91 protein-coding genes, 3 tRNA genes, 1 other RNA gene and 2 pseudogenes (1 of these 97 cut by a window edge) are annotated in these 115,343 nt (G+C 71.1%); 37 read left to right on the top strand and 60 right to left on the bottom strand.

What is annotated here, in order from left to right:
- Positions 1-142: 142 nt before the first annotated feature.
- The 5 genes from ACEN8D_RS17740 to ACEN8D_RS17720 form a co-directional block, all read right to left on the bottom strand.
- Positions 143-1,432 carry an ABC transporter permease gene (locus tag ACEN8D_RS17740; RefSeq protein WP_070418443.1) on the bottom strand — a complete coding sequence of 430 codons (1,290 nt, stop codon included), beginning with the start codon at positions 1,430-1,432 and terminating at the stop codon, positions 143-145.
- Entirely contained in the window at positions 1,429-2,787 is a 1,359-nt protein-coding gene (locus ACEN8D_RS17735) for an ABC transporter permease (protein WP_396127743.1), read from the bottom strand. Before ACEN8D_RS17735 ends, ACEN8D_RS17740 begins: the two co-directional genes overlap by 4 nt.
- Positions 2,784-4,304, bottom strand: a complete 1,521-nt coding sequence (locus ACEN8D_RS17730) for an ABC transporter ATP-binding protein (RefSeq protein ID WP_071295789.1) — start codon at positions 4,302-4,304, stop codon at positions 2,784-2,786. The genes ACEN8D_RS17735 and ACEN8D_RS17730 overlap by 4 nt, the downstream gene beginning before the upstream one ends.
- 75 nt (positions 4,305-4,379) lie before the next feature.
- Complete coding sequence (locus ACEN8D_RS17725) at positions 4,380-5,456, bottom strand: BMP family lipoprotein (RefSeq protein ID WP_070418441.1); 1,077 nt, start codon at positions 5,454-5,456, stop codon at positions 4,380-4,382.
- A 209-nt stretch (positions 5,457-5,665) separates the two neighbouring features.
- Positions 5,666-6,781, bottom strand: a complete 1,116-nt coding sequence (locus tag ACEN8D_RS17720; RefSeq protein WP_070418440.1) for a mannose-1-phosphate guanylyltransferase — start codon at positions 6,779-6,781, stop codon at positions 5,666-5,668.
- 256 nt (positions 6,782-7,037) lie between these two features.
- Between ACEN8D_RS17720 and ACEN8D_RS17715 the strand changes: the two genes are divergently transcribed.
- From ACEN8D_RS17715 to ACEN8D_RS17690, 6 genes are all read left to right on the top strand, one after another.
- Positions 7,038-8,276, top strand: coding sequence for a glycosyltransferase family 4 protein (locus ACEN8D_RS17715; RefSeq protein ID WP_413461339.1), 1,239 nt, complete (start codon positions 7,038-7,040; stop codon positions 8,274-8,276).
- A 78-nt stretch (positions 8,277-8,354) separates the two neighbouring features.
- Positions 8,355-8,804, top strand: a complete 450-nt coding sequence (gene sdhC / locus ACEN8D_RS17710; protein ID WP_083414140.1) for a succinate dehydrogenase, cytochrome b556 subunit — start codon at positions 8,355-8,357, stop codon at positions 8,802-8,804.
- An 11-nt stretch (positions 8,805-8,815) separates the two neighbouring features.
- Positions 8,816-9,262: a succinate dehydrogenase, hydrophobic membrane anchor protein gene (gene sdhD, locus ACEN8D_RS17705; protein ID WP_070418438.1), complete on the top strand. Its 447-nt coding sequence runs from the start codon at positions 8,816-8,818 to the stop codon at positions 9,260-9,262.
- Between the two features lie 70 nt (positions 9,263-9,332).
- Complete coding sequence (gene sdhA, locus ACEN8D_RS17700; protein WP_070418437.1) at positions 9,333-11,126, top strand: succinate dehydrogenase flavoprotein subunit; 1,794 nt, start codon at positions 9,333-9,335, stop codon at positions 11,124-11,126.
- Between the two features lies 1 nt (position 11,127).
- A complete protein-coding gene (locus tag ACEN8D_RS17695) occupies positions 11,128-11,901 on the top strand; it encodes a succinate dehydrogenase iron-sulfur subunit (protein WP_071295792.1) in 774 nt (257 codons plus the stop codon).
- Between the two features lie 75 nt (positions 11,902-11,976).
- A complete protein-coding gene (locus ACEN8D_RS17690; protein ID WP_070418435.1) occupies positions 11,977-12,621 on the top strand; it encodes a TNT domain-containing protein in 645 nt (214 codons plus the stop codon).
- 74 nt (positions 12,622-12,695) lie between these two features.
- Here ACEN8D_RS17690 and ACEN8D_RS17685 read toward each other — a convergent pair whose 3' ends face one another.
- From ACEN8D_RS17685 to ACEN8D_RS17670, 4 genes are all read right to left on the bottom strand, one after another.
- Positions 12,696-13,391, bottom strand: a complete 696-nt coding sequence (locus ACEN8D_RS17685; protein WP_413399746.1) for a DUF805 domain-containing protein — start codon at positions 13,389-13,391, stop codon at positions 12,696-12,698.
- Positions 13,388-13,912, bottom strand: a complete 525-nt coding sequence (locus ACEN8D_RS17680; protein ID WP_413399747.1) for a DUF805 domain-containing protein — start codon at positions 13,910-13,912, stop codon at positions 13,388-13,390. The genes ACEN8D_RS17685 and ACEN8D_RS17680 overlap by 4 nt, the downstream gene beginning before the upstream one ends.
- A gap of 72 nt (positions 13,913-13,984) precedes the next feature.
- A complete protein-coding gene (locus ACEN8D_RS17675; protein WP_413399748.1) occupies positions 13,985-14,929 on the bottom strand; it encodes a quinone oxidoreductase family protein in 945 nt (314 codons plus the stop codon).
- A gap of 10 nt (positions 14,930-14,939) precedes the next feature.
- Positions 14,940-16,202 carry an ice-binding family protein gene (locus ACEN8D_RS17670; protein ID WP_413399749.1) on the bottom strand — a complete coding sequence of 421 codons (1,263 nt, stop codon included), beginning with the start codon at positions 16,200-16,202 and terminating at the stop codon, positions 14,940-14,942.
- Between the two features lie 186 nt (positions 16,203-16,388).
- On the opposite strand from ACEN8D_RS17670, the gene ACEN8D_RS17665 reads away from it, so the two are divergent.
- Positions 16,389-17,387, top strand: a complete 999-nt coding sequence (locus ACEN8D_RS17665; protein WP_495601088.1) for a diacylglycerol/lipid kinase family protein — start codon at positions 16,389-16,391, stop codon at positions 17,385-17,387.
- A gap of 91 nt (positions 17,388-17,478) precedes the next feature.
- On the opposite strand, the gene ACEN8D_RS17660 is transcribed toward ACEN8D_RS17665, so the two are convergent.
- The 4 genes from ACEN8D_RS17660 to ptsP all read right to left on the bottom strand — a co-directional run bounded on the left by ACEN8D_RS17660 (position 17,479) and on the right by ptsP (position 22,433).
- On the bottom strand, positions 17,479-18,636 hold the full coding sequence (locus tag ACEN8D_RS17660; RefSeq protein WP_071294737.1) for a mannitol-1-phosphate 5-dehydrogenase: 1,158 nt from the start codon (positions 18,634-18,636) through the stop codon (positions 17,479-17,481).
- On the bottom strand, positions 18,633-19,070 hold the full coding sequence (locus ACEN8D_RS17655) for a PTS mannitol transporter subunit IIA (protein WP_022907882.1): 438 nt from the start codon (positions 19,068-19,070) through the stop codon (positions 18,633-18,635). Before ACEN8D_RS17655 ends, ACEN8D_RS17660 begins: the two co-directional genes overlap by 4 nt.
- A gap of 85 nt (positions 19,071-19,155) precedes the next feature.
- Positions 19,156-20,712: a PTS mannitol transporter subunit IIBC gene (locus ACEN8D_RS17650; RefSeq protein ID WP_413399778.1), complete on the bottom strand. Its 1,557-nt coding sequence runs from the start codon at positions 20,710-20,712 to the stop codon at positions 19,156-19,158.
- Positions 20,713-20,777: 65 nt separating this feature from the next.
- The gene (gene ptsP, locus ACEN8D_RS17645) at positions 20,778-22,433 is read right to left on the bottom strand and encodes a phosphoenolpyruvate--protein phosphotransferase (protein ID WP_083295279.1); all 1,656 of its coding nucleotides are present in this window, start codon (positions 22,431-22,433) and stop codon (positions 20,778-20,780) included.
- A 266-nt stretch (positions 22,434-22,699) separates the two neighbouring features.
- Here ptsP and ACEN8D_RS17640 point away from each other — a divergent pair, with 266 nt between their 5' ends.
- Both ACEN8D_RS17640 and ACEN8D_RS17635 read left to right on the top strand, forming a co-directional pair.
- Entirely contained in the window at positions 22,700-23,470 is a 771-nt protein-coding gene (locus ACEN8D_RS17640; protein WP_071303090.1) for a DeoR/GlpR family DNA-binding transcription regulator, read from the top strand.
- Between the two features lie 76 nt (positions 23,471-23,546).
- Positions 23,547-23,819 (top strand): HPr family phosphocarrier protein, encoded by a 273-nt coding sequence (locus tag ACEN8D_RS17635; protein WP_070418429.1) that lies wholly within the window; start codon positions 23,547-23,549, stop codon positions 23,817-23,819.
- Between the two features lie 66 nt (positions 23,820-23,885).
- Here ACEN8D_RS17635 and ACEN8D_RS17630 read toward each other — a convergent pair whose 3' ends face one another.
- Positions 23,886-24,215 (bottom strand): hypothetical protein, encoded by a 330-nt coding sequence (locus ACEN8D_RS17630; RefSeq protein WP_413399262.1) that lies wholly within the window; start codon positions 24,213-24,215, stop codon positions 23,886-23,888.
- Positions 24,216-24,271: 56 nt separating this feature from the next.
- Between ACEN8D_RS17630 and ACEN8D_RS17625 the strand changes: the two genes are divergently transcribed.
- From ACEN8D_RS17625 to ACEN8D_RS17590, 8 genes and pseudogenes are all read left to right on the top strand, one after another.
- Complete coding sequence (locus ACEN8D_RS17625; protein ID WP_413399261.1) at positions 24,272-25,114, top strand: exodeoxyribonuclease III; 843 nt, start codon at positions 24,272-24,274, stop codon at positions 25,112-25,114.
- Between the two features lie 37 nt (positions 25,115-25,151).
- Positions 25,152-26,162, top strand: a complete 1,011-nt coding sequence (gene trpS, locus ACEN8D_RS17620; RefSeq protein ID WP_413399260.1) for a tryptophan--tRNA ligase — start codon at positions 25,152-25,154, stop codon at positions 26,160-26,162.
- A 2-nt stretch (positions 26,163-26,164) separates the two neighbouring features.
- Positions 26,165-26,764, top strand: a complete 600-nt coding sequence (locus ACEN8D_RS17615) for a GNAT family N-acetyltransferase (protein ID WP_175496049.1) — start codon at positions 26,165-26,167, stop codon at positions 26,762-26,764.
- A gap of 90 nt (positions 26,765-26,854) precedes the next feature.
- Positions 26,855-27,907, top strand: a complete 1,053-nt coding sequence (gene ribD, locus ACEN8D_RS17610; protein ID WP_309886486.1) for a bifunctional diaminohydroxyphosphoribosylaminopyrimidine deaminase/5-amino-6-(5-phosphoribosylamino)uracil reductase RibD — start codon at positions 26,855-26,857, stop codon at positions 27,905-27,907.
- 29 nt (positions 27,908-27,936) lie between these two features.
- Positions 27,937-28,563: pseudogene (ribA, locus tag ACEN8D_RS17605) on the top strand (GTP cyclohydrolase II); the annotation flags it as partial.
- A gap of 216 nt (positions 28,564-28,779) precedes the next feature.
- Positions 28,780-30,192, top strand: coding sequence for an MFS transporter (locus ACEN8D_RS17600; RefSeq protein ID WP_070418423.1), 1,413 nt, complete (start codon positions 28,780-28,782; stop codon positions 30,190-30,192).
- Between the two features lie 108 nt (positions 30,193-30,300).
- The gene (locus tag ACEN8D_RS17595; RefSeq protein ID WP_022907338.1) at positions 30,301-30,516 is read left to right on the top strand and encodes a hypothetical protein; all 216 of its coding nucleotides are present in this window, start codon (positions 30,301-30,303) and stop codon (positions 30,514-30,516) included.
- Between the two features lie 7 nt (positions 30,517-30,523).
- Positions 30,524-32,344 carry an ABC transporter ATP-binding protein gene (locus ACEN8D_RS17590; protein ID WP_413399162.1) on the top strand — a complete coding sequence of 607 codons (1,821 nt, stop codon included), beginning with the start codon at positions 30,524-30,526 and terminating at the stop codon, positions 32,342-32,344.
- 37 nt (positions 32,345-32,381) lie between these two features.
- On the opposite strand, the gene ACEN8D_RS17585 is transcribed toward ACEN8D_RS17590, so the two are convergent.
- From ACEN8D_RS17585 to ACEN8D_RS17575, 3 genes are all read right to left on the bottom strand, one after another.
- Complete coding sequence (locus tag ACEN8D_RS17585) at positions 32,382-33,002, bottom strand: isochorismatase family protein (protein ID WP_413399161.1); 621 nt, start codon at positions 33,000-33,002, stop codon at positions 32,382-32,384.
- Positions 33,003-33,025: 23 nt separating this feature from the next.
- Positions 33,026-34,519, bottom strand: coding sequence for a D-alanyl-D-alanine carboxypeptidase/D-alanyl-D-alanine endopeptidase (dacB, locus tag ACEN8D_RS17580; RefSeq protein ID WP_413399160.1), 1,494 nt, complete (start codon positions 34,517-34,519; stop codon positions 33,026-33,028).
- A gap of 99 nt (positions 34,520-34,618) precedes the next feature.
- Positions 34,619-35,599, bottom strand: a complete 981-nt coding sequence (locus ACEN8D_RS17575; protein ID WP_413399159.1) for a Gfo/Idh/MocA family protein — start codon at positions 35,597-35,599, stop codon at positions 34,619-34,621.
- Between the two features lie 168 nt (positions 35,600-35,767).
- Between ACEN8D_RS17575 and ACEN8D_RS17570 the strand changes: the two genes are divergently transcribed.
- The gene (locus ACEN8D_RS17570; RefSeq protein WP_413399157.1) at positions 35,768-37,447 is read left to right on the top strand and encodes an HAD family acid phosphatase; all 1,680 of its coding nucleotides are present in this window, start codon (positions 35,768-35,770) and stop codon (positions 37,445-37,447) included.
- A 128-nt stretch (positions 37,448-37,575) separates the two neighbouring features.
- Here ACEN8D_RS17570 and ACEN8D_RS17565 read toward each other — a convergent pair.
- The 9 genes from ACEN8D_RS17565 to ACEN8D_RS17525 all read right to left on the bottom strand — a co-directional run bounded on the left by ACEN8D_RS17565 (position 37,576) and on the right by ACEN8D_RS17525 (position 46,013).
- A tRNA-Thr gene (locus ACEN8D_RS17565) sits at positions 37,576-37,648 on the bottom strand.
- A 44-nt stretch (positions 37,649-37,692) separates the two neighbouring features.
- Positions 37,693-38,337, bottom strand: coding sequence for a TetR/AcrR family transcriptional regulator (locus ACEN8D_RS17560; RefSeq protein WP_413399248.1), 645 nt, complete (start codon positions 38,335-38,337; stop codon positions 37,693-37,695).
- A 134-nt stretch (positions 38,338-38,471) separates the two neighbouring features.
- Positions 38,472-39,614 (bottom strand): DNA polymerase III subunit delta', encoded by a 1,143-nt coding sequence (locus ACEN8D_RS17555; RefSeq protein ID WP_413399247.1) that lies wholly within the window; start codon positions 39,612-39,614, stop codon positions 38,472-38,474.
- A gap of 25 nt (positions 39,615-39,639) precedes the next feature.
- A complete protein-coding gene (tmk, locus tag ACEN8D_RS17550; RefSeq protein WP_413399246.1) occupies positions 39,640-40,275 on the bottom strand; it encodes a dTMP kinase in 636 nt (211 codons plus the stop codon).
- Entirely contained in the window at positions 40,272-43,064 is a 2,793-nt protein-coding gene (topA, locus tag ACEN8D_RS17545; RefSeq protein WP_413399249.1) for a type I DNA topoisomerase, read from the bottom strand. The genes tmk and topA overlap by 4 nt, the downstream gene beginning before the upstream one ends.
- A gap of 440 nt (positions 43,065-43,504) precedes the next feature.
- Positions 43,505-43,810 carry a TadE family type IV pilus minor pilin gene (locus ACEN8D_RS17540; protein WP_413399245.1) on the bottom strand — a complete coding sequence of 102 codons (306 nt, stop codon included), beginning with the start codon at positions 43,808-43,810 and terminating at the stop codon, positions 43,505-43,507.
- A gap of 49 nt (positions 43,811-43,859) precedes the next feature.
- On the bottom strand, positions 43,860-44,066 hold the full coding sequence (locus tag ACEN8D_RS17535) for a DUF4244 domain-containing protein (protein ID WP_071295957.1): 207 nt from the start codon (positions 44,064-44,066) through the stop codon (positions 43,860-43,862).
- A gap of 103 nt (positions 44,067-44,169) precedes the next feature.
- A complete protein-coding gene (locus tag ACEN8D_RS17530) occupies positions 44,170-45,006 on the bottom strand; it encodes a hypothetical protein (RefSeq protein WP_413461574.1) in 837 nt (278 codons plus the stop codon).
- Positions 45,007-45,014: 8 nt separating this feature from the next.
- A complete protein-coding gene (locus ACEN8D_RS17525; protein WP_413399758.1) occupies positions 45,015-46,013 on the bottom strand; it encodes a TadA family conjugal transfer-associated ATPase in 999 nt (332 codons plus the stop codon).
- A gap of 604 nt (positions 46,014-46,617) precedes the next feature.
- Here ACEN8D_RS17525 and acs point away from each other — a divergent pair.
- Complete coding sequence (gene acs / locus ACEN8D_RS17520; RefSeq protein ID WP_413399757.1) at positions 46,618-48,606, top strand: acetate--CoA ligase; 1,989 nt, start codon at positions 46,618-46,620, stop codon at positions 48,604-48,606.
- Between the two features lie 78 nt (positions 48,607-48,684).
- Here acs and ACEN8D_RS17515 read toward each other — a convergent pair whose 3' ends face one another.
- Both ACEN8D_RS17515 and sp36 read right to left on the bottom strand, forming a co-directional pair.
- Entirely contained in the window at positions 48,685-49,146 is a 462-nt protein-coding gene (locus ACEN8D_RS17515) for a RidA family protein (protein ID WP_309886408.1), read from the bottom strand.
- 11 nt (positions 49,147-49,157) lie between these two features.
- A pseudogene (gene sp36, locus ACEN8D_RS17510) lies at positions 49,158-49,301 on the bottom strand (Sp36 family protein); the annotation flags it as partial.
- Positions 49,302-49,351: 50 nt separating this feature from the next.
- On the opposite strand from sp36, the gene ACEN8D_RS17505 reads away from it, so the two are divergent.
- Entirely contained in the window at positions 49,352-51,910 is a 2,559-nt protein-coding gene (locus tag ACEN8D_RS17505; RefSeq protein WP_309779982.1) for a transglycosylase domain-containing protein, read from the top strand.
- A complete protein-coding gene (locus ACEN8D_RS17500; RefSeq protein WP_309779983.1) occupies positions 51,907-52,860 on the top strand; it encodes a metallophosphoesterase in 954 nt (317 codons plus the stop codon). The genes ACEN8D_RS17505 and ACEN8D_RS17500 overlap by 4 nt, the downstream gene beginning before the upstream one ends.
- A 106-nt stretch (positions 52,861-52,966) precedes the next feature.
- Here ACEN8D_RS17500 and ACEN8D_RS17495 read toward each other — a convergent pair whose 3' ends face one another.
- Complete coding sequence (locus ACEN8D_RS17495; protein WP_309779984.1) at positions 52,967-53,407, bottom strand: hypothetical protein; 441 nt, start codon at positions 53,405-53,407, stop codon at positions 52,967-52,969.
- A 256-nt stretch (positions 53,408-53,663) separates the two neighbouring features.
- On the opposite strand from ACEN8D_RS17495, the gene ACEN8D_RS17490 reads away from it, so the two are divergent.
- The 6 genes from ACEN8D_RS17490 (at position 53,664) to ACEN8D_RS17465 (ending at position 59,541) form a co-directional block, all read left to right on the top strand.
- Positions 53,664-53,737, top strand: a tRNA-Pro gene (locus tag ACEN8D_RS17490).
- Between the two features lie 239 nt (positions 53,738-53,976).
- The gene (locus ACEN8D_RS17485; RefSeq protein ID WP_413398262.1) at positions 53,977-54,963 is read left to right on the top strand and encodes a hypothetical protein; all 987 of its coding nucleotides are present in this window, start codon (positions 53,977-53,979) and stop codon (positions 54,961-54,963) included.
- The gene (locus tag ACEN8D_RS17480) at positions 54,963-57,287 is read left to right on the top strand and encodes a glycoside hydrolase domain-containing protein (RefSeq protein WP_309886404.1); all 2,325 of its coding nucleotides are present in this window, start codon (positions 54,963-54,965) and stop codon (positions 57,285-57,287) included. The genes ACEN8D_RS17485 and ACEN8D_RS17480 overlap by 1 nt, the downstream gene beginning before the upstream one ends.
- Positions 57,288-57,292: 5 nt before the next feature.
- Positions 57,293-57,778, top strand: coding sequence for a hypothetical protein (locus ACEN8D_RS17475; RefSeq protein ID WP_309779988.1), 486 nt, complete (start codon positions 57,293-57,295; stop codon positions 57,776-57,778).
- A gap of 114 nt (positions 57,779-57,892) precedes the next feature.
- Positions 57,893-58,921 (top strand): sensor histidine kinase, encoded by a 1,029-nt coding sequence (locus ACEN8D_RS17470; protein WP_309886402.1) that lies wholly within the window; start codon positions 57,893-57,895, stop codon positions 58,919-58,921.
- Positions 58,918-59,541, top strand: coding sequence for a response regulator (locus tag ACEN8D_RS17465; RefSeq protein WP_413398265.1), 624 nt, complete (start codon positions 58,918-58,920; stop codon positions 59,539-59,541). Before ACEN8D_RS17470 ends, ACEN8D_RS17465 begins: the two co-directional genes overlap by 4 nt.
- Positions 59,542-59,558: 17 nt before the next feature.
- Here the strand turns inward: ACEN8D_RS17465 and ACEN8D_RS17460 are convergent, their stop codons facing one another.
- The 13 genes from ACEN8D_RS17460 to ffs all read right to left on the bottom strand — a co-directional run bounded on the left by ACEN8D_RS17460 (position 59,559) and on the right by ffs (position 81,371).
- Positions 59,559-60,602, bottom strand: coding sequence for an LLM class flavin-dependent oxidoreductase (locus ACEN8D_RS17460; protein ID WP_413398267.1), 1,044 nt, complete (start codon positions 60,600-60,602; stop codon positions 59,559-59,561).
- A gap of 130 nt (positions 60,603-60,732) precedes the next feature.
- A complete protein-coding gene (locus tag ACEN8D_RS17455; protein ID WP_071295952.1) occupies positions 60,733-61,359 on the bottom strand; it encodes a thymidine kinase in 627 nt (208 codons plus the stop codon).
- Positions 61,359-62,060: a response regulator transcription factor gene (locus tag ACEN8D_RS17450; RefSeq protein ID WP_413398269.1), complete on the bottom strand. Its 702-nt coding sequence runs from the start codon at positions 62,058-62,060 to the stop codon at positions 61,359-61,361. Before ACEN8D_RS17450 ends, ACEN8D_RS17455 begins: the two co-directional genes overlap by 1 nt.
- A complete protein-coding gene (locus ACEN8D_RS17445) occupies positions 62,047-63,285 on the bottom strand; it encodes a hypothetical protein (protein ID WP_413398271.1) in 1,239 nt (412 codons plus the stop codon). Before ACEN8D_RS17445 ends, ACEN8D_RS17450 begins: the two co-directional genes overlap by 14 nt.
- Positions 63,282-64,505 (bottom strand): sensor histidine kinase, encoded by a 1,224-nt coding sequence (locus ACEN8D_RS17440; RefSeq protein WP_309779992.1) that lies wholly within the window; start codon positions 64,503-64,505, stop codon positions 63,282-63,284. The genes ACEN8D_RS17445 and ACEN8D_RS17440 overlap by 4 nt, the downstream gene beginning before the upstream one ends.
- A 170-nt stretch (positions 64,506-64,675) precedes the next feature.
- On the bottom strand, positions 64,676-65,839 hold the full coding sequence (locus tag ACEN8D_RS17435; RefSeq protein ID WP_413398273.1) for an Rv2578c family radical SAM protein: 1,164 nt from the start codon (positions 65,837-65,839) through the stop codon (positions 64,676-64,678).
- A 46-nt stretch (positions 65,840-65,885) separates the two neighbouring features.
- A complete protein-coding gene (locus ACEN8D_RS17430) occupies positions 65,886-67,373 on the bottom strand; it encodes a malate:quinone oxidoreductase (protein WP_308061379.1) in 1,488 nt (495 codons plus the stop codon).
- A 93-nt stretch (positions 67,374-67,466) separates the two neighbouring features.
- Positions 67,467-68,519 carry an aspartate-semialdehyde dehydrogenase gene (locus tag ACEN8D_RS17425; protein WP_309779994.1) on the bottom strand — a complete coding sequence of 351 codons (1,053 nt, stop codon included), beginning with the start codon at positions 68,517-68,519 and terminating at the stop codon, positions 67,467-67,469.
- A 17-nt stretch (positions 68,520-68,536) separates the two neighbouring features.
- Positions 68,537-69,802, bottom strand: a complete 1,266-nt coding sequence (locus ACEN8D_RS17420; protein ID WP_070418403.1) for an aspartate kinase — start codon at positions 69,800-69,802, stop codon at positions 68,537-68,539.
- A gap of 131 nt (positions 69,803-69,933) precedes the next feature.
- Positions 69,934-70,533 carry a recombination mediator RecR gene (recR, locus tag ACEN8D_RS17415; RefSeq protein WP_070418402.1) on the bottom strand — a complete coding sequence of 200 codons (600 nt, stop codon included), beginning with the start codon at positions 70,531-70,533 and terminating at the stop codon, positions 69,934-69,936.
- A complete protein-coding gene (locus tag ACEN8D_RS17410; protein WP_495601087.1) occupies positions 70,533-73,418 on the bottom strand; it encodes a DNA polymerase III subunit gamma and tau in 2,886 nt (961 codons plus the stop codon). The genes recR and ACEN8D_RS17410 overlap by 1 nt, the downstream gene beginning before the upstream one ends.
- A 142-nt stretch (positions 73,419-73,560) precedes the next feature.
- Complete coding sequence (locus tag ACEN8D_RS17405) at positions 73,561-81,111, bottom strand: choice-of-anchor G family protein (RefSeq protein ID WP_495601086.1); 7,551 nt, start codon at positions 81,109-81,111, stop codon at positions 73,561-73,563.
- Positions 81,112-81,274: 163 nt separating this feature from the next.
- An RNA gene (gene ffs, locus ACEN8D_RS17400) (signal recognition particle sRNA small type) lies at positions 81,275-81,371 on the bottom strand.
- Positions 81,372-81,408: 37 nt separating this feature from the next.
- On the opposite strand from ffs, the gene ACEN8D_RS17395 reads away from it, so the two are divergent.
- A complete protein-coding gene (locus ACEN8D_RS17395; protein WP_070418399.1) occupies positions 81,409-82,083 on the top strand; it encodes an SDR family oxidoreductase in 675 nt (224 codons plus the stop codon).
- A gap of 141 nt (positions 82,084-82,224) precedes the next feature.
- On the opposite strand, the gene ACEN8D_RS17390 is transcribed toward ACEN8D_RS17395, so the two are convergent.
- Together ACEN8D_RS17390 and pta are read right to left on the bottom strand one after the other, a co-directional pair.
- Positions 82,225-83,421, bottom strand: a complete 1,197-nt coding sequence (locus ACEN8D_RS17390; protein WP_413461837.1) for an acetate/propionate family kinase — start codon at positions 83,419-83,421, stop codon at positions 82,225-82,227.
- Between the two features lie 51 nt (positions 83,422-83,472).
- Positions 83,473-85,581: a phosphate acetyltransferase gene (pta, locus tag ACEN8D_RS17385; RefSeq protein WP_071302617.1), complete on the bottom strand. Its 2,109-nt coding sequence runs from the start codon at positions 85,579-85,581 to the stop codon at positions 83,473-83,475.
- 120 nt (positions 85,582-85,701) lie between these two features.
- On the opposite strand from pta, the gene ACEN8D_RS17380 reads away from it, so the two are divergent.
- Positions 85,702-85,789, top strand: a tRNA-Ser gene (locus ACEN8D_RS17380).
- Between the two features lie 300 nt (positions 85,790-86,089).
- Positions 86,090-86,731, top strand: coding sequence for a hypothetical protein (locus ACEN8D_RS17375; RefSeq protein ID WP_070418396.1), 642 nt, complete (start codon positions 86,090-86,092; stop codon positions 86,729-86,731).
- Positions 86,732-86,735: 4 nt separating this feature from the next.
- On the opposite strand, the gene ACEN8D_RS17370 is transcribed toward ACEN8D_RS17375, so the two are convergent.
- Both ACEN8D_RS17370 and ACEN8D_RS17365 read right to left on the bottom strand, forming a co-directional pair.
- A complete protein-coding gene (locus tag ACEN8D_RS17370) occupies positions 86,736-88,709 on the bottom strand; it encodes a helicase HerA-like domain-containing protein (protein ID WP_495601085.1) in 1,974 nt (657 codons plus the stop codon).
- A 62-nt stretch (positions 88,710-88,771) separates the two neighbouring features.
- Positions 88,772-90,028 (bottom strand): multidrug effflux MFS transporter, encoded by a 1,257-nt coding sequence (locus ACEN8D_RS17365; RefSeq protein ID WP_071295965.1) that lies wholly within the window; start codon positions 90,026-90,028, stop codon positions 88,772-88,774.
- Between the two features lie 271 nt (positions 90,029-90,299).
- Here ACEN8D_RS17365 and ACEN8D_RS17360 point away from each other — a divergent pair, with 271 nt between their 5' ends.
- The gene (locus ACEN8D_RS17360; RefSeq protein ID WP_413398813.1) at positions 90,300-90,881 is read left to right on the top strand and encodes a TetR/AcrR family transcriptional regulator; all 582 of its coding nucleotides are present in this window, start codon (positions 90,300-90,302) and stop codon (positions 90,879-90,881) included.
- A 19-nt stretch (positions 90,882-90,900) separates the two neighbouring features.
- Here the strand turns inward: ACEN8D_RS17360 and ACEN8D_RS17355 are convergent, their stop codons facing one another.
- The 7 genes from ACEN8D_RS17355 to ACEN8D_RS17325 form a co-directional block, all read right to left on the bottom strand.
- Positions 90,901-91,446, bottom strand: coding sequence for a sugar ABC transporter substrate-binding protein (locus ACEN8D_RS17355; RefSeq protein WP_413398814.1), 546 nt, complete (start codon positions 91,444-91,446; stop codon positions 90,901-90,903).
- Positions 91,447-91,456: 10 nt separating this feature from the next.
- The gene (locus ACEN8D_RS17350) at positions 91,457-92,845 is read right to left on the bottom strand and encodes an MFS transporter (protein ID WP_413398815.1); all 1,389 of its coding nucleotides are present in this window, start codon (positions 92,843-92,845) and stop codon (positions 91,457-91,459) included.
- Between the two features lie 40 nt (positions 92,846-92,885).
- Positions 92,886-94,031 (bottom strand): cystathionine gamma-synthase, encoded by a 1,146-nt coding sequence (locus ACEN8D_RS17345; RefSeq protein WP_309780002.1) that lies wholly within the window; start codon positions 94,029-94,031, stop codon positions 92,886-92,888.
- A 46-nt stretch (positions 94,032-94,077) separates the two neighbouring features.
- The gene (locus ACEN8D_RS17340) at positions 94,078-95,442 is read right to left on the bottom strand and encodes a cystathionine beta-synthase (RefSeq protein ID WP_070418392.1); all 1,365 of its coding nucleotides are present in this window, start codon (positions 95,440-95,442) and stop codon (positions 94,078-94,080) included.
- A gap of 10 nt (positions 95,443-95,452) precedes the next feature.
- Complete coding sequence (locus ACEN8D_RS17335; protein ID WP_413398816.1) at positions 95,453-96,886, bottom strand: mechanosensitive ion channel domain-containing protein; 1,434 nt, start codon at positions 96,884-96,886, stop codon at positions 95,453-95,455.
- Complete coding sequence (locus tag ACEN8D_RS17330) at positions 96,883-99,108, bottom strand: adenylate/guanylate cyclase domain-containing protein (protein ID WP_413398817.1); 2,226 nt, start codon at positions 99,106-99,108, stop codon at positions 96,883-96,885. The genes ACEN8D_RS17335 and ACEN8D_RS17330 overlap by 4 nt, the downstream gene beginning before the upstream one ends.
- Positions 99,109-99,347: 239 nt before the next feature.
- A complete protein-coding gene (locus ACEN8D_RS17325; protein ID WP_413400147.1) occupies positions 99,348-101,234 on the bottom strand; it encodes an ABC transporter ATP-binding protein in 1,887 nt (628 codons plus the stop codon).
- Positions 101,235-101,326: 92 nt separating this feature from the next.
- On the opposite strand from ACEN8D_RS17325, the gene ACEN8D_RS17320 reads away from it, so the two are divergent.
- A complete protein-coding gene (locus tag ACEN8D_RS17320) occupies positions 101,327-102,796 on the top strand; it encodes an amino acid permease (protein WP_413461367.1) in 1,470 nt (489 codons plus the stop codon).
- Between the two features lie 146 nt (positions 102,797-102,942).
- On the opposite strand, the gene ACEN8D_RS17315 is transcribed toward ACEN8D_RS17320, so the two are convergent.
- The 5 genes from ACEN8D_RS17315 to ACEN8D_RS17295 form a co-directional block, all read right to left on the bottom strand.
- Positions 102,943-103,860, bottom strand: a complete 918-nt coding sequence (locus tag ACEN8D_RS17315) for a hypothetical protein (protein WP_413398751.1) — start codon at positions 103,858-103,860, stop codon at positions 102,943-102,945.
- Between the two features lie 301 nt (positions 103,861-104,161).
- A complete protein-coding gene (gene rplL / locus ACEN8D_RS17310) occupies positions 104,162-104,545 on the bottom strand; it encodes a 50S ribosomal protein L7/L12 (RefSeq protein WP_022907351.1) in 384 nt (127 codons plus the stop codon).
- Positions 104,546-104,596: 51 nt separating this feature from the next.
- Entirely contained in the window at positions 104,597-105,112 is a 516-nt protein-coding gene (gene rplJ / locus ACEN8D_RS17305; protein WP_070418388.1) for a 50S ribosomal protein L10, read from the bottom strand.
- A gap of 269 nt (positions 105,113-105,381) precedes the next feature.
- Positions 105,382-106,974, bottom strand: coding sequence for a sensor histidine kinase (locus tag ACEN8D_RS17300; RefSeq protein WP_413398752.1), 1,593 nt, complete (start codon positions 106,972-106,974; stop codon positions 105,382-105,384).
- Positions 106,975-106,984: 10 nt separating this feature from the next.
- Positions 106,985-107,725, bottom strand: coding sequence for a response regulator transcription factor (locus tag ACEN8D_RS17295; RefSeq protein ID WP_031274250.1), 741 nt, complete (start codon positions 107,723-107,725; stop codon positions 106,985-106,987).
- 105 nt (positions 107,726-107,830) lie between these two features.
- Here ACEN8D_RS17295 and ACEN8D_RS17290 point away from each other — a divergent pair, with 105 nt between their 5' ends.
- The 5 genes from ACEN8D_RS17290 to ACEN8D_RS17270 all read left to right on the top strand — a co-directional run bounded on the left by ACEN8D_RS17290 (position 107,831) and on the right by ACEN8D_RS17270 (position 113,425).
- Entirely contained in the window at positions 107,831-108,907 is a 1,077-nt protein-coding gene (locus ACEN8D_RS17290) for an acyl-CoA dehydrogenase family protein (RefSeq protein ID WP_413461366.1), read from the top strand.
- Complete coding sequence (locus tag ACEN8D_RS17285; RefSeq protein ID WP_413399780.1) at positions 108,901-110,262, top strand: PIG-L family deacetylase; 1,362 nt, start codon at positions 108,901-108,903, stop codon at positions 110,260-110,262. The genes ACEN8D_RS17290 and ACEN8D_RS17285 overlap by 7 nt, the downstream gene beginning before the upstream one ends.
- Positions 110,259-110,987 carry a glycosyltransferase family 2 protein gene (locus tag ACEN8D_RS17280; RefSeq protein ID WP_070418384.1) on the top strand — a complete coding sequence of 243 codons (729 nt, stop codon included), beginning with the start codon at positions 110,259-110,261 and terminating at the stop codon, positions 110,985-110,987. The genes ACEN8D_RS17285 and ACEN8D_RS17280 overlap by 4 nt, the downstream gene beginning before the upstream one ends.
- Positions 110,988-111,074: 87 nt before the next feature.
- Positions 111,075-112,610: an ABC transporter permease gene (locus ACEN8D_RS17275; protein ID WP_495601084.1), complete on the top strand. Its 1,536-nt coding sequence runs from the start codon at positions 111,075-111,077 to the stop codon at positions 112,608-112,610.
- A 140-nt stretch (positions 112,611-112,750) separates the two neighbouring features.
- Complete coding sequence (locus ACEN8D_RS17270; protein WP_070419492.1) at positions 112,751-113,425, top strand: ABC transporter ATP-binding protein; 675 nt, start codon at positions 112,751-112,753, stop codon at positions 113,423-113,425.
- A gap of 94 nt (positions 113,426-113,519) precedes the next feature.
- Here the strand turns inward: ACEN8D_RS17270 and ACEN8D_RS17265 are convergent, their stop codons facing one another.
- Entirely contained in the window at positions 113,520-114,455 is a 936-nt protein-coding gene (locus tag ACEN8D_RS17265) for a TolB family protein (RefSeq protein ID WP_413400114.1), read from the bottom strand.
- A 210-nt stretch (positions 114,456-114,665) separates the two neighbouring features.
- Positions 114,666-115,343, bottom strand: partial view of a carbohydrate ABC transporter permease gene (locus tag ACEN8D_RS17260; RefSeq protein WP_070418381.1) — the 3' portion only. It continues 162 nt past the right edge of the window; only the last 678 of its 840 coding nucleotides appear in the window; the start codon falls outside the window, past its right edge — the gene reads right to left on this strand; its stop codon occupies positions 114,666-114,668.

Genomic DNA, 115,343 nt, shown 5'->3' with positions numbered 1-115,343 from the left:
GGCCCCCGTCCCGTCGCCGGCGGTCCGGCCGCCGCGCCCGTCCAGGGCCGTGGCCGGGTCCACCCAGGCGGTCGCGTCGGTGGACGCGATCTGGTCGTCGCCCGCAGCGTGCGTGTCGGTCATGTGCCGTGCCTCCTGGCCGTCAGCTCTTGATGTACGGCTTGCCGGACGCGGCCGGCCCACGCGACTGCCCGACCAGGCCGGCCACCGCGAAGATCGTCACCACGTACGGGAGCATGAGCAGGAACTCGCTCGGCACGGGCGAGTTGATCGCGCCGAGGGTGTTCTGCAGGTTCGACGCGAAGCCGAACAGCAGCGCCGCGAACGTCGCCTTGATCGGGTCCCAGCGACCGAAGATGACCGCCGCGAGCGCGATGTAGCCCGCGCCGGCGGTCATGTCCTTGGTGAACGGGCCGACCGCGTCGAGCGTGAAGTACGCGCCGCCGAGGCCCGCGATCGCTCCGGCGAGGGACACGTTCCAGAACCGGGTCCCGGTGACGTTGATGCCCACCGTGTCCGCCGCCTGCGGGTGCTCGCCGACCGCGCGGAGGCGCAGGCCCCAGCGGGTCTTGAAGAGCCCGAACGTCACGACCGCGACCGCCACGTAGGCCAGGTAGACCGTGACCCGCTGCTCGAAGAACACCGGACCGATGACCGGGATCTGGTGCAGGACCGGGATCGGGATGATCGGGAACCGGACGCCGACGTTGAGCGTGGTCTCGTTCGGCGAGAGCACCTGCGAGTACAGGAAGCCGGTCAGACCGGAGATGAAGGCGTTGATGACGACACCGACGATCACCTGGTCGACGAGGTACTTGATGCTGAACGCCGCGAGGATGAACGACACGAGCGTGCCCGCGACGAGCGCCGCGACGAGGCCGACCCAGGGCGAGCCGGTGATGGACGCGACCATGGCGGAGCTGAACGCACCGGCGAGGAACTGTCCCTCGATCGCGATGTTCACGACACCGACGCGCTCGGAGATGACGCCGCCGAGGGCACCGAACACCAGCGGGACGCTGAGGCTCAGCGCGCCGAGCAGCAGGCCGGGGATCGGCAGGGACTTGCCGGCGGCCGCCCACGTCAGGAACCCGATGACGAACACCACGGCGAACACCGCGGTGACCCACATCGGCACGCGGCGCACCGCACGGGTCTCGACGACCGCGTAGACGGTGAGGATCGCGAGCAGCACGACCACGACGATCCCGGTGCCCACGGCCGGCAGCGGCACGTCGGGCAGGGCGAAGAAGTCGCCGCTGTTGGCGAGGCGGAACGTGGTCGTCCCGGTGCGGGGCAGCAGCGCGAAGAGCACGAGGGCGATCAGCGTGAAGACGCCGTACCCGATCGCGAGCTTCCAGCTGCGGGTGGTCTCGACCGGACGGCCGGCGACCGGCGACGCGCTGGGCGCGGTGGGGCTGAGGGTGCTCACGCGGCGACCGCCTTCTTGCTGTTCTTCGTGGAGACGCGTCGACGAGCACCCGGCTGCGGGATCCGGAAGATCGCGCGGACGAGCGGCGGCGCCGCGATGAAGAGGACGATGAGGGCCTGGATGACGCCCACGATGTCGATCGGGATGCCGTTGGCGGCCTGCATGGCGTAGCCGCCGTTCTTCAGCACGCCGAACAGGATCGCGGCCCAGAACACGCCCCACGGCTTCGACCGGCCGAGCAGCGCCACGGTGATGGCGTCGAACCCGATGCCGGCGTCGATGCCGGAGGTGAACCCGGTCGTGACCGCGCCCTGCACCTGGTACGCGCCGGCGATGCCGACGAGGGCACCGGAGATGACGAGGACCCAGATGGTCAGGGACGGCACGCTCATGCCGGCCACGCGGGCGGCACGCGGGTTCTCACCGATGGTGCGGAAGCGGAAGCCGAGCGAGGACTTGTTCACGAGCCACCACACGACGACGACCGCGATGATCGCCACGACGAAGCCGAGGTCCACGCCGTAGCGCGCCCCGAACAGCGGCGGGAGCACCGCGCTGTCCTTAGTCGCGGGCGAGATCGGGTTCGGGCTGCCCGGCGCCTGCAGCAGGCCCGGCGTGCGGAGCAGGTAGCTCACGAGGTACAGCGCGACGTAGTTGAGCATGATCGTGAGGACGACCTCGTTGGCACCCGTCCGCGCCTTGAGGACGCCGACGATCCCGGCCCACACCGCACCGCCGACGATGCCGGCGACGATCGTGAGCGGGATGTGGATCGCCGCGGGGCCGTCGAACGAGAAGCCGACCCAGCCGGCCGCCGCGGCGCCCATCAGGATCTGGCCCTGGCCGCCGATGTTGAACAGGCCGGCGCGGAACGACAGCGCGATGCCGAGACCGGCCGCGATGAGCGGCACGGCGTAGTCGATCGAGCGGGTCAGCGGCACGATGGCCTGCTGGAAGCTCGACGCGCCGAAGTTGACGACGGACCCCTCGAACAGCGACGCGTACGCGCCGCCGACCGCGGTGCCGATCGCCCGGAAGGTGTCGGCCGGACGGGCGAAGAAGTACCCGGCGGCCGAGCGGACGTTCTCGTCGGTGATGGCGATGAGGATGCCGCACGCGACGAGGGCGAGCACGACGGCGAGGACCGTGACGAGCGCGGAGCCGTTGACGATGCCCTGCAGTGCGGCCTGCCAGCGGTCGCCGCCCTGGCGTCGCTCGGTGTCCTCGGCGGAGTCCGTCATGAGGTGCGGGGTGGACTCGACGTCCTGCAGGCGGTCGTCGGTCAGCGGTGCGTCCGGCTGCGTGTCGGCCGTCGGCTGGGCATCCGGCTGCGTGTTGTCTGGCGTGTTGCTCACGCTGCCAGCTCCGTTCCTTCTGGGAGTTCCCCGGCCATCATCAGGCCGAGGACGTCGCGCGGGGTGTCCGCGGGGACGATGCCGACGATCCCGCCGCGGTACATCACGGCGATCCGGTCGGCGAGTGCCACGACCTCGTCGAGCTCCGTGGAGACGACGATGACCGGGACACCGGTGTCGCGCGTGGCGACGATGCGCTTGTGCACGAACTCGATCGACCCGACGTCGATGCCGCGGGTCGGCTGCGCCGCGACGAAGAGGCGCAGGTCGCGGCTCAGCTCGCGGGCGAGGACGATCTTCTGCTGGTTGCCGCCGGACAGCCGGCCGGCCGCGGTGGTGCGGCTCGGCGTGCGGATGTCGAACTCGGCGATCTTCTCGTCGGCGAACGCGTCGCGCTCCGCCGATCGGATCGTGCCGGCGCGGACGAACTCGGCGTGGTCGGCACGGTCGAGCATGAGGTTCTCGGCGATGGTGAACTCGCCGACGAGCCCGTCTTCCTTCCGGTCCTCCGGGACGAAGCCGACACCGGCGTCGAGGATCTGCTTGACGGTGCGGCCGGTGAGCTCGCGCCCGTCGAGCGTGACGCGGCCGGCGTGCACCGGCTCGAGGCCGAGGATCGCCTCGGTCAGCTCGGTCTGCCCGTTGCCCTGCACCCCGGCGATCGCGAGGACCTCGCCGCGCCGGACCGTGAACGAGACGTCGTCGACGAGGACGATGCCGGACGGGTCGGTGACGGTCAGCCCGTCGACGACGAGGGCGTCCTCACCACCGGTCGCTGGTGCCTTGTCGACGACGAGGGAGACGGCACGGCCGACCATGAGCGCCGCGAGCTCGTTGTTCGTCGCGGTGGGCGATGCCTCGCCGACGACCTTGCCGAGGCGGATCACGGTGATGCGGTCGGCGACCTCGCGGACCTCGCGCAGCTTGTGGGTGATGAACACGATCGCGGTGCCGGCCGCACGGAGCTGCCGCATGATGCCCATCAGCTCGTCGGTCTCCTGCGGGGTGAGGACGGCCGTCGGCTCGTCGAACACCAGGACCGAGGCGTCGCGGGACAGCGCCTTGATGATCTCGACCCGCTGCTGGACACCGACGGGGAGGTCCTCGACCTTGGCGTCCGGGTCGACGTCGAACCCGAAGCGCTCGGAGATCTCCCGCACGCGCTTGCGGGCACCGGCGAGGTCGAGCCGGCCGCCGAACGCGGTCTGCTCCTGGCCGAGCATGACGTTCTCGGCGACGGTGAAGACGGGGACGAGCATGAAGTGCTGGTGCACCATGCCGATGCCGGAACGCATGGCGTCTCCGGGTCCGTCGAAGTCCTGGACGACGTCGTCGAGGAGGATCTCGCCCTCGTCCGCCTGGTACAGGCCGTACAGGACGTTCATCAGGGTCGACTTGCCGGCGCCGTTCTCCCCGAGGAGACAGTGGACCTCACCGGGCTCGACGGTGAGCGAGATGTGGTCGTTGGCGACGAGGGGGCCGAACCGCTTCGTGATGCCGCGGAGTTCGAGCTTCATGTTCTCTGGGTCTGTTTCTGTGATCGACGCACGGAAACGCGGGCGAGGGAGGTTCCCCCGCCCGCGTTCACCGGACTACTTGACGGTCGCCTTGGTCTCGACCTTGATCGAGCCGTCGATGATGCCCGACTTGATGGTGTCGAGCTCCTTCTCGAGGCCGCTGTCGACCTTGTCGGCGTAGTCGTGGAACGGCGCGATGCCGACGCCGTCGTTCTTCAGCGTGCCGACGTACGGCTCGTTGGAGTACTTCTTGTCGGCGGCCTGCTCGACGACGTCCTTGACGGCGGGGCGCATGCCCTTCTCGACGGACGTGAACGCGATGTCCTTGTAGCGCGGGTCGGCCTCGTAGAGGTCGCTGTCCGCACCGATCAGGACGGAACCGTTGTTCGCGTCCTTGATGGCCTCGGCAGCCGACTGGTAGATCGGGCCACCGACGGGCAGGATCACGTCGGCGTCCTGGTCGATCAGGGTCTGCGCGACGGCCTTGGCCTGCGTGCCGGCCTCGAAGCCGCCCGTGAAGGAACCCTTCTGGCTGTCGACGTCCCAGCCGACGACCTTGACGTCCTTCGACTTCTGCTCGTTGTAGTACTTCACGCCGTCCGCGAAGCCGTCCATGAAGATGGTGACGGTCGGGATCTGCATGCCGCCGAAGGTGCCGACGACGCCGCTCTTCGAGTACGAGGCGGCCGCGTAGCCGGCGAGGAACGCCGCCTGCGAGGTGTCGAAGGTGATCGGCTTGACGTTCTTCGCGTCGATCGAGTTGTCGTCGATGATCGCGAAGTCGGTGTCGGGGTTCGCCGCGGCCTGCTTCTTCGTGGCGTCGGCGAGGTTGAAGCCGACGGTGACGATGAGGTTGCAGTTCTGGCCGATGAGCTGCTCGATGTTCGAGTCGTAGACGGTGGCGTCCTTGGACTCGGCCGACTTGTAGGTGGCACCGAGGTCGGACGCGGCGTCCTTCATGCCCTCGAACCCGAGCTGGTTGAACGACTTGTCGTCGAAGCCACCGGCGTCGGAGACCATGCAGGGGCGGAAGCTGGTCTTGTTGTCGCCGGACGCGGTGTCGGACGGGGCGGCCGAGCAACCGGCGAGGACGGCGACGGTACCGGCGAGCGCGAGGGAGCTCAGCAGGACCTGACGGGTACGAGATGTCACGGGTGGGTTCCTCCGGGGAGCGTGCCCGGACCACGTGCGTTCCGGGCGATCGTGGCGACAGTACACGACCGCCCGGCCGGTACAGAACGCCCCTGAGGGACTCCTGGGATCAGTTACGGGATCGCGACCGCGCCGAAACGCGCCCGTAACGCGAAGTCACGGATCTGCCCCCAGTTCGGGGGACGTCAAGCGCTTTTCGTGATGGAGCGCTACAGGACGTCGCCGCGGCCGCTGATCTTCAGTGCATCCACCACACCCTTGACGCGCTGCGCGTTCGCACTGGTGGTCACGAGCAGGGCGTCGGGCGTGTCCACGACGACGATGTCCTCGACGCCGATGAGCGAGATGAGCCGCTGGCTGTGCGAGACGACGATTCCGCTCGACGAGTCCGCGAGGATGCGAGCACCGTCCCCGAGCACCGCGAGGTTGTTCGCGCGGCCGCCGGACTGCAGCTTCGCGAGCGAGGCGAAGTCGCCGACGTCGTCCCAGTCGAAGTCGCCGGGGATGACCGCCATGCGCCCTGCGGCGGCGGCGGGCTCGGCGACCGTGTAGTCGATGGCGATCTTCTCGAGGTTCGGCCACACCGCGTCCACGACGGCACCACGGGCCGAGGTGTCCCACGCGTCGGCGAGCTCCTCGATGCCGGCGAGCAGCTCGGGCTTCGTCCGGCCGATCTCGGCGAGCAGCACGTCGGCGCGGGCGATGAACATGCCCGCGTTCCAGAGGTAGGTGCCCTGCTCGACGTACGAGCGCGCGGTGTCGAGGTCGGGCTTCTCGACGAAGGAGCGCACCGCGTGGGCGGTCGGGGCGCCCTCGATGCCGATCGGGTCGTCGTGCGCGTGGATGTAGCCGAAGCCGATCGCCGGCTCGGTGGGCGTGATGCCGATCGTCGTGATGTAGCCGGCGCGTGCGGCGACGACCGCTTCGCGGACCGACCGGCGGAAGCCCCGGGCGTCACCGATGACGTGGTCGGCCGCGAAGGAGCCGATGACGACGTCCGGCTCGCGGCGGCGCAGGATCGCCGCGGCGAGGCCGATGGCCGCCGTGGAGTCCTTCGGCTCGCTCTCGAGCACGACGTTGTGGTCCTCGACGCCGGGGAGCTGCGACTCGACGGCGACCCGGTGCGCACGGCCGGTGACGACCATGATCCGCTGCTCGCCGGCCAGGGGCGCGAGGCGGTCCCACGTCTGCCGGAGCAGCGAGGTGCCGGACCCGGTCAGGTCGTGCAGGAACTTGGGCGCGTCGGCACGCGACAACGGCCAGAGCCGCGATCCGATGCCCCCGGCGGGGATGATCGCGTAGAAGTCCTCGAGTGCGTCTGCCACGTGCTCACCGTACCGGTGCGGCCGGGCGCGACCTGGGTGGTTCCCGCACGCTTCCCGCACGCACGCGGTGCGGGAGTCCGCACACGGCCACCGCAGCCGGCCCGCCGGTCGTGCGCCGCGCCTCCAGTCCGTTCGTCCACCACCCGCGGACGCGACCGTCCACCGCACGCGGACGCGGCTGTTCACCGCCTGCGTGCCGGGCGTTCACGTCGGCGGCCCCGCGGGGACACGCCGTGCGCGGAGCATGGACACCGCCATGAACGCACGCAGCGTGGAGCGCGGCACGTCCCAACGGACCGTCGCCGTCGTGACCGAGAGCTTCCTGCCCACCCTCAACGGCGTCACCACCAGCGTCCTCGCGGTGCTGGACCACCTGGAACGCCGCGGTCACCGCGCGGTCGTCATCGCGCCGGACACCCCCGGCATCGCGCAGTTCCGCTCGCGGACCGCGGTGGAGCGGTACCGCTCCTTCGACGTCCACCGGGTCCCGGCCGTGGCGTACCGCCAGTTCCCGGTCGCGCTCCCCCACCCGGTGCTCGACACGATCCTCGCCGCCTCCGGCGCCGACGTGCTCCACGCCGCGAGTCCGTTCCTGCTGGGTGGGCGCGCGATCACGGCGGCCGGGAGGCTCGGCATCCCCTCCGTCGCCGTCTTCCAGACCGACGTGGCCGGGTTCGCCCGCCGCAACGGCCTGACCGCGACCGTCCCGTTGGTGCGGAAGATCCTCGGACGCATCCACGCCGGAGCCTCGCTGACGCTCGCGCCGTCGAGCGCGACCGCGGCGATGCTCGCCGAGGACGGCGTCCCCCGCGTCGCGCGCTGGGGCCGCGGCGTCGACACCGAGCTGTTCCACCCCGCGCGCCGCTCGTCGGCGCACGTGCGGGCGCTCCGGCGGCGGATCGCCCCGCGCGGCGAGACCATCGTCGGGTACGTCGGGCGGCTCGCGCCCGAGAAGGAGGTCGAGCGGCTCGCGGAGCTCGGCGGCATCCCCGGGATCCGGATCGTGGTCGCGGGCGGTGGTCCCTCCCGGGCCGCGCTCGAACGGCGCCTCCGCCACCTGGACGTCACGTTCACCGGTCCGCTCCGCGGGGAGGCGCTCGCGGACGCCTACGCGGCCCTGGACCTGTTCGTCCACACGGGACCGGCGGAGACCTTCGGCCAGACCCTGCAGGAGGCGCACGCCAGCGGGCTGCCGGTCGTCGCGCCGAGCGCCGGCGGCCCGCTCGACCTCGTCGCGCCGGGACTCGACGGCGAGCTGTGGGACCCGGACGAGCCACAGGCCCTGCGTCGAGCCGTCCTCGCCCTGCACCACGACCGCGCCCTGGCCGAGCGGATGGGCTCCGCCGGGCGGCTCCGGGTCGAGGGGACGACGTGGGAGGCGATCGGCGACGAACTGCTCGACCACCACGACACGGCCCGCACGATCGGCGCGCCGCCCGCCACGACGCGGGGTGCCCGGACCGGTTGGCACGAGAAGGTCAGCGCACGCGCATAGGATGGGTCGTGTTCCACACGAACACGAACGGCAAGGGCTCGCCGATCGGGCGAGCCCGTCCTATGGGAGGACGAGCTCATGGCCGAGCAGACCGCAGGGGGTACGGCGACCGCCGCACCCCAGGTGACGATCGAGGCGCCGCGCGCTTCTCGGACACCGCAGGGAACGCTCTACCGGGGGTCCACCGGCATGTGGTCCTGGGTCCTGCACCGCATCACCGGTGTGGCGATCTACTTCTTCCTGCTCGTGCACATCCTCGACACCGCCCTCGTGCGGCTCTCCCCCGAGGCGTACAACGCGGTCATCGGCACGTACAAGACGCCGATCATGAACCTCGGAGAGATCGCGCTCGTGATGGCCATCGTCTTCCACGCGTTCAACGGGCTCCGGATCATCCTCATCGACTTCTGGTCGAAGGGCCCGAAGTACCAGCGGGCGATGTTCTGGATCGTGATCGTCCTCTGGGCGATCGCCATCGCCGGCTTCCTGCCGCGCCAGCTCATGAACCTCGTCGCGGACTTCAACTAGGGGGCATCCGGATGACCACGCAGACCATCGAGCCCCCGCGCTCGGCAGCAGCAGCCCGCCGCTCCACCAACTGGGAGAAGTGGGGCTGGATCTACATGCGCGGCTCGGGCGTCCTGCTCGTCGTGCTGATCTTCGGGCACCTCTTCGTCAACATGGTGGCGGGCGAGGGCGTCAAGCAGATCGACTTCGCGTTCGTCGCCGGCAAGTGGGCGTCGCCGTTCTGGCAGGTGTGGGACTCGCTCATGCTCGTCCTCGCGCTGATCCACGGTTCGAACGGCATGCGGACGATCGTCAACGACTACGTGTCGAAGCCGGGCATCCGCAAGACCCTGCTCGTCGCGATCCTCATCGCCTGCGTCGTGCTCATCGTGCTCGGCCTGCTCGTGTGCTGGACGTTCGACCCGTGCCCCGCCGGCGCAGCCGCCGCGGACCTGCCGTCGTTCTGCCCGGCCCAGTAGCCGCAGCACGCGTCCTCGACCTCGCCGCCGCATGCCCCTGCCGGCGCGGCACCACTCCTGAAAGGCCCCAGTGACCGAGACCACCGTTCACCACCACCAGTTCGACATCGTCATCATCGGCGCGGGCGGTGCCGGCATGCGTGCCGCCATCGAGGCCGGCCCGAAGGCGAAGACGGCCGTCATCTCGAAGCTGTACCCGACGCGTTCGCACACCGGTGCGGCGCAGGGCGGGATGGCCGCGGCGCTCGCGAACGTCGAAGAGGACTCGTGGGAGTGGCACACCTTCGACACGATCAAGGGCGGCGACTACCTGGTCGACCAGGACGCCGCCGAGATCCTCGCGAAGGAAGCCATCGACGCGGTCATCGACCTCGAGAACATGGGGCTGCCGTTCAACCGCACGCCCGAGGGCAAGATCGACCAGCGGCGCTTCGGCGGTCACACCCGCGACCACGGCAAGTCCCCCGTCCGCCGGGCCTGCTACGCCGCGGACCGCACGGGCCACATGATCCTGCAGACGCTGTTCCAGAACTGCGTGAAGCTCGGCGTGAACTTCTTCAACGAGTTCTACGCGCTCGACCTCATCATGGTCGACGTCGTCGGCGAGGACGGCGTCACCCGCAAGCAGCCCGCCGGTGTGGTGGCGTACGAGCTCGCGACCGGTGACCTCCACGTCTTCCACGCCAAGGCGATGATCTTCGCCACCGGTGGCTTCGGCAAGATGTACAAGACCACCTCGAACGCGCACACCCTGACCGGCGACGGCGTCGGGATCGTCTGGCGCACCGGCCTCCCGCTCGAGGACATGGAGTTCTTCCAGTTCCACCCGACCGGGCTCGCCGGCCTCGGCATCCTCCTCACCGAGGGCGCCCGCGGTGAGGGCGCGATCCTCCGCAACGCCTCGGGTGAGCGGTTCATGGAGCGCTACGCCCCCACCATCAAGGACCTCGCCCCGCGTGACATCGTCGCCCGGTGCATGGTGCAAGAGGTCGCCGAGGGCCGTGGCGCGGGGCCGAACAAGGACTACGTGCTGCTCGACTGCACGCACCTCGGGGCAGAGGTGCTCGAGACCAAGCTCCCCGACATCACCGAGTTCGCGCGCACCTACCTCGGTGTCGACCCGGTCGTCGAGCCGGTGCCCGTCATGCCGACGGCGCACTACGCGATGGGCGGCATCCCGACCAACACCGACGCCGAGGTCCTGTACGACAACACCACGGTCGTCCCCGGGCTCTACGCCGCCGGCGAGTGCGCCTGCGTGTCCGTCCACGGTTCGAACCGCCTCGGCACCAACTCGCTGCTCGACATCAACGTCTTCGGCAAGCGCTCGGGCAACAACGCGGCCGAGTGGGTCAAGACCGCCGAGTTCCTCCCCCTGCCCGAGGACCCGGCCGCCGGCGTCCGCGACATGCTCGCGCAGCTCCGTGCCTCGACCGGCACCGAGCGCATCGCCGTGCTCCGCAAGGAACTGCAGGACGAGATGGACAAGAACGCGCAGGTGTTCCGCACCGACGAGTCGCTCGCCCGCGTCACCGAGACCATCCACACGCTCCGGAACCGCTTCCTGCAGGTCTCCGTGCAGGACAAGGGCAAGCGGTTCAACACCGACCTGCTCGAGGCCGTCGAGCTCGGGTTCCTGCTCGACCTCGCCGAGGTCGTCGTGTACTCCGCCCGGAACCGCAAGGAGTCCCGCGGCGGCCACATGCGCGACGACTACCCGAAGCGCGACGACGAGAACTACATGCAGCACACCATGGCGTACCTGACGGGCGACCCGCACTCGTCACTCGCCGACGACCACATCACCCTCGACTGGAAGCCAGTCGTCGTGACGCGGTACCAGCCGATGGAGAGGAAGTACTGAGATGACCGACACCCTGGTCTCCGACGCACCCCGCACCGACACCGTGCAGGACGCCCCTCCCGGATCGTTCCCGGTGACGCTCATCATCCGCCGGTTCGACCCGGACGTCGACGACGAGCCGCGCTGGCAGGACTTCGACGTCATGATGCTGCCGACCGACCGCATCCTCGACGCGCTCCACAAGATCAAGTGGGACCAGGACGGCTCCCTGACCTTCCGGCGCTCCTGCGCGCACGGCGTCTGCGGCTCCGACGCGATGCGCATCAACGGACGCAACCGGCTGGCGTGCAAGACGCTGATCAAGGACCTCGACGTGTCGAAGCCGATCTACGTCGAGGCGATCAAGGGCCTGCCGCTCGAGAAGGACCTCGTCGTCGACATGGAGCCGTTCTTCAAGTCCTTCCGAGAGGTCCAGCCGTTCCTGCAGCCCGCGACCGCCCCCACCCCGGGCAAGGAGCGCATCCAGTCGGTGGCCGACCGTGCGCGCTTCGACGACACCACGAAGTGCATCCTCTGCGCCGCGTGCACGTCGTCCTGCCCGGTGTTCTGGACGGACGGCCAGTACTTCGGCCCCGCCGCCATCGTGAACGCGCACCGGTTCATCTTCGACTCGCGCGACGACGCGGCCGACGTCCGGCTCGACATCCTCAACGACAAGGAGGGCGTGTGGCGCTGCCGCACGACCTTCAACTGCACCGACGCCTGCCCGCGCGGCATCCAGGTCACGAAGGCGATCTCCGAGGTCAAGCAGGCCGTCATGCGGGGCCGGGCCTGACGACGTCGCCGGGACGGGGCCGACGCTCGGCTCCGTCCAAGGCACGTCAGGGGCACCACCGATAGGCTCCGCTCCATGACCTTCGCGGACACGCGCCCCATCCTCGACCAGCTCGGCTACACGATCCGCTACGTGCAGCTCCCCGGAGAGACCCTGCACGAGCCCCCGGTCGAGGGCGCGCTGCGAGTCGTCGCGGTCGAGGGCACGGGCGACTTCGCGCTCGAGGTCGTCGACTACGGGACCGCACGGCGTCTCGCGACCGCCCGGGGCGAGGCGGACGCGGTCGAGATGCTCCGTCGCTTCCTCAACCGGCCGTTCCCGGCGCCGAAGGACATCCCCCGGTACGAGCTCGACGGGCTTCGCGACCGGGCGGCGTCGACGTACCCGCAGCTCGCGCAGCAGGTGGCGCAGGCAGGCGAGCAGGGCCTCACGATCCAGGTGCCGGCCGGCGTGCCGGTGGACCGCGTCGGTGGCCCGGACGGCTACCTGCTGCACCCGCTCGACACCCCGCTGCCGCAGCGCTCGCTGCCGCCGCACGTCGCGTCGGCGCCCGAGACGCACCGCTACCTGGTCGAACGGCCGTTCCTGGTGACGGTCCGGTTCGTCCAGCCCTGGTTCGACCAGCCCGGAGGCGCGTTGCGCTTCCAGACGGCGGATCCGTCCGTCACGGTGCGCGACCTGGTCGTGGACGGTTCGCTCTCGCGGCTCCGGGTGGTCTGACCCGCGCCCCGACCGCAGCACGACGAAGCGGCCCGCCCCCTGCCGGGGCGGGCCGCTTCGTCGTGGTCGTCGCGCTACCCGAGGTCGGGGCGGTCGTACTGCGCACCGGCCGGGTTCGACTCGAGGGCGCCGAAGACGATCCCGGCGATCCCGACGAACAGCGCGATGAGCCAGAACGGTCCGGCCAGGTTCGCGTCGTGCACCCGGCGCCACCCCAGGGCCAGGCTCGGCACGATCGTCGCGAGCCACCAGAGCCCCCAGACCCCGCCGATCAGCAGGGCGACGACGGGCGGCCCCACGGCGTCGGACCGTGCCACGCCGTACGCGTCGGTCGAGGTGTTCGCCGCGATCCACGAGAACAGCGCGACGAGGTAGGCGCCGAGGAAGACGAGGTTGACCAGCCCGTTGGCGAGCGCCCAGAACCAGAACTCGCTCCGGCTGGCCCGCCCGTCGAACCGCGCGTACTTCTTGAAGAAGCGCGTGGCGGCGTCGAGGAAGCCGATGCCGTACCACGGTGCCCAGAGCGGGGGCGTGCCGTCCGGCCCGACCGGGATCGGGGGCTGGAGCTGCGCGTACGGCTGGCCGTACGGCGGGAACGTCTGGCCGTACTGCTGGCCGTTCTGCTGCCCGTACGGCGCCGAGGGCTGGCCGTATGGCTGCCCGGCCGGCGGCTGCTGCCCGTAGGGCAGCGAGGGCTGGCCGTTCGGCTGCCCGGCCGGCGGCTGCTGCCCGTCCGGCTGTCCCCACCCGGGTTCGCCGCCGGTCGTCATCGCGAACCGGTCGGTCGGTCGAACCGGGCGCCCTGCGGGTTCGACGGCAGGAACATCATGATGAACACCGCGACCCAACCGAGGAACGGGATGAGCAGCAGCAGCGCGAAGAGCCCGCTGATGTTCGCGTCGTGGAGGCGTCGCACGATGAGCGCCAGCGTCGGGATGATGAGCGCGAGTCCGACGACCCAGAAGGCCGTCCCGGCGAGCGGGTTGGTCGACATCGTCGAGAAGCCCACGTACGTCGAGGAGGTCGTGGTGGTCGTCGTGCCGGTGGCCGCCGTCAGGATGCCCGTGATGATCGACGCCACGATCCAGATGATGGCGCTCCAGAGGTACCACCACCAGTACTCGCTGCGGCTCGCGCGGCCGCTGAACGTCGCGTACTTCTTGAAGAAGCGCGAGAACGCCTTGCCGAACGAGATGCCGTACCAGGGCGCCCAGATCGGCGGCTCGCCCCCGGGCCCGGTCGGTGCGGGCTGCTGGCCGTACGGGTTCTGCGGCGGGTACTGGTCGGTCATGGGTCCCCCTCGGGTGTTGGCTGAAGTACGAGTGCGATTCAACCAGAACGCCCCGGCCACGTCCGCGCCGGGTCAGGGGACGAGCGCGAGCTTCCCGCCGGGGTGCTGCGACTCGAGCACCTCGGCCGCGGCCTTCGCCTCGGCGAGCGGGAACGTCCGCGCGACGGGGACGGCGAGCTGCCCGTCGCCCGCGAGGTCGATGAGTCGCTGCCGCACCGAGTCGCGGAACGCCTTGCTCTCCGGCTGGGCTCCGCCGATCGCCCGGATGCCGTCGGCCCCCGCTCGACCGAACGCGGCGATCGTGACGATGCGCGACCGGTCCGCGACGAGCGCGAGCGAGACGTCGACGGCCTCGTCGGTCCCGACGCAGTCGAGCGCCACGTCGACGCCGTCGCCCGTGCCGTCGGCCACGAGTGCCCGGACCCGGTCCTCGAGTCCGTCGCCGTAGGCGATCCACTCACCGCCGAAGTCCGCGACGGTGTCGGCGTTGCGCTCGGAGGCGGTGCCGATGACCCGCGCCCCGAGGAGGCGCAGCTGCTGCAGGAGGCTGACCCCGACGGCACCGGCGGCACCGTGCACGAGGACCGTGTCGTTCCCCGAGGCCCGGGTCACCCGGAGCATGTCCGCGGCGGTGGTGCCGGCGAGCAGGAGGTTCGCGGCTTGGGGGAAGCCGAGGGCCGCGGGCTTGGCGAACACGTCCCGTGCCGGCACCGTGAGTCGCTCGGCCCAGCCACCAGCGACCCGGAACGCGAGGACCTCGTCACCGACCGCTCCCCCGCCGGACGCGATCTCGGTGTCCGGACCGACGGCGCTCAGGACGCCCGCGACCTCGTAGCCGATCGCGATCGGCAGGTCCGACGGGTCGCCCTGTCGGGTGTGCTTCGTGTCGGCGGGGTTCATGCCCGCGGCGCGGACGTCGATCGTCACCTCGCCGGGCCCCGGGGCCGGCACCTCGGTCTCGACGTACTCGAGGACTTCGCTGCCGCCGAACCGCGGGGCCACCCAGTGCTTCGTCATGCTCCCGACGCTACGCGCGCGGTGCCGGACGTCGTCGGGCACGCAGGGTACGGGACCGCAGCACGAGCAGTGCGGAGCCGGCGACGAGGAGCGCTCCGGCGATCGTGAGCGGCACCGTCGGGTCGCTGCCGGTGAAGGCGAGTTCCGCCGGGGAGTTCCCGGAACCACCGCTGCCCGAGCCCGCAGCGACCGGCACGGCCGGAGCGCTCGACGTCGGTGCCGAGGGAGTGGGGGTCGGCGTCGGGACCACCGCGGGAGCGCGGACGGTGAGGACGTACGTCTCGGTGTCGGCCGGGGCCGTGCCGTTGTCCGCCGTGATCGTCACCGTCGTGGTGCCGGGCGTCGTCGGGGTGCCGGAGATGACCCCGGTCGTGGGGTTGATCGTGAGCCCGGGCGGCAGGGTCCCGCCGTCCGAGTACGTGGGCGCGGGCGTCCCGGTCGCCGTCACCGGGAACGAGTAGGGCGTACCGGCGGTCGCGGCCGTGGGGGTGCCGGACGTGATCGTCGGAGCCACCGTCTCGGAGGGGGTGCCGGGGGCCGGGCACCCGGTCGGCGCGGTGATCGTGTTCGTGTCGAGCGTGACGGCTGCGGTCCGTGCGAGCAGACGCCCGACGACCGTCGCGCCCGTGGTGGCCGTGACGGACTGGTCCGCGAGGACCGTGCCCTGGAACTGCGCGGCGCTGCCGATGGTGGCCGAACTGCCGACCTGCCAGAAGACGTTGCAGGAGCTCGCGCCACCCGTGGTGAGGATGCGCGTGCCCGATCCGATCGTCAGCGTCGACGCGGCCTGGAACACCCACACGGAGTCGGCGCTGCCCGCGAGCGTCAGCGTCCCGGTGTCCGCGAGCCGAAGTGCGTCGCCGGTGTAGACACCGGGCGACAGGCTGAGGCCGTTCAGCTTCGATATCCCGGTCTGCGTCGGGGTCAGCGACGCCGCGACGTCGTACGCGGTCGTGGTGTCGGCCTGCGCCTGGGTCGCTGCCGCGTCGGTCTGGTGCACCGTGCCGTTCACGATCCCGTTGCCGGGTCCGCCGAACCCGGTGATCGAGGTCCCCGGGGAGAGGCCGAGGTCGCCCTGGACGGTGGTGGGCCCGGTGTTCGTGACGGTCGAGGCGCCGAGGACGCCGTACGTCGCGGCCGTGCCGAGCCCGATCGGACCGTCGATGACGGTCGCGGCCGAGGCGGGACCGGAGGACGCGAGCGCCAGCGCTGCCGCCAGTCCGATCCCGGTGCCGATGAGGGTGAGTGAGCGGACGATGGGCGTGCTGGCCATGACGGCCCCTGCCTGTTCAGGAGAGGTACCGCACAGGTGTCGAAGTCACCCGGCACTCGCCGTGCCGCGAGTCTCGCTCGCGTACCTGTGCGTGAGGGTCCCGATTGCCAGGTTCGGCGGATCCGCGGGGATCGGACACACCGGTCCGCGGCGCGATCGCCTCGCGTCCGGCGGTACCGTCGACTGGTGCCCTCCACTCCCGCAGCCCCCGACCGCACGCACCGGACGGACGGCCCGCAGCACGCGGCCGTCGTCGTGAACCCCTCCGCGGTCGACCTCGCCGCCCTCCGCTCGGCGGTCGCCACCGAGCAGGGGTCGCTCGGCTGGGCCGACACCGCCTGGTTCGAGACCGCGGCCGACGACGACGGCCGCGCCGCCGCACGCGCCGCCCGTGACAGCGCACCCGACGTCGTGCTGGTCGTCGGTGGCGACGGCACGCTGCGGGTCGCGGCCGAGGTGCTGCACGGCTCCGGCATCCCGATCGCCCTGCTCCCGACGGGCACCGGCAACCTCTACGCACGGAACCTCGGCATCCCGATCGGTGACGTCACCGCGGCCGTCCGGTCGGCCTTCCACGGCGCTGACCGTGCCGTCGACGTCGCCTTCGCCGCGCTCACCACCGCGGACGGGGACACGACCGAGCACGCGTTCCTCGTGATGGCGGGGATCGGGCTCGACGCCCGGATGGCCGCGGACACGAACGCCGGCCTGAAGAAGCGCTTCGGCTGGCTCGCCTACTCCGACCCGATCATGCGGTCCGTGGTCGGCAACCGCCAGGTCGACCTCCGGTACCGCCTCGACGAGGGCGACGAGCACGGCATGCGGGCGCACACCGTCATCGTGGGGAACTGCGGGACCCTCACGGCGGGCCTGCTGCTCCTCCCCGAAGCGCAGCCGGACGACGGGCTCCTCGACGCGGTGGCGTTCCGCCCGCGTGGCGCCTTCGGCTGGACGAAGATCGGCTACGGCCTGTCGCTCAACCGCTTCTACCACCGGACGCGCTTCGGACGGCTGCTCGCGCGCTTCCTGCCACGGTCGCGGACGCTCGGCTACACGACGGCGCGGCGACTCGACCTCGTGCTCGACGAGCCCGAACAGCTGCAGTTGGACGGTGATCCGTTCGGCCTGGTGGCCGCTGCCAGCCTGCGCGTCGAGCACGGCGGTCTCGTGCTGCGGACGGCCTGACACGGCGGTCCGACGCGGGTGCGTGACGGACGGGAGGCGCGGTGCCAGCCGGCACCGCGCCTCCAGTCCGTCAGGTGGGGCGTCGAGGACGCTAGGCGCGCGCGGACCGCACCCGGTCCGCGAACGCGGCGTGCAGCGGGTGCTGCTCGTCGAGCCCGGTGATCTCGGTCACGACCTCGGCGTCGCTCCGGTCCGAGCGCAGCAGCGCCTGGAGTTCGACGCTCTGCTCGTCGTCCGGCACGTCGAAGCGCAGCGCGGCGCCCATGGCGTCGAGCAGCGCCGTCGGCTCCGTGCCGTCCTCGGCGAGGGCGGCGGCGGGCGACACGAAGCGCTCGTCGCGGGAGAGCTTGCGCAGCGGCTGTCGGCCGACGCGCGTCACGGTGTCGGGCAGGTGCGGGTTCTCGAAGCGCCCGATGATGGCCTGCACGTACGCACGGTGCACCTCGGGGTCGAGCTCGTGGCGGCGGACGAGCAGGTCGCTCGTCTCGGCGAGCACGGACTCGAGCTCGGACCGGACAGCGGGGATCGCGATGGCGTCCGAGATCTTGTCCGCCCCGGCGAGGAAGCCGTGGTACGCGACGGTCGCGTGCCCGGTGTTCACCGTGAACAGCTTGCGCTCGATCGACGCGGCGAGGCCGTCGACGTAGTGGGCGCCGGGGATCTCCGGCTCGTTCCCGCCGAACGGCGTGCGGTCGATGGCCCACTCGAAGTAGGTCTCGACGGTGACGTCCAGGCCCGCACCCTCGGGCTGCGCCGGGACGATGCGGTCGACCGCGGTGTTCGCGAAGACGGCCTTGGCGAGGGCCTGGTCGCGGACGTCGGCGGGGAGCGCCTCGACGATGAACTCGCGCAGGCGGTCGGTGGCGTTGAGAGCGTTCTCGCACGCCATCACGGCGATCGGCGCGGCGTCCGCGTCGCGCTGCTGGAGCGCCTTCGCGATGACCGGCGCGATGAACTTCAGGACGTTCGGTCCGACGGCGCAGGTGACGATGGACGCCGTGGCGATCTCGGCGACGACGGCCGATTCGTCCTGGGCGCTGTTCAGGGCACGGAAGTTCGTGACCTCGTGGTCGCGCGCGTTCTGACCGACCTCGTGCACGGTGTACGAGTCGGCAGCGGCGAGAGCGTCGATGAGGGGCGCGGCGACGTCGGCGAAGACGACCTCGTAGCCGGCCTCGTGCAGGAGCAGTCCGACGAAGCCGCGGCCGATGTTGCCCGCGCCGAAGTGGACGGCGGTGGGGGTGCTCACTCGTTGACCTCGCCGAGGATCGACAGGATCGCGGCGGTGTCCGGTGCGTCGGTCAGCTTCTGGACCTCGTCCTCGTCGCTGAACACGATCGCGATCTTGGACAGGATGTCGAGGTGCTCGTTGTTGACGCCGGCGATGCCGACGACGAAGCGGACGGGGTTGCCGTCCCAGTCGATCGGGGTCGCGTAGCGGATGAACGACAGCGCCGACGACTTGATGGCGTCCTTCGCGTCGTTCGTGCCGTGCGGGATGGCGAGGAAGTTCCCCATGTAGGTCGAGACGCTCTTCTCGCGCTCGAGCATCGCCGGGTAGTAGTCCGCCGTGACCGCGCCTGCAGCCTCGAGGATCTCGGCAGCCTCCTTCATCGCCTCCGACTTGGTCGGTGCGGTGTCCTCGGTGTGGATCCGGATCTGGCTCTCCTGCAGGACGGGCATCGGGGTTCTCCTTGCTTCGTGACGTGGCGTCGTGGACGTGTGGAGGGGACGAGCCGTGGCCCGTCCCCTCCGATACTGCACTTCGTTACTGGTTCTTGAGCTGTTCGACGACCTGGTCGTACTGCGGCGCGTTCATGAAGTTGCCGACCGACACGTGCTGTGCGTTCGGGTTCTTCTGCTTCGCGCGCTCCGTCAGCTCCTCCTGCGTGATGATCAAGTCCTCGTCACCGGAGAGGTTCGCGATCGCCTTGTTGGAGACCGTGACCCCTTCGATGCCCGCCTTCTTGATCTTGTTGCGGAGGACGCTGGCGCCCATCGCGCTGGAGCCCATGCCGGCGTCGCAGGCGAACACGAGGTTCTGGACGCGGGTCGCGGTCGCGGTGGTCACCGAACCGACGCCACCGAGCGAGGCCTCGGCCTCTTCCTCGTTCGCCGGGGAGTTGTTGCCGAGCAGGCCCGAGGTCGCGGCGTTGACGTCGCGGCCCTTGTTCGCCTGGAGCTTCGCCATCGCGGCGCTCATGTCGCCGCCGCCGTTCGCGAGGTCACGCTTACGGGTCGCGATGAGGAAGAACGACGCGACCGCGAACGACACCGCTGCGGACAGGATGACCGAGAGGATGACGCCGAGGAAGCTGTCCTTCGCCGTTGCACCGAGCACCGCGAAGATCGATCCGGGCGACGCCGGGGCGACGAGACCGGAGTGGAACGCGACGTTGGTCGCGACGCCCGTGGCACCACCGAGGATGACGGCGATGAACAGGACCGGCTTCTGCAGCACGTACGGGAAGTAGATCTCGTGGATGCCGCCGAGGAACTGGATGATGATCGCGCCGGGAGCGGTCGAGCGGGCGATGCCGACACCGAAGAAGGTGAAGGCGAGCAGGATGCCGAGACCCGGGCCGGGGTTCGCCTCGAGCAGGAAGAGGATGCTCTTGCCGGACTCCTGGACCTGCTGCGCGCCGAGCTGGTCGAGCACACCGTGGTTGATGGCGTTGTTGAGGAAGAACACCTTGGCCGGCTCGATGATCACGCTGGCGAGCGGGAGCAGCGAGTGCTGGACGAGGAAGTTCACCGCGTCGCCGAGGCCCTCGGCGATGAGCTTGAACAGCGGCGCGAGCCAGAAGAACCCGGCCATGGCCAACCCGAAGCCGAGGATGCCGGCCGCGTAGTTGTTCACGAGCATCTCGAAGCCCGGCCGGATCTTGCCGTCCCAGAGCTTGTCGATCTGCTTGATGAGGTACGCGCCGAGCGGCCCGCAGATCATCGCGCCGAGGATCATCGTCGTGCCGTTGGCGCCGATGATGACACCCATGGTCATGATCGAACCGACCACCGCACCACGGGTCTCGTAGACCATCCGGCCACCCTGGATCGCGATCGCGAGCGGGATGAGGTAGGTCAGGATCGGGCCGACGAGGCCGACGTTCGCGACGCCGCCCGTCTCACCGAAGCCGCCGAGGATGCCCACGGGCGTCCAACCGGTCTCGATGAAGAAGGCGGTGATGATGCCCCACGCGATGAAGATCGCGATGTTGGGCATGACCATGCCGGAGAGGAACGTGCCGAACTTCTGAACGGCGACGCGTGCGCCGCCCCGCGACTTCGCGGGAGCGTCGGGCGCTGCAACGGACGACGTTGTCATGTGCGGTGACTTTCTGTGAGGTGCTGCTGCTGCGTGTGGAGGGGAGGTGGTGCTGGGGGGTCGGATCAGGCGGCGTGCGTCGCGGCCGCGGCGGACTTGGCGGCCGCCGCCGTGCTCGCGGCGAGTGCCGCCTGGGCCATCTCGCGGGCCTGGTCGAGGGTGTGCTTGCCGAGTTCGGCGCGCACGTCGGCCAGGGCCGCGGGGGTCATGGAGAGGGTCGTGGCGCCGAGACCGACGAGCACGACGGCGAGCAGCGGGTCGGCCGCTGCCTCGCCGCAGATGCCGACGGGCTTGCCGGCGTCCGCACCCGCTGCGCCGAGCTGCGCGACGAGGCGGAGCACGGCGGGGTGCCACGGGTCCTGGTAGGACGCAACGGTGCCGAGCATGCGGTCGGCGGCCATCGTGTACTGGGTCAGGTCGTTCGTGCCGATCGACACGAAGTCGGCGGAGGTGAACACCTGCTCGGCCATCAGCGCGAGCGAGGGGACCTCGGCCATCACACCGGCGGTGCGGATCCCGAGCTCGCGGGCGAGGTCGACGAAGTACTCGGTCTCCTCGGCGTCGGCGACCATCGGGGCCATCACCCAGAGGTCGGCCTCGGTCTCGGCGTCGGCCTGGGCGAGCGCGGTGAGCTGGTCGCGGAGCACCTCGGGGTGGTTCCGGAGCGCCCGGAGACCGCGTCGACCGAGGGCCGGGTTCTCCTCGTCCTTGTCGGTGAGGAACGGCAGGGGCTTGTCGGCACCCGCGTCGAGCGCCCGGACGACGACCTTCTTGCCCGGGAAGGCCTCGAGCAGCTGCTTGTAGGAGTCCTTCTGCTCGTCGACGGTCGGCGCCTTCGGCGAGTCCAGGAAGAGGAACTCGGTGCGGAAGAGCCCCACGCCCTCCGCACCGAGAGCAACGGCGCCCGCGGCGTCGGCGGGGCTGCCGAGGTTCGCGAGCAGCGGGACGGTGTGCCCGTCGGCGAGCGCGCCGGCGGTCAGGGGCGCTGCGGCCGCGGCGAGGCGGTCGGCGATGCGCTGTTCGACGTCGGCGACGAGTTCGGCCGACGGGTCGGTCACGACGGTGCCGGCGGCGGCGTCCACGACGACGACCGTGCCGTCGGACAGGTCGTCCGCGCCGGTCACACCGACGATCGCGGTGATGCCCTTCGCGCGGGCGAGGATCGCCGTGTGCGAGGTCGGGCCGCCGTCACGCGTGACGAGGGCGAGGACCTTGTCGAGGTCGAGGAGCGCGGTGTCGGCCGGCGCGAGGTCACGGGCGACGAGCACGAAGGGGGTGTCCGACTCGGGCACACCCGGCGCGTGGACGCCGCGGAGCTTGGCGATGATGCGCTGGGCGACGTCGTCGAGGTCGGCGGCACGCTCCCCCATGTACCCGCCCATCGAGACGAGCAGGTCGCGGAACTGGCCGAACGCCTCGAACACGGCGCGTTCGGCGTTGGTGCCGCCGTCGATGCGGGCGTGCACGTCGTCGAGGAGGGTCGGGTCCTGCGCCATGAGCGCCTGCGCCTCGAGCACGGCCTGGGCGTCCCCGCCGGCGAGCTGCCCCCGCTTGTTGAGGTCCTCCGCCACCGCTGCGATCGCGGCGGCCACGGCCTGCTTCGCGTCGTCCGCCGAACCGGTCAGGGCGTCCTTCGACGGTTCGCCGAGCGGGTCGGCCATGCGGAGCACGGGGCCGTGGGCGACGCCACGGCCGACGCCGGTGCCGAGCAGTTCGGACATTCGAGACTCCTTCATCTCACGCGCGCTTGCGGTGGGGTGGTTCGTTCGGTGCGCGCAGCGCGGAGACGGGACCCCGCCGGTGCGGCTGAGCAGCACCATACCCCGATCCACGTTGACAAACAAACACATCCGGGGATAAAAATGCAGAAACAGATGCCCGTTTGCGTCTGGCGGCGGATCCGTTCGGGTCGCTGTCGCCGGGGACGTGCCCGGTCGTGTCCGTTCCGTTCCGACTCCCCCACCGCTTCCGAGACGACGAGGCCCCGATGTACGCACCAGAGCGCCACCAGCGCATCGTCGAACAGGCGCGTGCGCAGGGCCGGGTCGACGTCAAGGACCTCGCCGAGCTGCTCGAGGTGACCCCGGAGACGATCCGCCGCGACCTCACCTCGCTCGAGCGGCGCGGGCTGGTCCGACGTGCGCACGGTGGCGCGATCCCCGTCGAACGCATCACCCTGCACCCGGGGGTCGGCGACCGTGGCGGCATCAACCAGGCCGAGAAGATGGTCATCGCCGAGGCCGCGCTCGGCGAGCTGCCCGAGAACGGGTCGGTCATGATCGACGCCGGCACCTCGACGATCTGCCTCGCCGAGATGCTCCCGACCGACCGTGGCCTCACCGTCGTGACGCACTCCCTGCCCGTGGCGATGGCGGTCGCGAACCGACCGGGCATCGACCTGCACCTGCTCGGCGGCAACATCCGCAGCGACTCGCTCGCCGGTGTGGGCACGTGGACGCACCAGCTCATCGGGATGGTCAGCGTCGACGTCGCGTTCATCAGCATCAACGGCATCACGCCCGAGCGCGGCCTCACGACGCACAACATGGCCGAGGCCGCCGTGAAGTCCGCGATGATCAAGTCCGCGCGCCGCAGCATCCTGCTCGCCGACCACACCAAGTTCGGTCGCGAGGAGTTCGGCCGCGTCGCCCCGCTCGCCGCGATCGACACGATCATCACCGACCCCGGCGTGAACGCCGACCTCGTCCGCGAGGTCGAGGCCGCCGGCACCGAGGTCTTCTGGCCCGGCCGCGACTGACCCTGCGTCCCGCCCCGGAACCGCCCACCCCGCGCTCGCTACCATGAGCCAACCACCCATCGACAGGAGTACATCGATGTCCGAAGCCACCCGCACCGTCACCGTCGCCAGCGCGTCCGGCCTGCACGCACGCCCGGCCTCCCTCTTCGTCCAGACCGTGACCGCGTCCGGCCACCAGGTCACGATCGCGAAGGGCGACAAGTCCGGGAACGCCGGCAGCATCCTCGCGCTCCTCGGCCTCGGCATCGAGAACGGCGACGAGGTCACCCTCACGGTGAACGGCGACGACGCCGAGACCACTGCGGACAGCCTGGTCGAGTTCCTCAAGACGGACCACGACGCGGCCTGACCACAGGACGGACGGGAGGCGCGGTGCCAGCTGGCACCGCGCCTCCCGTCCGTCGTCCGGTCGCCCCTACTGCCCCAGCGGCGGGATCGGGCGCAGCTCGCCCCAGGCGAAGGCGCTCTCGGCGATGAAGTCCTGGAAGTCGTCGGCGATCTTCAGCAGCATCTCCGGTTCCCCGTCGCGGAGCCACAGCCACGAATCGCCGTCGTCCCCGGCGACCGACCAGGCGAGCGCCATCCCCTCGTCGGCGACCTCGGTGTCGACCACCCGCCGCAATCGTTCGGACCAGTCGCTGTACACCCAGAACTCCGCCGCACGGAACTCGTCCCGGCGCAGCATCTGCTCGGCCACGGGACGGAACGCATCGAGCAGCTCCCCCACGGTCATCACGACGGTCACGGCGCGAGCCTACGACCGGCGCAGCCGTGTCGGCACCCGCCGATAGGGTGTTCTGCATGACACGCCTGCGCCTCGCATCCGTCAACGTGAACGGCATCCGTGCCGCGTTCCGGAAGGGCATGGGCGACTGGCTCGCCACCCGCGACGTCGACGTGCTCGCCCTGCAAGAGGTCCGCGCGTCGAGCGACGACCTCGCCGGGCTCCTCGGCGACGAGTGGGACATCGTGCACGACCCCGCCACCGCGAAGGGTCGAGCGGGCGTCGCGATCGCCTCCCGCCACAGCGCGCACGTGCACCGCGTCGCGCTCGGTGCGGACGACTTCGACTCCGCCGGGCGCTGGCTCGAGGCCGACTACGAGATCGGCGGCACCACGGTGACGGTCGTCTCGACGTACGTGCACTCGGGCGAGGTGGACACCCCGAAGCAGGACGAGAAGTGGAAGTTCCTCGACGCGATGACCGAGCGGCTGCCGAGGCTCCGCGAGCACAACCCGCTCGCGGTCGTCGTCGGCGACCTCAACGTCGGGCACGACCAGCGGGACATCAAGAACTGGAAGGGCAACGTCAAGCGCGCGGGCTTCCTGCCGCGTGAGCGTGCCTACTTCTCGCGGTTCTTCGGCGAGCAGGGCGCCGAGGTCGAGGGCGCCGACGGCACGACCGGGCCCGGTCTCGGCTGGGTCGACGTCGGTCGCGCCCAGGCCGGCGACGTCGAGGGGCCGTACACGTGGTGGTCGTGGCGCGGCCAGGCGTTCGACAACGACACGGGCTGGCGGATCGACTACCAGATGGCGACCCCGGAGCTCGCCGCCAAGGTCACGCAGTACACGGTCGACCGCGCTGCCGCGTACGACCAGCGATGGTCCGACCACGCTCCCGTGGTCGTCGACTACGAACTCTGACCCGCACCCCCACACTTCTCCAGCACAGGACAGCACCATGACCAAGACGCGCATCTTCTCGGGCATCCAGCCCTCGGCCGGTTCCCTCCACCTCGGCAACTACATCGGCGCGCTCATGCAGTGGCGGACGCTGCTCGACGACTACGACGCCATCTACTGCGTCGTCGACATGCACGCGATCACGTCCCCGCAGGACCCGGCCGAGCTCCGCGCGAACACCCGGGCGACGGCCGCGCAGTACATCGCCTCGGGCATCGACCCGACCAAGGCGACGCTGTTCGTGCAGTCGCACGTCCCGGCGCACGCCGAGCTCGCGTGGGTGCTGAACACCCTCACCGGCTTCGGCGAGGCGAGCCGGATGACCCAGTTCAAGGACAAGTCCGCCCGGCAGGGCACCGAAGCCGCGTCGGTCGGCCTCTTCACGTACCCGATCCTGATGGCGGCGGACATCCTGCTGTACGACACGAAGGTCGTGCCGGTCGGTGACGACCAGCGGCAGCACGTCGAGCTCACCCGCGACCTCGCCGGGCGCTTCAACTCGCGGTTCGGCGACACGTTCGTCGTACCGGATGCCCGGATCCTCACCGACACGGCGCGGATCTACGACCTGCAGGACCCGACGAGCAAGATGAGCAAGTCGGCCGCGTCGGACAACGGCCTCATCCGCCTGCTCGACGACCCGAAGCGCACCGCGAAGAAGATCCGCTCGGCGGTCACCGACACCGAGCGCGAGATCCGGGCCGACCGTCAGGCGAAGCCGGGCGTGACGAACCTGCTGTCGATCCTCTCGGCGTTCACCGGCACCCCGGTCGCCGCGCTCGAGGAGTCGTTCCAGGGCAAGGGCTACGGGGACCTGAAGGGCGAGGTCGCCGACGCCGTCGTGGCCGAGCTCGAGCCCGTGCGCGCCCGCACGCTCGAGCTGCTCGACGACCCGGCCGAGCTCGACCGGCTCCTCGCCGTCGGCGCCGAGCGTGCCGAGTCGATCGCCGCCGAGACCCTCGCGAAGGTCTACGAGCGCATCGGCTTCGTTCCCCGCACCCGGCGCTGACCGTGCGCCCCGTCACGCTGTCGTCTGCCCGGGTGCACCTCGACGTGCCCACCCGGGCGGACGCGACGGCGATCACCGAGGCCTGCCAGGACCCGGACATCGTGCGCTGGACGACGATCCCCACGCCGTACACCGCCCGGGACGCCACGACCTTCGTCGACGCGCTCGTCGGTCCGGGCTGGGCCTCCGACCGCGAGTACACCTGGGCGATCCGTCGGACGGGGTCCACCTGGCTCGAGGGGATCATCGGGTACCGCACTGCGCGGCGCGACCTCGGCTTCTGGCTCGCACCCTCCGCACGCGGGGCCGGGCTGATGCACGACGCCGTCGGCCTCGTGCTCGACTGGGCCTTCGCGCAGGGTGCGCCGGACGTGTACTGGGAGTGCTACGTCGGCAACACCGCCTCGGCCTCGGTCGCCCGTGCCGCGGGGTTCTCGTACACCGGCACCGGCGACGCGCTCATCCCCGGGCGGGACGGCGCTCCGACGACGGCGTGGAAGGGGCTCCGGCGGGCCGACGGCGCTCCCGCGTCCGACCTGCCGTGGCCGGCCGAGACGACGACGGCACGCCCGGATGACGCGTCACCGACCGTTCGCGGATAGTCTCGGACCGTGACCGTCACCCCTCGGCCGTCGGACTCCGCGGCCTCCCCCGCAGCGCACCCCTCGGTCTCGCCGGCCGAGCTCCGTGCGATGCGCCGTGGCCTCGAGCTCGCGGCCCTCGGCCCTGCGGTCGGTGACCACGTCCGCGTCGGCGCCGTGATCCTCTCCCCCGACGGAGCGGTCCTCGCCGAGGGCTGGCACAAGGGCGCCGGCACCCCGCACGCCGAGGTCGACGCGATGGCGAAGGTCGACCCCGCACACCTGGTCGGCGCGACCGCCGTCGTCACCCTCGAACCCTGCAACCACACCGGACGCACCGGCCCGTGCGCCGTCGCCCTGCTCGAAGCGGGGATCGGCCGCGTCGTGTACGCCGTCGACGACCCCGGGCCGGCAGCCCACGGGGGTGCCGAGCGACTCCGGTCCGGCGGAGTCGACGTCGTCTCGGGCGTCCTCGCCGACGAGGTCGAGGACTTCCTCGAGCGCTGGCTCCTCTCGGTGCGCCTCGGACGCCCGTGGGTGACGGTGAAGTGGGCATCGAGCCTCGACGGCCGGGCCGCGGCGGCCGACGGCACGAGCCAGTGGATCACCGGTGCGGCCGCACGCCAGCACGTCCACGAACAGCGCGCCGCGCACGACGCGATCCTCGTCGGGACGGGCACGGTCCTCGCCGACGACCCGAGCCTCACCGCGCGGGGCGACGCCGGCGAACTCCTCGCCGACCAGCCCGTCCCGGTGGTGTTCGGCGACCGGCCGGTCCCCGACGACGCCGCGGTCCGCCGCCACCCTCGCACCCTGCTGACGCTGTCCGGCCACGACCTCGCCGCCTCGCTCCACGCGCTGCGGGACCACGGCGTGCACTCGGTGTTCGTCGAGGGAGGACCCACCGTCGCCTCGGCGCTCGTCGCGGCCGGTCTGGTGGACGAGTACCTCGTCTACCTCGCGCCCGTCCTGCTCGGCGGCCCCCGTGTCGCCCTCGGTGACGTCGGCGTGGGAAGCATCGGCGAGCGTCGGCGGTTGGACGTACTATCGACCACCAGCCTCGGCCCCGACCTGCTGGTCCGAGCACGACCCCACCGCGCGCCCCGGCCGGCGGCGGCCGAGCCCGGGATCGCGGGGCCCCAGAACGACCGGAGCACCACATGACCGATGCACTCATCTCCCCCACCCCCGGGAGCCCGGTCCAGTTCGAGGTGTCGACGAACGTCCCGACCACGCACGGCACGTTCGAGATGCGCGCGTACCGCGACCTCGTGACGAGCGCCGAGCACGTCGCGATCATCGCCACCGGCCCGGACGGTGCAGCACCGCGCGACGGCGCCCTCGTCCGGGTGCACTCGGAGTGCCTGACGGGAGAGGCGTTCGGGTCCCTCAAGTGCGAGTGCGGCCCGCAGCTCGACGCCGCGCTCGACACGATCGCGGCCGAGGGCGGCGTCGTGATCTACCTCCGCGGGCAAGAGGGCCGCGGCATCGGTCTGATCAACAAGCTCAAGGCCTACCGCCTGCAGGAGGACGGCCTCGACACGCTCGACGCGAACCTCGCGCTCGGTCTCCCCGCCGATTCGCGGGCGTACGGCGGCGCGGCCGGCATCCTCGCCGACCTCGGCATCACCACCGTCCGCCTCCTGTCGAACAACCCCGAGAAGCGTCGCCAGCTCGAGGAGCACGGCATCACGGTCGAGAGCCTGGTGCCGCTGGTCGTCGGCGTCTCCGCGCAGAACGCGGCGTACCTCGACACGAAGCGCGACCGGATGGGACACCAGCTCCCCGCGCACCTCGAAGCGGGCAGCCCGCTGGCCTGACCGAGCCCCGGCCCGGCTCGGCCCGGTCACGATCCAGCGGATTCGCAGGTTCACGACATCTGTCGTACGATGGTGGCCCCCGTCACAAGCGGTACACCACCACGAACCGAACGCACCCGATCAGTGCCCGCGCCACCCCGCGCGAACCGATCGGTGTCCGCCGTCCGGAACACCGCTGCGCTCCCCCGAGCGTCATCCACGGAGTCTCCTCACCCCATGTCCGCCGCACCGGCACCCGCATCCCCGAAGACCGCAGGCAACCCGCGCTCCCGCGTCGTGATCGCCAGCCTCGTCGGCACCTCCATCGAGTTCTACGACTTCTACGTCTACGCGACCGCCGCGGTCCTCGTCTTCCCGACGCTCTTCTTCCCGAACGAGGACCCGACGGCATCCCAGCTGTCCTCGTTCGTCACGTTCGCCCTCGCGTTCTTCGCCCGCCCGGTCGGCTCGATCATCTTCGGCCACTTCGGCGACCGCGTCGGCCGCAAGGCGACCCTCGTGGCGTCCCTGCTCGTGATGGGCACCGCGACGTTCCTCATCGGCTGCCTGCCGACGTTCGACTCGATCGGCATCTGGGCTCCGGTGCTCCTCGCCGTGATGCGCTTCGCCCAGGGCGTCGGGCTCGGTGGCGAGTGGTCGGGCGCGGCACTGCTCGCGACCGAGAACGCGCCGAAGGGCAAGCGCGGGGTGTTCGGCTCGATGCCGCAGCTCGGCGCCCCGATCGGCTTCCTGCTCGCCAACGGCCTGTTCATCGCAATCAACGCGGCGATGCCCGCCGGTGCCGACGGCACCCCGAACCCGGACTTCCAGGCCTGGGGCTGGCGACTCCCGTTCCTGCTGTCGGCCGTCCTGGTGATCGTGGGCCTCTACGTGCGGTTCAAGCTCGTCGAGTCCACGGTGTTCCGTGGCGTCCAGGAGTCCGGTTCGGTCGCCAAGGTCCCGCTCGGCCGGGTGTTCCGCACCTCGTGGCGCGCCGTGATCGTCGGCACCTTCGGCATGGTCGCGACCTACGTCCTCTTCTACTTCATGACGACGTTCACGCTGTCCTACGGCACCACGGGCGCCGAGGCCGGCCCCCTCGTCCCGAAGATCGGCCTCGGCTACACCCGTGGCGAGTTCCTCACGCTGCTCATGATCGGCGTCGTGTTCTTCGGCATCTTCACGCCGATCGCAGGCATCCTCGCCGACAAGTTCGGCCGTCGTCGCACGCTCATCCCGACCACGATCGGCATCGCGCTCTTCGGCCTGACGTTCCAGTTCTGGTTCGCCGCGTCGACCGGTCCGATCACGGTGGTGACGTTCCTGATCGTGGGACTGTCGCTGATGGGCCTGACGTTCGGTCCGATGGGCGCCCTCCTGCCGGAGCTCTTCCCGACGAACGTGCGCTACACGGGTTCGGCGATCGCCTACAACGTCGCGTCGATCCTCGGCGCTTCGCTCGCTCCGACCATCGCGCTCGCGCTGTGGCAGCCGGACGGCAACATCTTCCTGGTCGGGCTGTACCTCACGATCGCCGCGGTCGTGACGCTCGTCGCCCTGTTCTTCATCCGCGAGACGAAGAGCGCCGCGCTCGACGCGGCGGACACCGCCGGTGAACCGGACGCAGCACCGGTGGACGCGCGCGCCTGACGCGACCACTTCCGCAGACGGGAGGCGCGGTGCCGGCTGGCACCGCGCCTCCCGTCCGTCGTCAACCCGGGTTGACATCCATCAGTACGTCAATGTAGGTTGACACGCGTGGACCGACCGACCATCACGAGCCTCGCCGCCGGCGCAGCCGGAGACGACCCGTTCTCCGCCCTCGCCAGCGTGCGCGAACTCCGTCGTGAGCTCGACCGGACCGAGGAACTCGCGGCCCGACGTGCCCGGAACGCCGGCGCCTCGTGGCAGGAGATCGCGACGCTGCTCGGCGTCAGCCGCCAGGCAGTGCACAAGAAGTACGGCAGAAACTAGGAACACGATGAGCTCCCCCTTCGCCAGAGCCAAGAAGACCGACGGTCCCCGCGCCACGTTCGGCCGACTGCTGAGCTACCTGTTCGAGAACAAGCCCGCGATGGTCGTCATCATCGTGCTGAGCGTCCTCGGTGCCGGTGCGTCCCTCGCGCAGCCGCTGCTCGTCAACCAGGTCATCACCGCCGTCCAGCACGGCAACACCCTGAGCACCCTCGTCTGGCTGCTCGTCGGACTCGTCATCGTCGCGGGCGTCCTCAACGGTGTGCAGCACTTCCTGCTGCAGCGCGCGGGTGAAGGCGTCGTCCTGTCCACCCGGCGGAAGCTCATCGCGCGTATCCTCAACCTGCCGATCTCCGAGTTCGACACGCGCCGCACCGGCGACCTCGTCTCCCGCGTCGGCAGCGACACGACACTGCTGCGCGCCGTGCTGACGCAGGGCCTCATCGAGTCGATCGGCGGCGCCCTGACGTTCATCGGCGCGATCATCGCGATGGCCGTCATCGACCCGCTGCTCCTCGGCATCGTCGTCGTCATCGTGCTCGTCGCGATCGTCGTCGTCGGCGGGCTCAGCCGCCGCATCCGCGTCGCGTCGAAGCGTGCGCAGGAGAAGGTCGGCGACCTCACCGCGGCGGTCGAACGCGGCATCGGTGCCGTCCGCACGATCCGTGCCGCCGGTGCCACCGAGCGCGAGGTGCACGAGGTCGACGGCCACGCGACCGAGGCCTACCGTCGAGGCCTCGACATCGCGCGGATGTCGGCGTTCGTCGTCCCGGTCGCGAGCATCGTCATGCAGGTCGCGTTCATCGCCGTCCTCGGGGTCGGTGGTGCACAGGTCGCAGCCGGCACCATCACGATCGCGACGCTCATCACGTTCATCCTGCTGCTCTTCATGATGATCATGCCGCTCGGCCAGGCCATGGGCGCTGCCGTCGCCGTCGCCCAGGCGCTCGGTGCGCTCGGCCGGATCGAGGAGATCCTGCACCTCCCGACCGAGGCGCAGGACGACCAGGCCGTCCGCGTCGCCGCAGCGGTGGAGAGCGACGACGCGATCGCCTTCGAACACGTGTCGTTCCGGTACGCGCGTCCGGCCCAGGCCTCCGGTGCGGACGGCGCCGAGCCGGCCGTCGACGACGACACCGCCTCCGACGACGTGGTGCTGCACGACGTGTCCTTCCGGGTCCCCCGCGGATCGCGGGTCGCACTCGTGGGACCGTCCGGCGCGGGCAAGTCGACCACGCTCGCCCTCATCGAACGGTTCTACGACCCGACCGACGGGGTCATCCGGCTCGGCGGCGTCGACGTCCGTGGCCTCGACCGCGCCGAGCTGCGCGCGCAGATCGGGTACGTCGAACAGGACGCTCCGGTGCTCGCCGGCACGATCCGGGCGAACCTGCTGCTCGGTTCACCGGACGCCACCGAGGACGACTGCGTCCGCGTGCTCGAGGCCGTCAACCTCGGCGAGGTCCTGCACCGCGACCCCCGCGGCCTCGACGCCCAGGTCGGCGAGGACGGCGTCATGCTCTCCGGCGGTGAACGGCAGCGGCTCGCGATCGCCCGGGCACTCCTCGCCGCTCCCCCGATCCTGCTGCTCGACGAGTCCACCTCGTCGCTCGACGGCGTCAACGAGCAGAAGATGCGCCTCGCGATCGATGCCGTGGCCGAGGACCGCACGCTGCTCGTGATCGCGCACCGGCTGTCTACGGTGGTGGACTCCGACGTGATCGTCGTGCTCGAGCACGGCCGCGTCGTCGGCGTCGGGACCCACTCGGAACTCGTCGAGTCGACGCCGCTCTACCGCGACCTGGCGAAGCACCAGCTGCTCGTCTGAGCCGGCGCGGCCGCGGTCGGTCGACGGTACGCCGAGGTCAGAGGAGCGCCCCGCCGGGGTTCGCCAGTCCCTCGTCCATGTCGCTGTGGTCGACGTGCCCGCCTGCGGCGCGGATCTCGTCGAGCGCCCGCGCGCTGCGGGCGTCGTCCACCCCGACCACGAGGTCGTCGTAGACCGCGACGTCGTATCCCGCAGCCCGGGCGTCGAGCGCCGAGGCGCGCACGCAGTAGTCGGTGGCGATGCCGACCACGTCGATCGTCACGACGCGGTGATCGGCGAGGACCTCGGGCAGCGGGACGCCGTCCTCGGTGCGCGCCTGGAACGCCGAGTAGTCCGGCGTGCCCTGCCCCTTGAAGACATGGACGTCGATCGGAGCGGTGTCGAGCCGCGGGTGGTACTCGGCCCCCGGGGTCCCGGCGACGCAGTGCATCGGCCAGGTCGTCTCGTAGTCCGGACCCTCGGGACCGGCGAAGTGGCCGCCGTTGTCATCGTCGCCGTGGTGCCAGTCGCGGGAGCCGACGATGAGGTCGTACTCGTCGGCGTGCCGACCGAGGAACGCGGTGATGCGTCGTGCGAGGTCGTCGCCGCCGGTCACACCGAGGGCACCGCCCTCGGTGAAGTCGTTCTGGACGTCGACGACGAGGAGTGCCCTGGACATGGACTCATCCAACACCCGCGGCCTCAGGAGCCGGTGAGCCTGCTCCCGCACGAGTACGTCGCCGCAGTCACCGCGTCGAGTGCGGGCAGCGCCGCGGCCCGCGAGGACCCGATCGCGTAGAACGCGAACGTCAGCCGGGTGCCGTCGGCCGCGTCGATGTAGCCGCCGAGGGTGTTCGCGCTGTCGATCCACCCGGTCTTCGCGTGCACCTTGCCCCGGGCGACCGCGTTCGCCCCGGTGAACCGACCGGCCAGCGTGCCGGACTGCCCGGACACCGGCAGGGCGTTCGCGAGCGTCCCGAGGCCCTTCGCACCGGCGGCGACCTGCACCATGAGGTGCGCGACGAAGTTCGGCGACACGGCGTTCGCGGCGCTCTCCCCCGAGCCGTCCTTGATGACGATGCCGGCAGGGTCGACGCCGTAGGACTTCAGGGCTGCCTGGTACACGGCGGTCAGCGAGGCTGCGGAGCCGTCAGAGCCGGACTCCTTCGACGAGATCCGCGCGAGCATCTCGGCGAGGGTGTTGTCCGAGTTCGGGATCATCTGCCCGATGAGCGTCGACACCGGCTGCGACGAGACCGTGGCGATCGTGTCCGTGCTGGTCGTGGCACGCTTGACGATCTGCGCGTTCCCCGCACCGGCGACCCCGGCGTTCGCGAGGGCCGTGCGGAACAGGTCCCCGGCGCGACCGACCGGGTCGGTGGAGCGCGGCGACGTCTGGGCACCCGGGTTCGCGCGGTCAGCGTCGACCATGAGCGCCGTGACGTTCGGCTGGTAGCCGATCGTCCGCTCGCTCACCGGCCACGTGGGGTCCCAGGCGTCGGCGTCGTTCCAGTACGTGTCGTCCGTGACGATCGTCGTCACCGGGGTGTTGCCGAGCTTCGCCTTCACCTGCTGGGCGAGCTGCGCGAGCGTCGGGGCGCCCGGGTACATCGTCGCTCCGCCTGCCGAGAGCGTGGCGTCGCCGTGGCCGACGAGGGCGATCGCACCGCCGGACTCCTTCGTCACGGTGGTCGGGATGCGGTGGTCGCCGCCGAGGACGGCCAGCGCGGTCGCCGTCGTCAGGGTCTTCATCACGCTGCCGGTCTGTGCGGCCTCGTCACCGTTGCGCGAGAACAGCACCTCGCCGGTCTTCGCGTTCATGACGTACCCCTCGAACGCGCCGAGGCCGCTCGCCGAGGCGGCGTTCGTGATCGTGCACGTCCGGAGGGCGGACGGGCCAGCGGCGTCGTCCGGCACGGCGCGGCCGCTCGGCGTCGGTGTCGGGGTGGGGGCGGCCGTCGTCGGTGCGGGGCTGCTCGACGAGGTGGCGGACGCCGTCGCGGCCGCCGTGGTCGTCGGGGTCGGCATCGTCGCCGCTGCCACGGCCACGGCACCGCCGGACCCGAGCACGAGCACGGTCGCGAGGCCACCCGCGATCCACGGCACCGGGCGGCGGGCGAACGAGGCGCGGACGGCGGTGCGCGCGTCGCGGAGGCGGTCCGCGACGCCGCGCGGTGAAGGCTGCTGGTCGGACATCGCGAACGATCCTACGGAACTGCGGGAGGAGCCTCCAGGGCCACTTTCCGGATCCGGACGTTCCGCGCCCCTCCGGGCGTCAGCCGTCGGCCGGTCGCGTCAGCCGTCAGCCGGGTACCGGACGCCGACCTGTCGGCGGGCCTCGTCCATGAGCCCCATGATCGCGACCGTCTCCTCGGGGTCCATCGGGCCGCCCTCGTGGGTGCCGGACTCGACCATCGACTCGAACGCGCGCACCTCGTGCGCGTAGCCGGTGAGCTCCTCGCGCCCGTCGAACTCCTCGACGACGTTCCCGTCGCGGTCGCGGAGCCGCCAGGTCGTCGGCGTGAACCACGTCGAGTCCAGGTCGATGCGGCCGTCCTCGCCGATGACCGACGCGGTGTTCGGACTGCGGAGGTCGAGCCCGAAGTGGAGCATCGACTGCGTCCCGCCCTCGTGCGTCAGCACCAGGCCCATCTGGGTGTCGACGCCCTGCTCGCTCAGGGTGCCCGCGGCGACGACCGACGTGGGGACGCCGAGGACGTCGACCGCGAAGGAGATCGGGTAGATGCCGAGGTCAAGCATCGCGCCACCGCCGAGCGCCGGGTCGTTCAACCGGTGTGCCGGGTCGGACGGCAGCGCCTGGTGGTGGGTCGCCTCGACGAGCCGGACCCGCCCGATGCGTCCCTCGGCCACGAGCTCGCGGATCATCGACATCTGCGGGAGGAAACGCGTCCACATCGCCTCCATGACGGCGACATCGGCGCGCCGGGCGGCGTCGACCACCAGGCGGGCCTCGTCGGCCGTGATCGTGAAGGCCTTCTCGACGAGGACGTGCTTGCCGGCCTCGATGGCGAGCAGTGCGTCCGCCGCGTGCCGCGAGTGCGGTGTCGCGACGTAGACGGCGTCGACACCGTCGTCGGCGACGAGGTCCTCGTAGGAGCCGTGCGCCCGAGGGATCCCGAACTCGGCCGCGAACGTCTCGGCGCTCGCGGGCGTCCGGCTGCCGACCGCGACGAACTCGACCCCCGCGGCCGTGCAGTCGCCCACGAAGGACCGTGCGATGCCGCCCGTACCGATGACTCCCCAGCGAACCGTCATGGGACCTGTCTACCAGGGGCCGTGCTCGGCACACCGCTGTCCACCCGCAGCACTTTGGTATGGACTGCACTGGTGATTGCCAGCTAGCGTGCTGCTGCACCCCCTGAACGGGGGTCCAGCGGTCGCGTCCGACGTCCGCTTCCCCAGCAGAAAGCGATCAGGTCCTCCATGCGCCGATCCGTCCTGTCCGTCGTCGCCACGAGCGCGGCCATCGTCATCACCTCGACCCTCGTCGGTGTCACCCCGGCGACCGCGCACGGCTGGGGATCGCCCGGACACGGCTGGGCACCGCCAGGACACTCGGCCGACGCGGGACTGCAGCCCCGGACGCAGTTCACGATGGCGGCCGACGGTTCCTCCGGCGCGAGCCAGGGCGGCGAGGGCATCCCGAACATCGACTCGGTCAAGAAGACCATCGCGACGTACTACGGCGACCCCGGCACCGGACTCGCCGACCGCACCGACTCCCCCTACATCCGCGAGATGCGGTCCATCGTCGACCGGCAGAGCGCCCAGCTGCAGCGCATCCACGACGCCGCGGTCCGTCGCGGCGAGAAGCCCGCGATCGTCCTCGACGCCGACGACACGACGCTGTGGACCTACGACATGGAGGTCGCGGACATGCACTTCGTGTTCGACCCGGCCCGCCAGGACGAGTGGGTGCAGGACGAGCGCTTCCCCGCGACGCCGTCGATGGTCGGCTTCGTGAACCGGGCGCAGTCGCTCGGGTTCACGGTCTTCGGACTCACCGGTCGGAACGACGACCAGAAGGCCGCCACCGTCCAGAACCTGTCGAAGCTCGGCTACACCGCGTTCACCCAGGACCGCTTCTTCACGAAGTGGACCGGAGTCGGTGCGTCCCAGCAGCCGTCGTACATCACCTGCGCCACGGCGAAGTGCACGACCGTCGAGTACAAGGCGCTCACGCGGAAGCACATCGAGCAGGACCTCGGCTACGACATCGCGCTCAACGTCGGTGACCAGTGGAGCGACCTGCAGGGCGGGTACGCCGACCGCTCGGTGAAGTTGCCGAACCCGACCTACTACCTGCCCTCGGCCGACCTGCCCGGCGTGTCCGAGCCGCGCCTGACGCCCCGCACGCACTTCACCATGGCCGCCGACGGCTCCTCCGGCGCCACCCAGAGCGGCGAGGGCATCCCGAACATCGACTCCGTGAAGTCGACCATCGCGACGTACTACGGCGACCCCGGCACCGGCCTCGCCAACCGCACCGACTCCCCGTACATCCGCGAGATGCGGTCCATCGTCCGGAAGCAGGCTCCCGTCGTCGCAGCCCAGTGCGCCGTCGGCCGGAAGCTCCACCGCAACCCCGCCATCGTGCTCGACGCCGACGACACGACGCTGTGGACCTACGACATGGAGGTCGCGGACATGCACTTCGTGTTCGATCCCGCCCGCCAGGACGAGTGGGTGCAGGACGAGCGCTTCCCCGCCACCCCGTCGATGACCTCGCTCGTGTCGATCGCCCAGCGCTCCGGCTGCACGATCATCGGGCTCACCGGACGCAACGACGACCAGAAGACCGCCACGATCGAGAACCTGCAGAAGGTCGGGTACCCGCAGTTCGCGGCGACGCAGCGCGGCACGCAGACGTACTACACGAAGTGGACCGGCGTCGGGGCCTCGCAGCAGCCGTCGTACATCACCTGCGCCACGGCGAAGTGCACCACCGTCGAGTACAAGTCGCAGACCCGTGCGCACATCGAGTCGCGCTCGGGTGGGCGGTACGACGTGGTGGCGAACTTCGGCGACCAGTACAGCGACCTGCTCGGTGGGTCGGCGGACCGGAGCGTGAAGCTGCCGAACCCGACGTACTACCTGCCCTGAGGCCGGGCCGGGCCGGGCGCGCAGGCGCTCGGCCCGACCCGCCGCCCGGCGCCCGGCACCCGGCGCGCGGCGCGCGGCGCGCGAAGCAGAAAGCCCCGGTCAGACACTGTCTGACCGGGGCTTCTCGGAGCCGCCTGTCGGAATCGAACCGACGACCTATTCATTACGAGTGAATCGCTCTGCCGACTGAGCTAAGGCGGCGGACGCTCCGTTGCCGGAGCGGCACGGGACACGACTATACAGGTTCAGACGAGCGAACGCGAAACGAGCGTGTCGAGGTCGGCGAACGACCGTTCGAGCTCGTCGACGAGGTGGGTGTCCGACCCCGCGTCCGACCACTCCCACCACGCGTGCCGCAGCGCAGCCAACGCCACGAGGGACGCCAGCCGCGCCCGCCGACGCCGCTCCGGGGGCTCTCCGGAGGCGTCCGGAGCTCCGTCCGCGGCCGCCGCGAAGCGCGCTAGGATGGCCCCCTCGATCGCCGCCTGGAACTCCTTCATCGACTCCATCCGCCGACTGAAGAGCTCCGGCGCGGCGCGGAGCACCTGCTGCCGCTCCTCGATCAGCCCACGCTCCTCGATGAGTTCGCGCGTCGAGTGCACGAGCAACGCCCCGAGGTCGGCGAGCAGGTCCCCCGTCGGCCCACCGGCCACGAAGTCCGCGAGGGTGTCGTCGTCCGGCAGCGTCGGATCGTCGCCGAGGATCGCGCCTTCCTTGTTCGGGAAGTAGTTGAAGAACGTCCGCGGCGACACGTCCGCACGCCGCGAGATCTCGTCGACCGTCACCGCCGCGAGCCCTTCCTCGATCGCGATGCGGAGCGCGGCCTGCTGGATCGCGAGTCGGGTGGCGCGGCGCTTCCGCTCGCGCAGGCCGGGTTCTGCGTCGGACATGCGGTGATTGTCCCATGCGCGGGGGCGCGGGCGGATGGGGAACGTCACAGGGTGCGGTTCCGGACGGCCTGGAGGCGCGGTGCGAGCGCGTCCTGCGTCGCACCTCGGGCAGGTGGTCCCGCCCAGGGCGCGGGTCAGCGGCGCGCGCGGGCGATGGTGACGAGCAGCGCCTCGAGCGCGAGGAGGGCCGCCACGTTCGCGGCGATGCGCTGCCGAGCGAGCGCGATGGCGTCGAGCACCTCGAGCGCAGCGGCCGGGGTCACCGACTGCAGTGCGTGGTCGAGCTGTTCCCGCATCGCGAGGTTCACCGGTTCCGCCGGTGCCCCGAGCCCGAGCAGCAACAGGTCACGGTAGAGCGACGAGACGTCCACGAGGATCCGGTCCAGCCCGTCCCGGAGGCTCCGCGTCGCCCGACGCTTCTGGTCTTCCTCGAGCAGGCGCAGCTGCGAACGGAGTGCCGGCGGGATCGTGCCGCCGGGCTCGATGCCGAGCGAGCGCATCGCGGCGTCACGTTCCTCGGCGTCGCGCTGCTGCGTGATCGCCTTGGCGTCCTCGTCGGCGACGGCGAGCAGGTCGGCGGCGGCCATCACGGCGTCTCCGACGGTCCGGACGCCGAGCACCGTGCTCAGCGTGCGGCGTCGACGGTCGCGGGCGTCCTCGCTGGTCGCCAGACGCTGTGCCATGCCGATGTGGCTCTGCGCCTGGCGTGCGGCGTCCATCGCGAGGACGCGGTCCACACCGGTCCGCGCGACGAGCAGGTCTGCGACGGACTCGATGCCCGGCACGCGGAGGCGGACCGACCGCACGCGCGACCGGATCGTCGGCAGCAGGTCGGCCTCGCTCGGGGCGCAGAGGATCCACACGGTGCGCTCCGGCGGTTCCTCGAGCGCCTTGAGGAGCAGGTTCGACGTGCGTTCCGTCATGCGGTCCGCGTCCTCGATGATCACCACGCGGTACCGGCCGACGGAGGGCGAGTAGTGCGACGACGTGACGAGCTGCCGGATCTCGTCGATGGTGATGATGACCCGCTGCGTGGACAGGACCGAGACGTCCGGGTGGGTCTTCGCGGTGATCTGCTGGAGCGTGTGGTCGTCGTCCGGACCGTTCCCGACGAGTGCGGCGGCGAAGGCGGACGCGACGTTCGACCGGCCGGACCCGGGAGGCCCGGTGATCAGCCACGAGTGCGTCATGCCACCGGTGCCGTCGGGCGACTCGGCCGCGTTGCGGAGCGACGCGACCGCTTCCTCTTGCCCTGTCAGGCCGTCCCACACGCTCACGGGATCATCCTGCCAGCCGCCACCGTCATCCCTCGACGATCCCGACCAGTGGAGCGACCGCGGCACGGATCGCGCGCTGGACGTCCGCGGCCGGGGCGGACGCGTCCACCACGAGGAAGCGCTCGGGCTCGGCGGCAGCCATGTCGAGGAACGCCTGGCGGACCGTCTCGTGGAACGTCTCGGCCTCGGACTCGAGTCGGTCGAAGGTGTCGCCGCGCGCCGCGGCCACCCGCGCACGCCCGACGGTGACGTCGAGGTCGAGCAGGATCGTGCGGTCCGGAGTGAGCCCGTCCGACGCCCAGTCCGACACCGAACGGATGTGCTCGGCGCCGAGGCCGCGCGCGACCCCCTGGTACGCCACCGAGGAGTCGATGTACCGGTCCTGCAGCACCACGTCGCCGCGAGCGATGGCGGGGCGGACGAGGGTCTCGACGTGGTGCGCGCGATCGGCCGCGTAGAGCAGGGCCTCGGCTCGAGGCGCGACGTGGCCGCGCTCGTGCAGGACGATCTCGCGGATCCGCGTGCCGAGGTCGGTGCCGCCCGGTTCACGGGTCCGCACCACGGTCCGGCTGTGCTCCTCGAGCCAGGCCGTCAGCAGCTCCGCCTGGGTCGTCTTGCCCGCGCCGTCGCCGCCCTCGAGCGTGATGAACCGGCCGGTCACTTCTTCTTGGCCGCCGGCTTCCGCGCCGGTGCCTTCTTCTTCACCGGTCCCTTGGCGCGCTTGTCCGCGATGAGCTGCACGGCGCGGGCGTGGTCGACGGCCTCGACGTCCTCGCCGCGCGGGATCGTCGCGTTGGTCTCGCCGTCCGTGACGTACGGACCGAACCGTCCGTCCTTCATCTTGATCGGCTTGCCGGACACCGGGTCGGCGTCGAACTCCTTGAGCGCTGCGCTCGCCGAGCTGCGGCCGCCGTACTTGGGCTGGGCGAAGAGCTCGAGCGCACCGGGGAGGTCGATGTCGAAGATCGCGTCCTCGCCCGGCAGGGTCCGGGTGTCCGTGCCCTTCTTGAGGTACGGACCGTACCGGCCGTTCTGCGCGGTGATGTCGTCGCCGGACTCGGGGTCCTTGCCGACGACCCGCGGCAGGTCGAGCAGCTTCAGCGCCGTCTCGAGGTCGACCGTCTGCGGGTCCATCGACTTGAAGAGGGACGCCGTGCGCTCCTTGGGCGCCGCGGGCTTCTTCGTGGTCTTCTTCGCCGGTGCCTTCTTCGCGGCACCCTTCGCGGTGGTCTTCGCTGCGGGCTCCGCCTCGGCGGCGGCCGGCGTGGCCTGCGCGTCGAGCACCTCGCCCGTCGCGGCGTCGACCGCGGGTTCCGGCTCCGGGGTGCGCTCGGTCACGTACGGACCGAACCGGCCGTCCTTCGCGAGGACCTCTTTTCCGGTCTCGGGGTTGATGCCGACGACGCGGTCCCCGAGCACCGGGGCGTCCACGAGCTCGCGGGCCTTCTCGGCGGTGAGCTCGTCGGGAGCGAGGTCCTCGGGCACGTTGACGCGACGGGGCTTCTCGGGGTCGTCGCTCGGCACCTCGATGTAGGGGCCGTAGCGACCGATGCGGAGGGTCAGCCCCGGCGCCAGTTCGACGGAGTTGATCTCGCGCGCATCGATCTCGCCGAGGTTGTCGATGACCGTGCGGAGCCCGCGCTGGTCACCACCACCGAAGTAGAACTCCTTGAGCCAGTCGACCCGGTCGGCGTCGCCGTTCGCGATCCGGTCGAGGTCGGCCTCCATGTCGGCCGTGAACTGGTACTGCACGAGGTCACCGAAGTACTCCTCGAGCAGCCGGACCACGCTGAACGCGATCCAGTTCGGCACGAGCTGGGTCCCGCGCAGCGACACGTAGCCGCGGTCGATGATCGTCGGGCTGATCGTCGGGAAGGTCGACGGGCGACCGATGTCGAGGTCTTCGAGCGTCTTGATGAGGCTCGCCTCGGTGTAGCGCGGCGGCGGGGTGGTGTCGTGCCCCTTCGCGACGACGTCGTCGACGGCGAGGTGCTCGCCTTCCTTGACGTCCGGCAGCGCCACGTCGTTGCCCGAGCGGTCCGAGGACTCGTGGCGGTCCTCGTCCTTGCCCTCTTCGTAGGCGTTGAGGAACCCGCGGAAGGTGATGACCGTGCCGGACGCCGTGAACTCGGCGTCGGTGCCGTTCGCCGTGGCCGGGATGCCCTCGACGGTCTCCTCGGAGGAGATGCCGAGCACGATCGACGCCGTGGAGCCCTTGGCGTCCGCCATCTGCGACGCGATGGTGCGCTTCCAGATGAGGTCGTAGAGGCGCCACTCGACACCGGTCAGCGTCCCCTCGAGCTGCGACGGGGTGCGGAAGGTGTCGCCGGCGGGGCGGATCGCCTCGTGCGCTTCCTGCGCGTTCTTGCTCTTGCTCGCGTAGACGCGCGGCTTGTCCGGCACGGTCGCGGCGCCGTAGAGGTCTGCTGCCTGCTTGCGAGCGGCGTCGAGCGCCTGCTTCGACAGGTTGACCGAGTCCGTACGGATGTAGGTGATGTAGCCGTTCTCGTACAGCGTCTGCGCCGCACGTGCGGTCTGTCGCGGCGAGAGGCGGAGCTTGCGCGCTGCTTCCTGCTGCATGGTCGACGTCGTGAACGGCGCTGCCGGGCGGCGCGTGTAGGGCTTCGACTCGACGCTGCGGACGGTGGCGTCACCGGCACGCTCGAGCACGGTGGTGAGCGCGGCCGCGGCGGCTTCGTCGAGGCGGACGGCCTCGCCCTTCAGGGCACCGCGGTCGTCGAAGTCACGACCGGAGGCGACGCGGGTCCCCTGGACCCGCGCGAGTCGAGCGGTGAAGGCGGCGTCGCCCTCCTTCTCGAAGCGCGCGCTGAGGTCCCAGTAGTTGGCGGACACGAACGCGAGGCGTTCGCGCTCACGGTCGACGACGAGACGCGTGGCAGCGGACTGCACGCGACCGGCCGAGAGCCCCGGACCGATCTTGCGCCAGAGCACGGGCGAGACCTCGTACCCGTAGAGACGGTCGAGGATGCGGCGGGTCTCCTGCGCGTCGACGAGCGCGGTGTCGAGCTCACGGGTGGCTTCCTGCGCGCGCTGGATCGCCTCCTTCGTGATCTCGTGGAAGACCATGCGCTTGACCGGCACCTTGGGCTTGAGGACCTGCAGCAGGTGCCACGCGATGGCCTCGCCTTCGCGGTCCTCATCAGTTGCGAGGTAGAGCTCGTCGGCTTCCTTGAGCGCACGCTTCAGCTCGGAGACGGTCTTCTTCTTCGCGTCCGAGACGACGTAGTAGGGCTCGAAGCCGTTGTCGACGTCCACCGAGAACTTGCCGAGCGAGCCCTTCTTGAGCTCCGCCGGCAGGTTCTTGGGCTCGACGAGGTCCCGGATGTGTCCGACGGACGCCTGGACCTCGTATCCGTCACCGAGGTATTGCGCGATCGTCTTGGCCTTCGCGGGGCTCTCGACGATGACGAGCTTCTTCGTGCCTGGCACGTGTCTCCTTGATCGATGGTGCGCGTCGGCCCTGGACGACGAGCGCGTCCGGGTCGACCGGGGCACCGATGACCGGGGGCCGACAGGCACACCATACACATAGTGTTCGGGCTGGTCGTCCGCCGGACCGGCGACTGCGACTGCGCCCACGGCGAACGGTCCGCCGCCGACCACGACCCGGACCCGGGCGGCGGAGGCAGCCGTGCCGCAGGTGTCGAGGGCTGCCTGGTTCCGCGCTGCCACGCGCGTCGCGGCGGAGCAGGGTTCGCCCGGGACGAGCCCGACGAGGGCCGCCGCGGCGGCGAGCGCCGAGGCGTCGGCAGCGGCCTGGGCGCGGATCGTGGCCACGCGCAGTCCGGCTCCGGCGAGCGCCGCCGTCAGGACGACGAGGACGACGCCGACGACCGCCGTGAGGAGGACCGTGGCGGATCCGCGCTCGTTCACCGTCCGTCCTCCGCAGCGCAGCCGGTGGCACGGAGCGGGACGGCCTCGAACGGCCCCGCGGCCCCTCGTGCTGCCCGGACGCAGACGACGCCGCCGTCACGGTGCACCGTCATGCCGGCCCCGGGTGCGAGGTGCTCGAGGGCTGCGCGCCCGGCGTCGTCGTCCCCCCGACCGAACGCTCGCGCCGCCGTGGCCGCCGCGAGCTGGAGGCGACCGAGACCGTCGACGACGAGCACCGCGGCGACGAGCGAGGTCAGGACGATTGCCACGACGGGGAGCACGACCGCGAACTCGACGCTCACGGTGCCGCGCTCCCGGTCCGCCGCCGGGCGCGGGTCAGCCGTGCGCGGGTCAGAGGGACAGGGCACCGCGGACGAGTTCCGTGAGGATGCTCTGCACTTCTCCGGAGCGCATCACGGCGACGAGGACCCCGGCGAACGCGACGGCGGCGAGGATCACGACCGCGTACTCGGCCGTCGCCGATCCACGGTCGTCGTCGAGTCGTCGCCGGAGTCGGGCGCCGAGGGGCTGGCGGTGCGTGCTGGGTGAGTCGGTCATGTGACTGTCCTTCCTGATGCGGTGCGATGCGATGCGATGCGATGCGACCAGCCTCGCCGCGGGCCGCCCTCGGCACGGGACCGGTCACCGGATCTGTGGAGGGTCACCCGACGTCGACGACGGTGGAGGAGAGGACCCCGACCACCACCGGGACGACCCCGACGAGCACGAAGGCGGGGAGGACGCACACCCCGAGCGGCAGGACGAGCCGGACCGCGAGTCGTTCCGCGGCGGCGAGGCCCGCGGCAGCGACGTCGTCGCGGACGTCCTCGGCAGCCGCGCGGAGGAGCGACGCCGCCGGGACCCCGGCACGCTGCGCGAGTGCGAGGACCTCCCGGAGGTGTTCGCCGTCCGCGGCACGGCACGGTCGGTCGGCGAAGGCGGTCCGCACGGCCGCTCCCCCGTCCACCCACGACCCACCACCGGACACCGCGACCGCCCACGCGTCGAGCAGCACGCCCGGCAGGTGCCCATCGGGCGTCGCCGCACGGACGAGGCGCGCGGTCCACGCCCGCCCCAGCACGACGAGCACGGTGGAGAGGACGACGCAGGTCCAGCCGACCGGCGACGCCACGAGCACCTGGACGGCCCCCGATCCCCAGGTCGACCCGAGCGCGAGGCCGAGCAGCGGCAGCGCGAGCACCACCCGGGCGCTCGCTCGTGGACCGGCGAGTGCCACGAGGACAGCGCGGTCCGATGCCGCCGACCGCCGGAGCGCTCCGGCGAGTGCGCGGACGGTGCCCGCCGACGGTGCCCCGGTGTGTTCGGCGACGCGGAGCACGGCGGCGACGTCCTGCCACGCGGGACCGGCGTCCTTCGGGAAGCCGCCCACCAGTGCCCACGCCCGGGTGGGCGGGACGCCGGCGGCGACGAGCGTCGCGACCCGGTCCAGCGTCCGGGCCGCCGCCGCTGGGTCGAGGGCCGCGTGCCTTGGGCGCACCGATCGTCTCACCGCGACCGGTCCACCGGACGGACCACGAGCCTCCCGTCCGGCCCGACACGCAACGTGCCCACCGCTCCCAACCGGCGCCGCCCCGCGTGCCGCTCGACGTGCACCACCAGGTCGAGCGCACTGACCGCCTGCCGGGCGAGCGCCTCCGGACCGAGCCCGGCGAGCGCGCCGAGTGCCTCGAGCCGCGCCGCCACGTCGGCGATCCCGTTGGCGTGCACGGTCCCCGCTCCCCCGTCGTGCCCGGTGTTCAGGGCGGAGAGGAGCTCGCGGACCTCGGCGCCCCGGCACTCCCCGACGACGATGCGGTCTGGCCGCATGCGGAGCGCTTCGCGGACCAGCCGGTCGAGGCCGAGCGCGCCGGCGCCCTCGGCGTTCGCCTGCCGGGCCTCGAGCGTGACGACGTGCGGGTGGTCGATCCGGAGTTCGGCGACGTCCTCGACGGTGACGATCCGCTCGTCGGGCGGGACGGCCGCCAGCATCGCGGCGAGCATGGTGGTCTTGCCGCTCCCGGTCGCGCCGGTGACGAGCACGTTGCGGCGCTCGTCGACCGCTCGCTCGAGGACCGACCGAGGGACGCGCGCGAACGCTCCGAGCGCCTCGAGCGACTGCAGGGTCGGCCGGGTCGGCGCGGGCAGTCGGATCGAGACCGCGGTCCCGCCGACGGAGACGGGTGCGAGCACGACGTGCACGCGGATGCCGTCGCCGTGGCGGACGTCGACGCAGGGCGTGGTCTCGTCGACGTGCCGCCCGCCCCGTGCCACGAGTTCGGTCGCGAGTTCCCGCACCCGCCGCTCGGGCAGCTCGGGGCCGGCTCGTTCGAGCCCGCGCCCCCGGTCGACCCACGTCCCGCGGCCGCCGACCACGAGCACGTCGGTGACGCCCGCGTCGCCGACGAGCGCGGCGAGCTCCTCGAACTCGGCGGCGACGACGTCCCGACTCCGGATCGGTCGCGTGGCGCCGGGCAGGAACGGGGCGTCGGCACGGTGTCGGTGCATGCGACCAGAGAGTAGGGAGCGGCCGTCGCCGCTCGGAGGTCCACTCCACCTCCTGTGGAGAGCTGCCCGCTCGGCGAGCAACGGACCGTTTTGTACCCCGGCACGCAATGCCGTACCCCAGTCGGTGTCCCAGTGCTGGAACGCCCGGACGCCACCACACGCCCAGCGGTACCGAGTTCGATTGTGCAACACGTGTCGAACAACCCACAGCGCGGTTCGATGCAGGAGCATGGACAGGTCTGTCCACGCTTCGGCATGCCCGCGCGGATCGACGCGTGTCGCCGACCCCGAGCGCGGTCGACCGTGGCACGAACCGGCCCGGAAACGAGAAGAGGCGGCACCGGTTGGGGGGAACAGGTGCCGCCTTGACATCGGTGGATTGGGGGGAATCCGAACCGTTGCCGCCGGAAACGAGTCCAGCGGGAACTACTGTACCCCATGATCGGCCTCCGGAAGCAACCCCCGGATCGACTTCTCGGCGTGCCGCGCTGCACGCCCAGAGCGAACAGGACCGCCACGGCCGCACGCGCCCCCGCCGACCCGCGCCCATGCCGAGGGGTAGTCTCCGACTGCACCCCTGCCGCAACGACGCGAAAGGACATCGATGTCCGCTCCGACCCAGACCGACCCCCGCAACGACGGAGCCCCCGGCAGCCCGGACTCCCCGGACGCCGGCCGAGACGCCACGTTCCCCCCGTCGCCGGAGTTCGTCGCCGACGCCGTCGCACACGAGGACCTGCACGAGGCCGCCTCTGCCGACCGCGAGGCGTTCTGGGCGGACCAGTCCCGCGCGCTCCTCGACTGGCGGACGCCGTTCACCCAGACCCTCGACTGGTCCGGAGCCCCGTTCGCGAAGTGGTTCGCCGACGGCACGCTCAACGTCGCCGAGAACTGCCTCGACCGGCACGTCCGCGCGGGCAACGGCGACCGGGTGGCGATCCACTTCGAGGGCGCTCCCGGGGACACCCGACGCATCACCTACGCCGAGCTGACCGCCGACGTGCAGCGCGCCGCGAACATGCTCACCGACCTCGGCGTCGGGCAGGGCGACCGCGTCGTCGTCTACCTCCCCCTCATCCCCGAGGCCGTCGTCACGATGCTCGCCGTCGCCCGCATCGGCGCCGTGCACTCGGTCGTGTTCGGTGGTTTCAGCGCGGAGAGCCTCCGCGCCCGCATCGAGGACGCCGGCGCGAAGCTCGTCGTCACGGCCGACGGCGGCTGGCGCCGTGGCGCGGTCTCAGCACTCAAGCCCGCGGTCGACGAGGCACTCGAGGGCGAGGGCACCGACAGCGTCGAGCACGTCCTCGTCGTCAAGCGCGGCGGCAACGACATCGCCTGGAACGAGCGCGACCTCTGGTGGCACGACGAACTGGCGAAGGCGGACCCCACCCACGAGGCGCAGGCGTTCCCCGCCGAGACGCCCCTCTTCATCCTCTACACCTCGGGCACGACCGGGAAGCCGAAGGGCATCGTGCACACCTCCGGCGGCTACCTGACCCAGGCGGCGTACACGCACAAGAACGTGTTCGACATGCACCCGGAGAAGGACGTCTACTGGTGCACCGCCGACATCGGCTGGATCACCGGGCACTCCTACGTCGTCTACGGTCCCCTCGCGAACGGCGTCACGCAGGTGCTCTACGAGGGCACCCCGGACGAGCCGAAGCCCGGCCGCTGGTGGGACATCGTCGACGCGTACGGCGTCACGGTCCTCTACACCGCGCCGACCGCGGTCCGCGCCGCGATGAAGGCCGGCCGCGCGGTCCCGGAGGCCCGCAGCCTCGGGACCCTCCGCCTGCTCGGCAGCGTCGGCGAACCGATCAACCCCGAGGCGTGGAACTGGTACCGCCAGGTCATCGGCCACGACCGCACGCCCATCGTCGACACGTGGTGGCAGACCGAGACCGGCGCGATCATGATCTCCGCGCTCCCCGGCGTCACGAAGCTCAAGCCCGGAGCCGCCCAGACACCGTTGCCCGGCATCGTCGCCGAGATCGTCGACGACGACGGCCACCGCGCCGACCCCGGCGAGAGCGGCTACCTCACCATCACCGAGCCGTGGCCGTCGATGGCGCGCGGCATCTGGGGTGACCCGGACCGCTTCGTCGAGACCTACTGGTCACGCTTCCCCGGTCGGTACTTCGCGGGCGACGGCGCCCGACTCGACGGCCAGGGCGACATCTGGATCCAGGGTCGGGTCGACGACGTCATGAACGTGTCGGGACACCGCCTGTCGACGGCCGAGATCGAGTCGGCCCTCGTCGGGCACGAGGGCGTGGCCGAGGCCGCGGTCGTCGGTGCCGCCGACGAGACGACCGGGCAGGCGGTCGTCGCCTACGTCATCCTCACGTCGGAGGCGGCGGCCGACGTCGACCGTGAGTCCGCCGCCGCGGAGCTCCGGAACTGGGTGGGCAAGCGGATCGGCGCCATCGCGAAGCCCCGGCAGGTGGTGATCGTGCCCGAGCTGCCGAAGACGCGCTCCGGCAAGATCATGCGTCGCCTGCTCCGCGACGCGGCCGAGGGCCGTCGCATCGGCGACACGACCACGCTGGCCGACCCGACGATCATGGCGACCATCTCGGAACTCATGTAGCAGGAACGACGCGAGCCGCGCCTCCTGTCCGATCGGACTGGAGGCGCGGCTCGCGTGACGTGCGCTGCTGCCGGTCCGTCAGTCGGTGAGTTCCACCACCAGCTCAACCTCGACCGGCGCGTCCAGCGGGAGCACGGCGACGCCCACCGCGCTCCGCGCGTGGACGCCGGCGTCGCCGAACACGTCGCCGACGAGGGTCGACGCGCCGTTCGCGACGCCCGGCTGCCCGGTGAAGGACGCGTCGGACGCGACGAACACCGTCACCTTGACGACGCGCGCGACCCGGTCGAGCGAACCGGCGACCGACTCGACGGCGGCGAGGGCGTTGAGTGCCGCCACACGCGCCTGGGCCGTGGCGGTCTCGGCGTCGACCGCGCCGCCCACCTTGCCGGTGACCGGCAGCGAACCGTCCACGAACGGCAGCTGACCGGCCGTGTAGACGTACCGGCCGGTGACGACGGCGGGCACGTAGGCCGCGACGGGGGCCGCGACCGCCGGCAGGGTCAGCCCGAGCTCGGCGAGCCGGTCGGCGACGGTCATGCGTCGGCCTTCGGGCGCTTCAGGTAGGCGACGAGTCCGCCCTCGGGGCCGGTGACGACCTGGACGAGTTCCCACCCCTCGTCACCGAAGTTGTTGAGGATGGCGGTGGTGTTGTGGATGATCAACGGGGTCGTGAGGTATTCCCAGCGAGTCATGGAGATCCTTGCCAGCCTTTCAGTCGGCGGTGTCGTTTAGGCTGCATCCTATGTCTGCCCAGAAGACGTCTGCCTCGCGGACCAAGCCCGTCTCTGCAGTCGGCGCCTTCGTCGGTTTCGTCGGTTTCAGCGTGCTCGCCGGTCTGCTCGTCACGATCGGTGTCACCCCGGCCATCGCGGTCGCCGGTGTCACGACGACGTCGACGATCGGCGTGTTCGAGTCCCTGCCGGAGTACATCGAGATCGGTGACCTCCCGCAGCGCAACGAGCTGTACGCGTACCAGGGCGGCAAGAGCGTGCACTTCGCGACGGTCTACGACCAGAACCGTCAGGAGCTGAAGTTCGACCAGATCAGCGACCAGCTGAAGAACGCGGCGATCGACGGCGAGGACAAGCGCTTCTACGACCACGGCGGCGTCGACATGACCTCGCTCGTCCGTGCGGGCGTCGGCTCCCTCGCGGGCGGCCTCGGCGAGTCGGGCGGTGGGTCGACGCTGACCATGCAGCTCGTCCGCAACATCAAGATGAACCAGGCGCTCGAGCTCCCGACGAAGGAAGAGCAGCTCAAGGCCTACCAAGAAGCGACCGAGACCTCCATCCCCCGCAAGCTCGAGGAGATGAAGCTCGCGATCGGGCTCGCCAAGAAGTACACCCACAAGGAGATCCTCACCGGGTACCTCAACATCGCGTACTTCGGCGACCAGACCTACGGCGTGCAGGCCGCCGCGCAGCACTACTACAACAAGAGCGCGACCGACCTGACCCCGGCCGAGGCCGCCTCGATCCTCGCGATCGTGCAGTCGCCGAACACGCGCAACCTGTCGAACCCGAAGTACTACGACGCCAACGTCGCTCGCCGCAACGTCATCCTCAAGTCGATGTACGCGCAGAAGCACCTGACGAAGGCCGAGTACGACGAAGCCGTCAAGTCGAACCCGAAGGACTACGTCCACCTGACGCAGCCGTCCCAGGGATGCCGCGCCTCGGTCGGCGACGGCTCGCAGTTCTTCTGCGACTACGCGGTCAAGGTCGTCAAGGAGATGTCGCAGCTCGGCGCCACCCAGAAGGACCGCGATGCTGCATGGCGCAACGGCGGGTACAAGATCCAGACAACGCTGGACATCGACCTGAACGCGCAGCAGAAGCAGATCCTGAACACGTACGACAACAAGGCGGAGACCCGGATCGCGCTCGGAGCCACGCTCGACTCGGTCGAGGTCGGCACCGGACGCATCCTGACGATGGCGCAGAACAAGGACTACGACCAGTCCCTGCAGTCCCCGCCCACCGCGACCTCGCTGAACTACAGCGTCGACAAGAAGTACGGCAACTCGAACGGCTTCCAGACGGGTTCGACCTTCAAGGCGTTCACACTGCTCGACTGGATCAAGGCCGGGCACGGGCTCAACGAAACGGTGAACGGCACGGCGCGGGTGGTGTCGCCGTGGAATATCTGTGGTCAAACCGACTACACGCAGTTCGACGTCTCGAACGACTCGCCTGGCGAGAACGGAAACTACAGCGTCATCGGAGCCACCGCTGGTTCGATCAACGGCGCATTCGCCTCAATGGCACAGAAGCTCGATCTCTGCGAGATCAAGAGCGTTGCGCAGAACTTCGGCGTGCACCGTGCCGACGGCGGCGAGCTGACCACGAATCCGTCCTTCATCCTCGGTACGAACGAGATCGCGCCGCTCACGATGGCCGCCGCCTACGCCGGTATCGCGAACAACGGCCTCTTCTGCGCCCCGGTGGCGGTCGAGCAGATCACGAACGCCGACGGTAAGCAGCTCGGCGGACAGCCGAAGGACTGCAAGCAGGCCATCGACCCCGCGGTCGCGCAGACCGCGGTGTACGCGATGAAGCGGACGATCACGAGCGGTACCGCTCGCGGCGCGCAGACCTACGACGGCACGCAGATGTTCGCCAAGACCGGTACCACGGACGAGGCTGAGCAGATCTGGCTCGTCGGCGCGAGCACCCGCGTCGCGACCGCGTACTGGCAGGGCAACACCGACGGCAAGAAGATCAACCTCCGTCACTTCAGCAATGGTGTGAACGGCACGTACGCCGGCGTCCGTGCCGACGTCTGGCGCCAGGCGCAGACCCCGGTGAACGCCGCGTACCCGGGGGGCGCCTTCACTGATCCGTCGTCGTCATCGATCCGCGGGAACAGCATCCAAATCCCCGACGTCGCGGGGAAGACCGTCGAGGAAGCCCGTTCAGCAATTGCGGGCGCTGGGTTCACGTACGTCGACGGCGGCTCGCAGCCGGGTTCCGAGAAGGCCGGCACCGTGAAGGCGACCTCCCCCGCGAGCGGTTCGTTCCTGTCGAAGGGCGCGAGCGTCACGGTGTACACCTCCGACGGATCGCAGATCGTCATGCCCGCCATCGCCGGCGCAACGCTCGACACCGCCCGCTCCAAGCTCAACCAGCTCGGCTTCACGAACGTGAACATCTCAGGCTCCTACGAGAAGGGCGGCGCCGGTAAGACGTGCCGTGTGGCCTCGGTCGACCCGGGCGTGCACGCCGCGGCGAGCAAGGACTCCGCGGTGACGCTGACCCTCTACGGCGACAAGAACGGCAAGGCGCCCAAGGACTGCAAGTGAGTCGCGGTCGCGCTGCGCTGGGGGTCATCGCAGCGGGCGCGGCCGTCGGTGCCGCGTCGGCGGCCTGGGGCACGCTCGTCGAGCGACGTCGGTTCGGTATCCGGTGGGAGACCATCCCGGTGCTCCCGCCGGGGTCGCGCGACGTCACCGTGCTGCACCTGTCCGACATCCACATGGCGCCGTGGCAGGCCGACAAGCAGCAGTGGCTGCGTGACCTGAGCCTCGTCGAGCCCGACTTCATCGTCAACACCGGCGACAACCTCGGGCACCCCACGGCCAACGCTGCGGTGGAGTACGCGCTCGAGCCGTTCCGCGGCGTCCCCGGGGCGTTCGCGCACGGGTCGAACGACTTCTACGGGCCGACGCCGCGCAACCCGCTCAAGTACTTCGGCGGTCCGAGCACCCACAAGCACGGCACCCGTCCGGTCGAGCTCGACATCGACCGGCAGACGGCGTTCTTCGAGTCCCTCGGCTGGCTGGACGTGAACGACCAGGCACACGCCATCGAACTCCGCGGGTCGCGGTTCGAGCTCTTCGGGACGTCGGACGCCCACCGCGACTGGGACCGGCTCGACCTGCTGCCGACCAACGTCGACGAGATGCGCGGCGACGTGCCCTGGTCGGAGGACGAGGACGGCCCCTCCCCCGTCGCCCTCGGCATCACCCACGCGCCGTACCGCCGGGTGCTCGACGCCTTCGTCACCCAGGGCGCCGACGTCATCTTCGCCGGGCACACCCACGGCGGACAGGTCCAGGTCCCCGGCGTGGGTGCCCTCGTCACGAACTGCGACCTGCCGCGTCGGTACGTCAGCGGGCTGCACAAGTGGCAGCACCGTGGGCACTGGTCGTGGCTCGAGGTCTCTGCGGGCCTGGGCACGTCGATCTACGCGCCGGTCCGCTTCGCCTGCCGACCCGAGGCCGTCGTGGTCACCCTGACCGCCCGAGCCTGACCGGCCAAGCTGGAAGTGGCCCCGCTACCAGTGCAGCGGGGCCACTCGAGTGCTCCAGGGGACGATCTGCTGCCCTCCCGGATCGCGTCGCCAGTTCGTGTCCGACTCAGATGGTGATCTTGCCGGAGAACGGCAGCTGGTTCTGCCCGGGGCAGCCAGCGCCGGGCTCGACCAGCGCCGCCGTGATGTAATACGTCCCGCTCGGGATGGTCGTCGAGGTCGAACCCTTCTTCGTGAACGTGTACGTCGTGTTCAGCTTCTTGAACTGAACGACGTTCGTGACACGCGTCGCGCCGGCGCTCGGGCCGTTGCGGAGGGCCATGACGAGTTGGCTACCGCACCCGTTGTACGAGGACATCGACACCTTGATCGGACCCGAGCTGTGGGATCGCCCCCGCTCGAAGAACGCGTTGCCGCCGTTCTTCGGGACGCTTCCTTCGATCGTCGAAGTCGTCGCTGCCGAGGCCGACGCGGCCGGACCGATCACGAGTCCCATCGCAACCGCTGCCGAAGCCGCAATCAGGGCAAAACGCTTCTTCGTTTCCATGGGTGCACACCCTTCCTTCCCCACCAAGCTGGTAGGGCTTCATGCGTCATGTGACGCGCTGAGCTCTGTACGACGAGGCGACTCCCCCTACGAATGATGATCGCCGCCCCGGGTCGAAGCTGGCAGCAGAGACCCGCCGGTGCAAGTCGACAACCCGCAATGCATCGCAGGACACAGTGCCGCCACGTGCGTGGTCAAGACCACCCATCCGGTCGTGTAGACTCGATCCGTCGCTTCGAGAGAAGCGAACACACCGCGGGGTGTGGCGCAGCTTGGTAGCGCGCCTCGTTCGGGACGAGGAGGTCGCAGGTTCAAATCCTGTCACCCCGACACTGTGTTGAGACAGTAAGTAACACCGGAAGCCTGGCGTCGATGGACGCCAGGCTTCCGTCGTCTCGTCGCGCAACTGAAGCTGTCCAGAGGACAGTTCGCTAGGAGCGCCGATGCGTCTCCAGACACATCTGCCAGATCCCTTGCCTGATCGTCCGCCTGAGCTCGCTAGCTTTCCGAGAGTGCATCACTCCACAGGTACGGACGTCCCGAAACGGCGAGGCATGAGCCGACGATCCATGCTCGCAACGAGCGGTGCAGTCGCGTCGGCATGGGTGGTCGCTTCTCTCGAGACCTCTCCAGCGCAAGCAGGAACCGTCGTGCCGCCATTCGACGTCGCGGTAACGACCACCTCCACGTTCGACACGGCGCACCGCATCCGTTACGAAAATACCGCCCCAATCGTGGTCACCGTACCCGCTATCGCCGCGTTGGCTGGGGCCTCCTTCACCTTGACCTTCGACGAGCGGGGCTTCTCGGACACCCTCGACGACGCCATGCTGTCGTTCGGGAAGAGCACGATCGCCTGCCCTACCCGTCGTCAGGCCGGAAGCGTGACAGTCACTCTTCCCCAGGAAATCAGTGACGCGGAGCGTGGAGGCGCACTCGCCCTCCCCCTCGCCAGCGTAGGACCTCTGATGAATGACGGCATCGGCGCTCTCAGGCCGTCAGCGATGTTGATCGAGACAAGCACAGGCACGACGCGCACACCTGTCGACCGTCCGGCCTCGGTCGAACTTCCCGCACCCGCGTTCCGCCCCATCCTGTCGGTCGGATGGACGTCGATTCGTCTGACTGATGGCGAGTACGATCTTCCTTCGGTCATCACGGTACTCAATGAAGGTCCAGGAGCGCTCCCTGTCGGCGCGCTCATCGCGGTGAGCTATGACCCTGAGATAGTCAGAGCGTGCTCGTTATCTCGAGTAGTGGATCCATCCGTCCCGTCCCAGGGGCAGACTGCACTCGATTTGGAACTCGACTCATCCGGGCCCGGAAGCCTCAGTCTTCGCCTGATCCACGACATGTTGCCGGGCCACTCGGTGTCCGCCGAGCTGACCTTCGCGACTGACCTTGTACAGGGGCACGCACCTCAATATGCCGCGGTCTCACTCCAACTCACGAGCGAGCACTTCGCGCGAATCCGACCGGCAGCGAGCATGACAGAGACCTCACGAACGAGTGGCGGACTTTCGACAACTGCTCCTCGACTTCAAGGAGTCAACTGATGGATGCGCAAGTGCAGGCCGCGCAGAACTGGTTGAACACCCGCTACCGGTCCATCAAGGGGTACGAGGTAATATCCGCGGACGGCATCCCGGGATGGGCAACGATGTACGCGATCACGAAGGGTCTCCAGCACGAGCTCGGGATCAGCGCGTTGTCCAACAACTTCGGAGAAGGCACCGCTTCTGCATACGTCTCCAAGATCAACAAGCTCTCGTCTTCCTCGAAGTACAAGAACGTGATCGGGCTGCTGCAATGCGCTCTCTGGTGTAAAGGGTATGCAGCGGGAGCAACCTTCGGCACATGGGCGGACGCAACATCGTCGTCGGTGTCGACGATCCGCGCTCGCCTCGGCGTAACCAGCGGTACTGACGTCGACGTGAAACTTATGCGGTCTCTCTTGACGCTGGACGCCTACACCATGCTGTCCGGCGGAAGCGCGGCGGTGCGCCAAGCACAGCAGTGGCTCAATGGACGCTATTCGTCCCACTCGGGTTATCGACTTGTCCCTTGCGATGGGATCTACAGCCGCGACGTTCAGTTCGGTTTCATGCTCGGTATTCAATACGAGATCGGCATCTCGGACAGCGCTGCGAACGGGAACTTCGGCCCAAGCACCCAGTCTGGGCTTCGAAATCAAGCGAATGTGGGCCCTGGGTCAGCGGATGGCGCAAAAAAGTTTGTCTCGCTCTTCCAGTTGGCATTGCTGTTCAATGGCGAAAGCGTGACGCGAACCGGTTCGTTCAACAGCACACTGGAGGCCTCAGTTCGGAAGTACCAGAGCTTCATGCTCCTCGAACAGACTGGGCGAGGCGACTTCGATACGTGGGCTGCGCTACTCGTTAGCACGGGAAACCCGGACCGTCCGGTGCGAGGAGTCGACACCACCACGAAGGTGTCCAAGGAGATGGCAGCCTCGCTTCGCACCCAAGGGTTTGACGTCATCCTTCGCTATCTCACCGTTGCCGCCAAGAGCATCGCGAGGGGCGAACTGGACACCTTGTTCAGTGCTGGCTTTCGGGTCTCGCCGGTCATGCAGAACTGGAACAATGCCGCCGAGTTCTTCCGTGAGGACTTCGGCTATGAGGACGGCTACGCCGCAAGCCTCAGAGCACGACAACTTGGCTTCACCGAAAACACAGTGATCTTCGTTGCGGTGGACTACGACGCGTTCGGCGCCGAAATTCAGACCCGCATCCGGCCGTACTTCGTGGGCTTCCGAAACGGACTCAAAGCGTCAGTACGGCCGTATCGCATCGGGGTCTACGCTACGAGGAACGTCGCAGCGGAGGTTGCGTCTATGGGCCTTGCCGACGCCATCTGGGTGAGCGGTATGTCGACGGGGTACTCAGGCAACCTCGGCTACCCGATGCCTCGGGGTTGGTGGTACAACCAGATAAAGGAAGACAAGAGCCAGAACATCGATCGGAATGCGGTATCCAGTTCTGCGGCTCCAGCGACGCGCGCCGACGTGTCGCTTTCTCCCGCATACTCTGAGGAGATTTGGTCGGCCCAGTTCGACGTGTCGAAGATTCAATACGTGGCCGCGAAGGTCGCTTCCCGAGAAGCTTTGGAGCCGGCGGAAGATGTTGCAAGCATCCACACGCTGGGATTCCTGATGCAACGCTATTACGATTCGGCGCAAGTAGGCAAGTCGTTTGCCGCGGCATTCAATGCCTATTTGCCTCGGCTCCAGAATGCTCCGGGTGATCTGGGGCTGGCGCACTCACGGGTACGTGGGGAGATAGACAGTACATTCCCGGACGTAACGGCGGTCCTTGCGAACATGCCACATGATCCGGCGCACATGGCCGCGACAGCACAGGGCGTCCTGCACTGGGGAGACCACGCACATTCGAGCTTGCTCGGAAAGGGCGATCTGGGAGGCTGGGCCCTTGATCTCGCGACGTTCTGGGGCAAGTACAGGGCAGCAGGAAATCCAGACATCGAGAGCTTCGTGTCGGCACACCTTGGAGTCAAAGACGACGAGAACACCTTCGGTGAAAGCGACCTGTTCGGCGATGCAGACGGCTGGCTTGTTGGCCACGCAACGAGGGGCGGACTAGCTGCGGACGACGCTTTCCGTGCGGTCTACGTGGCGAACGCCCGGGCGGAGGACCGTTTAGCAGCCTTCTTGAACGCGCGCTTCGGAAGCCGTGCTGTCGCGGTCGCTGCCGTCAAGGATGTTTTCCGGTCTGCTTCGTTCACGAACTTCGCCAGCGTATTTGCATTCGTCGATTTCAAGGCATTCCCGACGGACTCCGAGCTCGAGACCTTCGCCGCTAGCGCTGTGAAGCAGCTCTACGACAAGGCGGGCCTCGGGTGAGACGATTGTCCGGGTCCATCGCATTCGCCGCCGCCGCGGGGTACTCAGCTGTGCTGAGCGGGCTGGCCACGAACTTCTCCGCCCGCGCGAATCTACTTGCGCCCAGCTGGCTGGGTCTGGTCGCGCAGATCGCCGTGCTGGCCGGAGCCGGGTTCGTGATGGCAGCCGTCCTCCGTCGTCCTTCCATGCAGCAGTATCGTCGGCCCGCTCTGATCGGTGCAGCCGTGGTGCTGGCTTGCACCGTGGCCGTTTTCGGTTTCATCAGCTTCGTCGCGATGCACGGGCACCCCCTGCTCGAAGGGTTGCTCCTTGCTGCGACGGGCACGTTCGCTGCCGCATGGTCGGCCGCGTCCGTCGTGGGCGTCATAGCACTGGGGACGCAGCGAGTTCCTAGTGCGGTCTTCATTCCGCTCGGCTTGGTCACCGCGTTCCTGCCGGTAGGTGTCGCGTCCCTGCGCATCGCTGTCCTCAGTCATGGTCTCGCTGCTTGACGGGAAGCGCTGCGTCAAAACAGTGGAGCCAGGAGCGGGGCGACACCCTCCAGATCTTCCACTGTCCGATCTCCGGCTCGTGCCACTGCTGGGTTGGGGTAACCTGACCGTGTCATGCAACATCCGAGCGACCCCCTCACCGCGATAGCCGAACAGATCGAGGCGCGTTTCCCCGAACTGGCCACGGACCCGGACCTGGCGCAGAGCCTCGAGGACAACGTCACCTCGATGATCCACGAGGCCTACGCCCGCTACGCCGCGGGCGACGGTTCCAGCATCGTGAGCGATGCGTTCCTCGACCCCGAGCACCTCGCGACGGGCACCCTGCACGCCGAGCAGTCGCAGCACCCCGCCGGAGCGATGCTCGCAGCGGAGATGCTCTTCGACGCGTACCTGCCGGTCTTCGTCGAGGAAGTCGGTGCCGTCGACGTCCCCGACGTCCTGCGAGCCACCCGCGCGCTCCACGCGGGCATCTGGAACCGGTTCCCCGCCGGCGCCATCGCCTACACCGAAGCGCTCCGGCAGCGGGCGAGCAGCGCGCACCTGGACTCACGGACGCAGATCGCCCGAGACCTCCACGACCGGATCGCCCACGCGATCATCGCCGGGGTGCAGCGGGTCGACCTCGTCCTCTTCACGGATCCGCCGGCGCCGACGAGGGTCGGACACCTCGAGGATGCGGCACGACTCCTCCGCGACGCGCTCGGCGAAGTGCAGGACCTCGCGGTCGCCCTGCACGCCCGGGTCGGTGACGACCTCCTCGACTCCGCGCTGGCACGCCACGCGGCGGACCTCTTCCCCGAGGACGCATCGATCTCGATCAGCTCGCACGGGACACCCGTGGCGATGCCGAGCTGGAAGTCCGAGGAGGCCCTGACGATCCTGCTGGAGGCGCTGACGAACTGGCGGAAGCACGCGCGGGACTCGACCGCGACCGTCCACTTCGAGTGGTCCGACACCGCCGTCACCGTCACCGTCTCGGACGACGGACCGGGCTTCGACGACACCGAGGAGCGCAGGGGCCGGTTGGGGCGCCGGACGATGCAGGAGCGAGCCGGGTTGATCGGCGCCCGGTTCGCGATCACGAGCCGACCGGGCGACGGGACCACCGTCGCGCTCATCGTCCCGATCGGCGGCGTGTGACCGGCTTCGGTGTGGTCCACCTCGCGATCGTCGACGACCACGACCTGTTCCGCGAAGGCCTCGCGGCTATCCTCGGCGCACGGTCCGGGTTGCGGGTCGTGGCGCACGGCGCTCGCCCGGCGGACGTCCTCGCCACGACGGAGGCCGTGGCCATCGACGTACTGCTCCTCGACGTCGAACTCGACGGGCCGCCCGCTCGGACCACGATCGCATCACTGCGCCGGACGCGTCCGGACATCGCGGTCATCGTGCTGACGATGCACCGCGACGCGGTCCTCCGCCGTACGCTCCTCGCGGCGGGTGCGACCGACTTCCTCACCAAGACCACGCCGAGCAGTGAACTCGTCGAGCGGATCATCCGGGCGGCGTCCGACCGTCCGCCCACGTCGTCGACGGCGGAGACGCAGTCCGACACGGGGACGGCCGCCCTGTTGAGCGACCGGGAGCTCGAGGTCCTCCGGCTCATCACGCGCGCCCGCACCAACGCCGAGATCGCCGCCGAACTCGGCCTCGCCATCGGGACGGTCAAACGACACGTCTACAACGTCTTCCGCAAGCTCGAGGTCAGCTCCCGCGTCGCCGCGATCTCCGCCGCGACACGGCTCGGCCTGCTCGACTGAGCGCCCGCTCGGACGGGCTAGACCGACGCGCCCTCCCCCGCAGCCACGAGCCGGCCCTCCGCGTGCAGCCCCGCCACCACGTCGAGCGCCTGGTGCCGGTACCGCGCCTGGGCCGCGCCAGGAGCGACGATCACGCCGTTCGCCCCGGTGGAGGCCACGAGGGCGTTGATCTTCGCCGCGACCTCGTCCGCGGTGCCGTACGCCTGACGCTCGGTCCGGGCCTGGATGAACCGCCGCTCGAGGTCGCTGAACTCGTACGCGCGGGCCTCCTCCATGGACATCGGCTCGGGCTTCGCGCCCTGCCGCATCCGGATGAACGAGATCATGCCCGGGGCACTCTGCTCGTCGATCACGGCGGGGTCCTCGTCGGTGACGACCTGCACGCCGATCAGCGCGTTCGGGGTCTGCCGGAAGCGCGACGGCCGGAAGGAGTCACGGTAGAGCACGAGCGCGGCCTCGGTGTTGTCCGACGCGAAGTGGTGCGCGAAGGCGAACGAGACGCCGAGGGCACCGGCGACCTGCGCGCTGTACCCGGAGGACCCGAGCAGCCAGAACTCCGGCACGTCGCCGTAGCCCGGCACCGCTTGGATCCTGGCGAGGGGGTTCGCGGGGTCCATCCCGGTGAAGAAGCCGATCAGGTCGGCCAGCCGGTCGGGGAAGTCGTCGACGTCGAGCCGGTCCGTGCGGCGCAGCGCCATCGCGGTCGCGCCGTCGGTGCCCGGGGCACGCCCGAGGCCGAGGTCGACCCGGTCGCCGTAGAGCGCGCGGAGCGTGCCGAACTGCTCCGCGATGACGAGCGGCGCGTGGTTCGGGAGCATGACGCCGCCGGAGCCGATCCGGATGGTGGACGTCGCGGCCCCCACGGCGCTGAGCAGCACCGCCGGCGCGGAGGACGTGATCCCCGGCATGCCGTGGTGCTCGGCGACCCAGAAGCGCTCGTAGCCGAGCTTCTCGGCGTGCACCGCCATGTCGATGGAGCCCTGCAGGGCTTCGGTGTTGGACTGGCCGTACTCGCGGGTCGCCAGGTCGAGGACGGACAGGTGCACGGATGCGTCGCTCATGCAGTCGCCAACGCCACCCGGCCGACGTGCATTCCGCACCGTGTGCGGGCCTGGAGGCGCGGGTCGGCGCCGACCCGCGCCTCCAGTCCGGCAGACCGTCGCGTCTGCACGAGGCGGGCCGGCGGACTCGTCAGTCGCCGTCGAGGCGTCCGCCGGACTCCGTGAGGTAGCAGTTGGCGCACAGCGACTCGTAGGTGACGTCCACGCCGTCGATCGCGACCTGCGACCCGTCGAAGACGAACCGTCCGTCGACCTTCCGGGCGTTGAAGACCGCCTTGCGGCCGCAGCGGCAGATCGTCTTGAGTTCCTCGAGCGAGTGCGCGACCTCGAGCAGCCGGGCGCTGCCGGGGAACGCCTCGGTGCGGAAGTCCGTCCGGATGCCGTACGTGATGACCGGCACCTCGTCGAGGACGGCGATGCGCAGCAGGTCGTCGACCTGGCGGGGCGTGAGGAACTGCGCCTCGTCGACGAGCACGCAGCTGACCGGCCGGACCATGCCGTCGAGCCGGTCCGACTCGGGGTCGGTGGCACCGGCCTCGGTGACGGCCGCGCGGACGTCGGCGTCGGGCGTGAACACGATGTCGACGGTGCGGGTCACTCCGAGGCGCGAGACGATCTCACGGTCGCCCTTGGTGTCGACCGACGGCTTCGCGAGGAGCACCCGGTGACCGCGTTCCTCGTAGTTGTAGGCCGCCTGCAGGAGCCCGGTGCTCTTGCCGCTGTTCATGGCGCCGTAGCGGAAGTAGAGCTTCGCCACTACGCGAGGAACCCGTCCTCGGCCGCACGACGGATGAGGTCGGACTTCTTGGACGCGGGTCGACCGACCTTGCTGTACTTCTCGCGCACGCGGCGCAGGTAGGTCTTCGCCGTCTCGTACTGCACGTTCATCTGCGCGGCGACCTCGTTCGTCGAGTAGCCCGACACGTACAGGCGCAGCGCTTCCTCTTCGCCGTGGCTGAGCTTCGGCCGCTGGTGCGCGTTCGCCCCGGTCGGCAGCGGCCGCCAGTCGCGCTGCGGCGGGGTGCCCCGCGCGACGCCCATGATCTCGCGCGCGACGTCCATGACCTCGCGCATGGGGAGCGACTTCGACAGGAAGGCGGCGGCGCCGGCGGCGAGCGCACGGTCGCGGGACTCTCGGCTGTCGACGCTCGACAGGACGATGACCTTGGCCCCGGCGGCACGGCAGGTGCGCACGCGGGCCTCGATCGAGACGGGTTCCTTGAGCTGGAAGTCGAGGAACACCAGGTCGGTCGGGAAGTTCTCGCTGTGCACCATCTCGAGCCACGTGTGGGCCGTCAGCGCGAGGTCGAAGTCGAACGCGTTCACCGCGATCCAGCTCGACAGGCTGTCCAACAGCACCTCGTGGTCGTCGAGGATCGCCAGCCGCACGCGTCGTGTCCCCGGGTTCGGGACGGCGGGCGCACCATCCGTGATCCGGCTCGGGTCAGTGCTGGTCATACGAGAACCTTAGTGCGAGGGCGGAGGGTCGGACCGCGACGTCCAGATCGGGGAACGTCACGCGGAGGACCGCGAAGTAGGGGTCGAAGGTGCGGTGGATGCCGACGTCGGAATCGGCGACGGCGAGGTCGATCGCGACGGTCACGCCGCGGCCGGTCGCGAGCGGCTGCGCGGTCCCGGTGGTCCGCTCGTCGCCGCCTGCGCCGCCGTCCGCGTCGCCGGGCGCCCCGTCGTCCGTCCCTGTCCGTCGGATCGTGGTGCGGAACCCGGCGGGGTCGACCGTGGAGGCACGCAGTGCGGCCCGCAGGAACGTCCGGACCACCGTGCGCTGGTCGGCGTCGAGGGTGGCGATGAGCCCGTCGGGGTCGTCGACGACGGCGTCGGTGCCACCGTCGGTGCGGACGGCCTGCTCGAACCAGGTCCGGTCGGCGTCGGCCACCATCGAGCGCCGGATGCCGTCGGCGATAGACCGGGCCCGGGCGCGGTCGGCGTCGGTGATGACCTCGCGCGTGCGGAGCTCGGCGAAGAAGGGTGCGACGTCGCGGGCGAGGATCGTCGAACGGTCCTGCTGCACGCTGGCGTCGATGCCGTCGCGCTCCGCGCGCTCGACCGAGTACGACCCGGCACGGATCTGCACGCGCTCGGCGAGCCCGGCGAACGTCCACGCGAACACCGCCGAGGCCGCGGTGAGCACGAGCGTCGGCGCTGCTGCCATGAACGCCGCGACGCCGATCGGGACGTGGTGCGGGAACGCCCACGCCCCGATGCCCCACGAGACCCCGGTGACGACCGCGAGCAGCAGGCCGCCCAGGGCCAGGTCCGTCCAGGGTCGGTACGGCGCCGTCATCACGATGCCGGTCGCGGCGAGCAGGGACATGAAGTCGTTCAGTGCGCTGCGGTCCGGGCCCCACTGGGCGGCGACGCTCGTGATCGTCGCCGCGGCGAGGAGCAGCACGTGCACCACGAAGGCCCAGCGCGGGAACGGTGCGCGGAACGGACTCGACGCGACGAACACGACCGCTCCGGACGCCGCGACGAGCAGCACGGTGAGGGCGCTCAGGGTGGGGCTGCCGACGACGTCCCGGTCGAAGACGGACACGAACAGCGCCCACAGCACGCCGCAGGCGCCGAGCACGATCGCCAGCGGACGGGACCCCATCGCGCCGAGCGGGTCGTACTGCTGCGCGGTGCGGCCGACGTCGCGGGCGGCACCGGGGCGCGTCACCGGCCGACCTCGGACCCGGCGTTCGGCACCGGGGTCGTCCCGGTGACCGCACCGTACGGCACGGACATCATGACGCTCGTCCCCGAGCCCGGCGACGACCACACCTGGACGTCGCCGCCGACCCGGCCGATCCGCTCCCGCACGGACCCGCGCAGGCCCATCCGGTCGGGGCTCGTCGTGGACTCGTCGAAACCGCGGCCGTCGTCGACCACCATGACCGTGCACGCCACCCCGTCGTCGAACACGCTCACCTCGGCCGCGTCGGTGCCCGCGTGCTTCCGGACGTTCGCCAGGCACTGGCCGACGGCACGGAGGATCGCCGTCATCGCCGCCTGGTCCAACCGGACGAGGGCCGCGGGGTCACCGGTGACGGTCACCGTGAGTCCGAGCGCACGGTGGTCGTCGACCATCTGCTCGAACGCGCGCACCGCGGCACCGGGTTCGGCTCGCGCCGGGCGGGCCCCGGGGGCGAGCCACTCCTTGCCCGTGAGCATCGCGACGTCCGCCTCGACCGTGCGGGCGAGCTGCGGGTCCATCGGGCCGTCGGGCGCGAGGGCGATCGCGCCGAGGTGGTTGAGGACCGTGTCGTGCAGGATGGCCGCCGCCTCGGCCTCGACCCCGGCGCGGTACGCGGAGACGTGCTCCTCACGCGCGGAACGGAGCAGCTCGGGCTGCACACGCTCGGAGCGGGCGGTGTTGCGGCTCGTGATGAGCACGAGGGCGATGACGAACGCGAGCGTCACCCACGCGAGTGCGAGAGGGTGCGAAGGGCCGCCTTCCTGCGCGATCGCGATCGACGTCGCGACCCGACCCACCAGGAACCCGGCGATCGACCACAGCGCCACCCGGCCGGCGACCGCGCCGGCACCGCCCACCAGTACGAGCGGGATGATCGACAGGGAGAGCAGGTACGAGGCGACCCACCCGGCGGGGACCTCGCGCTGCACGACGACGGCGAACCACCACGCGCACACCCCGCCGACGACGAGGAACGCGACCGCCGACCGCCACGTGCCGAACTGCACGTGGACGGCGATCATGCCGAGCATCGGGACCAGCGCCAGCACGGCGCCGATCACCCGCACGTCCGGTTCGGCCAGGCGGTAGAGCACCAGGGCGATCGCGGCGGCGGCGAGCGAACCGATGGCCGCGGCGTGGAAGGCCCGCACGGTCGACCACGCGTTCACTCGCGGAGCGAGGTGCGTGGGGATGCCGAGCACGGGTGGGGGTCCTTCCGGACGTGGGGGAACGCCGCCCACGATCCAACCACCGTTGGTGCGACCGTGTACCCCGATTGTCGGAGTGATCGGCGACCCGCTCGATGATACCGGCACACGGGTGTTCCCGGTGTCCCCCGAACGCGGACCGACGCCCTCGTGCCAGACGCCCGTCAGAAGAGCGTCGGCACGACCGGTGCAGCCCGAGGGACCAGGCGCTGGTCGAACCCCGGATCCGCGCGCTTGAGCGGCGAGGACGTCGGACGGGACTGCTCCTCGAACAGCGACGGTCCGGAGATCGCTCCCGCCGGCGTCGCGGGCGCTGCCCCCGGGTCGCTCAGCCGGTTCGAGAACCCCATCGAGCCGGTCGCCGGATCGACGTGGCCGAGCCCCATGCCGTGCGCGCGCAGGATCGGACGGACCCGCTCCGACAACCAGCGCCGGTAGTCCTTCGGCGCGTAGGTGTTGTCGAGGTACATCGACCGGTAGCGCTCGACGAGGTCCGGCCGCGTGCGCTGGAGCCACGCGAACCACCAGGGCTTCACGCCGGGACGCAGGTGGAGTGCGGAGTACATGACGCTCGACGCCCCGGCGGCCGCGGCTCGCCCGACGGCGTCGTCGAGGTGGGCCCGGGTGTCGGTGATGTACGGCAGGACGGGCATGAGGAACACGGAGCACGTCAGGCCCGCGTCACGGATGGCCCGGACCGTCGCCAGGCGCGCTGCCGTCGTCGGGGTGCCTGGCTCGACCTGCTGCTGCAGTTCGTCGTCGTAGACCGCGATCGACATCGCCAGGTCGACCGGCACCGACCGCGCGGCCGCGACCAGCAACGGGATGTCGCGGCGCAGCAGGGTGCCCTTCGTCAGGATGCTGAAGGGCGTGCCCGAGTCGGCCAGGGCACGGATCACGCCGGGCATCAGCCGGTACTTGCCCTCGGCCCGCTGGTACGGGTCGGTGTTCGTGCCGAGCGCGACCGGGTGTCGGTCCCAGCTCGGCTTCGTGAGCTCGCGGTGCAGGACGTCGGCCACGTTCGTCTTCACGACGATCTGCTGGTCGAAGTCCACTCCCCCGTCGAACTCGAGGTAGGTGTGGGTCGGGCGGGCGAAGCAGTACACGCACGCGTGGCTGCAGCCCCGGTACGGGTTGATCGTCCACCCGTACGTCCCACTGCCGTCCGCGCTCGGGACACGGTTCAGCGCGCTCTTGGCCAGGACCTCGTGGAAGGTGACACCCGCGAACTCCGGCGTCGTCACACTCCGGACGAACCCGCTGTTCGACTCGAGCCCGGGGAGCGCATCGCTCCGCGAGGCATCGATCGCCTGCCCACTCCACCGCATGCAGTCATTCGAACACACGTTCGAACGACATGCAAGCAGGGCCGGCTCAGTGGTGGAGTCCGAGCACCTTCGCCGTGCGCTCGAGCGTCGCGTCGGCGAGCTCGGCGTCGGACCCGAGGTCCTGCCCGTAGGTGGGCACCATCACGCGGACCGCGGCTTCCCAGCGGTCCCAGCGGTCCGGGAAGCACTTCCGGAGCAGGCCGAGCATGATCGGCACCGCGGTGGACGCCCCCGGGCTCGCACCGAGCAGGCCAGCGATCGAGCCGTCGGCCGAGGTGATGACCTCGGTGCCGAACTGCAGGACGCCGCCCTTGTCCTTGTCGGGCTTGATGACCTGCACGCGCTGCCCGGCGGTGATCCGGTGCCAGTTGCCCGGCTCGGCGCTCGGCATGAAGTCGCGCAGGGCGTCGAACTTCGTCTGCTTCGAGGCAAGGAGCTGCCCGATCAGGTAGCGCACCAGGTCGAAGTTGGAGAACGCGACGCTCAGCATCGGCCGGAGGTTGTGCGGCCGGATCGACTTCACGAGGTCGAAGAGCGAGCCCTGCTTGAGGAACTTCGGGCTGAAGCCCGCGTACGGCCCGAACATGAGCGATGCGTTGCCGTCGACGATCCGGGTGTCGAGGTGCGGGACGGACATCGGCGGGGCACCGACGCTGGCCTTGCCGTAGACCTTCGCCGAGTGCTTCTGCACCACCTCGGGGTCGTCGGTGCGGAGGAACTCGCCGGAGACCGGGAACCCGCCGTACCCGCGGATCTCCGGGATGCCGGACTTCTGCAACAGGTGGAGGGCCCCGCCCCCGGCGCCGACGAAGACGAACTTCGCCGCGATGCGCTGGGTCGACCGACCGATCTCGTTGCGGACGTCGAGCACCCAGCCCTCGCTGACGGTCGAACGCGTGAGCTTCGTGACCTGGTGCGACGGCTCGAACTCGACACCGTCGATCTCGAGCTGGTCGAAGAGCTGCCGGGTGAGCGACCCGAAGTCCACGTCGGACCCGGCGGCGGAGTAGGTCGCCGCGATCGGCTGGTCCTTCTTCCGACCCGGGATGAGCGCGGGCGCCCACTTCCGGATCTGCTGCGGGTCGTCGGAGAACTCGAGCCCGGCGAAGAGCGGGTGGTCCTGCATCGCCTCGTACCGCTTGCGCATGTACTCGACGTTGTCGGCGCCCCAGACGAACGAGATGTGCGGCGTGGGGTTGATGAAGTTCGACGGTTCCGGCAGGTCACCGGTCTCGACGAGGTGGGCCCAGAACTGGCGCGAGACCTGGAACTGCTCGTTGACCGTCACGGCCTTGCTGATGTCGACACGGCCGTCCGACAGTTCCGGCGTGTAGTTCAGCTCGCAGAGCGCGGAGTGGCCCGTCCCGGCGTTGTTCCACGGGTTCGAGCTCTCCTGCGCGACGGTGCCGAGGCGCTCGTAGACGCGGATCTTCCAGGTGGGTTCGAGCCGGTGGATGATGGCGCCGAGGGTGGCGCTCATGATCCCTCCCCCGACCAGGACGACGTCGATGGGGTCCACCTGCTTCACTGCCACCCGACAATGCTAGCGGCGTCGGCTGACAAGCCGGGCCGGGAACGCCAGGAGGCGCGGTGCCAGCTGGCACCGCGCCTCTTGGATCGCACAGGGTTACGCAGCGACCGTCCGGCGCGCGACGATCGCTTCGGCGATCTGCACCGCGTTCAGCGCGGCGCCCTTGCGGAGGTTGTCGTTGCTGACGAAGAGCGCGAGGCCGTGCCCCTCGGGTGCGGACTGGTCCGCACGGATGCGGCCGACGAAGGACGGGTCCTGCCCGGCGGCCTGCAGCGGCGTCGGGACGTCGGCGAGCTCGACCCCGGGCGCGTCGGCGAGGATCTCGGTCGCACGCTCGGGCGACAGCTGGCGCGCGAACTCGGCGTTGACCGAGATGGAGTGACCCGTGAAGACGGGCACGCGGACGCAGGTCCCGGCGACGAGCAGGTCGGGGAGCTCGAGGATCTTGCGGCTCTCGTTGCGGAGCTTCTTCTCCTCGTCGGTCTCGCCCAGCCCGTCGTCGACGATGCTGCCCGCGAGCGGGATGACGTCGAACGCGATCGGGCGGACGTACTTGACCGGCTCGGGGAACGTCACGGCGGAGCCGTCGTGCGTGAGCGCCGCGGTGTCCTGCTCGAGCGCTGCCCGCGCCTGGCCGAGCAGCTCCTCGACGCCGGCGAGCCCGGAACCCGAGACCGCCTGGTAGGTGGTGGCGACGAGGCGACGGAGGCCGGCCTCGGTGTCGAGCACCTTGAGGACCGGCATGATCGCCATCGTCGTGCAGTTCGGGTTCGCGATGATGCCCTTCGGCGCATCGTCGATGGCGTGCGGGTTCACCTCGCTCACGACGAGCGGGACGTCCGGGTCCATGCGCCAGGCGCTGGAGTTGTCGACGACGAGGGCGCCCGCGGCGGCGAACTTCGGCGCGAGTGCCCGCGAGGCGGTGGCGCCGGCCGAGAACAGCGCGATGTCGATGCCCGACGGGTCGGCGGTCTCGGAGTCCTCGACGACGATCTGCTCGCCGCGGAACGGCAGCGTGGTGCCGGCGGACCGGGCGCTCGCGAAGAACCGGACGTGGTCGGCCGGGAACGCGCGCTCCTCGAGCAGGCGGCGCATCACGGCGCCGACCTGGCCGGTGGCGCCGACGACGGCGACGGTGAGGGTGCTCATGCGGTGCTCCTGACGGGTCAGCGGCCGGTGCCGGCGTAGACGACGGCCTCGGAGTCGGCGTCGAGGCCGAACGCGTTGTGCACCACGCGCATGGCTTCGTTGAGGGTGTCGGCACGGGTGACGACCGAGATGCGGATCTCCGAGGTGGAGATCATCTCGATGTTGATCGACGCCTCGTGCAGGGCGCGGAAGAGCGCCGCGGAGACGCCCGCGTTCGTGCGCATGCCGGCGCCGACCAGGGCGAGCTTGCCGATCTGGTCGTCGTACTGGATGCCCTCGTAGCCGATGTCGGCCTTCGCGACCTCGAGCGCGGTCAGGACGCCCTGGCCCTGGTCCTTCGGCAGCGTGAACGAGATGTCGGTCCGCCCGGTGACGGCCTCGGACACGTTCTGCACGATCATGTCGATGTTCGCGCCGGCGCGGGCGACGATCGTGAAGATCTCCGCCGCCTTGCCCGGGGTGTCGGGCACGCCGACGACGGTGATCTTGCCCTCGGAGAGGTCTCCGGCGATGCCGGTGATGATCGGTTCTTCCACGGTTTCCCCCTCTGCAGGGTTGTAGACGATGGTTCCCTCGGCGTTGCTGAAGGAGGAGCGGACGTGCAGGGTGACGCCGTGCCGACGGGCGTACTCGACGGCACGGATGTAGAGGACCTTCGCACCGGACGCTGCGAGTTCGAGCATCTCCTCGCTGGTGATTCGGTCGACCTTCTTGGCCTTCGGCACCACGCGCGGATCGGCGGTGAAGATGCCGTCCACGTCGGTGTAGATCTCGCAGATGTCGGCGTCGAGCGCCGCGGCGAGGGCGACGGCCGTCGTGTCCGAACCACCGCGACCGAGCGTGGTGATCTCGCCGGTCGTGCGGTTGAAGCCCTGGAACCCGGCGACGATCGCGACGTGCCCGGCGTCGAGTGCCTCGCGCACGCGCTTCGGGGTGACGTCGACGATGCGGGCCTTGCCGTGCTGAGCATCGGTGAGCATGCCGGCCTGGCTGCCCGTGTACGACGACGCCTCGACCCCGAGGCTCTTGATCGCCATCGCCAGGAGCGCCATCGAGATGCGCTCCCCCGCGGTGAGGAGCATGTCGAGTTCACGTCCGGCGGGGATCGGCGTCACGGAGTGCGCGAGGTCGACGAGCTCGTCGGTGGTGTCGCCCATCGCCGAGACGGCCACGACGACGTCGTTGCCGGCCTTCTTCGTCTGGACGATCCGCTTCGCCACGCGCTTGATGCTCTCGGCGTCCGCGACGGACGATCCACCGAACTTCTGCACGATCAAGGCCACTGGTTGGTACTCCCGGGGACGACGGTTCCGCGACTGTCACGCGGTCTCATGATGGTAGTCGGTGTTTCGAGGATGTTGCGTCAGAGCCGGTGCAGACGCAAGGATCCTGCGCGCTGCCCGGCTCCGGCAGGTCAGCCGCCGACGACCCGACGGCCCTCGAACGCGCGGCCGAGCGTGACCTCGTCGGCGTACTCGAGGTCGCCGCCGACGGGCAGCCCGGACGCCAGGCGGGTCGTGCGGATGCCCATCGGGACGAGCAGTCGGCTGAGGTACGTCGCCGTGGCCTCGCCCTCGAGGTTGGGGTCGGTGGCGATGATGACCTCGTCCACCGTGCCGTCCGCCAGTCGCGTCATGAGCTGCTGGATGCGCAGGTCGTCCGGGCCGATGCCGTCGATCGGGCTGATCGCGCCGCCGAGCACGTGGTAGAGCCCGCGGAACTCGCGCGTCCGTTCGATCGCGGCGACGTCCTTCGCCTCTTCGACGACGCAGATGACCGCCGGCGACCGACGCGGGTCACGGCAGATGCTGCACTGCACGTTCTCGGTGACGTTGCCGCAGATCTCGCAGAAGCGGACCCGCTCCTTGACGTCCGCCAGGAGCTCGGACAGCCGGGTGGGGTCGAACGACTCGGTCTGGAGGATGTGGAACGCGATGCGCTGCGCCGACTTCGGTCCGATGCCGGGGAGGCGGCCGAACTCGTCGATGAGGTCCTGCACGATGCCGTCGTACATCAGGCGCCTTCCTCGTGGAGGGAGGTCTCCTCGATGAACTGGGCGTTCAGGATCTCACGCACGACGGCCTCGCCGTAGCGGCCCGCGACGGGGGTCCGGCGGACCTGCGGTGCGGGTGCGGCGGGGCGCTGGGCCGGTGCCGGGCGCTGCTGGCTCGGCGCGGGGGCGGCGGGCTGCTGCGGTGCGGCGGACTGCTGCGCGTCGGGGTAGGGGTCGCCGTCGCCGTACGGGTCGTCGTCGAGCGGGTAGTCGTCGACGGGGACGTCCGGGCTGCCGCCCGGTGCGGCGGACGGACCGTCGGACGGTGCGGTGGCCGGACCGGTGGACGGCGCGGCGCCCGGGCCGCGGTCGGCGTCGGTGTCCGGACTGCCGGGAGGCGCGGCCTGCGTCGACGGGGTCGCCTGCGGTGCGGGGGCACCCAGCGAGGACGCGGGGCGCAGCTGTGCCGCGAGGGCCGCGTCCGCCGTCGGGTCGGACGTGGTCGGGACGGGAGCGACGGGCTCACCGGTGTCGGTGGTGCCGAACGGTGCCGACCACGAGCGCTCGGCCCCGGCGGTGGGATCCGCGGCGGGGATCGTGGCGACGGCCCACTCGGTGACCGGGGCGCCGGTGGGCTCCGGGGCGGGGGCGGGGCGGGACTGCGTCGGGCGCTGGTCTCCCTGCGCGGGCGCCGCGTCCGGCCGTGCCGATGCCGATGCCGATGCCGGCGACTGTGCTGGTGCCACGTGCTCCGACGCTGCCGTCTCGCGCGCGGCGGGCTCCGGCGCCGAGGATGCTCCGGTGGCGGATGCGCCCCCACCGGACCCCTGGGCAGCGGATCGGTCGGCGGACTCCCCCGCCGCCGGCTGCTCGGCGGACCCGTGCGGCTCGGACGTCGTCGGCTCCGGACGCGCGGGAGCGGCCGGAGCTGTCTCGGCGGCCCGGTCGACACCGGGCCGTGCAGCACCCGCAGCAGCGGCACCGGCAGGCGCGGCACCCGGCGCCGGCTGCGCGGCCCCCTGCGGCGGCTGGGCCCCGGGCTGCTGCGGCGGTCGCTGCTGCCCCGGCCCACCGGGACCGCGGGCGACGAACTTCACACGGAGGCCGAGCACGTCGACGATCGCGGCCCGCAGGAGCTCGCTGACGCTGGCGTTCGGGTCGGACATCTCCTTGAACGAGGCGACGTCCTGCTGGCTCGGGAACGTGAGGGTGAGGACGTCGTCGCGCAGCGCCGTGACCTGCGCCGTGACGACCACGGACCACGCAGAACGCTTCTGCCGCTGGACGTGCTCGACGATCTGCGGCCAGGAGTCGCGGAGTTGCTGGAACCCGACGGCGCCGATGGGACGCACGGCCGGCTCGTCACCCGCAGTCGTGCCCTGGCCCGTGGAGGACGCGTTGGCAGCGCCCGCGGCGGGCGTCGGTGCCGCACCGGGGGCCGGCGTCGCCCCGGGTCCGCTCGACGGCGCCTCGGGTGCGCTCGGCACCGCGGCGGCCCACGAGGCAGCGGCATCCCGAGCGGTGGCACCGGGGTCGGTCGACGTCGGGGCCGGGGTGGCGGCCGGCTCGGCGGCGGCTGGCGCAGGAGCCGGCGCCGGCGTCTGGGCCTGGGTCTGGGCGGGAGCCGCGGGGGCCTGGGCCACCCGAGGAGCGGGTGCGGCCGGCTGCGTGCTCGGCGCGGGGGCGGTGGTCGACCCCGCGGCCGGGAGCGACTCCGGCCCGGCCTGGTGCCCGCCGGCGTCCCCGACACCGATGCGTCGCTCGAGTCGCTCGACCCGGGCGAGGGCACCGCGCTGGGTGTCGTCGGCCTCGGGCACGAGCATCCGCGCGGTCATGAGTTCGAGGTGCAGCCGCGGCGAGGTCGCCCCGGTCATGTCCGTCAGCGCCCGGTTCGCGATGTCCGCCGCACGCGAGAGCCCGGTCGCACCGAAGACACCGGCCTGCCGGGTCATCGTGTCGAGCTCTTCCGGCGAGACGCCCCGGAGCACGGCCGCGGCGCTCTCGTTGGTGGCGGCCACGACGATGAGGTCACGGAGGCGCTCGAGGAGGTCCTCGACGAAGCGACGAGGGTCCTGCCCGGTCTGCACGACCCGGTCGATGGCGGCGAACGCCGATGCCGGGTCGGCCACGGCGAGCGCGTCGACCACGTCGTCGAGCAGTGCGGCGTCGGTGTAGCCGAGGAGCGCGACGGCCCGCTCGTACGCGATCGCCCCGTCTTCGCTGCCGGCCATGAGCTGGTCGAGCAGCGACAGGGTGTCACGGACGGAACCGCCGCCGGCGCGGACGACCAGGGGCAGCACGCCGGGCGCGACCGAGACCGACTCCTGCTGGCAGAGCTGCTCGACGTACTCGAGCATCGCGGCCGGTGGGACGAGGCGGAACGGGTAGTGGTGGGTGCGCGACCGGATGGTGCCGATGACCTTCTCGGGCTCGGTCGTCGCGAAGATGAACTTGACGTGCTCCGGCGGTTCCTCGACCAGCTTGAGCAGCGCGTTGAAGCCCTGCGGCGTCACCATGTGCGCCTCGTCGAGGATGAAGATCTTGTAGCGGTCGCGCGCCGGGGCGAACACGGCGCGGTCGCGCAGGTCACGGGCGTCGTCGACGCCGTTGTGGCTGGCGGCGTCGATCTCGATCACGTCGAGCGATCCCCCGCCGCCGCGTGCCAGTTCGACGCAGCTCGGGCAGACGCCGCACGGGGTGTCGGTGGGGCCCTCGGCGCAGTTCAGGCAGCGCGCGAGGATGCGCGCGGACGTCGTCTTGCCGCAGCCGCGCGGGCCGCTGAACAGGTAGGCGTGGTTGACCCGGTTCGTGCGCAGGGCCGTCCGGAGGGGATCGGTGACCTGCGACTGTCCGATCAGCTCGGCGAAGTTCTCGGGCCGGTAACGGCGATACAGGGCGGTGACCACGCCCCAAGGGTAGCCGGGACGACCGACACCCGATGGTCGGACCGGACCGCCTGTGGGAAGTGGGCGGCGGGCGCTTGACGAACCGCGCCTCCCGTCCGTGCAGACGACGGGACGGGAGGCGCGGTTCGTGCGTGCGACGGACTCAGACGCGTCCGCGGCGGCGGAGGCCGCGGGCGAGCCGCGACAGACCGATCAGGAGGAAGCCGAGCACCACCAGGCCACCCGCTGCCCCGGCGAGCGGGGCCACGTCGGCACCGGTGAACGCGAGCGCACCGGACCCGGAACCTGTCCCGCTCCCGCTCCCGGACCCGTTGCCGCCGGTCCCGGGCGCACCCGGCGTTCCAGGCGCACCGGGCGCACCGGGCGCACCGGGCGTCCCGGGCGTGCCGGGCGTGCCAGGGCCGCCCGGCACCGCTGCGTCGACCACGACCGCGACCGACTGCACGGCCGACGTCGCACCCGCCACCGTCTGCGTCACGCGGATGGTGTGCTGCCCGACCGCCAGTCGCAGGACGACCGACCAGGTGCCGTCCTCGGCCGCCGTCGTCGTGACGGGCGTGCCGTCGTCGGCGACGACGGTGACGGTCGCTCCCGGCTCGGCGGTCCCGGTGACCCGCCAGTCGACGGTCCCGGCGGCGGAGGCCGTCTGGTGCGCGCCCGGCGTGGGCGAGGTGACCGCGAGCGGCTCCACCGCGTCGACCACGATCGGGACCGGCTGCGAGACCGTCGTCGTGCCGTTCACGGACTGCGACGCCTCGATGGTCCACTCCCCCTCGGGGACGCGGTCGAACGTGACGCTCCAGTCGCCGTCGGCGTCCGCGGTCGTGGTGCGGACCTGCCCGTTCGACAGGCGCACCGTGACGAGCGCTCCCGGTGTGGCGTGCCCGGTCACCGTGAAGCTGCCGGTGTCGCCGGTGCCCGTCGCGGGGATGAGCTGGCCGGGGACCGGGCTCGTGATGGTCACGTCGGTCGGCTGGGCGACCACGACCCGCACGGTGCTCGTCACCGGGTCGGAGGTCACGCCGCCGACGGTCTCGGTGACCGACACGGTGTGGGTGCCCGGCGGGACCCGGGTGACGGTGACGGTCCACGAACCGTCACCACCCGCGGTCGTCGTCGCGGTCCGGCCGTCGATGTCGACGGAGACCGTGGCGCCCGGCTCGGCGGTACCGCTGACCGGGATCGACGTCGTGGCACCGGTGGTCGGGACGACCTGGCCGTCGGTCGGGCTGGTGACCCGGACCGGTGCGGCCGCGGCGACGGAGAACCCGACCTGCGGGGCGTTCGTCGTCGTCCCACCGACCGTCTGCGCGGCGGCGATCGTGTGCGGGCCGGTGCCGACGTCCGGCACGGTGACGGCCCACTCGCCGTCGCCGTCCGCCGTCGTCGTGACCGGGGTCCCGCCGTCGACGCGGACCGAGACGGCCGCGTTCGGGGCGGAGACACCGGAGACCCGGACGTCCGTGGTGCCGCCGAGCACGCGGTAGGCGGTGCCGTTCTCCGGGGAGGTGACGACGATCGCGTCCACCGCGGCGACCTCCACCGTCAGGTCGCGCTCGATCGGCGACGACGTCGTGCCGTTCACGACCTGCGTGACGACGATCGTGTGGTCGCCGGCGTCGAGACCGGTGAGCTCGGTCGACCAGCGACCGTCCGGGCCGACCGGGACCTGGACGGGGACGCCGTCGTCGGTCACGATCCGCACGGTGCCGCCGGGCTGCCCCTGGCCGCTGACCGGGACGCTCGCGGTCGTGGTGCCGGCCGGCACGGTCACGGTGTCGCCGTCCGCCGGCGTGTCGACCGTCAGCGCTGCACCCGCGGCGACCGTGAAGGTCGTCGAGACCGGCGCCGAGGTCGATCCCTCGACCGTCTGGGTGGCACGGACGGTGTGCTCGCCGGTGCCGAGGCCCTCGAGGTCGACGGACCAGGTGCCGGCGGCGGTCGCCGTCACGGTCCGGGGGTCGCCCCCGTCGACCGCCACCCGGACGGTCGCCAGCGGCTCGGCGGCGCCGTTCGCGGTCACGGTCGCGATCGAGTCCTGCTGCGCGACGCGCACGGTCGATCCGTTCGCCGGGGTGGCGATCGTGATCGGGTCCGCGACGAGCACCCGGATGCCGACGGTGACCGGGGCGGAGACGGTGTCACCGATCCGCTGCGTGACGCTGACCGTCGGGGTGCCGGCGGGCACGTCGGGCACCGAGACGCTCCAGTTGCCGTCGGTGTCCGCGGTGGTGGACTCGCTGCGTCCGCCGCCGAGGTCGACCACGACGGTCGCACCGGGCTCCGCCGTCCCGCTGACGTCGACCGTGGTGGTCGCGCCCTCGCCGGCGACGGTGTACTCCTGGCCTGCCGTCGGTTCGGCGATCTCGACCGGGGCTCCGGCCTCGATCTCGAAGGCCGACTCGACCGGGGTGGTGGACGTGGACCCGTCGACCGTCTGCGTGACGCTGACGTCGTGCGTGCCGACGCCGAGGTCCGGCACGTCGACGCTCCACGCGCCGTCGTCACCGGCGGTGACCTCGACGGGGTCGCGGTCGTCGACGGTGACCGTGACGGTGGCGCCCGGCTGGGCGTCACCGGCAATCGTCACCGTGGTGGTGGCGTCGCCGTCCGCGACGGTGATCGGGTCCTCGCCGGGCTGGCGGACGGTCAGGTCGGCCGCGGCGACGACGGACACCGGTCGTGCGACCGCCGCGCTCGTCGTCCCGTTCACGGCCTGGGTGACCTCGGCCGTCCACGAACCGGTGGGCACGTCCTCGACCGTCGTGGCCCAGTCCCCGTCGTCGCCGACCCGTGCCGTCGCGGTCCCGCCGTCACCGAGGTCGACCGTGACGGTCGCCCCGGGCTGGCCGGTGCCGGCGAACCGCACGTCGGTCGTCGCGTCGTCGTCGGCCACCGTCACGGAGGTGGCCCGGGCCGGGGTCGTCACCGTGAGCGGCGCACCGGCGCGGACCGACACCGCCGCGGTGACGGGTGCCGACGTCTGCCCGCCGACGACCTGCGTCGCGCGGACCGTGTAGTCGCCGACCGGGACGTCCGCGAACGTCGTCTCCCAGGCGCCGTCGGCAGCGGCGGTCACCTCGTCGGAGTCGCCGTTCGACAGCGTCACCGTGACCGTGGCCCCGCCCTGGGCCCGTCCCGCGGCCCGCACGTCGGCCGTGCCGGCCGCGTCGGCGACCGTCAGGACGGCGCCGTTCGTCGGAGCGGTCAGGGAGAGCGCGGTCCCGGCACGGACGGTGACGGTCTGTGCGGGACTGGAGGCGCTGGTCCCGCCGACCGTCTGGGTCGCGGTGAGCGTCGGGTCACCGACACCGACCCCGCCGAACGTGACCGTCCAGTCGCCGTCGCCGTCCGCGGTGGTGGTCGCCTCGTCGTCGCCGAGTCGCACCGTGACCGGAGCGTTCGGCTCGGCCGTCCCGGTGACCGTGACGTCACGCGTCGCGTCGGCGTCCGGGACGAGCAGCACGGCGTCGGCGGCCGGGGTCGTCACCGTGACCGCGTCCGCGGCCTCGATCGTGACGGTGCGCGTCGCCGGGTCGGAGACCGCCGGGGACGAGACCGTCCCGGGCAGCGTCTGCGTCACCGACACCGGGTGCTCGCCGACCGCGAGGTCCGGGAAGGTCACCGACCAGGTGCCGTCCGGGGCGACCGTCGTCCGCTGGTCGTCCTCGCCGGTCGTGCTCGCGGTCACCGCGGCGCCGGGCTGGCCGGTGCCGGAGACCGTCACGTCACGTCGGACGTCGTCGCCCGCGACCGTGATCGGCGCCGTGCCGGGGGTGGTGATCGCCAGCTGCGCGGCCGTGACGACCTGGAACGTGGTCGGGATCGCGGTGGTGACCACGCCCTCGACGCTCTGGCTCGCGTTCACCGTGTACGTGCCGGTGGGTGCGAGACCGGTGGCGTCGACGCTCCACACGCCGTCGCCGTTCGCCGTGGTGGTGAACTGCGTGTCCGGGCCGAGCGAGACCGTGATGTCCGCGTCCGGCTCCGAGGTGCCGGAGATCGGGACGGTCGCGGTCGCGTCGCCGTCGACGACGACGAAGCGCGAACCGACGGCCGGCGAGTCGATCGCGACGGCAGTCCCCGGCACGACGGTGAAGTCGCGCGTCACCGTGGGTCCGGTCGTGCCGTTCACGGTCTGCACGGCGGTGACGGTGTGGTCGCCGATGCCGAGCTGCGTCGGGTCGGTCGCCCAGTTGCCGGAGCCGTCGGCGACCACGTCGACCGGGTCGCCGTCGTCGACCGTGACCCGCACGCTCGCACCCGGCTCGGCGGTGCCGCGCACGACGACGCCGATCTGGCCGCCCGCTCCCGCGGGGACCTCCTGCGCGTCCGTCGGCGACTCGATCACCAGGTCGTCGCCGACCGCGATCGCGAAGTCCCGGTCGACGGCTGCGGACGTCTGCCCGCCGACCGTCTGCGTGACGCTCGCGGTGTGGTCGCCCGTGCCGACGTCCGGCAGGGTCACCGACCACGCACCGTCGTCGTCGGCGGTCGTGGTGACCGGGTCGCCCGTCCCGTCGAGGACGACGCTGATGCCGGCGCCCGGCTGCGCGGTGCCCGAGACGACGACGTCGATCGTCGAGTCGTCGGTCGCGACGTCGGTCGTGCTGTCCTGGGTCGGCGAGGTCACGGCGAGCGCCGCGCCGGCGACGACCGTCACGACCTGGCGGACGGCCGGCGAGGTGGTCCCGCCCACGGTCTGCGTCGCCTGGATCGTGTACCGGCCGACCGGGACGTCCTGGACCGTGGCGGTCCAGTCCCCGTCGCCGTTCGCGGTCGCGGTGGCGGTCAGCCCGCCGCCGAGCGAGACCGCGACGTCGGCGCCGGGCTCGGCGGTGCCGGTCACGTCGAGGTCGGTCGTCGTGTCCGCGTCGAGCACGGTGACGGTGGCACCGGGTGCCGGGGCGGTGATCGCGATCGGGTCACCGGCGGCGACGGTGAAGTCGCTCGTCACGGGGCCGGAGGTCGTCCCGCCCACGGTCTGCCGAGCGGTCGCGGTGCGGTCGCCGACCGGGACGCCCTGGAAGGTCGCCTCCCAGTCGCCGTCGCCGGTCGCGGTCACCGTCGCGGCGAAGGACCCGCCGATGCCGACCGTGACCTGCGCGTTCGGTGCGGCGGTGCCGGACACCGTGACGGGCGTGGTCGAGGTCGGGTCCGCGACGGTGATCGTGCTGCCGTCCTCGGGAGCGTCGATCGTCAGCGCCGGGGCGGCCGTGACCGTGAAGGCACGTGTCACGGGGGCACTCGTCGAGGACCCGACGGTCTGCGTCACCTGGGCGGAGTACGACCCCGCGGGGACACCCGTCACCGTCGTCGACCAGGTACCGCCGGCGTTCGCCGTGGTCGTGGCCGTGCGGCCGCCACCGAGGTCGACGTCGACCCGGGCGCCGGGCTGCGCCGAACCGGAGAACGGCACGTCCCGGGTGGTCCCGGCGAGCGGGAAGTCCTGGCCGGCCGTCGGGCTGTCGACCGTGAGGCCGGCTGCGGCGACGACCCGGAAGGCCCGCGTCACGGGCGCCGAGGTGGTGTCCCCCACGGTCTGCGTCACGCTCGCGGTCGGTTCGCCGATCGGGACGTCCGGCACCGTGATGCTCCACGCGCCGCTCGCGTTCGCCGTGCCGGTCGCGGTGAGGCCGCCTCCGAGGTCGACGTCGATGCGGGCGTTCGCGGTCGCGGTGCCGGTCAGGGTCACCGGCGCGGTGGTGCCGGTGGTCGTGAAGGTCTGCCCCGCGGTCGGCGTCGAGATGGTCAGGGCCTGCTGCGCGACGACCGAGAACTGCTGCGTGGCCGAGCCCGCCGCCGCTCCCCCCACGGTCTGGGTCGCGCTCGCCGTGTAGGAGCCGGTCGGCACGTTCGCCACGGTCGTCGTCCAGGTCCCGTTGGCCGCGACCGTCGCCGTGCCCGTCCGGCCGCCACCGAGGCTCACACCGATCGTGGCACCGGGTTCGCCCGTGCCGCTCACGGTGACGGTTCGGGTGGAGGACGCCGTCGGCACGCTGAACACCTGGTTCGCGGCGGGTGCCGTGATGGTCGGCGCGACGAAGGCCGTGGCCCGCACGGTCGACGTGGCGAGGTCGACGGTGGCGACGTTCGCCCCCGGCAGGATCGACAGCCGCAGGGCGTGCACGCTGCGCGATCCCGGGTCGTACCCTCGGCCGTCGCGGAACCCGGTCGTGGTGTCCTGTGCGTTGACGGTCAGGTCGATGACCTGGCGGAGGAGCATAACGACCGGGGACAGCAGGGTCGCGACGGCAGTGGTCGTGTTCGTCAGGGCGGTGCCGAGCTGTGCCAGGGCGGTCCCACCGATGATCGGTCGGAGCGCGTTCTGCAGCGCGGGGACGACGGTTCCGCTCACGACCGGTGCGAGCACGGTGCCGAGGGGCAGCGGCAGGCCGACGAGGCTCCCCGAGGTGGTGACCGTCGGGTTCGCGGTCGCCGTACCGGCGAGCGCTCCGAGGGTGGTGTCGATCCGGAGACCGATCGCAGCGGAGGGCTGTCCGACGACGGTCGCGTTCGTGGCGATGTCCACGCGCACCGCGGTCGAGTTGATCGTGTTGACCACGGCGGTCTGCAGCGTCGTGGGCAGCTGCGTGCCGAGGATCGTGGTGATGCTCTGGTTGATCGAGTTCACCGCGGCGGTCGTGAGCACCGGGGTGTTCGCGGGCTGACCGTTGAGGGCCGTGAGCTTGTCCAGGTCGACCGTGATCGTGCCGGTCGCGGGGACGATCGTCACGGCACCGTCCGTGAGCGGCTGCTGGAGGACCTGGGTGAGGGTGCCGTCGAGGTTGAGGTCCACGTTCGACGTGATGGTGGTGCCGCTCACGTTCACCGTGCCGAGCAACGCCTGGCGCAGGAGGGTCTGGATCTGGCTGGTCACCGTCGCGGTGGTGCCCTGCAGCGCTCCCCCGGTGCCGAAGACGCCGTTCACCTGACCGGAGACGGTGCGCAGCTGGTCGCGGAGCGACGTCGTCAGGCCCTGCACGGCCGGGCTCGTCAGCGTCAGGTCGGCCCCGGCGATCCGGTAGTCGCTTGTCGTGCCGACCGTCGTGCCGCGCGTCGCGGTGAGGGTCGACGCGAGCGCTCCGACCCGCAGCCGCGCGTTCGAGAGCACCGTCGTGTCGGCACCGACCCGGCTGAAGAGCGGGTTGAGGTCGAGCGTCGACGCGCCGGTACCGATCCCGGTGCCCACGCCGATGCCGCCGTCGTTCGTGAGGAGGCCGGAGGACGCCGTCGCACCGTTCGCCGAGGTCGTCGCGTACTGGCCGGCCACGCCGAGGGTGAGGATGCCGTTCGCCCCGAGCAGGTCGATGTCGTTGCCGAGGTCCACCCCCACGGTGTTCAGCGCCTCGACGTTGAGCGGCTGGTTCGTCGTCCCGCCGCCGGTCGTCGCACCGCGTGCGGAGTAGGCGCCGCCGAGCTGGGCGATGCCGTCGACGTCCACGATGCCCGAGCCGCTGAGCAGGAGCCCCTCGGCCTCGGAGACGTCGGTCTGTGCAGCCGCAGCGGGTTGGATCGCCACGGTGGCGGCGAGGAGCGCCGTCACCGTGGCGATGACGCCGCCGCGCAGGAGGAGACGCCGATCGTCCGATGCTCGTCGTCGAGCTCGGCCGCCAGCACCGAAGATCCGTCGTGTCCAGTCGCCCGCCGTCGTGGGTACACGGGTACCCCGCAGCGACACGTGCCTGCGCATGCGTGTCTCTTTTCCTGGCGAGCGCGCTCGCCACCTGATCCGGAACTCCCCCGCTGGTGAGGCGGTGGAGGGTCAGGAGCCCTGGTTGGGGGTTCCTGAGGGCGATCTTTGCACACGATCAGGTTGCTGTCCGCAACCCGTTACGAAAGAGACACCAGGCGCACGAAAAGACTCCTCACGCACCCGCCAGAGCCCGGTTACCCTTGCTGCGTTTCCGCCCTGGGGGAGTTGGCCTGGATGGCGTCACGTGAGGAGCCGCCGAGAAGTCTACCGGACGCGACGGGCAAGATCGGACACATGAAGATCGCCATCGCCGGAGGCCACGGCCAGATCGCCCTCCTCCTCGCCCGCCAGATCACCGACGCCGGCCACGACGCCGTCGCCATCGTCCGCAACCCCGCGCACGTCACCGACGTGGAGCAGCAGGGCGGACGGGCGATCGTCGCCGACCTCGAGCAGCTCGACGACGACGAACTCGGGCTCCGGCTCCGCGGGGTCGACGCGGTGGTGTTCGCCGCCGGGGCCGGTCCGGGGAGCGGCGCCGAGCGGAAGCTCTCGGTCGACCGGGACGGGGCGATCCTCCTGGCGGACGCGGCCGAGCGCGCCGGCATCCGCCGTTACGTGATGATCTCGGCGATGGCGGCGGACTCGTACGACCCGGAGCGTGCGGTCGTGCCCGCCCGGTCGGAGGCCGACGTCTTCCAGGTGTACCTCCGCGCGAAGGCCGAGGCGGACGCGAACCTGCGGGCGCGGAACCTGCGCTGGACGATCGTCCGACCCGGGGGTCTGCTCGACACGCCGCCCCAGGGCACGGTCGACGTCGGCGCCACGGTGCCCCGCGGCACGATCCCACGGGCGGACGTCGCGGCGGTGGTGCTCCACGCGCTCCTCGACGACACCGCGGTCGGCGTGCAGTTCGAGGTCACGAGCGGCGACACCCCGATCCCCGCGGCGGTCGCGTCACTCGGCTGACGCACACCACGGCAGCAGCGTCGAACCACGGATCCGACGTCGAACCGGGGGACGACGCTGGTTCGACGTCGGATTCGTGGTTCGATCGCGGCGCCGCGCCCGCCGCAAGCGCGCCGCCCGCCGCGCCCGCCGCCCGCCGCGTCAGAGCGCGACCGCAGCCGACTGCCGGGCGATCTCGAGTTCCTCGTTCGTCGGGATAACGAGCACCGCGACGCGCGACGTGTCCGTGGAGATGAGCCGCGCCTCCCGAGACGCCAACTCGTTGCGGTCCGCATCGATCTCGATGCCCAGGTGCTCGAGCCCGGCGAGCACGCGCCGGCGCAGCAGCGCGTTGTTCTCGCCGACGCCCGCGGTGAAGACCACCGCGTCCAGCCCGCCGAGCTGCGCCGTGTAGGCGCCGACGTACCGACGGATGCGGTGGCGGTACACGGCGAGCGCCGCCTCGGCGACATCGTCACCGTGCAGCGCCGCGTCCTGCACGTCGCGCATGTCCCCGTTGCCGGTCAGGCCGAGCAGCCCGGACTCCTTGTTGAGCATGGTGTCGAGCTCGTCGAAGGAGAGCCCGGCCTCGCGGTGGAGGTGGATGAGGACCGCGGGGTCGAGGTCCCCGGAGCGGGTGCCCATCACGAGACCCTCGAGCGGGGTGAGACCCATCGAGGTCTCGATCGAGCGTCCACCGTCGATCGCCGCGGCGGACGCCCCGTTGCCGAGGTGCAGCACGATCGTCTTGAGCTCGGCGAGCGGACGGCCGAGGAACTCTGCCGCCTGCTCGGACACGTACTTGTGGCTCGTCCCGTGCATGCCGTAGCGGCGGATCGCGTACTTCGCGGCGAGGTCGGCCGGGATCGCGTACATGTAGGCGTGCGGCGGCATGGTCTGGTGGAACGCGGTGTCGAACACGGCCACCTGCGGCACGTCCGAGAAGACCTGCTTCGCGGCGCGGATGCCCTCGAGGTTCGCCGGGTTGTGCAGCGGCGCGAGGCTGTTCAGCTCCTCGATCTGCCGCTCGACCTCGTCCGTCACCACGGTGGCCCGGTCGAAGGTGGTACCGCCGTGCACGACGCGGTGGCCGACCACGGCGGGCGGGTGCTCGTCGAAGGACGGCCCGACCTTCGCGAAGGCGTCGATCATGGCCTGGAAACCGGCCGCGTGGTCGGCCACCGGGGTCGAGTCGTTCGACGAGGACTCCCCCGTGAGCGCGTTGGTGTGCTTCCACGCCCCCGTCGACTCGCCGATGCGTTCGACGAGCCCGGAGGCGAGCGTGCGCTCCCCCTCGAGCTCGATGAGCTGGTACTTGAACGAACTCGATCCGGAGTTCACGACGAGGGCTGCGGTCACGGGATGGGTCACTTTCTCGGTCGGACGGGAGGCGCGGTGCGGGTCGCGCGGTCAGCCCGCGTCGGTCGCGGTGCCGGCCTGGATCGCGGTGATCGCGACGGTGTTGACGATGTCGCCGACGAGCGCACCGCGGGAGAGGTCGTTGATCGGCTTGCGCAGGCCCTGCAGGACCGGGCCGATCGCCACGGCACCGGCCGAGCGCTGCACGGCCTTGTACGTGTTGTTGCCCGTGTTGAGGTCGGGGAAGATGAACACCGTGGCGCGACCCGCGACGGGCGAGTCCGGCATCTTCGTCGACGCGACCGTCGGGTCGGCGGCGGCGTCGTACTGGATCGGTCCCTCGACGAGCAGGTCCGGGCGGCGCTCGCGCACGAAGGCGGTACCGGCGCGGACCTTGTCGACGTCCGCTCCCGAGCCGCTGTCGCCCGTCGAGTAGCTGAGCATCGCCACGCGCGGGTCGATGCCGAACTGCGTCGCGGTCTCGGCGGACGAGATCGCGATGTCCGCGAGCTGCTCGCTCGTCGGGTCGGGGATGACCGCGCAGTCGCCGTAGACGAGGACCCGGTCGGCGAGGGCCATCAGGAAGACGCTGGACACGATCGAGGTGTCCGGCCGGGTCTTGATGATCTCGAACGACGGCCGGATCGTGTGCGCCGTGGTGTGCTTCGCGCCGGAGACCATGCCGTCGGCGAGCCCGAGCTGCACCATCATCGTGCCGAAGTAGGACACGTCGGTCACGGTGTCGCGGGCGAGCTCGATCGACATGCCCTTGTGCGCCCGGAGGCGGGTGTACTCCTCGGCGAAACGCTCACGGAGCTCGGGGTCGAACGGGGAGACGAGCTGCGCGGCGTCGAGGTCGAGGCCGAGCTCGGTCGCCCGGGTCCGGATCGCGGCGGGGTCGCCGAGGATCGTGAGCTCGCACACCTGACGCTGCAGCAGTGTGGACGCGGCGCGGAGGATGCGGTCGTCCTCGCCCTCGGGCAGGACGATGCGCTTGCCGTACCCGCGGGCCCGGTCGAGCAGTCCGTGCTCGAACATGAGCGGCGTCACGACCCCGGAGGGCGTGAGCTGCAGGCGGTCGCGCAGGGCGTCGGCGTCGACGTGCTGCTCGAACAGCGCGAGCGCGAGGTCGGCCTTGCGGGGCGAGTCCGCCGCGAGCCGTCCGCGGGTCTGGGTGATGCGGAGCGCGGTGTCGTAGGTGCCGAGGTCGTTCTGCGCGATCGGCAGCGAGCTCGACAGCCCCTCGAGCAGGCGGGAGATCTGCGGCGCCGTCTCGAACCCGCCGTTGAGGATCACCCCGGCGAGGCTCGGGAAGGTCTCGGACTGGTTCGCGAGGAGCGTCGCGATGAGGACGTCGCTGCGGTCCCCCGGGACGACGACGATCCCGCCCTCGATCAGGCGCGGCAGGACGTTCTCCATGCTCATGCCGGCGACGACGGTGCCGAGGGCCTCGCGGTCGAGCAGTGCTTCGTCGCCGCGCACCAGGGTCGCCCCGGTCGCCTCGAGCAGGGCGCGGACGGTCGGGGCGACGAGGACGCGGTCCTCGGGGATGGCCCACACGGGCAGGTCGGGGTGGTCGTCGCTGACGGCCTGCCGGACGCTCGACACGACCGACGGCAGGGCATCGGGGTCGGCGCGGTTCACGACGATGCCGAACAGCTGGGCGTGCGCGGCGCGGAGCTCGCTCGTCGTGACGTCGGCGACCTGTGCCATGTCCTCTGGGGTGCGGGCACCGCGTTCGGCGGCGTCGCGGCCACCGAGCACGAGCAGCACCGGAGCGCCCAGGTTGACCGCGACCTTGGCGTTGAACGACAGCTCCGTCGGGCTGCCGACGTCGGTGTAGTCCGACCCGAGCACCACGACCGCGTCGCACTGCCGCTCGACCTGGGCGAAGCGGGTGACGATCGTCGCGAGCGCCGCGTCCGGGTCGGCGTGCACGTCGTCGTAGGTGACGCCGACCGCGTCGTCGTAGGAGATGCCGACCGCGGTGTGCTGCAGCAGGAGCTCGAGCACGTAGTCCGGCTCGTCGACGGAGCGGGCGACCGGTCGGAACACCCCGACCCGTCCGACCGAGCGTGCGAGGGTCTCGAGGACACCGAGGGCGACGGTGCTCTTGCCCGTGTGTCCTTCTGCTGACGTGATGTAGATGCGGGTCGACACGCGTCCAGGGTAGTCGGCGCACACGGCACGACATCTGGGAGCCCCGGCACTTCCGACACGCGGTCGTGAGCACTCCGGAGAACCTGTACCATTGGGTGTCGTCGTCGGAAGACGGCGCCAGGAGAATTCGCCTAGTGGCCTATGGCGCACGCTTGGAAAGCGTGTTGGGTGCAAGCCCTCGGGGGTTCGAATCCCCCATTCTCCGCCACCAGCCCGGAAGCCCCGGGAACCGATCGGTTCCCGGGGCTTCCGTCGTCCGGGGCGCTCCAGCGCACTCCGGACAGGACGGTCCCCCACCCGGCGGACCCCGCCGAACCCCGTTCGCCATGGACTGGCCGGGAAACGATGCCGAGGGGTGGAACGGGCTGTCCCCGATACCCGTCGGTCGCCTAGACTGCCCAGACGGACGACCCCGGGACGGGTCGGACACGGTGCACGGAGCGGCAGGGGCGCGCTCCCCGGGCGAGCGTCGAACGCTGCCCGGGCACCCGAGGGACGAGGAGTCCACGTGGGGGACCTGACGGCGCCGGCAGCAGCTCGGCCGAGCGCGACCGTGTACGACGTGGTCCTCCGGCCGCGTCGCTCGCTCGTGCGCTCGACGATCCTGAGCGTCGTGTTCTCGGCCGTCCCCCTCGCCGTCGCCCTCGTCTGGGTCTCCCTCCCGATGCGCCTCTGGCCGGTCGTCACGGGTGCGGTCATCCTGCTCGCGGCCGCCGTCGCCGTCGTCTTCGTTCGCCTCGGCACCGCGTTCATCGGTATCGACCCGGTGGCGATCACGGTGCGCGGCGTCCTCACGCAGAACCGTCGGGTGGACCGCGACCGCGTCCACAGCCTGGTCCTCGCCACCACGTACGGCAGCGCGGTCGAGCGCACGACGCGCGAGCTCATCGCGCTCGACGCCGCCGGCGCCCACCTGTTCCGCCTCCGCGCCGACACCTGGAGCGACGCCGGCATCGACAGCATCGTGGACGCCCTCGGCGTGCAGGTCACCGACGAGACCCGGCCGATGTCGATCCGCGAGTTCGTGCGGCGCTACCCGGCGAGCCGGTCCTGGTACGAGCAGCGCGGAGCGTACGTCGCCGTCGGTGCGGTGGCGGTCCTCGCGGTCGCCGGGCTGCTCGTGGTCGAGACCACCGGCCTCCTCGGCTGACCCCTCAGCGACGGCGGCGCAGGGTCGAGAAGATCCCCTGCACGACCTCCTTGGCGATCGTCCTGCCCAGTCCGGACCCGAGCAGGTCCGACAGCGGGTCGTCCGCCTTCCGTGACGTCGTCGTCCGGGACGACGTCCGCCCCGACCGCCGCGCATCCGCCGCCCGTTCGGCTCGCTCGAACTCCCGCTGCGCCCGCTCGTACTCCTTCTGCGCCGCGGCCCGTTCGCGCGCCTCGGTCTTCTCCTTCGCCGCCACTTCCTTCGCCGCGGCGGCAGCGGCGCGGGCCGCCTCCTTCTCCGCCTCGGCGGCAGCGGTCGCCGCGGCCTTCTCGGCGTCCGCGGCAGCCGCGTCCGCAGCGGCGGCCTCCATCCGGCGGGCGAGCATCTCGTACGCCGAGTCGGGGTCGAGCCGCGTGCCGTAGGTGGGCAGGAGCGGGGATGCCTGCACCCGCGCCGTCATCTCGGCCGCGGGCATCGGGTCCATCGAGCCCTCGGGGGCTCGCAGGCGCGTCCAGGCCACCGGCGTCGGCGCGCCCTTCTCGTTCATCACGGTGACGATCGCCTCACCGGTGGCGAGCGAGGTCAGCACCTCCCCGAGGTCGTAGTCGCTCGTCGGGTAGGTCGACACCGTCGCCCGCAGCGCCTTCGCGTCGTCGGGGGTGTGCGCCCGCAGCTGGTGCTGGATCCGCGAGCCGAGCTGGGCGAGCACGTCGTTCGGGACGTCCTTCGGGGTCTGCGTGACGAAGAAGATCCCGACGCCCTTCGAGCGGATGAGCCGGACCGTGCGGACGATCTGCTCGAGGAAGTCCGCCGACGCCCCGCTGAAGAGCAGGTGCGCCTCGTCGAAGAAGAACACGAGCTTCGGCTTGTCCTGGTCGCCCACCTCGGGGAGCTCGTTGAAGAGGTCGGCGAGGAGCCACATCAGGAACGTCGAGAAGACCTCGGGCTGGTCCTGCACGCCGGGCACCTCGAGCAGGCTGACGATCCCCCGGCCGTCGGCGGCGGTGCGGAGGAACACGGTCGTGTCGATCTCCGTCTCGCCGAAGAACTGGTCGGCGCCCTTGTCGGCGAAGGTGATCAGCTCGCGGAGGATCACCCCGGCGGTCTGCTTCGACAGCCCGCCGAGCTCGGCGAGCTCCGCCTTGCCCTGGTCGCTCACGAGGAAGGTCAGCACGCTCCGCAGGTCGGACAGGTCGACGAGCGGCAGCCCGGCCCGCTCGGCGTAGTGGAACACGAGCCCGAGGGAGGACTCCTGCGTGTCGTTCAGCCCGAGCACCTTCGACAGCAGGAGCGGCCCGAACCCGGACACGGTCGCACGGATCGGCACGCCGGTCCCCTGCCCGCCGAGCGAGTAGAGCTCCGCCTCGCTCGCCACCGCGCGCCACTCCTGGCCGATCCCGGCGGTGCGCGCGAGGAGCTTGTCGTTCGGCGTGCCCGCGACCGCCAGCCCGGACAGGTCGCCCTTGATGTCGGCGGCGAAGACGGGCACCCCGTTCGCGGCGATCTGCTCGGCGAGGACCTGCAGCGTGCGCGTCTTGCCCGTGCCGGTCGCGCCCGCGACGAGACCGTGTCGGTTGAGCATGCCGAGCGGGATCCGGACCTGCACGTCGGGCACCGCGGCGCCGTTCACGAGGGCACCGAGCTGCAGCGCGCTGCCCTCGACCTCGTAGCCGGCGCGGATCGCCGCGACGGCGTCCGCGCCGAGTGGCGGCCCCTCGATGGTGGTCGGCTCGGGAGGCACGGTGCCGGTCGTCGACGTCGGCTCGCCCGCCGGGGCGGTCGCGTCCACCGCCGGGGCCGGGGAGTCGACGACCGCCGGCTCCGCGTCGGGCTCGAGCCGCGCCTCCTGGCCCTGCGCCACCGCGGCGGCGAGCTCCTCCGCCCGCTGCACCGCCTCGTCCGCGAGGCGCCGGGCCTCGTCGGCCGCCTGCTTGGCTGCCTCGGCCGCTGCCCGTGCCTGCGCCACCACGTCGCTCATGCCCACAGCATACGAACGGCCGGACGCTCCTGTCCGGCGCGTGCCGTGGCACCGTGCGACGGTCAGTGCGTGAGCGCCGGGACCGTCCTCGGTCGGACGACCGCCCAGAGCAGCACGATCGCGACGGCCGACGTGCACGCCATCACCGCTGCCATCGGGGTCGCCGTGGTGATGCCGATCCACCCGACCACGGGCGAGATGATCCCCGCCACGCCGAAGTTCAGCGCGCCGAGGAGCGAGGCGGCGGTGCCGGCCTCCTTGCCGTGGGCGGCGAGGCCGATCACCTGGACGAGCGGGAACGAGAAGCCGCACGCGGCGATGAAGAACCAGAGCGGCACGAGCACCCCGACGAGTCCGGCACCGAGCTGGTCGAGCACCATGATCGCGACGGCGGCGAGGAACAGGGTCGCGGTCGAGCACGCGAGGATCCACTGCGGCCCGACGCGCTGCGCCAACCGCGCGGAGACCTGCACGCCGACGACGACGCCGACCGAGTTCACCGCGAACAGCAGGCCGTACTGCTGCGCGTCGAGCCCGTACAGGCCCTGGAACAGGAACGGTGACGCGCTGAGGTACGAGAAGAGCCCGCTGAAGACCATCGCCCCGATGAGCGCGACCCCCACGAAGACGCGGTCGGAGAAGAGTGCCCGGTACCGCTGCCCGATGGTGGAGTGCCCGGCCTCGTGCCGACGTGCCGGCGGGAGCGTCTCGACGATGAGCAAGACCGCGGCGAGCACGACAGCAGCGCCGTAGCAGGCGAGGAAGACGAAGATCCCGTGCCAGCTCACGAACCGGAGCATCTGCGAGCCGATGAGCGGGGCGAGGATGGGCGCCAGGCCGTTCACCATCGCGAGGCGGGACAGCATCCGCACGAGCGGCTTGCCGCCGAACAGGTCGCGCACGGTCGCCATCGCCACGACGCCACCGGCCGCTGCACCCATGCCCTGCAGGACGCGGAAGAGCGCCAGCACCTCGACGTTCGGCGCCAGTGCGGCTCCGAGCGATGCTGCGACGTGCAGGCTCGTCGCGATGATGAGCGGGAGCCGGCGACCGACCTTGTCGCTCCACGGGCCGACCAGCAGCTGTCCGGCCGCGAAGCCGAGCGTCGTCGCGGTGAGGGTGAGCTGCACCGCCCCGTCGGTGATGCCGAACTCGTCCTTGAGCGACGGGAACGCCGGCAGGTAGAGGTCGATCGTGAACGGTCCGAGCGCGGTGAGGGCGCCCAGGACGAAGACGTAGACGAGTCTCTGCCGGCGGGAGAGCGCGTCTCCCGGATGCAGGACGACACGGAGCGAACCGGTGGTGGCGGGCGCGGTCACGAGCAGGAGTCCTTCGACGGTGAGGGGTGGGGAGGTGATCGCGGCGTCGATTGAATCGATTCGTCCGCGGAACCATCCTACGGGTCCCCCGAGCACCACCGCAGCAGTCCGGGGCGCTCTCCCGCGTGTTGCCACGGCTCCCGCCCCGCTCGGACGCGGCACATGCGGTACCGTCGGACTGCTCGCCGCCGGTCGACCGCCGGCGGACGTCGTCCCGCCCGTTCCGCCGGAACACCGGCGGGACGGAACCGGATCAGAAGGGGGTGGCGTCATGGTGGATGCCCGCATCCTGCACACGACCGCTGCCCTGCGCGAGGCCATCCTGCGACTGGCCGCCGACCGGCCGGTGTCCGAGATCACGGTCGCCGACGTCACCCGGGCGGCCGGCATCAACCGCGCCACGTTCTACTCGCACGCGGTCTCCCCCGGGTCGTTGCTCGCCGACGTCCTCACACCGGAGCTCGACCGCATCCGCGAGGACGACGCCGAGGTCCGTCGCGTGGCGTTCGCCCGGGGCGCCGGCGTCGACGAGTTCGCGACGATCACCCGACGCGGCATCAACGCCGTCGTCGAGCACGTCGTCGCGCACCGCGAGATCTACGGCAAGGCGCTGCCGGACCCGAACGACGCGTCGCTGCACCGACTCCTCGTGGAGCACTTCACGGTGTCGAGCGAGCAGCACATCCGGACGCTCGAGCGCGAGCACCGGCCGGAACTCCTCGACGACGTCGCCGCGGGCTTCGTGGCGCAGGGCTTCGTCGGCGCGATCGAGGCCTGGCTCGCCGGACCGCGACGGTCGCGGAAGGCACTGGTCGACACGATCGTGCTGTCGTTCCCGTCGTGGTGGCGCTGACCGCCCTGCCCGACGGACGTCAGTCGGTCGTGGGCTTCTCGCCGCGCTGGAGCGACTCGACCACGTCGACGGCCCCGCTGACGAGGTCGGCCTGGTCGTCGCCGGCCGGCACCCGGTAGTCCGCGGAGACGCCGTCGCCACCCGTGCCGCTCGTCGGCAGCGGGTCCCCCAGCGACACCACGACGACACCGGCGTCGTGCGCCGCCTGGATGACCCCGGTCAGCGCCGAGGCGTCGACCGCCCGCACGAGCAACGCCTTCGCGCCCGTGCGCACGAGCTGGTCCACCGCGGTGCGCTGCGCGGCGGCGGACCCGTCGGCCGGTGCGACGCGGACGTCCGGGGCGAAGCCGGCGTCGGTCAGTCCGGCCCGCAGGTCGGTGCCGAGCGTGTCCTGCCCGGGTTCGAGGACCACGCCGATGACCGCGTGCCGGTCGAACCCGCCGTCGGAGCTGGTCAGGTCCGTGCTCTGCACCGGCGTGGGCGCGGCCGACGTCGTGCCCTGGCAGCCGGCCAGGGCGAGGGCCGCACCGATGACGACGGTGGCGGTGACGACGCGGAGGAGCACGACCGCCACGCTACCCGCCCACCGCGACGACGGACGGTGCCGGGACGGGGCCGAGCCGACGGACCGCGGCGACGGCGAGCACCGCGATCAGGGTCATGCCGCCGAACACGAGCGGGAACGACACCGCGGCGTCGGCACCGCCCGTCCCGATGAACAGCAGCCCGGTGACGGCGAGCCCGATCACGCTGCCCGAGGCGTCGGCGATGGTCAGGGCCGAGCTCGCGAACCCGTCGTCGCCCTCGCCGGAGAAGCGCAGCGTGAGCATCGAGGTCCGCGGGTAGATCGCCCCCATGCCCGCGCCGCCGACGAACCACCCGACCACGAGCAGCCACCACGGCAGGCCGAACGTGGCGACCGTCAGCGCCGTGAGCAGGCTGACGAGCACGAGCGCGAGCCCGATCGCGAAGGTCCGGGTCGCGGTGAGCCGGTCCTCGCCGAGCCGTCCGTGCAGCCAGCTCGACCCGGCCCAGCTGAGCGCCGCGACCGTCAGCGCGAGTCCCGCTGCCGAGGCGGACAGGCCGTCCTTCGCCTGCAGCAGGAACGGCACGTACGCCTCGCTGCCGAAGAACGCGGCGGCGACGAGCCCCCGCAGCAGGATCACCGACGGCAGCCCGGGGGCGGCGCGGAAGGTGCCGGCGGGCAGCAGCGGGCGGAGTGCGGACCACGTCCCGACGAGGCCGATGAGCACGGCGGCGCCCCGCGCCCACGCGCCGAGGTCCGGGGCGACGTTGAGCAGCAGGATCGCCACCGCGGCGGCGACCGACCAGCCGATCCGGGACCGCTGCCACGCCGGACGGAGCTCGGGCGCGGGTGGGTGCAGCCGGCCGAGGGTCGGGACGAGCAGGGAGAACGCGCCGACCGCGATGACGAGTGCACCGGCGAACACCCAGTGCCAGTTCCAGACGTCGGTGACGATGCCCGCGAGCGCCGGACCGACGAGCGCCGGCACCACCCACGCGGCGGCGAACCCGGCGAACACCGGGCCGTGCAGGTCGGCGGGGAAGATCCGGGCGACGAGGACGTAGAGCACGACGTCGATCGCGCCGGCGCCGAAGCCCTCGACGAGCCGGCCGACGAGGAAGACCTCCATCGTCGGGGCCAGCATGACGACGGCGGTGCCGACGGCGAAGAGGCCGGCCGACACCCACGCCACGATGCGCCCACCCGCGCGGTCGGTCCAGTTGCCCGCGAGGACCATGCCCGGCACGCCGGCCGCCAGGGGTGCGGCGAAGGCCAGCGCGTAGAGGGTCTCGCCGTCGAGGTCGCGGCTGATCTCCGGCATGACGGTGGTCATCGCCAGGTTCTGGAACGCCGCGACCGCGACGATCGCGACCATGCCGACGGTGGCGAGGGCGTACGGTCCGCTGAACAGGCTGGTCCTCGTCGCCGCGGTGCTCACCCGATCATCGTAGGGCCGCCCACCGACGGCCCGCGGTGCGTCAGCGCGCGAGCGCCTGCTGCAGGTCCGCCACGAGGTCGCCGGCGTCCTCGATGCCGACGGACAGGCGCACGACGTTCTCCGGCACCGCCAGCTCCGTGCCCTTCACCGACGCGTGCGTCATCTCGGACGGGTACCCGATGAGCGACTCGACCCCGCCGAGCGACTCGGCGAGCGCGAACACCTCGGTCGACTCCGCGAAACGGCGCGCTGCCTCGGGTCCACCGCTCAGCGCGACCGAGAGCATGCCCCCGAAGCCGCGCATCTGGCGTGCCGCGACCTCGTGGCCGGGGTGCTCGGCGAGCCCTGGGTAGTACACGCGCTCGACTCCCGGTGCTCCGACGAGTGCCTCGGCGACCGCCTGGGCGTTCCGCGAGTGCCGCTCCATCCGGACCGCGAGGGTCTTGATGCCGCGCGTGGTGAGGAACGCGTCGAACGGCGACGAGATCGCCCCGGCGCCGAACTGCAGGAACTGCACCTTCGCGGCGAGCTCCTCGTCGGCGAGCACCACGGCGCCGCCGACGACGTCGGAGTGGCCGCCGAGGTACTTCGTCGTCGAGTACACGACGACGTCGGCGCCGAGCGACAGCGGCTGCTGCAGGTACGGCGACGCGAAGGTGTTGTCGACGACGACCACGGCACCGGCCGCGTGGCCGATCTCGGCGAGCGCGGCGATGTCGGCGATCTTCATGAGCGGGTTCGTCGGGGTCTCGACCCAGAGGACGGTCTGCGCCGGAGCACCCTCGAGCGCGGCACGGACGCGGTCGGTGTCGCTCATGTCGACGACCACGAGTTCGACGCCCCACGGCACGTGCAACCGGCTGACCAGGCGGTGGGTCCCGCCGTACACGTCGTTGCCCATCACCACGCGGGCACCGGGGACGAGCGTTGCGCGCAGCAGGGCGTCCTCGGCGGCGAGCCCGGACGCGAACGAGTACGCCGCGACGCCGCCGTCGAGGTCCGCCAGGAGGGTCTGCAGCGAGTCGCGCGTCGGGTTGCCGGCGCGGGAGTACTCGTAGCCGTTCCGCATGCCGCCGACACCGTCCTGCACGTACGTCGACGTGAGGTGGATCGGCGGGATGACGGCGCCGGTGGGGCCGTCGGGCTCCTGGCCGGCGTGGACGGCGCGGGTGCTGAACTCGGTCATGCGGGCTTCGTTCCTCGTTGGGTCGGGGCGTCACGCGGGACGCGGGTCACTCGGACAGGTAGGCGAGCAGGTCGTGACGGGTCAACACGGTGACGGGCTTACCGTCCTCGACGACGAGCAGGGCGTCCGCCGACTCGAGCGCACGTCGCGCCGACGAAACCGACTCGCCGACACCGATGAGCGGGAGCGGGTCGCCCACGAACCCGGACAGCGCGTCCGTCATCTTCGCGGCGCCGGTGAAGACCTGCTCGAGCAGGTCCTTCTCCGCCACCGCGCCGACGACCTCGCCGATGACGACGGGCGGTTCGGCGCTGAGCACGGGCATCTGCGAGACGCCGTACTTCGTCATGATGTCGACGACCTCGCGCACGGTGTCCGCCGGGTGGGCGTGGACGAGGTCGGGCAGCCGGCCGTCCTTGCCCGCGATGAGCGACCCCACGGTGCGCTCGTCGTCGGTCTCGGCGAAGCCGTAGGAGCGCATCCACCGGTCGTTGAAGATCTTGCCGAGGTAGCCGCGGCCGCCGTCCGGCAGGAGCACCACGACCACGTCGTCCTCGGTGAGGTCGCGGGCGGCTCGGAGCGCGGCGACGACCGCCATGCCGCTCGAGCCACCGACGAGCAGGCCCTCTTCACGGGCGAGCCGACGGGTCATCGCGAACGAGTCGGCGTCCGACACGGCGATGATCTCGTCGGGGACCCCGGGGTCGTACGCGGTCGGCCAGAAGTCCTCGCCCACGCCCTCGACCAGGTAGGGGCGACCGGTGCCGCCCGAGTAGACGGAGCCCTCGGGGTCGGCGCCGACGATGCGGACACGGCCGTCCGAGGCCTCCTTCAGGAAGCGTCCGGTACCGGAGATGGTGCCGCCGGTGCCGACACCCGCGACGAAGTGCGTGATGCGCTGCTCGGTGTCGCGCCAGATCTCCGGACCGGTGGTCTCGTAGTGGCTGCGCGGACCGTTCGGGTTCGCGTACTGGTTCGGCTTGTAGGCGCCGGGGATCTCGCGCACCAGCCGGTCGGACACCGAGTAGTACGACTCCGGGTGCTCGGGCGGGACGGCGGTCGGCGTGACGACGATCTCGGCGCCGTACGCCGTGAGCACGTTCCGCTTGTCCTCGCCGACCTTGTCGGGCAGGACGAACACGCAGCGGTAGCCGCGCTGCTGGGCGACGAGCGCCAGGCCGACGCCGGTGTTGCCGGAGGTCGGCTCGACGATGGTGCCGCCGGGACCCAGGTCGCCGGAGGCCTCGGCCGCGTCGATGATCCTGGTGGCGATCCGGTCCTTCGACGACCCACCGGGGTTGAGGTACTCGACCTTCACGAGGACGGTCGCGCGCACCCCCTCGGTCACCCGGTTGAGCTTGACGAGCGGGGTGTCGCCGACGAGGTCGACCACGGAGTTCGCGTAACGCACGCGGTCGAGTCTAGGCGGCGGACACCGTCTTCCGCTGGGATGCGACGTGGGCGGACACCGCCGCGGAGACCTCCTGCCGGCGGCGGTCGATGACCTCCCCCATGTCCCGGGCGAGCGCCGGCGTGCCGCGCACGATCTGGTCGAGCGCGGTGGCGGGCACGACCAGCACCGCGACCTCGGTGAGCGCGACGGCGGTGGTGAGCAGCGCCTCCCGGGTCAACGCCGTCTGCCCGAGGTAGTCGCCGGTCTCGACGCGGGTCGCCGGCAACTCGGCGTCCTCGAACGGGACGCGCAGGTCGACGCTGCCGGACAGGACGAACCGGACCGCGTCCGGCACCGTGCCGGCCGTGACGATCGTTTCGCCGGCGGCGTACCGCTCGAGCCGGACGAGCGGTGCCAGCGCGGCCCCGTCGTCGCCCGTCAGGTACAGCGTGGGCGCGATCGACGCCAGGGCGGCGTCCCGACGCTCGTCGGTGACGAAGTCGTCGGTCGTGTCGCCGTCGAGGCCGAGCCCTGCGCGCCGGGCGGCGTACCAGAGCCACATCCGGAACTGGGCGAGCGCATCGTCCTCCTGCGACGGTCCGCGGACCTCGAAGGACACGGTGTACGACGATCCGCCGGTCGGCACCGCCACCGGCTGCGTGCCGGGGTACCGCTGGGGCAGGCCGGACGCGACCCGCTGCAGCAGGGCGACCACCGCTGCCGGAGGGTCGTCCGTCGTGAACGTGACGTCCGTGGCGACCGGGAACGTGCCTCCTGTCCGGCTGAGGTTCGTGAACGACGCCCCTGCCAACGAGGAGTTCGGCATGATGAGGATCCCGGCGCCCGTGTCGATGTGCACCGACCGCCAGTTCACCTCGACCACCCGGCCGCGCACGCCACCGGCGTCGAGCCAGTCCCCCAGCCGGAACGGCTGCTCGAACAGCAGGAACAGCCCGGCGATCACCGGACCGACGGCGGACTGCAGCGCGAGGCCGATGACGAGCGAGCCGACACCGAGCGCGGTGAAGATCCCGCCGACGTCCGCACCCCAGACGATCTTGAACACCAGCGCCAGCCCGAGCGCGATGAGCACGATGCGGGCGATGTCCACGAAGATCGACGGGATCTTCTCGCGCCAGGTGCCCTTCCGGGCGTTCGTGAACAGGACGATGTTCAGCCCGTTCAGGACGAACACGATCACGAGGAACCCGAGCACGGTGCCGATGATCTGGTTCACCACGGGCTTGCCCGGGTCGACCGCGTCGGTGACCTGGACGGACAGGACGAGGATCGCGATGATCGGCACCACGGCGTTCCGCAGCAGTCCGACCACCTTGTGCAGCGAGTTGCCGCGTCGCTCGAGGTTCGACTGCAGCTCGGTCAGGACGAGCAGCAGCAGCGGCAGGCCGACGATGACGCTGATCGCCGGCCAGAACCACGGCTGCTCCCAGAACGCGGTCACGACGCCGCTCCGGTGCGCTCGAGCTTCCAGACCCGCTGCGGGCCGGCCTGCGTCTGCACCTCGCCGGCGTCCTGCACGCCCCCGCGGTCGCCGAGCTTGTCGACCACGCGCTGCGTCGCGTACACGCCCGGCGCCGGGGCGATCCCCTGCACCCGGTACGCCAGGCTGACGGCGTCGCCCCACATGTCGTAGACGATGCTCGAGCGCCCGACGAGCCCGCTCGTGACCTGGCCGGTGTCGATGCCGGCGCGCAGGCCGATCTTCGACCCGTGCTGCGCGTTGAAGCGCTCGAGCACGCCCTGCGCCTCCTCCGCCCAGTCGACGACACGGCGGACGTTGTCCACGCGCGGGACGCTCAGGCCGCAGCTGGCGAGGTACCCGCTCCGGGTCGTGCGCACCCGCTCGACGCCGTGTCGGGTGGCCGCCTCGTCGAGGGAGCGCCAGACGTCGTTGACGAGGGACAGGGACTCCTCGGCGGTGAGGCCGGCGGCGAACTCGTCGAACCCGATGATGTCCGCGTAGACGACGGCGACGTCCTGGTGGTCGGCCGCGATCGTCTCGTCGCCCTGCTTGTACCGACGGGCGACCTCCTCCGGCATGAGCGTCAGCAGCAGGGTGTCGTTCTGTCGCCGCTGCTCGTCGAGCAGGTCCTGCTTCACCTGCAGGCTGCGGCTCATGTCGTTGAACGCGAGACCGAGGTCGCCGATCTCGTCGCCGGCCTTCGTCTGCACCTCGACGCCGAGGTCGCCGGACGACACCCGGTTCACCGCCGTCTGCAACCGCCGGATCGGCCGGACGAACACCTGGGCCAGCAGCAGCGACAGCAGGCTGACGAGGACGATGATGCCGACGAGCGCGAGGCCGATGTTCCGGGCGAAGTCGTTCACCGGGGCGAACGCCTCGGCCGTGTCCATCTGCGCGACGACGACCCAGCGGAGCCCGTCGACCTCGAGTGGCGCGTACGCCGCGAGTACTTCCTTCCCGCGGTAGTCCGTCGAGATCACCGTCCCGGACTTCCCCTGCAGCGCCCGTGTCACCGGGGTGGTGTTCACCTCCTGCAGGAGCACGGATCCCTTCACCGCGACCTGGCGGGCCGCGGTCGACGGCGCCGTCCCGGCAGCGACGACGTCGCGCTGGTACTGCTTCGGGTGCTCGATGAGCTGGCGCGGGTACGACCGCATGAGGTGGTCGGCACCGACGAGGTACGACTCCCCGGTGTCCCCGAGGCCGTCGTCCTTCCACTGCTCGTTGCCCGTCATGACCTGCGTGATGAGGTCGACCGGCACCTGGACGGCCATCACCCCGATGATCTTGCCGTCCTCCCCCACCGGCGACATCACCCAGAGCGTCGGGACGTTGAGGCTCGGCACGTACCGCGCGAAGTCCGTCACCACGAAGTCGTCCGAGCTCGTCAGCTGCAGGGCCTGCTGGTACCCGGTCGCGAGGTTCGAGTCGCGGTAGGGCCCGCTCTCGAGGTCCGTGCCGAGGTCCGCGCCGGAGTACGCCGAGTACACGACGTCCCCGTCGGTGTCCATGAGCAGGAGGTCCTCGTACCCGGCGGCCTCGACGGCCTGCTTGAAGTACGGCTGGTACTCGGCGTGCGCCGCTGACCACGCGCTGCCGTCACCGGCGTCGTCCTGGCCGATGGCCTCGTCGTAGTCGGTGAACGGCGCCGTGTACCGCGCCTGCAGGTAGGCCTGCGGGTCCTCGGTCGGCGTGAACTGGTCCGGGTTGGCGGTGCCGCCGCTTCGGTCGTCGAGCTGCGGGACGAAGGAGTCCCGGTACCAGTCCTCGACCTGCGTGTGGTCGTCGTCGGACACCGGCCGCGACTGCAGGTCGTTCCACCCCGACTCGAACGCCTTCGTCGCGCCGATGACGCTCTCGTTGCGGGTCTGCGCGACGACCGTCTGGGTGAACTGGCCGAACGAGCGCTGCAGTTCGGTGATCCTCGCCTCGCGCAACGAGGTCACCTGGTTGAACGCCGCGGCCTCGAGCGAGCTCCGGCCGTTCAGGTAGCCGACGACACCGACGACCAGCGCCGCCACGATGCTCACCGCGAGGAGCATCACGAGGAGCCTGGACTGGATGTCGAGGGAGCCGCTCGTGAGGAACGCGCGGAACTTCCCCTTCTTGCGGGGCGCGTCCTCGACGACGCGTGGTGCATCGGGGGCGATCGGGCCCGTCGGCGGGATGGGGTCGGACGTCGGTGGGACAGCTGTCACTTCGGACTCCGCTCAGGGGCACGGTGCGCTTGTGTGGTTCCTTCACAGCTACCACGCGAGCATCGTTCGTGTCCGTCGGGTCGACCGGAAAACGCCGTGGTCGCGACCAGGCGTCGGACGGGAGGCGCGGTGCGGGCCCGCACCGCGCCTCCCGTCCCGCCTGCGGTGCGCCTGGTGCGCGCTCGGCTGGTGCGCGCTCGCCTGGTGCGCGCTCGCCTGGTGCGCGCTCGCCTGGTGCGTCAGCTGCCGACGGCGTCGGCGGGGGCGTTCTGCTGGTGGTGCAGCGTCGCGTAGGTGCCGTCCCGTTCGAGGAGCTCCTCGTGCGTACCCTGCTCGACGATCCGCCCGTGGTCGAGCACGAAGATGACGTCGGCGTCGCGGATCGTCGAGAGCCGGTGCGCGATCGAGATCGTCGTCCGGCCGGCCGCGGCGTTGTCGAGCGCCGTCTGCACGACGCGCTCGGAGATCGAGTCGAGGGCGCTCGTCGCTTCGTCGAGCACGAGCACCGGTGGGTCCTTGAGCAGCACCCGCGCGATCGCGATCCGCTGCTTCTCGCCGCCGGACAGCCGGTAGCCGCGCTCCCCGACGACCGTCTCGTAGCCGTCCGGGAACGAGGCGATCGTCTCGTGGATGTTCGCCGCCCGCGCGGCCTGCTCGATCTCGTCGTCGGTCGCGTCCGGCTTGGCGTACCGCAGGTTGTCGCCGATGGTGGCGTGGAAGAGGTAGGTCTCCTGGCTGACGATGCCGACGTGGCGCATGAGGTCCTCGTGCGCCAGCTCGCGGACGTCCTGTCCGGCGAACCGGACCGAGCCCGCGGTCGCCTCGTACAGCCGGGGCACGAGGTACGACACGGTCGTCTTCCCCGCACCCGACGGCCCCACGAACGCGGCGAACTGACCGGGCTGGAGCTCGAACGACACCCCGCGGAGGGTCGGCTTGTCCGCCTCGCCGTCCGGGTAGGTGAACGTCACGTCGTCGAAGGCGACGTGCCCCACCCGCGACTCGTCGACGGGCTTCGCCGTGGGCGGGTCCGTGATCGCGGGCTTCAGGTCGAGGTACTCGAAGATGCGTGCGAACAGCGCCCCGGAGGTCTGCAGGTCGAGGACGACCCGGAGCAGACCGACGGTCGGGAACAGCAGCCGGGACTGCACGGTGGTGAAGGCCACGATCGTGCCGGCCGTGATCGGCACGTCGCCGATGATGAGGTACGCGGCGACGACGTAGATGATCGCCGGGATGATGGACAGGAAGATCGACACGATCGCGAAGAACCACTGCCCGGACATCTGCTGACGGACCTGCAGGCGGATCTGGTTGCGGTTCTCGTTGCCGTACCGCTGCGTCTCCGCACGCTGCTGGTTGAAGCTCTTCGCGAGCAGGATGCCGGAGACGCTCAGTGCCTCCTGCGTGATCGCGGTCATGTCCGACAGCGACTCCTGCGTCTGCGCGGCGATCTTGGCACGGACCTGGCCGACCCGTCGCTGCGCGATCACGAGGAGGGGCAGCAGGACGACCGCGACCAGGGTCATCTGCCAGCTGAGGAGCAGCATCGCGACGACGGCGGCGATCACCGTCACCGTGTTGCCGAGGATCGACGAGATCGTGTTGTTGAGGACGCTCGCGACGCCACCGACGTCGTTCTGCAGGCGGGACTGGATGACACCGGTCTTCGTGCGGGTGAAGAACGCGAGCTCCATGCGCTGGAGGTGTCCGAACAGCCGCATGCGCATCGCGCCCATGACCTTGTTGCCGACCGTCGCGGTGAGGTAGGTCTGCCAGACGCCGATCCCCGCGCTCGCGATCCAGAGCACCACCATGGCACCGACGAGGACGTACAGCACGGGCAGGTCGGGCCCGCCGCCGCCCTTCGGGAAGAGCCCCTCGTCGAACGCCCGCTGGGTGAGGAGCGGCGGGACGACGGAGATCGCGGCGCCGATCAGCACCAGCACGACGGTCAGGATGATCGCGTTCCGGTGCGGCACGAACAGCCCGGCGATGCGCTTGAGGAGGTTCGGGATCTTGGGCGCCTCGGCGTTGGCGGCCTTCTGCGCCTCGAAGTCGCCGCTGGAGATCCGGCCGCCACCGCGACCGCCACCACCGCCGCCGCCGCGCATCCCGCCGTGCATGCTCACGACGCGTCACCCCGATCCATGCTGCAAACCTAGCCCCGGGGTGGGACATCGGGCCGCCGTGGCTCATTTGACCCCGTTCAGGGGGCATGCGACCATTTCCCGTCCCCTTCCCCGCACCACTCGAGGTCCCATTGACGTCCGCGCCCACCCGCCCCACGTCCCTCCGCGCACAGCTCGCCCGACGGAAGCCGATCGAGCAGCTGCAGGCCGAGGCCTCGGCGGGGGTGGACGGCGAGCCGCTCCGGCGGTCGCTCGGGGTCTGGCACCTCACGATGATCAGTGTCGGCGCCACGCTCGGCACCGGCATCCTCGTCGTCCTCGGGACCGCCGTGCCGCTCGCCGGTCCCGCGGTCTGGATCTCGTTCGTCGTCGCCGGTGTCGCCGCCCTCCTCTCGGCGCTGTCGTACGCCGAGATGGCGGGTGCCGTGCCGACGTCCGGGTCGAGCTACTCGTACACCTACGCCACCATGGGCGAGGGCATCGCCTGGGTGTGCGGCTGGTGCCTCGTGCTCGAGTACGCCGTCTCCGTGGCCGCCGTCGCGGTCGGCGCGAGCGAGTACGTCGACGAGACCCTGCGGGTGTTCGGGCTGCACCTGCCGACCGCACTGTCGGCGCCTCCGGGCGAGGGCGGCATGGTCAACCTGCCGGCCGCCGTCCTGGTGCTGCTCGCCACGGCGATCCTGCTCCCGGGTGCGCGCGAGAGCGCCTGGGTGAACACGGTCATGGTCATCGTGAAGATCGCCCTGCTCGTGTTCTTCGTCATCGTGGCGTTCTCGGCGTTCCAGGCGCAGAACTTCGAGCCGCTCGCACCGATGGGTGCCGCCGGGGTCACCGCGGCCGCGTCCCGGCTGTTCTTCTCGTACATCGGGTTCGACGCCGCGTCGACCGCCGGGGAAGAGGCGAAGAACCCGCGGCGGGACCTCCCCCGCGCGATCATCGGGTCGATCGCGCTCATCACGGCGCTGTACATCCTCGTCGCGATCGCGGCCGTCGGCGCCCGCTCGTGGACGTCGTTCTCGTCGACCGAGGCCTCGCTCGTGCGCATCGTCGTCGACGTCACCGGAGCGCCGTGGGTCGCCCTGGTGTTCTCGATCGGCGCCGTCATCGCGATCGCGAGCGTCGTGCTCACCGTGCTCTACGGGCAGACCCGCATCCTGCTCACGATGGCCCGCGACGGACTCGTACCGAAGGTGTTCGGCCGGGTGTCGCACCGCACCGGCACCCCCGTCTGGAACACCCTCATCATCGGGGTCGTCGTGACGATCGTCGCCGCACTGGTGCCGCTCGGGGAGCTCGCGGACGCGACGAGCATCGGCACGCTCGTGGCGTTCGCCCTCGTGAACGTGTCGGTCATCGTGCTCCGTCGGACCCAGCCGTCGCTCGAGCGGTCCTACCGCGTGCCGCTGTTCCCCGTCGTGCCGATCGTCGGCGCGCTCTGCTGCGTGCTGCTCGCGGTGTTCCTCGGCGTCGGCACCTGGATCGCCTTCGGCATCTGGATGGTCGCCGGCGCCGCGCTCTACCTGGCCTACGGCCGCCGCCACAGCACGCTGCGCTGACGCGCGCGGCCCGCCCGCCGGCCCGCCTCTTCCGCGAAAGCGACAGGTTCCCGCCGGGCTTCGGCGCGAAAGTGTCGCTCTCGCCGCACAGACGTCGAGCCTCGGCGGCAGCGTGTCGCTTCGGCGGGTGATCACAGGCGTCGCGGTCATCGACACGGAACGCCGTGCGTGCGGAACAGCGCCCGCAAGCGCTCCGGGTCGACCAGGTGTGACCAGTCCGCGCGGACGACGCCGTGCACCTCGCGTCGGGACCGGATGCGATCTTCGCGGCGCTTCTCGGCCCACAGGACATCGTGCGGGTCCCGACCGCCGAGCATGCGCGGGTCCTCGTACTTCTGGCGCCCGTCGAACTCGATCACGATGCCCTGCCGCGGAAGCCAGAAGTCGACCCGATCCACCGTTCCGTCTGCGTGGACGAACTCGTGCTGCGGTTCGAGGTCGGGACACCCGAGCTCTGCGGCGCGGGCCGCGAAGTAGGACTCCCCGACCGACTCGTGGCGCACGTCGGCGATCGCGAAGGCGTGCTCGAGACGCGTGGATCCCCACGGTCCGGCTTTCGACGCGAGGCGTTGCAGCTCGACGAGCCGCTCCCCCCGACGGAGCGCGTGGTCGATGGCCACGACGGCGGCAGAGAGTGAACCGCGACGGGCGATCTCGATCGTGGTCGCCGCGAGCGAGGCGTACGGGACACCCCAGAACAGACGTCCGGACCGCAGCGCGGTGCCGGCGCGCAGCGTCAGGTCGACGCGGTGCACATCGTGGTCGAGCGACGGCACCACCGCTCGGACGCGGGTGGTCCACGGGTCGATCCTCGGCAGACCGTGCACGGCGGCCGCTGACTCGAAGGCGAACACGGCGCCCGGGCGGAGCAACGGGATGGCCGAGCGCATGCGGACGAGGTGCAGTGACCGACCGTCGAGCGCGTCCCACGCAGCCCGTTCGACGTACACACCGTGGCGAACCCGCACCAGCTCGTCCGCAGCGCGCCGACGTTGGAGGTGTCGCCCGGCCGCTCGGTCGAGCCGGGTCGTACGGAACAGTTCGATCGCGTTCGCAGGGTGCATGACGGCACCTTGTCGTCTTGGACGCGCGTGGAGGCGGTCCTGCGCCGATCTGTGGACAGGTGCCGTGCCTCCTGGCCTGCCCCGCTCGTGCGCCCAAAGCGACACTTCACAGCTGAGTCGCTACGAGGGTGCCGCCGAAGCGACACATTGGCGCGTGCATCCGAAGGCAGAGTGTCGCTTTCGCGGAAGCGCCCCGCAGCCCCGCCGCCGGCCCGCACGCCGGACCGCCGGCCGTAGCCCCCGCACGCGACGAAGGCCGCCGCCCCGAGGGGCAGCGGCCTTCGTGACCGAACGGTCGAGACTACGCGAGCTCGATCGTGGCGCCGGCGGCCTCGAGGGCCTCCTTCGCCTTGTCGGCCGTCTCCTTGTTGACACCCTCGAGGATCTTGGCGTCAGCGGTCTCGACGAGCGCCTTGGCCTCACCGAGGCCGAGCGACGTCAGGCCACGGACCTCCTTGATGACCTGGATCTTCTTGTCACCAGCGGACTTGAGGACGACGTCGAACTCCGACTTCTCCTCAGCGGCCTCGGCCGGGGCACCGGCGGCGGCCGGAGCGGCAGCGGCGACCGGGGCGGCCGCGGTGACCTCGAAGACCTCTTCGAACTTCTTCACGAAGTCCGAGAGCTCGATGAGCGTGAGCTCCTTGAAGGCCTCGATGAGCTCGTCCTGCGAAAGCTTCGCCATGATTTTCTCCTACTACTAGCTAGATCGTGTGGTTGTGGAACGCGAGCCTGATCAGGCCGCGGACTCCTGCTTCTCGCGAAGGGCGTCCACGGTGCGGACGGCCTGCGAGAGGGGGGCCTGGAACAGGTACGCAGCACCGAACAGCGAGGCCTTGAAGGCGCCGGCGAGCTTGCCGAGCAGGACTTCACGGGACTCGAGGTCGGCGAGCTTGTCCACCTCGGTCGCGGAGAGCGGGTTACCGTCGAAGTAACCACCCTTCACCACGAGCTCGGGGTTCGCCTTGGCGAATGCACGCAGCGACTTCGCGACGGCGACGGTGTCACCGTGGACGAAGGCGAGAGCGGACGGACCGGCGAGCTCGTCGTCGAACGACGAGATGCCGGCGTTGTTCGCCGCGATCTTGGTCAGCGTGTTCTTCACCACGGCGTACGTGGCGTGCTCACGGATCGAGTTGCGGAGCTCCTTGAGCTGCGCGACCGTGAGACCGCGGTACTCGGTGAGCAGAACGGCGTTCGAGCTACGGAAGGACTCCGTGAGCTCGGCGACCGCAGCTTCCTTGTTCGCCATGGTTCTCCTTGGGGTTCTTGCCGGCAGCCCCAGGACTCCACCACATGAAAAAAGCTCCGGCGCAGAGGCTCGGAGCTGCTCCCCCGCGAACGGAAGGAGTGGTTCGGAACACCTGCGCGGGCTGCCTCATGAGTGAGGACCTTCGTTCGCGCTGCGAGCAGCACGACAACCGGCGGTCTTTGGCTTCGAGAACTGTAGCACGGCACGACGGTCGCGACCAACCGTCGGACGGGAGGCTCGGTGCCGGCCCGCACCGCGCCTCCCGTCCGTCAGTCGGTGGCGGACGGGACCGGGGTCGCCGACCAGTCGTCGGTCGCGTCCCCGGACGCGGAAGCGGAAGCGGAAGCGGAAGCAGAAGCAGAAGCAGAAGCAGAAGCAGAAGCAGAAGCAGACGCGGCCGACGCCGCGTCGGCCGCCGGCCGCTCCGACGGCAGGTGCACCGTGAACACGGTGTCCCCCGGCTCGCTCGTCACGTCCACGGACCCGCCGTGCGCCTGCACCACCGCGTCCACGATGGCGAGCCCGAGCCCCGTCGAGCCCGCGGTGCGCGAGCGGGAGCTGTCGGCGCGGGCGAACCGCTCGAACAGCTTCGGCAGGAACTCGGGGTCGATGCCCTGCCCGGTGTCCCGCACGGTCAGGTCCACGCCGGTGCCCGAGGCCGACGGCGCGAGCCCCACGGTGATGCGGGTGCCGTCCGGGGTGTGGGTCCGGGCGTTGGTGACGAGGTTGACGATCACCTGGTGCAGGCGCGCGGCGTCGCCCACCACCGTCACGGGGGTCGACGGGACGTCCACCTCGATCGGGTGGTCCGGCGATGCCGCGTGCGCGTCGTTCACCGCGTCGAGCACGAGGCCGGTGAGGTCCACGTCGTCGAACTGGATCTCGCGGCCTTCGTCGAGTCGGGCGAGCAGCAGCAGGTCCTCGACCATGCTCGTCATGCGCTTCGACTCGGACTCGATCCGGCTCATCGCGTACACGACGTCCTTCGGCAGGTCCGCACCCATCCGACGGGTGAGCTCGGCGTACCCACGGACCGATGCCAGGGGCGTCCGCAGTTCGTGCGACGCGTCGGCGACGAACTGGCGGACCTTCTGCTCGGAGCGTTCGCGGGCCTGCATGGCGCCGGCGATGTGGCCGAGCATCCGGTTGAAGGCGCTGCCGACGCGGCCGACCTCGGTGCGGGGGTCGGTGTCGGGCACGCGGACGTCCTGCAGGGCGTCGCTGCGCTCGAGCGGCATGCGGGCGACGGTCGAGGCGGTCTCGGCGACCCGTTCGAGCGGCCGCAGGGACCGGCGGACGACGACCGCGGCGACGACGGACGCGGCGACGAGCGCCGCCGCGACGACGATGATCACCACGAGCAGCAGCGACCGGACGCTCTCGTACACGGGCGACATCGGGAGTCCGACCACGAGCACGGCGTTGCCGAGCACCGGGTTGTCGACCTGCACAGCGGCCACGCGGTAGCGGCCGAGCGATCCGCCGAGGTCCATCGTGGCCGGGTCGACGCCGACCTTGACGTTGCCCAGGCGGTCGAGCTGCGTCGTCGTGAGCTGCAGCCGCGAGCTGTTGTCGGTCAGCACGATCCCGCCCGCGCCGCCACCGGAGAAGTAGTACGCGGTGAGGGTGCCGGCCGCCTGGCCGAGGGGCTGCAGGGCGTCGTCGTTCGGGCGCTGCCCGTTCGGGTTCTGCTGTCCCTCGCCGAACTTCGTGCTCGCACGGTCGGTCGCCTTCGAGAGCTGGCTGTCGATCGTGCCCGTCTGGATGGACGCGAGCGCGATGATGCTCCCGGCACCGATGACCGCACTGACGGCGACGACGAGCGCGACGATGCTCAGGACGAGCCGACGACGAAGGGTCACTGCACCGACCTCAGGACGTGGGCTTGATGACGTACCCGACGCCGCGCACGGTGTGGATCATCGGGGTCTCGCCCGCGTCGATCTTCTTGCGCAGGTAGGAGATGTAGATCTCGACGACGGAGGACTTGCCCCCGAAGTCGTAGGACCACACGCGGTCGAGGATCTGCGCCTTCGACAGCACGCGGCGCGGGTTGCGCATCAGGAAGCGGAGGAGCTCGAACTCGGTCGCGGTCAGCTCGATCGGCCGACCGGCGCGGGACACCTCGTACGACTCCTCGTCGAGCACCAGGTCGCCCACGACGATGCGCGAGTCGCCGGCCTCGGAGATCGAGATCTGGGAGCGACGGATGAGCCCGCGGAGCCTCGCCACGACCTCTTCGAGGGAGAAGGGCTTCGTGACGTAGTCGTCGCCGCCCGCGGTGAGACCGGTGACGCGGTCCTCAACGGAGTCCTTGGCGGTGAGGAACAGCACGGGGGTGTCGTCGTTGTTCTGCCGCAGCCGGCTGAGCACCTGCAGACCGTCGAGGTCCGGCATCATCACGTCGAGCACCATCGCGTCCGGCTTCCACTCGCGCGCCGTGCTCAGCGCGTCTTGGCCGCCGTTCGCGCTCTTGACGTCCCAGCCCTCGTAGCGGAGCGCCATGGACAGGAGGTCGGTGAGGCTGGCCTCGTCGTCGACGACGAGGATGCGCAACGGTGTTCCGTCGGCACGCGTGAGGCGCGGGGCTGCTGCAGGCTGGGAGATGGTCACGTCTTCGAGTATCGAGAGTTTCCTATGAGCGGTCTGTGGGGCGCCCCTCCGCGCTCTGTGGATTCCCGAGCCGGCGCACGGCGCCTGCTCCGTACCGTGAGTGCCATGCTCCGATCCTCGGCCTGGCCGGCCTCCGCCCGATCCGTCGACACCGCGCGCATCGAGGAGTCCGCCCGGATCGCAGGCGGTCCCGGGAGGCGCGGCGCGACCCCGGCGGACCGGCTCGCGTTCGCGCGGTCGGTCGCCTCCACGGCCCCGCTGCTGTCCGCGGGGACGGCCGGTGGCTCCTTCGCCGCGCTCGCTGCCGTCGCGGCCGCGGACGTCGCCCTCGCGCGCACGGTCGAGCCGCACCTCGACGCGCTCGGCATCCTCGCGCAGGCCGGGGTGGACGCTCCGGAGGGGTCGACGTGGGGCGTGTTCGCCGCCGAGGGCCCGGGGCTGCGGCTCACGGCGACGTCGGGCGGCTCGGGCGGCTCGTTCGCGCTCGACGGCACGAAGCCGTGGTGCTCCCTCGCGTCGAGCCTCTCGAACGCGCTCGTCACCGCCCACGTCGGGGACGAGCGGCAGCTGTTCGCGGTGGACCTCCGGCAGGACGGTGTGACGGTGCACGACGAGGCCTGGGTCGCCCGTGGCATGCCGGACGTGCCGAGCGGCCCGGTCGACTTCGACGGGGTGCACGCGACGCCCGTCGGCGCTCCCGGCTGGTACCTCACACGTCCGGGGTTCGCCTGGGGCGGGATCGGTGTCGCGGCGTGCTGGTGGGGCGGCGCGGTCGGACTCGCCCGGGTCCTCCGCTCCCTGGTGGCGTCCCGGCCCGGGTCCGAGCTGCTGCAGGCCGCCCTCGGCGCGACGGTCGCCGACCTCGCCGACGCCGAGGACGCCCTCGCCGACGCCGCGGCCCGGATCGACGGCGCGGGCACCGACTCCGGCGCCGCGGCCGCCCCGATCTCCGACGACGACTGGTCGCTGCTCGCCCAGGTCGTGCGCTCCCGGGTCCGTCGGGCGGTCGACGCCGTCCGTGAGCGCGTCGTGCGGACGATCGGCCCCGCTCCCCTGACCTCAGACCCGGTGGTCGCCGCGCGCGTCGCCGACCTCGAGCTCTACGTGCTGCAGGACCACGGCGAGCGGGACCTCGCCCGTACCGGTCGCTTCGTCGTCGAGCGAGGCGGTGTCGCGTGGTGAGCTTCGACCACCGCGAGCCGGGCACCGACCCCGCCGACTGGACGCCCTTCCTGCGGTCGGTGCCCTCGCTGCCGGTGCGGCTCGACGGGGTCGCCGCGGTCGTGGTCGTCGCACCGCACCCCGACGACGAGACCCTCGGCGCCGGCGGGCTGATCGCGTCCGCCGCGGACGCCGGTGTCCCCGTGCACGTGCTGCTCGTGACCCGCGGCGAGGGCTCGCACCCGGACTCGCCGACCACCTCCCCCGAGCGGCTCCGGACGATCCGGGACACCGAGTTCCGGGCGGCGCTGACAGCACTCGCCCCCACGGCGAGCGCGACGGTCCTGGACGTCCCGGACGGTGGGCTCCGCGAGCACCCGGAGGTGCTCCGCACGGCGCTCACCGAGCGGGTCGGGCCGGTCGACGGTCCCGTGCTCGTCGTCGCGCCGTGGCGTGGGGACGGGCACCGGGACCACCGCATCGCGGGCGAGGTCGCCGCGGACGTCGCCGCGGGCACTCCGGGAGCGGAGCTGCTCGAGTACCCGATCTGGGCGTGGCACTGGGACGAGCCGTCCGATCCCGCGGCACCATGGGACCGGGCCCGGTCGCTGGCGCTGTCGTCGGCGGTCCTGGACCGGAAGCGCGCTGCACTCGACGCCTACCCCTCGCAGACCCGGCCGCTCTCGCCGGCCCCGGGCGACGAGGCGATCGTCGACGCCCGGCACGCCGCGCACCACCTGCGGCCGACCGAGTGGTTCTTCGCCGTGTCCGCGGTGCAGTCCTCCCGCTCCCGGGAGTCCTTCGACGCCCACTACGAGCGGAAGCCGGAGGGCTGGGACTTCGAGGGCTCCTGGTACGAACGGCGGAAGCGTGCCGTAACCCTGGCGGCGCTCCCCCGCGAGCGGTACCGGTCCGCGCTCGAGCTCGGCTGCGCGACGGGGGTGCTGACGGCCGCGTTGACCGAGCGCGCCGACACCGTGCTCGGGACCGACATCGCCGCGGCACCACTGGAACGTGCCCGGCTGCGTGCGCCGGCCGCCCGGTTCGTCCAGGCCGAGCTGCCGTCGGAGTGGCCGGACGGTCGATGGGACCTCGTCGTGGTGTCCGAGGTCGGGTACTACCTGTCGCCGGCGGACCTCGACGCCACGATCGACCGGGTGCTCGGTTCCCTCGACGACGACGGTGTCCTCGTCGCCTGTCACTGGCGGCACCCCGACGACGACGCCGTGACCTCGGGCGACGCCGTGGACGCCCGGATCGCCGAGCGGTGGCCGCGGCCCGCGCTCGTCCGGCACGTCGAGGAGGACTTCGTCCTGAGCGTCTTCCCCGGTCCGGCGGTGGTCTCCGTCGCGACGACGGAAGGGCTGACCCCGTGACGCTCCCCGCACGCGTCGACGTCGTCGTGCCGGCGCACGACGAGGAGGACGGCATCGGCGGCTGCGTCGAGGCCCTCGCCGACGCGGTCCGGGTCCTGCGGCGAGCGCACCCCACCGTCGAGGTGTCGGTCGTGGTCGTCCTGGACGGGTGCACGGACCGGACGGCGTTCGTCCTCCGGTCGGCGGCGGCCGCGGACCCGCTCTGGACCGAGGTCCCCCTCGAGGTCGTCGAGACCGCGCACCTCGGCGTCGGACGAGCACGGGCCGTCGGGACCACCCGTGCCCTCGCGACGGGCCCGGAGCCGTCCGAGCGGTGGACGGCCCACACGGACGCCGACTCCCGCGTCGACCCGGGCTGGCTCGTGCAGCAGGTCGAGGCCCACGCCGACGGCGCGCACGTCCTGGTGGGGGCGGTGGTCCCGGACCCGGACGACCTCGACCCCGTGGTCCTCGCCCGGTGGACGCACGCGCACCCGCCGGGGTCGACGCTCGGCCACGTGCACGGTGCGAACCTCGGGCTGCGGGGGGACGTGTGCCTGGCGATCGGCGGCTTCGACCCGGTGCCCGAGCACGAGGACGTCCGGCTCGTCGAGCGTGCACGAGCCCTCGGGTTCGACGTGCGTGCGACGACGGACCTCCCCGTGGTGACGAGCGGCCGGTTCGACGGTCGGACACCCGGTGGCTACGCCGAGCACCTCCGCCGGACGTACGGCGACGCCAGCTGAGGCTTCATCGGAAGTTCTTGGGATCCCGCAGCACCGCTCATCGACTGCCTCCCTACGGTCTCCTCGACCCCAACACCGAGGAGAACCATGTTCCTGACCTACCTCAGGCGCGAACTCACGAACCGCAAGAAGCAGACCGTCATCATCGCGATCGGCATGGCGCTCGCCATCGCCCTCGTGGTCATCGTGTCCTCGATCGCGGGCGGCGTGAAGGCCGCGCAGGCGAGCGTGCTGCAGTCCGTCTACGGCGTCGGTACCGACATCACCGTGACGAAGACCGAGACCCCGACCGGCTCCGCCACCGGGCGTCCGAGCTTCGACTTCGGCAGCCAGGGCAGCTCCGGCAGCGGCAGTGGTTCAACCGACCTGTCGCAGTCCCGGCTCGCCGTCTCCCGCGGGTCCAGCACGCTCAGCGCGTCGGACGTGCAGACCGTCACGAGCACGAGCGGAGTGAAGGCCGCGACCGGTGTCCTGACCCTCGAGAACAGCACGTTCTCGGGCCAGGTGCAGCAGCAGTCGGACAGCAGCAGCAGCTCGAGCGACAGCAGCGGCACCGGGACCCAGCAGGGTCCTCCGAGCGGCGGTGAGGGCGGCGGCTTCGGCGGCGGGTCGTTCAGCGTCGACTCGTTCACCGTCACGGGCATCCCGGTGTCCGGTGACACCGTCGGGCCGCTGACGAGCACCGAGCTCACGAAGGGTCGCGCGTTCACGTCGGCGGACGCGGGCAAGGACGTCGTCGTGCTCGACGCCGCCTACGCGAAGAGCGAGTCGAAGGCCGTCGGCGACACCGTCTCCATCGGCGGGAAGGACTTCTCGGTCATCGGCATCGTGTCGTCCACCGGCTCGTCGTCGACCACCGGTTCGAACACGTACATCCCGCTGGACACCGCGCAGTCCCTGGCCGACCTGGACGGCAAGGTCACCTCGATCTACGTCTCCGCGTCGTCCTCGTCGGACGTCGGCACGATCAAGTCCGCGCTGCAGAAGCAGCTCACCAGCGCCACCGTCTCGACCGAGGCCGACCTCGCGTCGAGCGTCTCCGGCTCGCTGAGCACCGCCTCGAGCCTCGTCTCGAACCTCGGCACCTGGCTGTCGATCGTCGTCCTCGCGGCGGCGTTCCTCATCGCCATCCTCTTCACGATCTCCGGCGTCACCCGACGCACGCGGGAGTTCGGCACCCTCAAGGCGATCGGCTGGTCGAACGGCCGCATCACGCGCCAGGTCGCCGGCGAGTCCCTCGTGCAGGGCATCATCGGCGGCGTGATCGGTGCGGCCGCTGGTCTCATCGGCATCCTCGTCGTGAACGTCATCTCCCCGACGATCTCGGCGAGCGCCTCGTCCACGACGAACCGCGGCGGCATGGGCGGCGGCGGGATGCCCGGCGGCGCGGCGACGGCGGCGGCCGGCAGCGGCACGACCGGTGGTGCCCCCGCCGGTGGGTTCGGCGGCGGCGGTGCGAGCGCGGCCTCGACGACCGACGTCGTCCTGCACGCCCCCGTCACCGTCGAGGTGATCCTGCTCGCGATCGGCCTCGCCGTGCTCGGCGGCCTCATCGCCGGCGCACTCGGCGGCTGGCGGGCGAGCCGGCTCCGTCCGGCCGAGGCACTGCGGAGCGTGGCCTGATGCCCGGGCCGACCACCGGCACGACCCCCGTCGTCGCCGGCCCCGACAGCACCGCATCGACACCGGAACCGACAGGAGCCCCCGTGACCAGCATCGACACCGCGCCCTCCGCTGCGGAGGCGAGCCGCGCCTCCAGGCCGATCTACGCCCTGAAGAACGTGAGCAAGACGTACAAGCAGAAGAACCGGACCGTCACCGCGCTGACGAACGTCGACCTGACCATCCCGCAGGGGCAGCTCGTCGCGATCCAGGGGCCGACCGGCGGCGGCAAGTCGACCCTGCTGCAGATGCTCGGCGCGCTCGACCGCCCGAGTGCCGGCAGCGTGCTCCTCGGTGACCAGGACGTGGCGAAGCTCGGGGACGGGGCGCTGACGAACCTACGGGCGACCGAGATCGGGTTCGTCTTCCAGAGCTTCAACCTCATCCCGACGTTGACGGCGCTGGAGAACGTCGAGACCGCGTTCGCCGGGTCCCTCGCGAACCGGTCGCGGTCGGAGATCCGCGACCGGGCGACCGCGGCGCTCCGGGAGGTCGGCCTCGGCGAACGGCTCGACCACCTGCCCGCGGAGCTGTCCGGCGGGCAGCAGCAGCGCGTGGCCATCGCGCGCGCGCTGGTCAAGAACCCGAGCGTGCTGCTGGCGGACGAGCCGACCGGTGCGCTCGACGAGGCGACCCGTGACGAGATCATGGGACTCATCGAGAAGCAGTGGAAGGAGCGCGGGCTCACGGTGGTCATCGTCACGCACGACTCGTGGGTGGCGAAGCGGGCCGAGCGCCGCCTGCACATCAAGCAGGGTCAGGTGCGCGAGGTGTAGGCAGGCCGGGCCGCCGGGGCCGAGTCTCGGCCACGCGGACACTTTCGCGGCACTCGACCCACGAAAGTGTCCGCGGCGGCGAGTCTCGCGCCCCTCAGCCGCCCGCCGGGTAGTCGCAGTACGCGAACCAGCGCGAGTCCGGCGACCACGGCGGCACGTTCACGGTCCCCTGCCCGCCCTCGAGCGTGACGAGGGTCTCCGGCTGGACGGCCATCCGGGCACCGCGCACGAGCGAGCCGGGCAGGAGCCGGAGCTCCACGCGGTGGTCGGCGGGGTGGCCCTGCACGCCGGGCTCGTACGACAGGTAGAGCAGGTGGGCACCGTCCGGCGAGACGTGCGGGAACCAGTTCACCCGGTCGTCGTTCGTGATCCGGACCGGGTCGGTCGCCCCGGGCCAGAGGGCGACGAGCTGCGCGGTGCCCGGCGTGAACCGCTCCGAGTTCCACACGAGCATCTCGCCCGCGAACGAGACGCCGTCGTCGGGGTGCTCGTCGCGGGTCAGGAACGTCGGGTCCCCGGTGGCCGGGTCGACGAGGGCGACGTCGGTGGTCCAGACGCCCTCCTCGGTGCGCTCCCCGACGATCGCCGCGAGGGTCTCGCCGTCGGGCGCGATGCCGTGCAGGTAGAACTTCCGGACGACCGGTAGCGCGGTGGTGACGTCGGTGAGGGTCGCCGCCGCTCCCCCGGCCGGCACCGGCACCCGGTACAGGTCCCCGTCGCGGGCGCTCACCACGACGGAGTTGCCCGAGGGGTCGAGCACGTGGTCGTTGTTGATCTCGGGGACGCCGGGCATCGGGACGCGCACGAGGGCGGTCTCGTCGAGCACGGCGTCGCCGTCGGCAGGGGGCCGCAGCAGCCAGAGGTCGCCGTTCCCGTTCAGCACGAGGGTGCCGTCGGGCAGCACGTTCGGCGCCTCGACGAGCACCGAGCTCGACTCGAGCACGAGCCGGCTCGTCCGGCTCTCGACGTCGTACACGTGCACTCGGCTGGTCTGTCCCGGCAGCAGTTGCCGCCCGCGTGGCTCGCTCATGGTCCCATCCTGTCCGGATTCCGTCCGCCGAGTCTCGCCCCGGCGGACACCTTCGTGGCCTCGCGGACGCGAAAGCGTCCGCCCGGCCGAGTCTCGCTGCCAGCGCACGCACCCGCGCACCAGCGCACGCACCAGCGCACCAGCGCACGCGCGGACGGGAGGCGCGGTGCGGGTCGGACCCGCACCGCGCCTCCCGTCAGGCGGTCCTGCCTACTTCACCGCACCGGCCGTCAGGCCGGCGACGAACTGCCGCTGCACGATGAGGAACGCGATCACGACCGGGATCGAGACGACGAGGGACGCCGCCATGATCTGGTTCCAGTACACGTTCGTCTGCGTGGAGTACTGCTGCAGACCGACGGCCAGCGTCTGCCCGTCGCCGTTCGTCATGACCGAAGCGAAGAGCACCTCGCCCCACGCCGTCATGAACGAGTAGATGCCGACCGCGACCAGACCCGGACGCGCCGAGGGCAGGATGACCCGGAACAGGGCACCCATCGGGCCGGAGCCGTCGACCATCGCGGCCTCGTCGAGTTCACGCGGGATGGTCTCGAAGTAGCCCGCGAGCATCCAGATCGAGAACGGGAGCGTGAACGTCAGGTACGTGATGATCAGGCCGGTCCAGCTGCCGACGAGCTGGATGCCGAGCGCGTTCCCGAGGTTCGTGAAGATGAGGAACAGCGGGAGCAGGAACAGCACGCCGGGGAACATCTGGGTGGAGAGCACCGCGGTGGTGAAGGTGCTCTTGCCCTTGAAGTTCCAGCGCGAGACACCGTAGGCGGCGAAGGTCGCGATGATCAGCGAGAACACCGTCGCGACCGTGCAGACCACGAGCGAGTTGATGAAGTACTTGCCGAGCGGGACCGTCGACCACATGTCGATGAACGG

Source organism: Curtobacterium sp. Curtsp22 (genome assembly GCF_059492135.1).
This window is presented reverse-complemented; position numbering and strand designations above follow the sequence as displayed.

Excerpts from the sequence above, each read along its gene's own strand:
- ACEN8D_RS17730 (WP_071295789.1), bottom strand. The coding sequence starts at position 4,304 with ATGAAGCTCGAACTCCGCGGCATCACGAAGCGGTTCGGCCCCCTCGTC.
- ACEN8D_RS17715 (WP_413461339.1), top strand. The coding sequence starts at position 7,038 with ATGAACGCACGCAGCGTGGAGCGCGGCACGTCCCAACGGACCGTCGCC.
- sdhC (WP_083414140.1), top strand. The coding sequence starts at position 8,355 with ATGGCCGAGCAGACCGCAGGGGGTACGGCGACCGCCGCACCCCAGGTG.
- sdhD (WP_070418438.1), top strand. The coding sequence starts at position 8,816 with ATGACCACGCAGACCATCGAGCCCCCGCGCTCGGCAGCAGCAGCCCGC.
- ACEN8D_RS17695 (WP_071295792.1), top strand. The coding sequence starts at position 11,128 with ATGACCGACACCCTGGTCTCCGACGCACCCCGCACCGACACCGTGCAG.
- ACEN8D_RS17690 (WP_070418435.1), top strand. The coding sequence starts at position 11,977 with ATGACCTTCGCGGACACGCGCCCCATCCTCGACCAGCTCGGCTACACG.
- ACEN8D_RS17685 (WP_413399746.1), bottom strand. The coding sequence starts at position 13,391 with ATGACGACCGGCGGCGAACCCGGGTGGGGACAGCCGGACGGGCAGCAG.
- ACEN8D_RS17680 (WP_413399747.1), bottom strand. The coding sequence starts at position 13,912 with ATGACCGACCAGTACCCGCCGCAGAACCCGTACGGCCAGCAGCCCGCA.
- ACEN8D_RS17675 (WP_413399748.1), bottom strand. The coding sequence starts at position 14,929 with ATGACGAAGCACTGGGTGGCCCCGCGGTTCGGCGGCAGCGAAGTCCTC.
- ACEN8D_RS17670 (WP_413399749.1), bottom strand. The coding sequence starts at position 16,202 with ATGGCCAGCACGCCCATCGTCCGCTCACTCACCCTCATCGGCACCGGG.
- ACEN8D_RS17655 (WP_022907882.1), bottom strand. The coding sequence starts at position 19,070 with ATGCCCGTCCTGCAGGAGAGCCAGATCCGGATCCACACCGAGGACACC.
- ACEN8D_RS17650 (WP_413399778.1), bottom strand. The coding sequence starts at position 20,712 with ATGACAACGTCGTCCGTTGCAGCGCCCGACGCTCCCGCGAAGTCGCGG.
- ptsP (WP_083295279.1), bottom strand. The coding sequence starts at position 22,433 with ATGTCCGAACTGCTCGGCACCGGCGTCGGCCGTGGCGTCGCCCACGGC.
- ACEN8D_RS17640 (WP_071303090.1), top strand. The coding sequence starts at position 22,700 with ATGTACGCACCAGAGCGCCACCAGCGCATCGTCGAACAGGCGCGTGCG.
- ACEN8D_RS17635 (WP_070418429.1), top strand. The coding sequence starts at position 23,547 with ATGTCCGAAGCCACCCGCACCGTCACCGTCGCCAGCGCGTCCGGCCTG.
- ACEN8D_RS17625 (WP_413399261.1), top strand. The coding sequence starts at position 24,272 with ATGACACGCCTGCGCCTCGCATCCGTCAACGTGAACGGCATCCGTGCC.
- trpS (WP_413399260.1), top strand. The coding sequence starts at position 25,152 with ATGACCAAGACGCGCATCTTCTCGGGCATCCAGCCCTCGGCCGGTTCC.
- ribD (WP_309886486.1), top strand. The coding sequence starts at position 26,855 with ATGCGCCGTGGCCTCGAGCTCGCGGCCCTCGGCCCTGCGGTCGGTGAC.
- ACEN8D_RS17600 (WP_070418423.1), top strand. The coding sequence starts at position 28,780 with ATGTCCGCCGCACCGGCACCCGCATCCCCGAAGACCGCAGGCAACCCG.
- ACEN8D_RS17590 (WP_413399162.1), top strand. The coding sequence starts at position 30,524 with ATGAGCTCCCCCTTCGCCAGAGCCAAGAAGACCGACGGTCCCCGCGCC.
- ACEN8D_RS17585 (WP_413399161.1), bottom strand. The coding sequence starts at position 33,002 with ATGTCCAGGGCACTCCTCGTCGTCGACGTCCAGAACGACTTCACCGAG.
- dacB (WP_413399160.1), bottom strand. The coding sequence starts at position 34,519 with ATGTCCGACCAGCAGCCTTCACCGCGCGGCGTCGCGGACCGCCTCCGC.
- ACEN8D_RS17575 (WP_413399159.1), bottom strand. The coding sequence starts at position 35,599 with ATGACGGTTCGCTGGGGAGTCATCGGTACGGGCGGCATCGCACGGTCC.
- ACEN8D_RS17570 (WP_413399157.1), top strand. The coding sequence starts at position 35,768 with ATGCGCCGATCCGTCCTGTCCGTCGTCGCCACGAGCGCGGCCATCGTC.
- ACEN8D_RS17560 (WP_413399248.1), bottom strand. The coding sequence starts at position 38,337 with ATGTCCGACGCAGAACCCGGCCTGCGCGAGCGGAAGCGCCGCGCCACC.
- ACEN8D_RS17535 (WP_071295957.1), bottom strand. The coding sequence starts at position 44,066 with ATGACCGACTCACCCAGCACGCACCGCCAGCCCCTCGGCGCCCGACTC.
- ACEN8D_RS17525 (WP_413399758.1), bottom strand. The coding sequence starts at position 46,013 with ATGCACCGACACCGTGCCGACGCCCCGTTCCTGCCCGGCGCCACGCGA.
- acs (WP_413399757.1), top strand. The coding sequence starts at position 46,618 with ATGTCCGCTCCGACCCAGACCGACCCCCGCAACGACGGAGCCCCCGGC.
- ACEN8D_RS17515 (WP_309886408.1), bottom strand. The coding sequence starts at position 49,146 with ATGACCGTCGCCGACCGGCTCGCCGAGCTCGGGCTGACCCTGCCGGCG.
- ACEN8D_RS17505 (WP_309779982.1), top strand. The coding sequence starts at position 49,352 with ATGTCTGCCCAGAAGACGTCTGCCTCGCGGACCAAGCCCGTCTCTGCA.
- ACEN8D_RS17495 (WP_309779984.1), bottom strand. The coding sequence starts at position 53,407 with ATGGAAACGAAGAAGCGTTTTGCCCTGATTGCGGCTTCGGCAGCGGTT.
- ACEN8D_RS17485 (WP_413398262.1), top strand. The coding sequence starts at position 53,977 with ATGCTCGCAACGAGCGGTGCAGTCGCGTCGGCATGGGTGGTCGCTTCT.
- ACEN8D_RS17480 (WP_309886404.1), top strand. The coding sequence starts at position 54,963 with ATGGATGCGCAAGTGCAGGCCGCGCAGAACTGGTTGAACACCCGCTAC.
- ACEN8D_RS17470 (WP_309886402.1), top strand. The coding sequence starts at position 57,893 with ATGCAACATCCGAGCGACCCCCTCACCGCGATAGCCGAACAGATCGAG.
- ACEN8D_RS17460 (WP_413398267.1), bottom strand. The coding sequence starts at position 60,602 with ATGAGCGACGCATCCGTGCACCTGTCCGTCCTCGACCTGGCGACCCGC.
- ACEN8D_RS17450 (WP_413398269.1), bottom strand. The coding sequence starts at position 62,060 with ATGACCAGCACTGACCCGAGCCGGATCACGGATGGTGCGCCCGCCGTC.
- ACEN8D_RS17435 (WP_413398273.1), bottom strand. The coding sequence starts at position 65,839 with ATGCGGTGGAGTGGGCAGGCGATCGATGCCTCGCGGAGCGATGCGCTC.
- ACEN8D_RS17425 (WP_309779994.1), bottom strand. The coding sequence starts at position 68,519 with ATGAGCACCCTCACCGTCGCCGTCGTCGGCGCCACCGGCCAGGTCGGC.
- recR (WP_070418402.1), bottom strand. The coding sequence starts at position 70,533 with ATGTACGACGGCATCGTGCAGGACCTCATCGACGAGTTCGGCCGCCTC.
- ACEN8D_RS17405 (WP_495601086.1), bottom strand. The coding sequence starts at position 81,111 with ATGCGCAGGCACGTGTCGCTGCGGGGTACCCGTGTACCCACGACGGCG.
- ACEN8D_RS17395 (WP_070418399.1), top strand. The coding sequence starts at position 81,409 with ATGAAGATCGCCATCGCCGGAGGCCACGGCCAGATCGCCCTCCTCCTC.
- ACEN8D_RS17370 (WP_495601085.1), bottom strand. The coding sequence starts at position 88,709 with ATGAGCGACGTGGTGGCGCAGGCACGGGCAGCGGCCGAGGCAGCCAAG.
- ACEN8D_RS17360 (WP_413398813.1), top strand. The coding sequence starts at position 90,300 with ATGGTGGATGCCCGCATCCTGCACACGACCGCTGCCCTGCGCGAGGCC.
- ACEN8D_RS17345 (WP_309780002.1), bottom strand. The coding sequence starts at position 94,031 with ATGACCGAGTTCAGCACCCGCGCCGTCCACGCCGGCCAGGAGCCCGAC.
- ACEN8D_RS17325 (WP_413400147.1), bottom strand. The coding sequence starts at position 101,234 with ATGCACGGCGGGATGCGCGGCGGCGGCGGTGGTGGCGGTCGCGGTGGC.
- ACEN8D_RS17320 (WP_413461367.1), top strand. The coding sequence starts at position 101,327 with ATGCGACCATTTCCCGTCCCCTTCCCCGCACCACTCGAGGTCCCATTG.
- ACEN8D_RS17315 (WP_413398751.1), bottom strand. The coding sequence starts at position 103,860 with ATGCACCCTGCGAACGCGATCGAACTGTTCCGTACGACCCGGCTCGAC.
- rplL (WP_022907351.1), bottom strand. The coding sequence starts at position 104,545 with ATGGCGAAGCTTTCGCAGGACGAGCTCATCGAGGCCTTCAAGGAGCTC.
- rplJ (WP_070418388.1), bottom strand. The coding sequence starts at position 105,112 with ATGGCGAACAAGGAAGCTGCGGTCGCCGAGCTCACGGAGTCCTTCCGT.
- ACEN8D_RS17290 (WP_413461366.1), top strand. The coding sequence starts at position 107,831 with ATGCTCCGATCCTCGGCCTGGCCGGCCTCCGCCCGATCCGTCGACACC.
- ACEN8D_RS17275 (WP_495601084.1), top strand. The coding sequence starts at position 111,075 with ATGTTCCTGACCTACCTCAGGCGCGAACTCACGAACCGCAAGAAGCAG.
- ACEN8D_RS17265 (WP_413400114.1), bottom strand. The coding sequence starts at position 114,455 with ATGAGCGAGCCACGCGGGCGGCAACTGCTGCCGGGACAGACCAGCCGA.